This window comes from Nocardia ninae NBRC 108245 (genome assembly GCF_007990755.1).
Classification (GTDB): Bacteria; Actinomycetota; Actinomycetes; order Mycobacteriales; family Mycobacteriaceae; genus Nocardia; species Nocardia ninae.
In genome coordinates this window covers 57,672-160,170 of record NZ_BJXA01000012.1, presented here as the reverse complement: position 1 = coordinate 160,170, position 102,499 = coordinate 57,672, and the positions used below count along the sequence as shown (strand labels likewise).

101 protein-coding genes and 2 pseudogenes (1 of these 103 running past the window's edge) are annotated in these 102,499 nt (G+C 67.4%); 34 read left to right on the top strand and 69 right to left on the bottom strand.

Going from position 1 to position 102,499, the window contains the following annotated elements; all coding sequences use genetic code 11:
- Positions 1 to 297: 297 nt before the first annotated feature.
- From tyrS to NN4_RS12235, 6 genes are all read right to left on the bottom strand, one after another.
- Positions 298 to 1,575, bottom strand: coding sequence for a tyrosine--tRNA ligase (gene tyrS / locus NN4_RS12260; protein WP_147130034.1), 1,278 nt, complete (start codon positions 1,573 to 1,575; stop codon positions 298 to 300).
- A gap of 101 nt (positions 1,576 to 1,676) precedes the next feature.
- Positions 1,677 to 2,300: a DNA-3-methyladenine glycosylase gene (locus NN4_RS12255; protein ID WP_147130047.1), complete on the bottom strand. Its 624-nt coding sequence runs from the start codon at positions 2,298 to 2,300 to the stop codon at positions 1,677 to 1,679.
- Positions 2,301 to 2,353: 53 nt separating this feature from the next.
- Positions 2,354 to 3,502 (bottom strand): low temperature requirement protein A, encoded by a 1,149-nt coding sequence (locus tag NN4_RS12250; RefSeq protein WP_147130033.1) that lies wholly within the window; start codon positions 3,500 to 3,502, stop codon positions 2,354 to 2,356.
- Positions 3,503 to 3,561: 59 nt separating this feature from the next.
- Positions 3,562 to 4,452: an RNA polymerase sigma-70 factor gene (locus NN4_RS12245; RefSeq protein WP_147130032.1), complete on the bottom strand. Its 891-nt coding sequence runs from the start codon at positions 4,450 to 4,452 to the stop codon at positions 3,562 to 3,564.
- Between the two features lie 13 nt (positions 4,453 to 4,465).
- Positions 4,466 to 5,668: an NAD(P)/FAD-dependent oxidoreductase gene (locus NN4_RS12240; protein WP_147130031.1), complete on the bottom strand. Its 1,203-nt coding sequence runs from the start codon at positions 5,666 to 5,668 to the stop codon at positions 4,466 to 4,468.
- Between the two features lie 105 nt (positions 5,669 to 5,773).
- Positions 5,774 to 6,469, bottom strand: coding sequence for an NAD(P)-dependent oxidoreductase (locus tag NN4_RS12235; protein WP_147130030.1), 696 nt, complete (start codon positions 6,467 to 6,469; stop codon positions 5,774 to 5,776).
- A 108-nt stretch (positions 6,470 to 6,577) separates the two neighbouring features.
- Here NN4_RS12235 and NN4_RS12230 point away from each other — a divergent pair, with 108 nt between their 5' ends.
- Both NN4_RS12230 and NN4_RS12225 read left to right on the top strand, forming a co-directional pair.
- Positions 6,578 to 7,051: a MarR family winged helix-turn-helix transcriptional regulator gene (locus NN4_RS12230; protein ID WP_147130029.1), complete on the top strand. Its 474-nt coding sequence runs from the start codon at positions 6,578 to 6,580 to the stop codon at positions 7,049 to 7,051.
- Between the two features lie 86 nt (positions 7,052 to 7,137).
- Positions 7,138 to 8,658, top strand: a complete 1,521-nt coding sequence (locus NN4_RS12225) for a multicopper oxidase family protein (RefSeq protein ID WP_147130028.1) — start codon at positions 7,138 to 7,140, stop codon at positions 8,656 to 8,658.
- Positions 8,659 to 8,683: 25 nt separating this feature from the next.
- Here the strand turns inward: NN4_RS12225 and NN4_RS12220 are convergent, their stop codons facing one another.
- Positions 8,684 to 8,872, bottom strand: coding sequence for a hypothetical protein (locus tag NN4_RS12220; RefSeq protein WP_147130027.1), 189 nt, complete (start codon positions 8,870 to 8,872; stop codon positions 8,684 to 8,686).
- Positions 8,873 to 8,910: 38 nt separating this feature from the next.
- Here NN4_RS12220 and NN4_RS12215 point away from each other — a divergent pair, with 38 nt between their 5' ends.
- From NN4_RS12215 to NN4_RS12205, 3 genes are read left to right on the top strand one after another with little or no spacing between them, the layout of a single operon-like run.
- Positions 8,911 to 9,642, top strand: coding sequence for an ABC transporter ATP-binding protein (locus NN4_RS12215; RefSeq protein WP_147130026.1), 732 nt, complete (start codon positions 8,911 to 8,913; stop codon positions 9,640 to 9,642).
- Positions 9,643 to 9,694: 52 nt separating this feature from the next.
- Positions 9,695 to 10,489, top strand: coding sequence for an ABC transporter permease (locus tag NN4_RS12210; protein ID WP_147130025.1), 795 nt, complete (start codon positions 9,695 to 9,697; stop codon positions 10,487 to 10,489).
- Positions 10,486 to 11,139 (top strand): TetR/AcrR family transcriptional regulator, encoded by a 654-nt coding sequence (locus NN4_RS12205; RefSeq protein WP_147130024.1) that lies wholly within the window; start codon positions 10,486 to 10,488, stop codon positions 11,137 to 11,139. The genes NN4_RS12210 and NN4_RS12205 overlap by 4 nt, the downstream gene beginning before the upstream one ends.
- Before the next feature lie 607 nt (positions 11,140 to 11,746).
- On the opposite strand, the gene NN4_RS12200 is transcribed toward NN4_RS12205, so the two are convergent.
- The 4 genes from NN4_RS12200 to NN4_RS12185 form a co-directional block, all read right to left on the bottom strand.
- Positions 11,747 to 11,974: a Trm112 family protein gene (locus tag NN4_RS12200; protein ID WP_107655393.1), complete on the bottom strand. Its 228-nt coding sequence runs from the start codon at positions 11,972 to 11,974 to the stop codon at positions 11,747 to 11,749.
- Between the two features lie 10 nt (positions 11,975 to 11,984).
- Positions 11,985 to 12,584 carry a GtrA family protein gene (locus NN4_RS12195; protein ID WP_147130023.1) on the bottom strand — a complete coding sequence of 200 codons (600 nt, stop codon included), beginning with the start codon at positions 12,582 to 12,584 and terminating at the stop codon, positions 11,985 to 11,987.
- Between the two features lie 247 nt (positions 12,585 to 12,831).
- Positions 12,832 to 15,078: a hypothetical protein gene (locus NN4_RS12190; RefSeq protein WP_246180835.1), complete on the bottom strand. Its 2,247-nt coding sequence runs from the start codon at positions 15,076 to 15,078 to the stop codon at positions 12,832 to 12,834.
- 15 nt (positions 15,079 to 15,093) lie between these two features.
- A complete protein-coding gene (locus NN4_RS12185) occupies positions 15,094 to 17,220 on the bottom strand; it encodes a YfhO family protein (protein ID WP_147130045.1) in 2,127 nt (708 codons plus the stop codon).
- A 357-nt stretch (positions 17,221 to 17,577) separates the two neighbouring features.
- On the opposite strand from NN4_RS12185, the gene NN4_RS12180 reads away from it, so the two are divergent.
- Together NN4_RS12180 and rffA are read left to right on the top strand one after the other, a co-directional pair.
- Positions 17,578 to 18,675: a glycosyltransferase gene (locus NN4_RS12180; protein ID WP_147130022.1), complete on the top strand. Its 1,098-nt coding sequence runs from the start codon at positions 17,578 to 17,580 to the stop codon at positions 18,673 to 18,675.
- Positions 18,665 to 19,804, top strand: a complete 1,140-nt coding sequence (gene rffA / locus NN4_RS12175) for a dTDP-4-amino-4,6-dideoxygalactose transaminase (RefSeq protein WP_147130021.1) — start codon at positions 18,665 to 18,667, stop codon at positions 19,802 to 19,804. Before NN4_RS12180 ends, rffA begins: the two co-directional genes overlap by 11 nt.
- 3 nt (positions 19,805 to 19,807) lie before the next feature.
- Here the strand turns inward: rffA and NN4_RS12170 are convergent, their stop codons facing one another.
- Both NN4_RS12170 and NN4_RS12165 read right to left on the bottom strand, forming a co-directional pair.
- The gene (locus NN4_RS12170) at positions 19,808 to 20,407 is read right to left on the bottom strand and encodes a class I SAM-dependent methyltransferase (RefSeq protein WP_147130020.1); all 600 of its coding nucleotides are present in this window, start codon (positions 20,405 to 20,407) and stop codon (positions 19,808 to 19,810) included.
- A gap of 127 nt (positions 20,408 to 20,534) precedes the next feature.
- Positions 20,535 to 23,486: an acyl-CoA synthetase gene (locus NN4_RS12165; RefSeq protein ID WP_147130019.1), complete on the bottom strand. Its 2,952-nt coding sequence runs from the start codon at positions 23,484 to 23,486 to the stop codon at positions 20,535 to 20,537.
- A gap of 634 nt (positions 23,487 to 24,120) precedes the next feature.
- On the opposite strand from NN4_RS12165, the gene NN4_RS44895 reads away from it, so the two are divergent.
- Together NN4_RS44895 and idi are read left to right on the top strand one after the other, a co-directional pair.
- On the top strand, positions 24,121 to 24,288 hold the full coding sequence (locus tag NN4_RS44895; protein ID WP_186818376.1) for a hypothetical protein: 168 nt from the start codon (positions 24,121 to 24,123) through the stop codon (positions 24,286 to 24,288).
- A complete protein-coding gene (idi, locus tag NN4_RS12160) occupies positions 24,285 to 24,848 on the top strand; it encodes an isopentenyl-diphosphate Delta-isomerase (protein ID WP_222595026.1) in 564 nt (187 codons plus the stop codon). The genes NN4_RS44895 and idi overlap by 4 nt, the downstream gene beginning before the upstream one ends.
- Here idi and NN4_RS12155 read toward each other — a convergent pair.
- A complete protein-coding gene (locus NN4_RS12155) occupies positions 24,835 to 25,353 on the bottom strand; it encodes a hypothetical protein (RefSeq protein WP_147130018.1) in 519 nt (172 codons plus the stop codon). The genes idi and NN4_RS12155 overlap by 14 nt on opposite strands.
- Before the next feature lie 296 nt (positions 25,354 to 25,649).
- On the opposite strand from NN4_RS12155, the gene NN4_RS12150 reads away from it, so the two are divergent.
- A complete protein-coding gene (locus tag NN4_RS12150) occupies positions 25,650 to 26,000 on the top strand; it encodes a hypothetical protein (RefSeq protein WP_135236110.1) in 351 nt (116 codons plus the stop codon).
- A gap of 8 nt (positions 26,001 to 26,008) precedes the next feature.
- Here the strand turns inward: NN4_RS12150 and NN4_RS12145 are convergent, their stop codons facing one another.
- The 3 genes from NN4_RS12145 to NN4_RS12135 all read right to left on the bottom strand — a co-directional run bounded on the left by NN4_RS12145 (position 26,009) and on the right by NN4_RS12135 (position 29,039).
- The gene (locus NN4_RS12145) at positions 26,009 to 26,737 is read right to left on the bottom strand and encodes an aspartate/glutamate racemase family protein (protein ID WP_147130017.1); all 729 of its coding nucleotides are present in this window, start codon (positions 26,735 to 26,737) and stop codon (positions 26,009 to 26,011) included.
- Positions 26,737 to 28,230: an NCS1 family nucleobase:cation symporter-1 gene (locus NN4_RS12140; protein ID WP_147130016.1), complete on the bottom strand. Its 1,494-nt coding sequence runs from the start codon at positions 28,228 to 28,230 to the stop codon at positions 26,737 to 26,739. The genes NN4_RS12145 and NN4_RS12140 overlap by 1 nt, the downstream gene beginning before the upstream one ends.
- A gap of 86 nt (positions 28,231 to 28,316) precedes the next feature.
- Positions 28,317 to 29,039, bottom strand: coding sequence for a GntR family transcriptional regulator (locus tag NN4_RS12135; protein ID WP_147130015.1), 723 nt, complete (start codon positions 29,037 to 29,039; stop codon positions 28,317 to 28,319).
- Positions 29,040 to 29,196: 157 nt separating this feature from the next.
- On the opposite strand from NN4_RS12135, the gene NN4_RS12130 reads away from it, so the two are divergent.
- Positions 29,197 to 30,366, top strand: a complete 1,170-nt coding sequence (locus NN4_RS12130; protein WP_147130014.1) for a serine hydrolase domain-containing protein — start codon at positions 29,197 to 29,199, stop codon at positions 30,364 to 30,366.
- A gap of 70 nt (positions 30,367 to 30,436) precedes the next feature.
- A complete protein-coding gene (gene ilvA, locus NN4_RS12125) occupies positions 30,437 to 31,666 on the top strand; it encodes a threonine ammonia-lyase (RefSeq protein ID WP_147130013.1) in 1,230 nt (409 codons plus the stop codon).
- 104 nt (positions 31,667 to 31,770) lie between these two features.
- Here ilvA and NN4_RS12120 read toward each other — a convergent pair whose 3' ends face one another.
- Genes NN4_RS12120 through NN4_RS12110 form a run of 3 tightly spaced genes read right to left on the bottom strand, consistent with a single transcriptional unit; the run spans position 31,771 to position 34,677 of the window.
- Positions 31,771 to 32,745: an ABC transporter substrate-binding protein gene (locus NN4_RS12120; protein WP_147130012.1), complete on the bottom strand. Its 975-nt coding sequence runs from the start codon at positions 32,743 to 32,745 to the stop codon at positions 31,771 to 31,773.
- 38 nt (positions 32,746 to 32,783) lie between these two features.
- The gene (locus NN4_RS12115; RefSeq protein WP_147130011.1) at positions 32,784 to 33,827 is read right to left on the bottom strand and encodes an ABC transporter permease; all 1,044 of its coding nucleotides are present in this window, start codon (positions 33,825 to 33,827) and stop codon (positions 32,784 to 32,786) included.
- Positions 33,828 to 33,870: 43 nt separating this feature from the next.
- Positions 33,871 to 34,677, bottom strand: a complete 807-nt coding sequence (locus NN4_RS12110; RefSeq protein ID WP_222595025.1) for an ATP-binding cassette domain-containing protein — start codon at positions 34,675 to 34,677, stop codon at positions 33,871 to 33,873.
- Positions 34,678 to 35,092: 415 nt separating this feature from the next.
- Between NN4_RS12110 and NN4_RS12105 the strand changes: the two genes are divergently transcribed.
- The gene (locus NN4_RS12105; protein ID WP_147130010.1) at positions 35,093 to 35,653 is read left to right on the top strand and encodes a Uma2 family endonuclease; all 561 of its coding nucleotides are present in this window, start codon (positions 35,093 to 35,095) and stop codon (positions 35,651 to 35,653) included.
- Positions 35,654 to 35,736: 83 nt separating this feature from the next.
- Here the strand turns inward: NN4_RS12105 and NN4_RS12100 are convergent, their stop codons facing one another.
- Complete coding sequence (locus tag NN4_RS12100) at positions 35,737 to 36,060, bottom strand: DMT family transporter (RefSeq protein WP_147130009.1); 324 nt, start codon at positions 36,058 to 36,060, stop codon at positions 35,737 to 35,739.
- Between the two features lie 123 nt (positions 36,061 to 36,183).
- Here NN4_RS12100 and NN4_RS12095 point away from each other — a divergent pair, with 123 nt between their 5' ends.
- On the top strand, positions 36,184 to 36,840 hold the full coding sequence (locus tag NN4_RS12095; protein ID WP_147130008.1) for a hypothetical protein: 657 nt from the start codon (positions 36,184 to 36,186) through the stop codon (positions 36,838 to 36,840).
- Between the two features lie 61 nt (positions 36,841 to 36,901).
- On the opposite strand, the gene argH is transcribed toward NN4_RS12095, so the two are convergent.
- Together argH and NN4_RS12085 are read right to left on the bottom strand one after the other, a co-directional pair.
- The gene (argH, locus tag NN4_RS12090) at positions 36,902 to 38,323 is read right to left on the bottom strand and encodes an argininosuccinate lyase (RefSeq protein WP_147130007.1); all 1,422 of its coding nucleotides are present in this window, start codon (positions 38,321 to 38,323) and stop codon (positions 36,902 to 36,904) included.
- A gap of 144 nt (positions 38,324 to 38,467) precedes the next feature.
- The gene (locus NN4_RS12085; RefSeq protein WP_147130006.1) at positions 38,468 to 39,670 is read right to left on the bottom strand and encodes an argininosuccinate synthase; all 1,203 of its coding nucleotides are present in this window, start codon (positions 39,668 to 39,670) and stop codon (positions 38,468 to 38,470) included.
- 257 nt (positions 39,671 to 39,927) lie between these two features.
- Here NN4_RS12085 and NN4_RS44890 point away from each other — a divergent pair, with 257 nt between their 5' ends.
- Positions 39,928 to 40,092 (top strand): hypothetical protein, encoded by a 165-nt coding sequence (locus tag NN4_RS44890; RefSeq protein WP_159080242.1) that lies wholly within the window; start codon positions 39,928 to 39,930, stop codon positions 40,090 to 40,092.
- A 6-nt stretch (positions 40,093 to 40,098) separates the two neighbouring features.
- Here the strand turns inward: NN4_RS44890 and NN4_RS12080 are convergent, their stop codons facing one another.
- From NN4_RS12080 to argC, 7 genes are all read right to left on the bottom strand, one after another.
- The gene (locus tag NN4_RS12080) at positions 40,099 to 40,614 is read right to left on the bottom strand and encodes an arginine repressor (RefSeq protein WP_147130005.1); all 516 of its coding nucleotides are present in this window, start codon (positions 40,612 to 40,614) and stop codon (positions 40,099 to 40,101) included.
- A complete protein-coding gene (locus tag NN4_RS46580) occupies positions 40,611 to 40,742 on the bottom strand; it encodes a hypothetical protein (RefSeq protein WP_281289343.1) in 132 nt (43 codons plus the stop codon). Before NN4_RS46580 ends, NN4_RS12080 begins: the two co-directional genes overlap by 4 nt.
- An 86-nt stretch (positions 40,743 to 40,828) precedes the next feature.
- The gene (gene argF / locus NN4_RS12075) at positions 40,829 to 41,782 is read right to left on the bottom strand and encodes an ornithine carbamoyltransferase (protein ID WP_147130004.1); all 954 of its coding nucleotides are present in this window, start codon (positions 41,780 to 41,782) and stop codon (positions 40,829 to 40,831) included.
- A complete protein-coding gene (locus NN4_RS12070) occupies positions 41,779 to 43,002 on the bottom strand; it encodes an acetylornithine transaminase (RefSeq protein WP_147130003.1) in 1,224 nt (407 codons plus the stop codon). The genes argF and NN4_RS12070 overlap by 4 nt, the downstream gene beginning before the upstream one ends.
- On the bottom strand, positions 42,999 to 43,931 hold the full coding sequence (argB, locus tag NN4_RS12065; RefSeq protein WP_135236095.1) for an acetylglutamate kinase: 933 nt from the start codon (positions 43,929 to 43,931) through the stop codon (positions 42,999 to 43,001). Before argB ends, NN4_RS12070 begins: the two co-directional genes overlap by 4 nt.
- Positions 43,928 to 45,154: a bifunctional glutamate N-acetyltransferase/amino-acid acetyltransferase ArgJ gene (argJ, locus tag NN4_RS12060; protein ID WP_147130002.1), complete on the bottom strand. Its 1,227-nt coding sequence runs from the start codon at positions 45,152 to 45,154 to the stop codon at positions 43,928 to 43,930. Before argJ ends, argB begins: the two co-directional genes overlap by 4 nt.
- Positions 45,151 to 46,224: an N-acetyl-gamma-glutamyl-phosphate reductase gene (gene argC / locus NN4_RS12055; RefSeq protein WP_147130001.1), complete on the bottom strand. Its 1,074-nt coding sequence runs from the start codon at positions 46,222 to 46,224 to the stop codon at positions 45,151 to 45,153. The genes argJ and argC overlap by 4 nt, the downstream gene beginning before the upstream one ends.
- A gap of 271 nt (positions 46,225 to 46,495) precedes the next feature.
- Here argC and NN4_RS12050 point away from each other — a divergent pair, with 271 nt between their 5' ends.
- Both NN4_RS12050 and NN4_RS12045 read left to right on the top strand, forming a co-directional pair.
- Complete coding sequence (locus NN4_RS12050; RefSeq protein WP_147130000.1) at positions 46,496 to 46,801, top strand: PepSY domain-containing protein; 306 nt, start codon at positions 46,496 to 46,498, stop codon at positions 46,799 to 46,801.
- A gap of 412 nt (positions 46,802 to 47,213) precedes the next feature.
- The gene (locus NN4_RS12045; RefSeq protein ID WP_147129999.1) at positions 47,214 to 47,531 is read left to right on the top strand and encodes a hypothetical protein; all 318 of its coding nucleotides are present in this window, start codon (positions 47,214 to 47,216) and stop codon (positions 47,529 to 47,531) included.
- 46 nt (positions 47,532 to 47,577) lie between these two features.
- Here NN4_RS12045 and NN4_RS12040 read toward each other — a convergent pair whose 3' ends face one another.
- The 3 genes from NN4_RS12040 to NN4_RS12030 form a co-directional block, all read right to left on the bottom strand.
- On the bottom strand, positions 47,578 to 48,036 hold the full coding sequence (locus NN4_RS12040) for a GNAT family N-acetyltransferase (protein ID WP_147129998.1): 459 nt from the start codon (positions 48,034 to 48,036) through the stop codon (positions 47,578 to 47,580).
- Positions 48,037 to 48,068: 32 nt separating this feature from the next.
- Positions 48,069 to 49,070: an alpha/beta hydrolase gene (locus NN4_RS12035; RefSeq protein ID WP_147129997.1), complete on the bottom strand. Its 1,002-nt coding sequence runs from the start codon at positions 49,068 to 49,070 to the stop codon at positions 48,069 to 48,071.
- 249 nt (positions 49,071 to 49,319) lie between these two features.
- Positions 49,320 to 49,745 (bottom strand): DUF4189 domain-containing protein, encoded by a 426-nt coding sequence (locus NN4_RS12030; protein ID WP_147129996.1) that lies wholly within the window; start codon positions 49,743 to 49,745, stop codon positions 49,320 to 49,322.
- 182 nt (positions 49,746 to 49,927) lie between these two features.
- Here NN4_RS12030 and NN4_RS12025 point away from each other — a divergent pair, with 182 nt between their 5' ends.
- Entirely contained in the window at positions 49,928 to 51,082 is a 1,155-nt protein-coding gene (locus NN4_RS12025; protein WP_147129995.1) for a hypothetical protein, read from the top strand.
- 39 nt (positions 51,083 to 51,121) lie between these two features.
- On the opposite strand, the gene NN4_RS12020 is transcribed toward NN4_RS12025, so the two are convergent.
- Complete coding sequence (locus NN4_RS12020; protein WP_147129994.1) at positions 51,122 to 51,493, bottom strand: hypothetical protein; 372 nt, start codon at positions 51,491 to 51,493, stop codon at positions 51,122 to 51,124.
- Between the two features lie 151 nt (positions 51,494 to 51,644).
- On the opposite strand from NN4_RS12020, the gene NN4_RS12015 reads away from it, so the two are divergent.
- The 3 genes from NN4_RS12015 (at position 51,645) to NN4_RS12005 (ending at position 54,185) form a co-directional block, all read left to right on the top strand.
- Positions 51,645 to 52,151: a CUE domain-containing protein gene (locus tag NN4_RS12015; RefSeq protein WP_107660244.1), complete on the top strand. Its 507-nt coding sequence runs from the start codon at positions 51,645 to 51,647 to the stop codon at positions 52,149 to 52,151.
- Positions 52,152 to 52,154: 3 nt separating this feature from the next.
- Entirely contained in the window at positions 52,155 to 53,315 is a 1,161-nt protein-coding gene (locus tag NN4_RS12010) for a DUF6545 domain-containing protein (protein ID WP_147129993.1), read from the top strand.
- A 66-nt stretch (positions 53,316 to 53,381) separates the two neighbouring features.
- Positions 53,382 to 54,185 (top strand): HEAT repeat domain-containing protein, encoded by an 804-nt coding sequence (locus NN4_RS12005; RefSeq protein ID WP_147129992.1) that lies wholly within the window; start codon positions 53,382 to 53,384, stop codon positions 54,183 to 54,185.
- 38 nt (positions 54,186 to 54,223) lie between these two features.
- On the opposite strand, the pseudogene NN4_RS12000 reads toward NN4_RS12005, so the two are convergent.
- The 9 genes and pseudogenes from NN4_RS12000 to NN4_RS44885 all read right to left on the bottom strand — a co-directional run.
- Positions 54,224 to 54,598: pseudogene (locus NN4_RS12000) on the bottom strand (M23 family metallopeptidase); the annotation flags it as partial.
- Positions 54,599 to 54,968: 370 nt separating this feature from the next.
- Complete coding sequence (locus NN4_RS11995) at positions 54,969 to 55,772, bottom strand: helix-turn-helix domain-containing protein (RefSeq protein ID WP_186818375.1); 804 nt, start codon at positions 55,770 to 55,772, stop codon at positions 54,969 to 54,971.
- 39 nt (positions 55,773 to 55,811) lie between these two features.
- Entirely contained in the window at positions 55,812 to 56,177 is a 366-nt protein-coding gene (locus NN4_RS11990) for a DUF4345 family protein (RefSeq protein WP_147129989.1), read from the bottom strand.
- Complete coding sequence (locus NN4_RS11985) at positions 56,174 to 56,584, bottom strand: phosphopantetheine adenylyltransferase (protein WP_147129988.1); 411 nt, start codon at positions 56,582 to 56,584, stop codon at positions 56,174 to 56,176. Before NN4_RS11985 ends, NN4_RS11990 begins: the two co-directional genes overlap by 4 nt.
- A 158-nt stretch (positions 56,585 to 56,742) precedes the next feature.
- The gene (locus NN4_RS11980) at positions 56,743 to 56,997 is read right to left on the bottom strand and encodes a hypothetical protein (protein WP_147129987.1); all 255 of its coding nucleotides are present in this window, start codon (positions 56,995 to 56,997) and stop codon (positions 56,743 to 56,745) included.
- A 31-nt stretch (positions 56,998 to 57,028) separates the two neighbouring features.
- Complete coding sequence (locus NN4_RS11975; protein ID WP_147129986.1) at positions 57,029 to 57,583, bottom strand: hypothetical protein; 555 nt, start codon at positions 57,581 to 57,583, stop codon at positions 57,029 to 57,031.
- On the bottom strand, positions 57,570 to 58,967 hold the full coding sequence (locus NN4_RS46045) for a hypothetical protein (RefSeq protein ID WP_147129985.1): 1,398 nt from the start codon (positions 58,965 to 58,967) through the stop codon (positions 57,570 to 57,572). The genes NN4_RS11975 and NN4_RS46045 overlap by 14 nt, the downstream gene beginning before the upstream one ends.
- A complete protein-coding gene (locus NN4_RS11965; RefSeq protein WP_147129984.1) occupies positions 58,967 to 59,251 on the bottom strand; it encodes a hypothetical protein in 285 nt (94 codons plus the stop codon). Before NN4_RS11965 ends, NN4_RS46045 begins: the two co-directional genes overlap by 1 nt.
- 142 nt (positions 59,252 to 59,393) lie before the next feature.
- Complete coding sequence (locus tag NN4_RS44885; protein ID WP_186818374.1) at positions 59,394 to 59,555, bottom strand: hypothetical protein; 162 nt, start codon at positions 59,553 to 59,555, stop codon at positions 59,394 to 59,396.
- A gap of 202 nt (positions 59,556 to 59,757) precedes the next feature.
- Here NN4_RS44885 and NN4_RS11960 point away from each other — a divergent pair, with 202 nt between their 5' ends.
- A complete protein-coding gene (locus tag NN4_RS11960; protein WP_147129983.1) occupies positions 59,758 to 60,192 on the top strand; it encodes a VOC family protein in 435 nt (144 codons plus the stop codon).
- 45 nt (positions 60,193 to 60,237) lie between these two features.
- On the opposite strand, the gene NN4_RS11955 is transcribed toward NN4_RS11960, so the two are convergent.
- A complete protein-coding gene (locus NN4_RS11955) occupies positions 60,238 to 60,966 on the bottom strand; it encodes a helix-turn-helix domain-containing protein (RefSeq protein WP_246180834.1) in 729 nt (242 codons plus the stop codon).
- 213 nt (positions 60,967 to 61,179) lie between these two features.
- Here NN4_RS11955 and NN4_RS11950 point away from each other — a divergent pair, with 213 nt between their 5' ends.
- The gene (locus NN4_RS11950) at positions 61,180 to 62,172 is read left to right on the top strand and encodes an alpha/beta fold hydrolase (protein ID WP_246180833.1); all 993 of its coding nucleotides are present in this window, start codon (positions 61,180 to 61,182) and stop codon (positions 62,170 to 62,172) included.
- Between the two features lie 282 nt (positions 62,173 to 62,454).
- Here NN4_RS11950 and NN4_RS11945 read toward each other — a convergent pair whose 3' ends face one another.
- On the bottom strand, positions 62,455 to 63,279 hold the full coding sequence (locus NN4_RS11945; protein ID WP_147129980.1) for an ArsR/SmtB family transcription factor: 825 nt from the start codon (positions 63,277 to 63,279) through the stop codon (positions 62,455 to 62,457).
- A 64-nt stretch (positions 63,280 to 63,343) separates the two neighbouring features.
- Here NN4_RS11945 and NN4_RS11940 point away from each other — a divergent pair, with 64 nt between their 5' ends.
- The 5 genes from NN4_RS11940 (at position 63,344) to NN4_RS46575 (ending at position 67,277) form a co-directional block, all read left to right on the top strand.
- Positions 63,344 to 64,027: a cytochrome P450 family protein gene (locus NN4_RS11940; protein WP_147129979.1), complete on the top strand. Its 684-nt coding sequence runs from the start codon at positions 63,344 to 63,346 to the stop codon at positions 64,025 to 64,027.
- Positions 64,024 to 64,803: an isocitrate lyase/PEP mutase family protein gene (locus NN4_RS11935; RefSeq protein ID WP_147129978.1), complete on the top strand. Its 780-nt coding sequence runs from the start codon at positions 64,024 to 64,026 to the stop codon at positions 64,801 to 64,803. Before NN4_RS11940 ends, NN4_RS11935 begins: the two co-directional genes overlap by 4 nt.
- 91 nt (positions 64,804 to 64,894) lie before the next feature.
- Positions 64,895 to 65,236, top strand: a complete 342-nt coding sequence (locus tag NN4_RS11930; RefSeq protein ID WP_147129977.1) for a YciI family protein — start codon at positions 64,895 to 64,897, stop codon at positions 65,234 to 65,236.
- Positions 65,237 to 66,466, top strand: a complete 1,230-nt coding sequence (locus NN4_RS11925; protein WP_147129976.1) for an RNA polymerase sigma factor — start codon at positions 65,237 to 65,239, stop codon at positions 66,464 to 66,466.
- Between the two features lie 124 nt (positions 66,467 to 66,590).
- Positions 66,591 to 67,277, top strand: a complete 687-nt coding sequence (locus NN4_RS46575; RefSeq protein WP_147129975.1) for a Clp protease N-terminal domain-containing protein — start codon at positions 66,591 to 66,593, stop codon at positions 67,275 to 67,277.
- Between the two features lie 10 nt (positions 67,278 to 67,287).
- Here the strand turns inward: NN4_RS46575 and NN4_RS11915 are convergent, their stop codons facing one another.
- Complete coding sequence (locus tag NN4_RS11915; RefSeq protein ID WP_147129974.1) at positions 67,288 to 67,779, bottom strand: pyridoxamine 5'-phosphate oxidase family protein; 492 nt, start codon at positions 67,777 to 67,779, stop codon at positions 67,288 to 67,290.
- A gap of 62 nt (positions 67,780 to 67,841) precedes the next feature.
- Here NN4_RS11915 and NN4_RS11910 point away from each other — a divergent pair, with 62 nt between their 5' ends.
- Positions 67,842 to 68,810 carry a helix-turn-helix transcriptional regulator gene (locus NN4_RS11910; protein WP_147129973.1) on the top strand — a complete coding sequence of 323 codons (969 nt, stop codon included), beginning with the start codon at positions 67,842 to 67,844 and terminating at the stop codon, positions 68,808 to 68,810.
- Between the two features lie 52 nt (positions 68,811 to 68,862).
- A complete protein-coding gene (locus tag NN4_RS11905; protein WP_147129972.1) occupies positions 68,863 to 69,840 on the top strand; it encodes a helix-turn-helix transcriptional regulator in 978 nt (325 codons plus the stop codon).
- A gap of 42 nt (positions 69,841 to 69,882) precedes the next feature.
- Here NN4_RS11905 and NN4_RS11900 read toward each other — a convergent pair whose 3' ends face one another.
- The 6 genes from NN4_RS11900 to NN4_RS11875 all read right to left on the bottom strand — a co-directional run bounded on the left by NN4_RS11900 (position 69,883) and on the right by NN4_RS11875 (position 77,260).
- Positions 69,883 to 70,983 carry an FAD-dependent oxidoreductase gene (locus NN4_RS11900; protein WP_147129971.1) on the bottom strand — a complete coding sequence of 367 codons (1,101 nt, stop codon included), beginning with the start codon at positions 70,981 to 70,983 and terminating at the stop codon, positions 69,883 to 69,885.
- A gap of 141 nt (positions 70,984 to 71,124) precedes the next feature.
- Positions 71,125 to 71,751: a hypothetical protein gene (locus NN4_RS11895; protein WP_147129970.1), complete on the bottom strand. Its 627-nt coding sequence runs from the start codon at positions 71,749 to 71,751 to the stop codon at positions 71,125 to 71,127.
- Between the two features lie 463 nt (positions 71,752 to 72,214).
- Positions 72,215 to 73,672: a GntP family permease gene (locus NN4_RS11890; protein WP_147129969.1), complete on the bottom strand. Its 1,458-nt coding sequence runs from the start codon at positions 73,670 to 73,672 to the stop codon at positions 72,215 to 72,217.
- Between the two features lie 9 nt (positions 73,673 to 73,681).
- Positions 73,682 to 74,305, bottom strand: coding sequence for a bifunctional 4-hydroxy-2-oxoglutarate aldolase/2-dehydro-3-deoxy-phosphogluconate aldolase (locus tag NN4_RS11885; protein WP_147129968.1), 624 nt, complete (start codon positions 74,303 to 74,305; stop codon positions 73,682 to 73,684).
- The gene (locus tag NN4_RS11880; RefSeq protein WP_147129967.1) at positions 74,302 to 75,915 is read right to left on the bottom strand and encodes an N-acyl-D-amino-acid deacylase family protein; all 1,614 of its coding nucleotides are present in this window, start codon (positions 75,913 to 75,915) and stop codon (positions 74,302 to 74,304) included. The genes NN4_RS11885 and NN4_RS11880 overlap by 4 nt, the downstream gene beginning before the upstream one ends.
- Before the next feature lie 10 nt (positions 75,916 to 75,925).
- Complete coding sequence (locus NN4_RS11875; RefSeq protein WP_147129966.1) at positions 75,926 to 77,260, bottom strand: type III PLP-dependent enzyme domain-containing protein; 1,335 nt, start codon at positions 77,258 to 77,260, stop codon at positions 75,926 to 75,928.
- 105 nt (positions 77,261 to 77,365) lie between these two features.
- Here NN4_RS11875 and NN4_RS11870 point away from each other — a divergent pair, with 105 nt between their 5' ends.
- The 3 genes from NN4_RS11870 to NN4_RS11860 are packed head-to-tail and all read left to right on the top strand — an operon-like array spanning position 77,366 to position 79,633.
- Complete coding sequence (locus NN4_RS11870) at positions 77,366 to 78,409, top strand: sugar kinase (RefSeq protein WP_246180832.1); 1,044 nt, start codon at positions 77,366 to 77,368, stop codon at positions 78,407 to 78,409.
- Between the two features lie 43 nt (positions 78,410 to 78,452).
- Entirely contained in the window at positions 78,453 to 79,223 is a 771-nt protein-coding gene (locus NN4_RS11865; RefSeq protein WP_147129965.1) for an IclR family transcriptional regulator, read from the top strand.
- Positions 79,224 to 79,225: 2 nt separating this feature from the next.
- Positions 79,226 to 79,633 carry a RidA family protein gene (locus NN4_RS11860; protein ID WP_135236058.1) on the top strand — a complete coding sequence of 136 codons (408 nt, stop codon included), beginning with the start codon at positions 79,226 to 79,228 and terminating at the stop codon, positions 79,631 to 79,633.
- A 222-nt stretch (positions 79,634 to 79,855) separates the two neighbouring features.
- Here NN4_RS11860 and NN4_RS47125 read toward each other — a convergent pair.
- The 6 genes and pseudogenes from NN4_RS47125 to NN4_RS11825 form a co-directional block, all read right to left on the bottom strand.
- Positions 79,856 to 82,312 (bottom strand): annotated as a pseudogene (locus NN4_RS47125) (dipeptide ABC transporter ATP-binding protein); the annotation flags it as partial.
- Positions 82,313 to 82,323: 11 nt separating this feature from the next.
- On the bottom strand, positions 82,324 to 83,241 hold the full coding sequence (locus NN4_RS11845; protein ID WP_246180831.1) for an ABC transporter permease: 918 nt from the start codon (positions 83,239 to 83,241) through the stop codon (positions 82,324 to 82,326).
- Complete coding sequence (locus NN4_RS11840) at positions 83,238 to 84,182, bottom strand: ABC transporter permease (RefSeq protein ID WP_246180830.1); 945 nt, start codon at positions 84,180 to 84,182, stop codon at positions 83,238 to 83,240. Before NN4_RS11840 ends, NN4_RS11845 begins: the two co-directional genes overlap by 4 nt.
- An 18-nt stretch (positions 84,183 to 84,200) precedes the next feature.
- On the bottom strand, positions 84,201 to 85,832 hold the full coding sequence (locus NN4_RS11835) for an ABC transporter substrate-binding protein (RefSeq protein ID WP_147129964.1): 1,632 nt from the start codon (positions 85,830 to 85,832) through the stop codon (positions 84,201 to 84,203).
- Positions 85,833 to 86,016: 184 nt separating this feature from the next.
- A complete protein-coding gene (locus NN4_RS11830; protein WP_147129963.1) occupies positions 86,017 to 87,648 on the bottom strand; it encodes an ABC transporter substrate-binding protein in 1,632 nt (543 codons plus the stop codon).
- A 159-nt stretch (positions 87,649 to 87,807) separates the two neighbouring features.
- Positions 87,808 to 89,589 (bottom strand): gamma-glutamyltransferase family protein, encoded by a 1,782-nt coding sequence (locus tag NN4_RS11825; RefSeq protein WP_147129962.1) that lies wholly within the window; start codon positions 89,587 to 89,589, stop codon positions 87,808 to 87,810.
- Positions 89,590 to 89,660: 71 nt separating this feature from the next.
- Here NN4_RS11825 and NN4_RS11820 point away from each other — a divergent pair, with 71 nt between their 5' ends.
- On the top strand, positions 89,661 to 90,560 hold the full coding sequence (locus NN4_RS11820; RefSeq protein WP_147129961.1) for a LysR family transcriptional regulator: 900 nt from the start codon (positions 89,661 to 89,663) through the stop codon (positions 90,558 to 90,560).
- Between the two features lie 170 nt (positions 90,561 to 90,730).
- Here NN4_RS11820 and ppc read toward each other — a convergent pair whose 3' ends face one another.
- From ppc to NN4_RS11765, 11 genes are all read right to left on the bottom strand, one after another.
- The gene (gene ppc, locus NN4_RS11815; protein WP_147129960.1) at positions 90,731 to 93,502 is read right to left on the bottom strand and encodes a phosphoenolpyruvate carboxylase; all 2,772 of its coding nucleotides are present in this window, start codon (positions 93,500 to 93,502) and stop codon (positions 90,731 to 90,733) included.
- A gap of 148 nt (positions 93,503 to 93,650) precedes the next feature.
- Positions 93,651 to 94,070, bottom strand: coding sequence for a VOC family protein (locus NN4_RS11810; protein WP_147129959.1), 420 nt, complete (start codon positions 94,068 to 94,070; stop codon positions 93,651 to 93,653).
- A gap of 92 nt (positions 94,071 to 94,162) precedes the next feature.
- Positions 94,163 to 95,287, bottom strand: a complete 1,125-nt coding sequence (locus tag NN4_RS11805; RefSeq protein WP_147129958.1) for an AAA family ATPase — start codon at positions 95,285 to 95,287, stop codon at positions 94,163 to 94,165.
- A gap of 37 nt (positions 95,288 to 95,324) precedes the next feature.
- The gene (locus NN4_RS11800; RefSeq protein ID WP_147129957.1) at positions 95,325 to 95,876 is read right to left on the bottom strand and encodes a sugar O-acetyltransferase; all 552 of its coding nucleotides are present in this window, start codon (positions 95,874 to 95,876) and stop codon (positions 95,325 to 95,327) included.
- A gap of 74 nt (positions 95,877 to 95,950) precedes the next feature.
- Complete coding sequence (locus NN4_RS11795; RefSeq protein WP_135237973.1) at positions 95,951 to 96,514, bottom strand: GTP-binding protein; 564 nt, start codon at positions 96,512 to 96,514, stop codon at positions 95,951 to 95,953.
- A gap of 22 nt (positions 96,515 to 96,536) precedes the next feature.
- Positions 96,537 to 96,935, bottom strand: coding sequence for a DUF742 domain-containing protein (locus NN4_RS11790; RefSeq protein ID WP_228541460.1), 399 nt, complete (start codon positions 96,933 to 96,935; stop codon positions 96,537 to 96,539).
- Positions 96,936 to 96,979: 44 nt separating this feature from the next.
- The gene (locus tag NN4_RS11785) at positions 96,980 to 97,408 is read right to left on the bottom strand and encodes a roadblock/LC7 domain-containing protein (protein WP_234390822.1); all 429 of its coding nucleotides are present in this window, start codon (positions 97,406 to 97,408) and stop codon (positions 96,980 to 96,982) included.
- The gene (locus NN4_RS11780; RefSeq protein WP_147129956.1) at positions 97,405 to 100,065 is read right to left on the bottom strand and encodes a sensor histidine kinase; all 2,661 of its coding nucleotides are present in this window, start codon (positions 100,063 to 100,065) and stop codon (positions 97,405 to 97,407) included. Before NN4_RS11780 ends, NN4_RS11785 begins: the two co-directional genes overlap by 4 nt.
- A gap of 490 nt (positions 100,066 to 100,555) precedes the next feature.
- On the bottom strand, positions 100,556 to 101,578 hold the full coding sequence (locus tag NN4_RS11775) for a hypothetical protein (RefSeq protein ID WP_147129955.1): 1,023 nt from the start codon (positions 101,576 to 101,578) through the stop codon (positions 100,556 to 100,558).
- A 42-nt stretch (positions 101,579 to 101,620) separates the two neighbouring features.
- A complete protein-coding gene (locus tag NN4_RS44880) occupies positions 101,621 to 102,139 on the bottom strand; it encodes a hypothetical protein (protein WP_186818373.1) in 519 nt (172 codons plus the stop codon).
- Positions 102,140 to 102,172: 33 nt separating this feature from the next.
- A protein-coding gene (locus NN4_RS11765) for an alpha/beta hydrolase (RefSeq protein ID WP_147129954.1) crosses the window boundary here: on the bottom strand, positions 102,173 to 102,499 show its 3' portion. Its footprint extends 441 nt past the window's final position; the window shows 327 of its 768 coding nt (coding positions 442–768); its start codon lies beyond the right edge, outside the window; the stop codon is at positions 102,173 to 102,175.

The following is a 102,499-nucleotide window of genomic DNA, read 5'->3' as shown; positions in this document are numbered from 1 at the left end:
GTTCCAGCCTAAACGGCTTCTCGCACGGAGTCAAGTCCGCGTGATCGCCCTAGACGTCTTGCTGATGGCCAGGCGCACCCCGTACTACCTCGTTTCCCGGTCCATCCGCTCAGCGTTTCCGCTGGGCTTCTCGGCTCCGGGTCGGTGTCCGTGTCGCTCTGACTTGGATAAAGTTACGCGGCGGATAACGCAGAGTCAAATCCGCTGTTCGCGCCGGTGTTTCCCCAGGTCAGAGCCGCAGACTCGGGCCGAACGCGGGCTTGAATCACACGGATGTGACTCAAGCCACCGCGATCTTCATGCACCTGCCCGCAGTACGCCGGCGAGGTTCTTCTTTCCGCGCCGCAGCACCAGCCACCGTCCGTGCAGGTAGTCGCTGTCGGAGGGGGTCCACTCGAGGTCGGAGACGCGCTCGTTGTTCACCGATGCCCCGCCTTCGTTCACCGCACGCCGGGCGGCGCCGCGACTTTCGCTCAACCCGGTGGCGACGAGCAGATCGACGATCGTGCTCGGCTCCCCCGCCGCCAGCTCGGCCACCGCGGCTTCGCGCAATGCGGCACCCAAGGTCGGCTCATCCAGTTCGCGCAGTTCGCCGCGACCGAACAGCGCCTGACTGGCCAGCTGCACCGCGCGGGTGTTCGCCTCGCCGTGCACCAGCGTGGTCATCTCCGCCGCCAGCTTGCGCTGCGCTTCCCGCGCATGCGGGCGCTCGGCCGTGGCGACTTCGAGTTCGGCCAGTTCTTCGCGCGAGAGGAAGGTGAACCAGCGCAGGTACCGCAGCACATCGGCGTCGGCGGTGTTCACGAAGTACTGGTACCAGGCGTACGGGCTGGTCATCTCGGGATCGAGCCACAGGCTGCCGCCGCCGGTCGACTTGCCGAACTTCTTGCCGTCGGCCGAGGTCACCAGCGGAACGGTGAGCGCGTGCACCGCGGCACCGTCGACGCGGCGGTTCAGTTCGACGCCGGCGATGATGTTGCCCCACTGGTCGGAGCCGCCGACCTGCAATGTGCAGTCGTAGTTGCGACGCAGCTGCAAGTAGTCGTTCGCCTGCAGCAGCATGTAGCTGAACTCGGTGTAGGAGATGCCCTCACCGTCCAGGCGCCGTTTGATGGTGTCGCGGGCCAGCATGACGTTCACCGAGAAGTGCTTGCCGATGTCGCGCAGGAAGTCGATGGTGGACAGCTGCCCGGTCCACTCCATGTTGTTCGCGAGCACCGCGCCCGTCGGCGAATCGTCCAGGTCGACGAACCGTTCCAGCTGCGAACGGATCCGGGTGGCCCACTCCTGCACGGTGTCGGTGGAGTTCATGGTGCGCTCGCCGACGTCGCGCGGGTCGCCGATGAGTCCGGTGGCGCCGCCGGCCAGCACGATCGGCCGGTTGCCCGCGCGCTGGAACCGCTTCAGCGCGAGCAACGGCACCAGATGTCCGGCGTGCAGGCTGGGCCCGGTGGGATCGAAACCGGCATAGACGGTCAACCGTCCCGCGTCCAGGGCCGCACGCAGCGCGTCCAGGTCGGTGGATTGCGCGATCAGTCCGCGCCAGGTCAATTCGTCGATGATGTCGCCGCTCACGCTGTCCCATCTTTCCGCACGGGTAATTGGTGGCTCGAGTGCGCCTCAGTGTGTCGGCTGTACCCGCCGCTGGTCGAGCGAATTACGCGCCTGGCAAAACCTCAGGACGCCTCGGCACGCGGCGCTCGGGGACTGCGCCGGTAGGTGGAGACCGCGGGCGAGGACGGTAGCCAGAACCGCCACGGCAGATCCGCGGCAGTGCTCACGCCGACCCGGGGACCGCTGGCGATTTCCTCGTCGAGGGCATCGACGAGTTCCAGCCGAATCGGCGAGGACGGTTCGAACAGCGGAGTTCCGTAGTCGTTCAGAGTGATGCCCAGCGCGCTGCCGAGATTGCCCGGCCCCTTCGCCAAATCGGCATCGGTCCGCGCGGGCAGCCGCCGAGCGCGGGCCTCCTCGAGCCCGGCGACCACCTCACCCGACCTGATCAGCACCGCGCTCGCCGACCCGTCCGGACCGCTGGTCACGTTGATGCACATGTGCATGCCGTAGCTCAGGTACACGTACAGCACCCCCGCCGGACCGAACATCACCGTGTTGCGCTTGGTCCGCCCGCGCCCGGAATGCGACGCCGGGTCCGGCCACGGTCCGGCCGGATCACCCCCATAGGCCTCGACTTCGACGATCCGGACCCCAACCGATCCGGACCAGAGAGTGGCGCCCAGGACACGGCGGGCGGCGGCGGGCGGATCGACGTTCAGCTCATCGGCACACACGACCACCATTGTCCAAGACGGCACCGACAGCTTTCGGTCAGCCACCGCGCCGTCCCGGTGAGCTACAGGTAGGAGCTGTGCTGCCCACTCCGCAAGGTGATCAGGTCGTCGGCGATCACCGCGAGATAGCCGACCGCGACCAGCGTCGCCAGCTGCGCCCACGACACCCACACGACGCCGATCGGCGTTGTCGCCGCGACGGCGGCGGCCGCGATCAACCGGATCCACGGCCGCGGCAACTTCAAGGCCAGGCGGAAGAAGAACTGCCCGAGGAAATACAGGGCGACACCACCGGACAGCGCAGCCGCGGCGGCCAGGCTGACGGATTCGTTGCCGTGCCCGATGCTCATCTGCAGGCCCGCCGAGGTCACGGTGATGCCGATGAGCAGCGGATACAACGCGTAACCGTAGGCAAGGACCGCGGGCCGGGAGCGCTCCCGATCAGGTGTCGCGGCCAGCGCGTGCTCGCCGCGTTCGTCGTCGAAGCCGAAGTATGCCCACCACAGCACGTAAGCAAGACACAGCGCGAGCGACACGGTGACGATCAGCTGCGGCGTGATTTTCACCCCGGCCAGTCCGGCGCCGATCGCGACGATGGACTCACCGATCGCGACGATCACGACCAAGCCGTGCCGCTCGCAGAAATGGCTCGCCCGGATGACGAAATCACCGGTATCGATCAGGTAGGGGCTGGCGACCTGAACCGCGAACCCCAGGCCCCAACAGGCGTATTGCGGCCAACCGTGCAGAAACCCGCCGGCCAGCACCAACCCCGCGGCCAGGAAGTTGAACGGCGCGATGTGCTTGATGGCCCGCGCGGCGGACGCACCGCCGCCGGAGGCGAACAGCGCGGTGTGCACGGCGGTCACCAGGACGTAGCCGAAGCCGAAGGCGAGCCCGGTGCCGTGGAACGCATCCGGAATGGCCAGTGCGAGCACGAAGAAGGAGAACATCCCGATCAGCAACCAGGTTCGCCGAGTCGAGCTGTTCGGTGCCACCTCGTTGGTGAGCCACACATACCCGCTGTACATCCACCAGATGAGGCCGAACAGCAGCGCCACCTGGCCCAGGGCCTGCCAGCCCGGATGGTGGGTGAAGACGTGGGTCAGCTGGGTGATCGTGAAAACGAAGACGAGATCGAAGAAGAGCTCCAGTGTCGAAGCCCGCAGCTGGCCGCCTTCGGCGGATAGCTCTGCGCTCTGGTTGGTCACCGCAGGAGCCTAGAACGATCACCGACGACAACCGCCGACCTCGGTGCGGGCGCGCCGGGTCAACCGACGAGGTCGGGACCGAGCGAAAGGCCTTTGAGCTTGCCCGGATTCACCTGGAGCCGCAGGTTCTGGATGCGGCCATCGACTATGTCGTAGGTGAAGGCGGCGACCGGGTGCCCACCGATCCGCGCCACTGCGCCGAGTTCACCGTTGAGGTAGGTGGGCTCGAGCTCGTAACCCGCGACGATCGGCTTGGCGAACACGCCGAGGGTCCAGCGGGCCACATGATCCGGGCCGTGCAGCGGGCGTCGGGCCGCGGTCACCACACCGCCACCGTCCGACCAGCAGGTCACGTCCGGGGCGAGTAGATCCATCAGGGCGTTGAGGTCACCGCCGGAACAGGCCGCCATGAACCGCGCGGTGATGTGATCGCGCTGATCCTTGTCGGTGTCGAAGCGCGGGCGGCGGGCCTGCACGTGCGCGCGCGCCCGGTGCGCGATCTGGCGGATGGTCGGTTCGGGCCGGTCGAGGGTGTCGGCGATCTCGGCATGGGTGTAGCCGAACACCTCACGCAGCACCAGGACCGCGCGCTCGATCGGGCTCAGGGTTTCCAGCACCACCAGCATCGCGGTGGAGACGGTGTCGACCAATTCGGTCTCCTCGGCGATGTTCGGTGTGGTGAGTAGCGGCTCGGGGAGCCAGGGGCCGACGTAGCTTTCGCGGGTGGCCCGGGCGGAGGTGAGTCGGTTCAGCGCCAGGTTGGTGACGGTGCGGACCAGGTAGGACTTGGGGTGCCGCACCGTCGCCTGATCGGTGTCGTGCCATTTGAGCCAGGTGTCCTGGAGGATGTCCTCCGCGTCGGTGACGGTGCCCAGCATCCGATACGCGGTGGCGAACAGGAGTCGCCGGTGTTCGAGAAACGGATCTTGCGCGGGCGTCGGATTCACCATCGGGTCATGCTCCTCAATCATGTTCGGGTTTGCCAAGCACCACCCGGTCCTGGGTGAGGGCCTGGCGGCCTGCCCTCAGCTTGACCGGGGCATTCATTCGCCTGCTGAGCCGGAACATCGGCAGTGGGCTGGCGCTGACCGACTCCTTGTAGGCGGCCGCCAGGCGTCCGGTCAGGTAGAACCGTCCGGGGGTGTCGTCCGAGCGGGTGAACTGGATGACGCCGTCACGACGGCCGAGGCTGACCGGCTGGTGAAAGTAGCCGAAGCAGAACGGTTTCGGCTGCTTGCCGCGCAGCTGCCTGGCGATTGCCGCGGCGGTGTAGGCGGCCGTCGGCATGCCGCTCTGGCAGGTGCCGTGAATCTGCCCCCAGGGCAAGCGGATCGAGGCGGCGTCGCCGATGGCGTGGATGTTCGGATGCGAGACCGAGCGCAGGGTCTTGTCGACCACGATGAGGCCGCGCGCGTCGGTGTCGATGCCGGCCTGGGCTGCCAGTGGTGAGACGCGGACGCCGGTGGTCCACAGCGTCAGATCGGCGGGAAGCAGTGTGCCGTCGGCCAATTCGACGGCGTCGGGCAGCACCTTGGTGACGGCCTGGCCGATTTCACGGGTGACGCCGAGGCGGTCCAGTGCACGGTGCAGGTAGGCGCGGGCCCTGTCGCCCATCATGGCGCCGGGTTCGGCGTTGCTGATCAGCGTGACGCGCAATCCCGGATGGTCGGCGGCGATTTCGGCCGCGGCCTCGATGCCGGTCAAGCCTGCGCCGCAGACCGCGACTGTGCCGCCTTGGGCTGCAACGACATTCAGAAGTTCTGCGAAGCGGTGTGCGGTTTTCGGATCGTTGAGGGTCCAGGCGTGGTCGGCGGCGCCGGGGACGATGCTGGTGTCGGTATTGCTGCCTAGGGCGTAGACCAATTCGTCGTAGGGCAGCGTCATCGTGTCGTCGACCATGACCTGTTGGGCGGTCGGATCGATGGAAGTGGCCCAGCCCTGGACGAATTCGACGCCGGTGCCGGCGAGGATGTCGGTGATGCGGTGGTCGGGCAGCTCCTGGCCGGCGGCGATCTGGTGCATGCGGAGGCGTTCGGTGAACCGCGCCGACGGGTTGACCAGCGTGATCTGCACATTCAGCGCGCGGGTGCGACGGGCCAGCGTCACGGCGGTCAACAGGCCCGTGTAGCCGGCGCCGAGAATGACGATCCGGTGTTCGGTGTTCATGGGGTTGCTCCAATGATCGGGTCACCCGGGTTGGTGACGACCATGGGACAAACAACCCCGTGCCGACGTGACAGATAGTTGTTGTGACCCGAGTCACACTAGCCGTCAGCTCTTTCCCAGCGCCTCGGTGCGGATCAATTGGAGCAGGCTGGGGTTGTCCGCTGTCGTCGCCACGCTGACGATCTTCCGCACGAACTTGTCGTCATCGAGCAGTCGGAGCATGGCGGCCGCCAAGTCGACGCGGGCGGTGTAGCGCTTGTCGGCGTGGCCCTCGACCAGCAGATAGTCGGTGACGGCGGGCAGTTCGTACAACCCGCCCGAACGCACGATGGTCCAGTCGAGATCGGTTGCGGCGAGCAGGGATTCCATCCGGCGCATGTCGTCGTACAAAGTCTTGCCCATAACCCGCGCGATGTAGGGCTGCAGCACGCGATTGAACAGGAAGCCGGCGTCGGTGAACGGCTGCGGATCCACGGCGCTCGAGGACACCACCGCGATGCGTCGAATGTCGTTGTGGCGCATGGCGGCGAGGATATTGGCGACGCCGACCGAGTAGGTGTCGATCGGCTCCTTGCCGTACGGCACACCTAGCGTGGAGAGCACCGCGTCGGCGCCCGCGACGGCGATGCGTACCGAGTCCGCTTCCCGCACATCGCCACCGAAGACGGTCAGCCGGTCGTGGTCGATCGGGAACCCTTCCGGCCGGCGCGTGACCGCGACGACCTCATGACCTGCGGCAAGTGCCTGATCGGTGAGCAGGCGGCCGGTGGGTCCATTGGCTCCGAAAACGGTGATGCGCATGGTGATCCTTCTCGGGAGATCGGGTGCGACGCCCATTCGTCCGAGCGCCGTATCATATGAGGACCATATCAACTAATATGAGTTACATACAATATGAAAGAGGTAACAATGGTGGACGCTCGCCGTCGTCGGCGCTCGGCCAACGCGGTCAAGGAGTCGCTGCGCGACCTGAACACCCAGCTGTCGCTGCTCAACAGGCAGTTCGGCGGCAAGGTCGAACTCAAGGACGTCGATTGGACCTGCCTCGAACTGGTCGATCGGCACGGGCCGCTCAGCGCAAGCGCGCTGGCCAAGCTCGCCGGGCTGCATCCCGCGACGATGACCGGCGTGCTCGACCGTCTGCAGCGCGGCGGCTGGATCACCCGCGAACGCGACCCGGCCGCGACCGACCGCCGCGCGGTCACCATTCGGGCCACCCGTGAGCGCAACACCGAGCTCTACCAGGTGCTTTCGGGCATGAACGGTCGGATGGACGAGCTGTGCGAGCGATACACCGAGTCCGAGCTCGAACTGATCGCGGACTTTCTGCGGCGCACCGCCGCGGCCGGACACGAGGCGGCCGCCGAACTCAGCGGCGCGTGACCCTGGTGCGGCGGGGCGGAAGTCAAGGGTCGAAATAGGGACGCTTCCGGATGTGACGGGATGGGCTCGATTCCTACCGTCAGGAGATGGTTTCGGTTTCCCGGCCGCGCAGGTGGCGGCGGTTGTTCCTCATTCTCGCCGGGCTCGTCGCGCTGCTCGGGCTTGCGATCGGTGGCTGCGTCCGCGTGGTGTACGTCAACGCGGTGGTGAACACTGTCGGCCGCGCGGAATTCGGCAACGCGCTCGCGATTCCGCCGTTGGCGCCGTCGACGATACGGCCGGATGGCACGCGCGAATTCGACCTCGAAATGCGAACGGGGGTTACGGAATTCCGGCCAGGGCAGGCGACGGAGACTTGGGGCTTCAACGGCGACTACCTCGGGCCGACGCTGCGGGCCCGGCGTGGCGAGCAGGTCGCGGTCACCGTTCGTAACCAGCTACCCGAGGCGTCGACGGTGCACTGGCACGGCATGCATCTGCCCGCGGCGATGGATGGTGGGCCGCATCAGATGGTGCAGGCAGGTGCGACGTGGACACCGCAGTGGACCATCGATCAACCCGCCGCCACGCTCTGGTATCACCCGCATCCGCACGGCGAGACCGAAAAGCATGTGCGGCGTGGGCTCGCGGGGATGTTCTTGCTCGACGACGAGGTATCCGAAAGTCTGCCGCTACCAAGCAATTACGGCGTCGACGACCTGCCGGTCATTGTGCAGGATGTGAAATTCCGTCGGGCCGAGCTCGATATGTCGCATGCGATGTTCCGTGACGTCGGGTTTCTCGGCGATCAGACGATGGTCAACGGGACGCTGACGCCGTACCGCGAGGTCGGCGACGAGCTGATCCGGCTGCGCCTGCTGAATGCGTCCACGGCGCGGGTCTACACCTTCGGATTCGACGACGAGCGTCAGTTCTCGCTCATCGCGACCGATGGTGGATTGCTGGAAAGCCCGCTGGCGCTTGATCGTTTGCAGCTTTCACCGGGCGAGCGGGCCGAGATCGTGGTACGCGTCCGACCCGGTGAACGAACAATGTTGCGCAGCAACAAACTCGACGCCGGGCTGAGCTTCTGGACCCAGCGTTTCGCCGGCGGTGACGACACTTTCGACATTCTCGAGCTTCGCGCCGCCGGCGCACTGCGCCCGTCACCGGAATTGCCTGCGGCCCTTGCTCGCCCGTCGACCCCGGACGGTTCGGACTCGGTCCAGGAACGCCGCTTCGACATCAATATGGCGGGGATCAACGGCAAGCCGATGGCCATGGACCGCATCGACCTGGCCGTCACCCGGGGCACGGCCGAGACGTGGATCGTGCACAACAACGATGGCATGCCGCACAACTTCCACATTCACGACGTGCAGTTCCGCGTACTCGGCCGAAACGACGGCCCGCCGCCCGCCGAACTCACCGGCCCGAAGGACACCGTTTTCATCCCGCCGAACAGCACCGTCCGGTTGGCTATGCGCTTCGACGGTCCCGCCGATCCGGACACGCCGTACATGTATCACTGCCATCTGCTGTGGCATGAGGATCAGGGGATGATGGGCCAATTCGTGGTGGTCGAGGCGGGTGGATCGGTGGGTGAACCGCCGCGGCACGGGCATTGAGCGGATCAGCCGGATCATTCACGAGCTACACGGCACACTCGCTAGCGCCCGCGCCAGACACCAGCGCCAGGCAGTCGGCGGGCCCACACGCCTGCCGCCCTGCGGCCCGCGCCAGTGCCCGCACGATCGGGTATTCATCGAAGCCATCGGCGCTGGGCATACCGCAACCGAACACGCAGGTCTTGCCCTCGCCGCGCGCTCGCGCTAAATTCATCACACAGTGAATTCAACACTCGATGAATTGAGGCGACCATGTCGCAACCCACCTCATCAACCGCCGTCGAGGTCCGGAACCTGACGGTGCGGCGCGGCGGGCGGGAAGTTCTGCACGATGTCTCGTTGACGATTCCGCGCGGGTCGATCACCGGATTGCTCGGTCCGTCGGGGTGTGGGAAGACGACGCTGATGCGGAGCATCGTCGGCACCCAGATCGTGCACTCTGGAGAGATCTCGGCGCTGGGCCGTCCGGCGGGGGCGGCGGAGCTCAGGCGGCGCATCGGCTATGTCACGCAGGCGCCGAGCATCTACTCCGACCTCAGCGTGCACGAGAACGTGGCGTATTTCGCCGCGCTCTACGGGCGTGAGCGCAGCGCCGTCGACGAGGCGATCAATGCCGTCGGGCTCACCGAGCACGCACCTCAACGCGGCGATGAACTGTCCGGTGGACAGAAGACCCGTGCCTCGCTGGCCTGTGCACTGGTCGCACAACCCGAGCTCTTGGTCCTCGACGAGCCGACGGTTGGCCTCGATCCCGTTCTGCGCGTGGATCTTTGGAAGCAGTTCCACGAATTGGCCGCCGGTGGCACCACTTTGGTGGTGTCCAGCCATGTGATGGACGAGGCCGAGCACTGCGACCGGCTGCTGCTGATGCGCGACGGTCATCTCCTCGCCCAGCTCAGCCCCGACGAACTGCGCGCCGAAACCGGTGAGGAGAACCTCGAGCGGGCCTTCCTCACGCTGATCACCACGGGGCGCGCGGCATGAGCGCCGACCCGTCCCGCGACCGCAACGCATCGTCGAACACCAGGCAGGAACCATGACCAGCACACTCGCGCCCGCGACTCGGCGGACGCCTACCCTTCGCACCTATCTCGCGACGACCATCCGCATTCTTCGCCAGCTGCGCAACGACCACCGCACCGTCGCGATGATCCTGGTGGTCCCCGCGCTGCTGATGACGTTGCTGTACTTCATCTATCGGGACACCCCGACCAACCCGCTGAACCCGGTATCGCTGTTCGACCGCGTCGGCATCAGCATGCTCGGCATCCTGCCGTTCATCGTGATGTTCCTGATCACCGCCATCGCCATGCAGCGCGAACGCACCTCGGGCACGCTGGAGCGGTTGCTCACCACGCCACTGGCGAAACTCGACCTGCTCGGCGGTTACGGCACCGCCTTCTCGTTGGCCGCGGCGGCGCAGGCGGTGGTCGCCTGCCTGGTGTCGTTCGGCCTGCTCGGGCTCGACTCGGCCGGTAACCCCGGCTGGGTGGTGTTGATCGCGGTGATCGACGCGGTGTGCGGCGTCGCGCTCGGTCTGCTGGCAAGTGCGTTCGCGCGCACCGAGTTTCAAGCGGTGCAGTTCATGCCGGTGGTGGTGGCGCCGCAGATCTTCCTGTGCGGCTTGCTCGTTCCACGCGGCGAGCTGCCCGGTTGGTTGGAGGCCATCAGCAACGTGCTGCCGTTGAGCTACGCCGTCGATGCGCTGCAACAGGTTTCGGTGCATCCGAATGCCACCGGCGCGATGTGGCGCGACCTGGCCGTCGTCGCCGGATTCGCGATTGTGGCACTGTGCCTGGGCGCGGCGACGCTACGGCGGCGCACCCCGTGACGGCGACCAACGGATCACCCGGCGAGGATCGTCCCGCCCGCTCCGGACGCAGGCCAGGACAGTCCGGCGCGCGCGAGGCGATCCTGGCGGCGGCGCGGGCGCGGTTCTCGGAGGCTGGCTTCGACAAGACCTCCATCCGCGCCGTCGCCTCCGACGCGGGAGTCGATCCCGCCTTGGTGCACCACTACTTCGGCACCAAACAGGAACTGTTCGGCGCGGTCGTGCAGTTACCGGTCAGCCCCGAACTCACCCTGTCCGCCGTCGACGCCGCCCCACTCGACCAACTCGGCGAAACCATCCTGCGCTCGGTACTCGGCGTCTGGGACTCCCCCGCCGGGCCCGGCATCGTCGCGATGGTCCGCAGCATCATCGCCGGCGGAGACGTCTCGCTGGCACGCTCGTTCATCCTCGAGGTCGTCCTGGAACGCGTCCGCCAACGCATCGCCACCCCCCACGACGACGGCCGCCTACGAGTAGCCCTGGTCGGCTCCCAAATGATCGGCGTCCTGATGGCCCGCAAAATCGTCGCCATCGAACCCATGGCCTCCTCCCCCGCCGAAGACCTCATCACCGCCGTAGCCCCCACCCTCCAGCGCTACCTCACCGGCGAAATAACGACGCCCCCAACGGAACAGCCGGACCCAGCCTGACCTGGACAGGGTGGCGACAACGTCGAGTGGATCCGCCACCATGTCCCGCGCGCCAACGCCCACCCCGGACGTCTGCGCCAAACGGGACACGAAGGCGGCAAACGTCGAGTACGCCCGCCACCATGCCCCGCCAGACAACTCCGCATGCGCCGGGCGGGACATGGTGGCAAGAAACGCCGAAGGAGGCCGCCCTCACGTCCCGCTCGGCAGTTGTCTCCGGCCTGCGCTGGCGGCGTGGCTCGCTGTGCCGCGGACGAAACCTGCTGCGGCGACTAGGGGGTAGCGCTGGCGGCCGTCGCGCTCGACCGCCGACAGAGGGCGCGAATGAGACCTAGCGGCAAACCATCGAGCGGTCCTGTCGGTACAGCCGCTCAACAGCGCTCTGGCCGAATGTTCGGCTGTACACGAGACGTCAGGCGGGAAGCGCCGGGTAACGGCCGTCCCATTCGGCAACACCTCAACCTTGCTGGTGCACTGAACGGGGCAGAGTGGCGAGAAACGCCGAGCGGGCCTGGCCTCATGTCCCGCTCGAGGACGCTCCACCCTGGATGTCCGCGCTTGGCGGAAATGGGGCGGCTGGTGGGTCGCCGTTATGTCCTGCTAGGGGTCAGGCTTCTACTGGCTGTTCGATGAAGTCGGCGTGTTCGGCGTCGGTGGCGTCGCGGGCCTCGTCGATGAGCAGCACGGGGATGCCGTTGTCGATGGGGTAGGCGCGGCGTAGGCGGGGGTTGTAGAGGACGGGGCCCTCGGGGGCGCGGACCAGCAGTAGCGGGCCCTTGTCCTGGGGGCAGGCGAGCAGGCTCAGCAGGGTGGCGTCCAAGGTGTGCTCCGGCATGACCGAAAACCTACCCGACGGCGTGGTCTGCTTCGACCTGCGGTCGGCGGCGGAACGAGATGTGGCGATGGCCGAAGTAGCTGGCGATGGCGACCAGGCCCATCACCACGACGGCGGCGGGCTTGTCGGGGAAGTGCCAGACCGAGACGGCGAGCTCGAGCAGCGCCATATTCAGCAGCAGGCCACCGGAATTGACCGCGACGAACCGTAGGAAATCGCGCAGCAGGTGGCCGCGCACCCGGAATACCAGGGTGCGATGCAGCACGAACGCGATGACGATGCTGACGGCGTAGGCGGCCGCCACCGCGACAGACGGCGGCACGTTGTCGCCGAGCACCGCAAGCCAGACCACGGTCAGTCCGATGCCCAACGCGGTATTGAACCCGCCGACCGCCGCGAACGCCACCTCCTGCCGCTGCACCAAACGCAGCAGCGGCCCAGGTTTCGCCTGCTCGGCGGTGCTGAGATCGACGGCAATCGGGTCGCTGCTCAGCACAGCACGCCCGCTCTGCCCGTCGCAGTCGTCCAACGAACGACCGCCGCGAGTCGCCGTCGGCGCGACCCCGTCGGCGCCCGCGGACACCTCACTTCGCTCATCGTTGAATTCCATCAGGTGCCCACCTCCAGTCGCGCCAGGCACTCTATCGCCCCGCCCCTTCGGGCGATCGACGGGCGCACCCAACGCGCCCCAGAATCTGCTCGCACCGGCCATTCCGCAGCCGGTGTCGACGCACCGCGCCCGCCGAATTTCGCCCCGAAGCAGTGCATTCGCCCGGCATCAACCATTCGAGCCCACGAGGCGTCAACGATGAAGCTGCGACGTCAACACTCCACGTCCACCGGGTCCAACTGCGCCGTCAGCTCTTCACGTCCACCAGATCAGCCTCTGGCGCGGTGGGCTCCCCCGGATCGGCGTCAGCCGACGCATCCACCCCGTCATCCCGACGCCTGTTCCGCACAAACACCCACTGCAACACACCGACACCGAGCAGCCCGAGCAACGCGGCCGCCGCACCGATCTGCCAACCGGGCGGCTGCCAGCTCAATTCCAGGTCACCGTTCTTCGTCCCGGCCGGGATATCCACCGCGACAAACGTTTTCGCGACGAGCCGGGTGGGGATCTCGTGACCGTTCAGGGTGGCGCGGTACCCGGGCCAGCCGAGGCGGGCGAAGACGACTTGGCCGCCGTTCTCGGAATTCACCCGGACCTGGCTGGTCGTATCCGATTCCGACACAGCGGTCGCCGTGCTGCCTGTGGTGGCGGCGATGCGACCGTTGCGGGTGGAGATCAATCCGTCCACTCGTTCCAGCACGGAGATGGTTTGTTCGTGCCCGGGGTAGTCGACCCATTTCCAGCCGCCGGGGGCAGGCTGGTTGCGGGCATCGGGGTAGAGCCTGCGCTGCAACACCACTCGGTCGACCTTCATCAGGTCGACAATGGTCTGCCCGGTGGTCGGTTCGACCGCGAAGGCCCGGCGGTAGGCGTCGGGGCACACGCTGGTGTCCCAGAGCATGCACAGCATCTCGCCGAACCAGAAGTGTCCGTTGGGGGTGTAGCCGCTGACGTAGGTCAGCTCGAGATCCTTGGCGTAGTTGCCGAAGACGAGCGACCCGTAGGCGCCCTGCAAGTTCTTCTCGGCGGGCGGGATGGGACCGCGGTCGGCGAGTTGCAGTGTGGTGCCGGGGAAGTCGGGGAAGGCGGCCTTCATGTCCGAGCGCTTCTCCGGCAGGTTCCAGCTCATCGGCGTCGGCTGCACGGCTCGCACCTGGATGTAGGCGATCGGGGAAACCGCGACCAGCGTGAGCACGCAAGCCGCGACCATCCCCCGGGTCCGGCCGAGCCACACCACCGCGGCACCGAGCGCAGCCACCGAAAGTGCCGCCAGTACATGCCAACCCAGCTCGCGGGGCGCCGCGGAGAACGAGCGCACGAACAACAATCCGATCAGCACCCCGGCGGCGATCCCGCGCCGCCGCCAGCCGTCGAAGGTCGCGTACCGACCCAGCAGCACGCAGACCAGCACCAGCAGCCCGAGTGCCACCATCGGCAGCACCCGCGCGGGCCAGCGCAGCGGGCCGATGGTCCCCGGCCCGGCGGTCCACATCAGCGCCATGATCGCGAACAGCGCGATCGCGGTGAATTCCCGCCAGTTCTCCCGCGCCTTACGCCAATCGATGAACGCCAACGCCGGAATCAGGAACCAAGCGATGTAGACGACCGGCATCGGCTGCACATAACCCCACCAGGAGTTGTAGGCAGGCAACGTGCTCGGCAGACTCGCGTTGAGCGACTCCGACCACGGCACGGTCAGGAACTGGTCGTTGTTGATCTGCGCGGTGCCGCGCCAGGTCACCTTCGCCGACAGCATGCTCGGCAGATAGGTCGCCAGACCGGCCAGCGCCGCACCGGCGGCCGCGGCGAGCAACCGCAGCGACGGCGCCCACTTGCGTTGGTAGACAACCTCTCCAACGGCCACCGCGCCGATCATCAGCCCGGCCTCGACCGCCGGAAAGATGTACTGCACCGAGATCGCCAGGTACAGGAAAATAAAGGTCGGGATCGGCCCGCTACGCCCGCGCGCATAACGGACACCGGAGGCCCACGCGTGCGCCAGCCACGCGGTCCCGACGAACGCGGTGTACCAACTGGCTTCGTCGAAGAACAGCAGCCAGCCGGTGAACGGAATCGAGATGCCTGCCACGGCGGCCCACGGCGCGGACGCCCCGTATTCCAGGCAGATCCGGTACACCCCGAGCCCGAGGACGATCGCGAAGATCAGCTTGACGACGGTGGCATACAGCGCGACGTTGTCCACCGACGGCGCGATCAGATCGATCAGCAGCTGCGGCGGATTCAGCAGACCCGCCTCTTCGATGGTGTAGTTACCCGCCATCCAGTGCTCGGGGATCATCGCCGGGAACTTCCCGTCCCGCAGGCGATTTCCGAGCATCACCCACAGCGGGGCGTACTGCGACTCGGTGTCGTCGGTGTAGAAGTGCCGGGCGTTGGCCAGCAGCACGGCCACATATCCGGCCAGCACACCGAGCGCGGTTATGCAGCCCCACTTGTACACGTCCCGCCGCGCGAGGGCGTTGCTTTCCACCACGAGTCCCAGACCCTACCCGGCGGCGGGCTGCGCCTTGGCACGCCGCCGCGACCGCACGTACAGCCATTGCAGCACGCCGGTGCCCACGACTCCGGCCGCCAGCGCGGCGATGCCGATCTTCCAGCCGGGCGGACGCCAGGTCAGCACCAACTCGGCGTTCTGTGTACCAGCGGGAACGTCAACGGCGACAAAGGATTTCGCCACCGTGGTGATCGGCACCTGCTTGCCGTCGATGGTGACGCGGTAGCCGGGCCAGCCGAGCCGGGCGAACACCACCCGCCCGCCGTTCGGCGAGCTGACCCGCACCCGGCTGGTGGTGTCGGTCTCCGAGATCGACGTCGCGGTCACGTTCTTGGCGTCCGCGACTCGACCGTTCACCGTGGAGATCGGCCCGTCCGCCCGTTCCAGCACCGAGATGTACTTCTCGTGGCCCGGGTAGTCGACCCACTTCCAGCCGTCCGGCGCGGGCTGATTGCGCGCGTCCGGGAACAGGGCGCGTTGCAGCACCACCCGATCCAGCTTCATCAGATCGGCCAGGGTGCGCCCGGTGCTCGGTTCGGGGGCGAACATGCGCCGGAACGCGTCCGGGCAGACGCTGCTGTCCCACCGCATGCACAGCAACTCCCCGAAGTAGAAGTGCCCGGTCGGGGTGTAGCCATTGACGTAAGACAGCTCCAATGACTTGGCGTAGTTGCCGAAAACCAGCGAACCGTACGCGCCTTCGAGACTGTTGTCCCCCGGTTGCAGCAGTCCGCGTTCGGCGAGTTGCAGCGTGGTGCCCGGGAAATCCGGGAACGCCGCCTTGGCCTCGGAGCGGTTGGTCGGCAGGTTCCACGTCATCGGCGTCGGCTGCGCGGCCTGCACCTGGAAGAACGCGATCGGGAACATCGCCACGATCACCAGCACACAGGCCGCCGCAATCCCCTTGATCCGGTCCACCCACAACACCGCGACACCGAGCGCGACGATCGCCGCGGCCGCCAGTACATGCCAGACCACATCATGCGGATCGGCGGAGAACGACCGAACCCACAGCAGCAGCACCAGCACCCCCGCGGCGATACCGCGATTCTTCAGGTCCCTGGTCGTGCCGTAGCGCCCGAGCAACACGCACACCAGCACCAGCAGCCCGATGGCCAGCATCGGCAGCACCCGCACCGGCCAGCGCAGCGGACCGATCGAACCCGGCCCGGCCGCCCACATCAGCATCATCGTCGCGAAGAACGCGACACCCGACAGTTCCCGCCAGCTGTCCTTGGCCCGGCCCCAATCGATGAAGGCGAGCGCCGGAATCAGGAACCAGGCGATGTAGGTCACCGGCATCGGCTGCACATACCCCCACCAGGAGGTGAACGCGGGCAGCGAGCTCGGCAGGCTGGCATTCAGCGATTCCGACCACGGCACGGTGAGGAACTGGTCATTGTTGATCTCCATGGTGCCGCGCCAGGTCACCTTCGCCGACAGCATGCTCGGCAGGAAGGTCAGCAGCCCCGCGAGCCCGGCACAGGCCCCGACCACCGCCAGCCGCGCGACCGGCCACCATTTACGTTGGTAGACAAGCTCACCCACCGCGACCGCGAGCAGCATCAACGCCGCCTCGACCGCCGGGAAGATGTACTGGGTGGAGATCGTCAGATAGAGGAAGACGAAGACCGGGATCGGCCCGCCCTGACCGCGTGTGTAGCGCACCGACGACGCCCACGCGTGCACCAGCCACGCGGTGCCGGTGAGCGCGGTCATCCAGCTGGCCTCGTCGAAGAACAGGAAGAACCCGGACAGCGGGAACGCGACACCGGCCACCGCCGACCACGCGGGCCGGCCACCGTAGGCGAGGCAGATCCGGTAGACGCCCAGTGCGGCGATGATCGCGAAGATCAGTTTGACGACGGTGGCGTACAGCGCCATGTTGTCGACGGACGGCGCGATCAGATCGATCAGCAGCTGCGGCGGGTTGAACAGGCCCGCGTCGTCCATCGTGTTGTTGCCCGACATCCACCGCTCGGGCACCAGCACCGGGAAGGTGCCGTCGCGCAGGGCGTCGCCGAGGCCGACCCACAATCCGGTGTACTGCGACTCGGTGTCGTCGGTGTAGAAGTGCCTGGCGTTGGCGAGCAGCACCGCGAGGTAGCCGAACACCACGCCGACGGCGGTGACGAGTCCCCAGCGGTAGACGTCCCGGCGGGCCGCGCGGTCCCCCTCGGGCGCATCCGGACGGGCGGCCCCGGCAGGCGACGCCTCGGCGACCTCGCTCGAGTCACCCCTCGTGACCTCGGCGGACCCCGGTCGCGTCACCCTCGACACTGCACTATCCGTCACGAGTTCCAAACCCTACACAGCAGTGTGGCGCTTGGCATCCGGCCGCCGACGCGTCGATGATGGGGGGATGCGCCGACCCGGAATCCGAAACCCGCACCATGCTAGAGTTCTGGGCGGCTCGGGCCCTGCTGTCCAGCGGGGGGTACCGGCACGCACCGTCATCGAAAGTCGATCCAGCTGATGCCGATTCCCTCCACCCGCACGCCCCGCCCCGCCGCGGTCACCTCGAACGGCGGGCCGGCCCGGCCGCATGCCGTGTCTGTGGTCGTGCCGATCTATCGTGGCGAGGACACCATCGGCGGGCTCGTCGCCGAACTGCACGAGTTCACCCGCCCCACCGAGACGCCGGGCGGCGCCACCTTCCAGATCGACGAGATCATCCTGGTGCACGACCGCGGCCCGGACCGCTCCGATGTGGTGTTGCAGGAACTCGAGCGGACCTACCCCGAGGTGCGCACCATCTGGTTGAGCCGCAACTTCGGCCAGGACGCCGCGACGATCGCGGGCATGTCGGCGGCGGGCGGCGACTGGATCGTCACCATGGACGAGGACGGCCAGCACGATCCCCGGTTCATCGGCAGCTTCCTCGACGCCGCGCTGACCGAGCGCGCCGAGCTGGTCTACTCCAAGCCGAGCAACACCCGCCCACACGGCTTCCTGCGCAACCTCACCTCGCGCGGCGCGAAGCTGGTGCTCGCGACGGTGTTCGCGTTCCCCGACTCCACCCGCTTCGAGAGCTACCGGCTGATCCGCGGCGCCATCGGGCGTCAGCTCGCCGACGTCGCCTCCAACGGCGTGTATCTCGACGTCGCGCTGACCTGGGTGGTGGGTTCGGTCGCGCAGGTGCCGGTGGTGCTGCGCGCCGAGGGCCGCGAGGACTCCGGCTACAACTACCGCCGCCTGTTCTCGCTGTTCTGGAAGATGGTGCTGTGCAGCGGAACTCGCGGCCTGCGCCTGGTCAGCCTGCTGGGTGTGACGCTGGCGCTCTGCGGCGTCGTGATGGCGGGCGTCATCGTGTACGAGGCGCTCACCACCGACAATTGGGCGCCCGAAGGCTGGGCCTCGATGATCGTGGTGCTGCTGCTGGTGGCCGGGGCTATCTTGTTCTCACTCGGTCTGATCGCCGAATACCTCGGGGTGGCGTTGCATATCCTCGTGGGTAAGCCGCTTTATCTGACCGTCGATTCACCGACGCCGCGCCCGATGGCAGCGGCGGGCCCGGTGCAAGACCGGGAACTGACCACCACGACCAAGGGGAACGACCGGGTTGAGCACTGACCGCATCATCTTCAGCCGTCCGTTCCGGTCGCCGCGCGAACTGGCCAACCTCGGCGCCGTGCTCGGCTCCGACCACAGCCACGGCGACGGACCGTTCACCGCGGCGGCCACCGCGAAGCTGAAGATGATCACCGGCGCACCGCACGCACTGCTGACCACCTCGTGCACCTCCGCCCTGGAGATGGCGGGCCTGCTGCTGGAACTGGGCCCCGACGACGAGGTGATCGTCCCCAGCTTCGCGTTCACCTCCACCGCGACCGCCATGGCGTTGCGCGGGGCTACCTGCGTCTTCGCCGACATCGATCTCGACACCGGCAACCTGGACCCCGAGTCGGTCGCGGCCGCCGTCACGTCACGGACCAAAGCCGTGGTGGTCATCCACTACGGTGGCGTCGCCGCCGACATGGAACAGCTACTGGCCCTGGCCAATACGCACGGCTTCGCCATCGTGGAGGACAATGCGCACGGCCTCGGCGGCCGATGGCGCGGACGCCCGCTCGGCACCCTGGGCAGCCTCGGCACGCTCAGCTTCCACGACACCAAGAACGTGCACTGCGGCGAGGGCGGCGCGCTGCTGCTCACCGACGAGATCCTGATGGCGCGCGCGGAGATCATCCGGGAGAAGGGCACCGACCGGGCCCGCTTCCTGCGCGGCGCGGTGGACAAGTACTCCTGGCAGGACATCGGCTCCAGCTACCTGCCCAGCGAGTTGAACGCGGCGGTGCTCGACGCGCAACTCGACGAGTTCGACACGATCCAGGCCGGTCGGCACCGGGTGTGGGACGCCTACGCCGCCGGACTGCCGGAATGGGCCGCCCGCAACGACGTTCGACTGATGACGGTGCCCGCCGACCGCGAGCACACCGCGCACCTGTACTACCTGCGCACGCCCACCGAGGAACGCCGCGACGACCTGATCGCGCACCTGCGGGCGCGCAACATCGTGGCGCCGTTCCACTATGTGCCGCTGGATTCCAGCCCGGCCGGGTTGAAGCTGGGCCGTACGCCGCATCCGTGCGTGCGCAGCGCCGAGTTCTCGGGAACCGTTGTGCGCCTGCCGTTGTGGCCGGATCTGACCGACGAGCAGATCGCTCGTGTCGTGGAAGCGGTCACCGACTTCACCGTCTGAGGGTCAGGCGTCGAGTACGTACAACTTTTCTCGGCCGCCCGCGATCAACGACTGCCGCACCACCCGCGACTCGTACCCGCGGAACAACTCGTCCAGCGTCTCCTCGGTGAACCGGTGCGCCTGTGCGCCGTCCCCCGCGTTGGTGAACCGCTGGCCGATCGCGGCGAGCACCCGGTTGTCGCTGCTGGCGATATTGCGCACCGGTTCGGCGATGATCACCTGTTTGCGAGCGGCCTTCAGCATCCGATCGAGCACCGGCGCGGGCTCGGGCAGGAAGTGGTAGAGGCTGGCCTGCATCACCAGGTAGTCGGCCTCGGGCAGCGGGGTGTCGGAGTTCAGGTTCCAGACCATGCCGCGCCCGCCCGCCTCGGTGAGCTGGGCGACGAACTTGTCGTTGCGATCCAGTCCCGTGTAATCGACGGACTTGTCGCGCAGATAGCGGGTGTACAAAGTCGCCGGCCCGCAGCACAAATCGACCACACTGGCGCCGTCGGGCACCAGCGCCTCGATCGCGCGGTACCGCGCCGTGTAGTGCCGGCCGTACAGCGCGCGGATAAGCAGCTCGTACACGGTGGCGTTGCGGTAGATAAGGCTCGTACGCACCAAGGACCCCTGAAAATCGGACAGCAACGTCAGCGCTGGATGCTACGGCGCGGGCGCTCGGCGCGCGCGACCGGGTCGAGCCGCCGCACCCGGTGAATGCGGCGGCTCGACAACTGGATTCGTCGTCTCAGCTGTCGCCGAGGACGGTGGGCGCGTCGTCCTCGGTGAGAATTTCGTAGGCGTCGGAGGCCCGGTTGTACCACCAGGTATCGGGGCCCGGCTGCGGACGACCCGCCGCCTGCACCGCCCGGGTGGACGGCCGGTAGGAGGAGCTGCGCGGAATCTCCTCCACCACGTAGACCAGATCGGGCCGCTGGGCCGGGTCGAGCGCGCGCAGCGCCTCGGTCACGTCCTTGGGCTCCAACCGGAAACCCTTGCGCACGCTGATCGCGGCGACGGCAATGCAGTGCTCACCGACTTCCAAGCCGTAGGCGACTTCCATGTCGACCGCGGTGATGTCGTTGAGAACATCGACGATCGGCTGCCCGAACACCGGTCCACGCGGTGTGCGGATCACGGTGTCCTTGCGGTCGATCAGCCAGTAGTCGCCGTCGCTGTCGCGGCGGAACAAGTTCTCCGTCGGCATCCACGAGTCGCCCGGCGCGAACACCCCGCGCAACCCGCCCGCCGAGATGTCCACTCCGTCGGACGCCTTGCCGAGCAGCAGCCCGACCTCGTTGTCCGCGCAACGCCGGGCGTAACCCGAGTCGTCGACCAGGATCTGCTCGGTGATCGGGTCGTAGCCGACCAGCTCCACCCTGGCGGTGCCCGGCACCGGCCTGCCCTTGCAGCCGCGCTTGACGCCCTTCACGTTGGCCAGCACCACGTCGCCCTCGATGGAGGCGTAGAACTCCAGCACCCTGGCCGGATCGAACTGCTCGGTGGTGCGCCGCCACAGCCCTGCGGGCATGCCGGAGCCGATGAACAGCCGGATCGGGTGCCGGTGCCCGACCGGGAACACCTCGGCGTCGAGGATGTCGCGCAGCATCGTCCAGGTGTAGGTGACCACGGTGACCCCGTAGCGGTGCACCTCCTCGGCGAACTGCGCCGGATCCAGCGAACGCGCCAGCGCGATCCGGCTGCCGCCCGCGATCGCGCCGCCGAGACTCACCAGCAGGCCGGACGAATGATGCAGCGGCGCAAGGCAATACACCGTATCCCTGCGGTTCAGGTCGGCGGTGGTGGCGGTACCGAAGGCGGACAGCGCCCAGCGGTGGTTGGTGATGTATTTGGTTTCCAGCCGGTCACCGGTGCCGGTGACGAGCACGAACGCCAGCTCGCGCGCCAGGCCGGGATCGGGCCGGTACCAGGCAGGCAGTTTCACCTGCGCCGGATCGATCTGCTCGAGGTCGATCACCTGATCGCTCAACGGAATATCGAGCCGGCGGGTGTCGCCGCCGCCGAGCACCAGCACCCGCGCGCCGACGGTCGAGGCGTGCCGCAGGTTCTCCGGATCCGTGACGACCGTGTCGACGCCGGTGATCTCCAGCGCGCGGGCGAGCTCGCTGCCCGGGGCGAGCAGCACCGCCACCGCGCCGAGCCGGGACAGCGCGGCGACCGTGGCCAGCGCGCTCGGCCGGGTCTCCATGATCACGCCGACGCGCATCGCGGGCCGGATGCCGACCGAGATGAGCCCGCGCACCACATTGTCGATGCGGACATTGACCGCCGCGTTGGTGTGCACCCGATCCTCGAACAGGAACAGGTCCTTCAGTGGAGCGCGCCTGCCCTGTTCGGCGATCAACCGGCCCAGCGAAATTCGCGTGTGCGGCTGAATCATGCCGAGCCGGGTCAGTCGCGGCAACGCCCGCGCCGCCTCACCGGCCAGCTCGACCGAACCGCGAACGGTGTTGCTGGCAATGCCTTCCAACGCCTTGCCGACGCCAGCGCCCGCCTCGGCCAGCGTCGCCGCGGTGTGCACCACTCGGGTGGCCGCCGACCGCGGCCGGTTGCTGTCGACGTGCTCGGCCATCGGGTGGATCTCCGGCGGCAGCGGCTTGTCTCGGTCGAGCCAGTCGACCCACTGGCGCACCAGCGGCCAGGTGTGGTTGGTCGCCGTGCTGCCCGCCACCAGGCCGAAATGCCCGGCGACCAGGGTCGCCTCGTACACCTCCGCGTTCGGCGCGGCCCGCACGATGCCGCGCACCGCGGCGGGCTGGCCGATGTCGTCGACCTCGCCGACGAACGCAAGGATCGGGCACTTCAGCTCGGCGAGGGAGACCGGCTGATCGCGAATCACGAAGCCGCCCAGCATCAATCGGTTGTGCGCGACGAACTGCTTGAGCAGATCCGCGGCGGCCGGACCCGCGTAGCCGACCCAGCCGTCACTGTTGAGGAACCGGCGCTGACGCTCCTTGGGCAGCAACGCCTCCCGGTCGTGCAGCTGCCGCAGGAAGTCGAACCTGGCCTTGGCGGTCTTCATCGGGTCGAGCAGCTGAAAGCCGATGCGCACCATGGAATCGGTGATCGGCAGCCGGGTGACCACGTGATCGGCCAGGAAGTCGGCGACCTCGGACACCATCCCGTAGGGCAGGCCGAACGGCATGCCCGCGACCACGTCGACCGGGCTGCCGAACGTCACGATGCTCTGCACGCCCTTGCCGAACCGGTAGGCGGCGACCTGGTAGGCGAACATGCCGCCCTGCGAATAACCCATCAGGTGCACGGCGCTGCCGGTCGCCTCGGTCACCGCGTCGATCGCGCTGCTGACCGCTAGGACATGGTCGGCGAGGTCACGCTCCCAGCCGCCCTCTTCGCTGGCGGGTGAGCCGAAATCGACGACCCAGCAATCGATTCCGCCGCGCTGCAGGATGCCGACGGCGCCGTCCTCGACGTTCACGTCCCAGATGTCGGCGTTCACCATGAGCGGCGGCACGAGCAGCGCGACCGGACGGCCCTGGGTGGGGTCGTCGGGGAAGTAGTGCCGCAGCCGGTACATCCGCCTTCTCTCGACCACCTCGAACGGGGACGACTCGACGTCATGGGTCAACCCGCCGAAACGGATGACCTCCAGGCCGTTCTGCGCGGTTGCCATCAACCGCTGCGCCGATCCGACCAAATCCTTCGCACTGAACTTCAAGATCGCTCCTGGCCCTACCCTAGAACGTTGACCCTCATCATTCGCGTACCCGACCGAGGGGATAGCCCACCGGCCCCCGGCAAGTACGCCGATGTGTTTGGAAGAGCTTCCCACACCGTGTGTCCATTATGTGTCCGCTGTGACACGATCCATGCACGTTGGCCGGGGTCAGCGCCCGATTCCGCACAGATTTCCGACGCCGCGAACGAACTCGAATAAGCGGCGGAATGACCGGTCCGCGGAATTTCGGGTCACCGTCGAGCAGCCCATGGCGGTGCCGCCACGCAAAATAGCTATCCGGCAGCGAGCTGTCCGCTGTTCTGCGATTCCGGGCCGAAAGTTATGCCCCGGCTATTCGATCGGCGGCATGTCGTAACCATCCGCTCCGGCATCTCGTCGTTTCGCTGCACGCGACCCGCCACCCGTCCTACCATCGGTGCCAGCTCCGAACATGCTGTCGCGTAGACCATTTCGCCGGGTTCCGCGGGTTTCTCGCCCGTGTCGTTTTGTGCAGAAGTAACAGACGCCGAATAAGTATCGACCTTTGTCGAGGTCCGGTCGGTCTCGCCTGCCGACCGCTGCGTGGATCGCCGGAAAACAGACACTGCCCGCTTTGAGAGAGGGTGTATCCGACATGACCGTTCTCGAGCACGTGACCGACCTCACCGCAACCACCGTCCCGCACCGCGCGCAGCGCCCGAAAGCCGAGCTGGCGCGGGGTGCCGAGCGACCGTTCCGGACCGTGGACCAGGAGGGTTGCCGCAGCTACCCGCTGATCGCCGCCGATAAGGTGGGGAGGTGACCGAGACACTGGAGCACCCGATCACCGACCGCGAGGCCCTGCCCGTCGAACTCGTCGACGACGCCGGACACGCGATCGGCACGTGCCCGGTGTCGCAGGCCCACCAGGCGCCCGGACAGCTGCATCGAGCGTTCTCGGTGCTGCTGTTCGACGACACCGGACGCGTGCTGTTGCAGCAGCGGGCCGCGGTGAAAACACGCTTCCCGTCGCAGTGGGCCAACACCTGCTGCGGCCATCCCGCGCCCGGCGAGCCCGTCGCGGCGGCGGCCGCGGTCCGCCTCGCCGAGGAGATGGGGCTCGCCACGACCCTCGCCGAGGTCGGTGTGTACCGCTACCACGCCGAGGACGCGACGACCGGGCGCGTCGAGTTCGAATGGGACCACGTGCTGGTCGGGCTGCTCAGTGCCGGTTCGCCGCACCCGAATCCGGACGAGGTCGCCGACTACGCCTGGATCCAGCCGGAGGCGCTGCGCGACGCGATGGCCGACGACCCGGACGCGTACACGCCGTGGCTGGCCGGCGTGCTCGAGGTCGCCGAACGGGCGCTCACAGAGCGGTAGTGGCGCTGAGCCGTCCGACCCCGGTGCGCACACCGGGTCCGAGGCAGTCGCCGATCATCGCCGGGGTCATCATCTCGTAGTGGGCGGTGATCCGGACGCGACTCCCCTGCCCGAGGCCGTCGACGACGTCCAGCGTTCCGATCGTCGGCTGTTGCATGGTCACCGGCCACGGTCCCGACAGCCTGCTCGTCGCGCCGTTGGACCAGAGGACGTCGACGGTGATCGGGCCGTCGGCCGGGCGCAGGCAGTCGGCGGTGGCGATGTGGGTGCCGGTGAAGGTGCCGCCGGCGATGCCCTCGGGGCCGCCCGTGCAGTCGCGGAGCACGCCGACGGAGGTGAAGGTGAGCACGTGCGGGGTCATGTCGATCGCGCCGTCCACCGCGGTCCAGCGGAAGTCACCGTTATCGCACCGGCCCGAGGGCGGTAGCGCGGACGCGGCCGGGGTTTCGAAGGGGACGAGCAATACGACGGACAGCACCGCTGTGCTGGCGATTTTCCCGAGCATCGACACCTTTTCTCGCGGACGGTTTTCCGAGCGACCGGTGCGCCGACGTCGGAATGCGGACGTGCAGGAACAGGTGGAGCAGGATGAGAATCCCATCCCGCCCTTGCTGTTTTGTGCCGACACGCTCGGGACCGAAGATCGCACGATCAAGGCGATCACATATTTAGATGCGCATATCTAAGTAAGGCAATGTGGCGCAAAGACTGAGAATAATCAAAGGAAGGGCACAGGCTATGACCAGGTCCGCCTTGCATTGTGGGAGACGTCAGAGGTTCTCTCCCGACGTGAGGTGCGCGATGGTCGAAATCGAGGTCACGGGTACGACCGTGACGATCCAGGTGGTCGGCGGACATCAGGTCCTCGCCCTGCGTGAGCACATCACCTTCGATCTAGCGAACATCACCGCGGTCACCAAGGCCGAGGTCGATCGGCGTCCGCCGTGGGTACGCGCACCCGGCACCTTCTTCCCCGGCGTGATCGCCGCGGGGACGTTCCGCGGCAAGGGACGTAAAGAGTTCTGGGACACCAGGTTCGACGGACGCGCACTGCGCATCGAGCTCTCCGGCGCCGACTTCACCAGGGTCGTCGTCGATGTCGACGATCCGGATGCCGTGCTGCAGACGCTGCACACCGCCGTCGCCGCGTGAGTTCGCACTCATAGCCCGAACGAACGCAGCGGCCCCGAATACGGCTTGGGCGGCGGCGCCGCGAACTCTCCCCCACCCGACTTGCGCAGTCCCAGGGTGATCAGCGACTGCACGGTCAGCGTCGCCGCCGCCACCCCGTCGATCACCGGTACCCCGATCTCGGCGCGGATGTGCGCGCACAGGTCCGCCATGCCCGCGCAGCCGAGCACGATCGCGTCGGAGCCGTCCGCGTCCACCGCCGTCCGGCAGGCCTCGGTGACGACCTTGCGGGCGTCCGGGTCCGTGGCCAGTGCGAGTACCGGGAGCTCACAGGCGTGGATGCCGCGGCAGAACCGTTGCCGCCCATACCGTTCCACCAGGTCGGACGCGCGTCCGATGGTCCGGTGCAATGTCGTGACGACGCTGAACCCACGACCCAGATGACTGGCCGCCTGCATGCCCGCCTCGGCGATACCGATCACCGGTCCGCCGGCCAGTTCCCGCGCGGCGTCCAAGCCCGGATCACCGAAGCAGGCGATCACATAGCCGTCGACACCTGCTTCCTCGCCGCGTCTGATGGCGGCGAGAACGCCTGGGACGCTGAGGGCTTCGTCATAATGACTCTCGATCGACGCGGGCCCCATCTCGGCGGTCACCGCATCGAGGAGGGTGCCGGGATCGGCGACGGCCCTGGCACATTCCTCGATGGTGTCGGTCATCGCCCGCGTCGTGTTCGGGTTGATCAACCGGATCCGCATCAGGCCGGTACTCCGCGTACGGCCCACCGCGTTCTGGTGGCGACCACGTAGTACACCGCGAAGCCGAGGCCGCAACCGATGAACCAGCTGTACTGCGCCGCCGTGTACATGCCGGGAAGGTCCTTGGCCAGCACCGGGATCACCGCGACCAGCGCGCCGACCGCCGTCGCGAGCACGGCCGCTGGGTTGTATCCCTTGCGGTACCAATAACTTCCGGTCTTGGACATGGTGAACAGGTCGTCGACCACCACGTGCTGTTTACGCACCAGGTAGTAATCGGCGATGAGCACGCCGAACAGCGGGCCGATGAACGCGCCGAGCACCTCGAGGGTGTAGTGGATCACCTCGGGGTTGTTGTACAGGTTCCACGGGGTGATCAGCACCGAGCCGACCGCGGCGATCATGCCGCCCGCGCGCCAGCTGATCCGCTGCGGGTCCACGTGCGAGAAGTCGAAGGCCGGGGAGATGAAGTTCGCCACGATATTGATGCCGATGGTGGCGACAGTGAAGGTCAACGCGCCCAGCACGATCGCGAAAGTGCTGTCGATGCGCGCGACCGTCGCTACCGGGTCGGTGACCAATTCGCCGTAGACCGGGACCGTCAGCGAGGCGGTGATCACCACCAGCAGCGAGAAGAGCAGGAAGTTGACCGGCAGGCCGAGCAGGTTGCCGCGGCGCACGGCGGCGAAAGTCTTTCCGTAGCGGGAGAAGTCACCGAAGTTCAGCATCGGGCCGGAGAAGTAGGACACCACCAGCGCGATCGCGCCGAGCATTACCGGAACCGCGTCCCAGCCGGTGTACTTCACGTCGCCGAGGTTCAGATCCATGGCGCCCCAACCGGCTTTCGCGATCAGGTAGCCGCAGAGCAGGAACATCACCACGTAGACCGCGGGCCCGCAGAAATCGATGAACTTGCGAATGGCTTCCATGCCGCGCCAGAACACGCAGGCTTGCACGACCCACAGCGTCAGGTAGCTGCCCCAGCCGAGCAGCGAAAGTCCCAGGAAGCCATAGTCGTCGGCCACCGCGTACGGAGCGAGTCCCGGAAAGAGTTTCACCAGAACGACATCCAGCGCCGCAGAGGCCAGAAAGGTCTGAATCCCGTACCAGGCCACCGCGATCAAGCCTCTGATGATGGCCGGAATGTTGGCTCCCAGCACCCCGAAAGCGCTGCGGCACATGACCGGATACGGCACGCCGGTCACCTGGCTCGGCTTCGCCACCAGGTTGCAGAAGAAAAAGACGATGGTGATGCCGATCAGCAAGGCCGCCAACACCTGCCAGCTGGCCAGGCCCAGCGCGAACAGGCTGCCCGCGGTGACATAGCCGCCGACGCTGTGCACGTCCGACATCCAGAAGGCGAAGAAGTTGTACGAGCCCCAGCTCTGCGTGCGTAACGGCGCGAGATCGGCGTTGGTGAGGCGTGGGTCGTAGGCCGCACCGACGGTGCGCGCCGGCGGCGCAATGCTCGGTGCCGCAATTGTTTCGGTCATGGTTCTGCCCGTCCGAGAGGTGGAACTGTGCTCGAAACGACCGTATGGATGCGGCATTGCCCGACCATTGCCTCGTTATTTCCCGGCTATTGCGCGGCCGATATATCTTCCGGCGCGAGCAACCCGGTGTCCGTCGGCAAGGTCGCGATGACGGATTCCAGTCTGCGGTGATGGCGTTCGGCGGTGAGCAGCAAGCGATCCACGTCGCGCGCGAGAAACGCGTCCATCATGAGTGCGTGGTCGGTGTGCAAGCGCACCCGGTCGCCGCGGCCGATATGGACCATGGACTGCACCGGCTCGGTGACGTTCCACGCCGACTCCAACATGTGTAGCAGCCGGAACAGGCGCGACGGCCTGGTCAGCGCGGCGTGGAAGTCGCGGGAACGGCGGTGGTAAGCGACCGGATCGTCGTCCCGGATCGCCTGTTCGAGCAGCGCGTTCACCGCGATCAGGTCCGCGCGGTCCGCGGCGCTCGCGTTGATCGCGGCCGCGGCCAAGGCGGCGTTCTCCAGGGTCTCCCGGACGATGTACATCTCGCGCAGTTCGGCGGCGGTCAGCTGGGCCACCACGTAATCGCCGTGCGGTTCGTGGGTGACCAGGCCCTCCCCGATCAGCGTCTTCAACGCCTCACGGACCGGGATGTGGCTCACCCCGAACAGTACGGCCACCTCGCGCAGCGGTATGACGGTGCACGGCGGCACCGCCCCGTCCAGGATCACCCGGCGCAGTTCGCCGAGGATCACTTGCGGTCGGCCGGGTGTGTCGACGACCAACCTCGCGAGGAGCGCCGAACGTCGTCTCGGGGGCATGCGGACACGCTAGGCCAGGCGTGTTGCGATCGAGGTCGGCTGTGTGACGCTCAGGAAACGTTCACCGAACCGACCGGTCGCGGGCTAGGGGGTGCGCGTGCGGCCGCAGCGGCTCGTGCAATTCTGGAATGCGGACACGTACTACAGAGAGTTTCCGATGACGGTTTCGGCAACACAGTTCGTAGATCGCCGGTTCGCGACCCTGGTCGCCGAGTTCGACCGGCTGTTCCGGCGACCCCTCGACGGCGGCGGGGCGCTCGCGGTCTATCTGCACGGCGAGCCGGTGGTCGACGTCTGGGCCGGCTACGCGCGACCGGAGGTGCCGTGGGCACACGACACCGTGGCCATGGCGTATTCGACCGGCAAGGGTGTGGCCAGCACGGTGCTGCACCGGCTCGCCGAGCGTGGTGAGCTCGACTACGACGAGCCGGTCGCGACGTACTGGCCCGACTTCGGCGCCGCGGGCAAGGAGCGCATCACGGTGCGTGCATTGCTCAGTCACCGAGCAGGTTTGCACCGGTTGCGTGGGCTGCTGCCCGGTTCGTTCGATCGCTTCTTCGACGACGCGGCGGTGACGGCCGCCCTGGCCGCGGCGGCGCCGGACCCGCGCCACCTCGACACCAGCGGCTATCACGGAATCACCTTCGGGCACTTGGTCGCCGAGCTGGTGCGGCAGGTCACCGGCACGGAGTTCCCCGAGGTGCTGCGCACCGAGATCGCCGAACCGCTTGCCGCCGAGGAACTCTGGTTCGGGGTGCCGCAGGCGCAGCGCGACCGGGTCGCGACCAACTTTCCCCGGCTGACCGTCGCGGGCATGAGCTGGGAGAACAGCTCCCGACTGCTCGGCAGGACCAGGTTCTCGGCGGCGATGGACACCACGCCCAAGGGCTTCGCCGACCTGGTTGCCGATCCGCGGCTGCATGATTCGGTGATGCCCGGCGTCAACGGGGTGTTCTCGGCCCGCGCGCTGGCCCGGGTCTACGGTGCCCTCGCCAACGGTGGCGAGCTCGACGGATTCCAGCTGCTCCGCCCCGACACCATCGCGGAGGTCAGTCGCCGTCAGATCTTCACCCCCGATTACGTTCTCGCCCTGCGGATTCCGTGGGCGCTCGGTTACCACGGCGTGCCCATGCGCCCGTCGAAGGCGGATCCGATCTCCGCCTTCGGTCATTTCGGCCTGGGCGGCTCCGGCGCCTTCGCCGACCCGGCCACCGGCATGTCGCTGGGCTTCGTGACCAACCGGCTCGGCGGGCGGCTCACGCCCCTGGGCGACGCTCGGTTGGCACGCCTCGGCGCGCTCGCGCACAACCTCGCCAAGGCGGCCTGACCGCAGGTCCGGGCGCCTGCGGTGTGGCGTCGGCCGGAATCGTCGGACGTATTGCGGGCGGGATGGCAGCATGGGCGCCATGGAGTTGGTCGGTATGGAGCGAATCACGGCGGCGGCGGAATTACTGGCGCCGGTGATTCGGAAAACGCCCATCGTCGCTTCCCGGGTGCTGTCCGAGCGTGCGGGCACCGAAGTGTGGCTGAAGTGCGAGAACCTGCAGCGGACCGGGTCGTTCAAGCCGCGCGGCGCCTATAACCGGATTGCTAACCTGCCCGCCGAGGACCGGGCGCGCGGCGTGGTCGCCGCGAGTGCCGGTAACCATGCGCAGGGCGTGGCCTGGGCGGCGACCTCGCTGGATATCACCTCGACCGTATTCATGCCGGTCGGCGCCTCGCTGCCGAAGCTGGCCGCCACCAAGGCCTACGGTGCCGAGGTGCGCCAGGTGGGCGAGACCATCGAAGACGCGTTGGACGCCGCCGTCGAGTTCGCCGACCGTACCGGTGCGACGCTGATCCATCCGTTCGACCACCCCGACGTCGTGGCCGGGCAGGCGACGGTGGCGCTGGAAATCCTGGAACAGATCCCCGACGTCGGCACCGTGCTCGTGCCGACCGGTGGCGGCGGCTTGATCGCGGGCATCGCGGTGGCGCTGCATCATTTGGCACCGCAGGTGCGGGTGATCGGGGTGCAGGCGAAAGAGGCGGCCGCCTGGCCGGGTTCGCTGGCGGCGGGCAAGCCGGTGCGGGTCGGGCGAATGTCGACCATGGCCGACGGTATCGCCGTCGGGCAGCCGGGTCAGGTGCCGTTCGTCCATGTGGCCGAGCATGTCTCGGCCATGGTGACCGTCGACGAGGATTCACTGTCCAAGGCGCTGCTGCTGTGTCTGGAACGGGCCAAGCTGATCGTCGAGCCCGCGGGTGCGGCGGCGGTCGCGGCCCTGATGAGTTGTGCTGCAGCGGATCTCGAACTGAAGGGTCCGGTGTGCGCGATCCTCTCGGGTGGCAATATCGATCCGCTGCTGCTGACCCGGTTGATCGGCCACGGCTTGAGCGCGGCGGGCCGCTATCTCGCTGTCCGCGTGACGATCTCGGATCAACCAGGCGGATTGAGCGCGCTGCTTGCGGTGGTCGGTAAGACCGGGGCCAGCGTGGTCGACGTGTGGCACGCCCGCACCGGAACCTGGCTGGCGCTCGACGAGGTCGAGGTTTCCCTCACCCTGGAAACCCGCGGCCCCAACCATCGCGAAGACGTCCTCAACGCCCTCACCAACGCTGGTTACGCAGTTCGCGCGGCGGATTAACGGCGGCGCCGAGTAGCCGCGCCATCAAGTCCGGCTCGAAGGCGGGCCGCCGGGATGTGCCGACCGGGCGCTGAAGCGCACCCGGTCGGCCCCTCATCCGAGCGTCAGCACTTGCGCTTGTAGAAGTACTTCGAGTTGGCGTCCATGTCGGCCTGGGTGATCGCGATCATGTCGGTCTCGATCTTTCGGGTGACCGGTTTGCCCTCGATCGCCGCGGCGGCCTGGTCGACGCCTTTGGCGCCGATGCCCGCCGGATCCTGGGCGATAAGTGCTTGCACGGTACCGGCTTTCAGGTCCTCGACCTGTTTGGGACTGGCGTCGAAGCCGACCAGTTTCACCTGGCCGAGCTTGTTCGCGTTGCGCAGGCCGGTCGCCGCGCCCTCGGCCGAGCTGAGGTTGGTGGCGAAGATGCCGGCGAGGTCGGGGTGCGCGGCCAGCGTCGCGGTGACGATCGACGCCGCCTGGGCCGCTTCGTTGTTGTTGTATTGCACGCCGAGTGAGGTAATACCGGGGAAGCTCTTGATCGCGTCCTCGAAGCCCTGCGCCCGCGCGTCGGTGGTGGACGTGCCCGCCTTGGTGTTGATCACCAGCACCGGGCCCTTGTCCCCCACCAGCTTGGCCAGAGTTTGCGCGGCGAGCGCGCCGCCCTTCTTGTTGTCGGACGAAATCGAAGACAGCGCGATGGAAGTGTCGTCCAGGGCGGTGTCCACCTCGACAATCTTGATGCCCGAATCCTTGGCCTGCTTGATCGGATTGGCCATCGCGGTGGCGTGCGTCGGCGCGATCAGGATGCCGCCTGGCTTGTTCGCCACCACGCCGGTCAGCACCGGCGTCTGCGATCCCGCGTCGAACTTCGTCGGTGCCTGGGTGTCCAGCTTGTAGCCGAGCTTGGTGGCCTGCTCCTGTGCGCCGCACTGCATCGAGATGTAGAACGGCTCGTCCGCGACGCCCGGAATCAGCACCAGCTTCTTGCTGTCGGTGCCACCCGAATCGCCCACCTGCCCACTACAGGACACCAGCAGCGCGCCGACCGACACCATCGCGCCGATCAGCACCGCCGTCCGCTTCGCCACCGTCATTCGGCTACCTCCGCCATCTTGTTTGTCACTGTCGACTCCTATTTCCGATCGCGGGCCCGGCGGCGGAGCTGGTCGAACCAGACCGCCGCGACGAGCACCACACTCACCGCGATCGGCTGCCAGAACACCGGCACCTGCGCGATGACGAACCCCTTCTTCAGCACCGACGGAATGAACACGCCGATCACGGTGCCGACGATCGAGCCGACGCCACCGAAAAGGCTGGTGCCGCCGATCACTACGCCCGCGATGGCATCCAGGTTGTCGGTGGTGTGCCCGCCGATGGTGGTGGTGCCGAAGTAGGCCAGGTTCATGAAACCCGCCAGGCCCGCGAGCACGCCGGTGAGCAGATACACCAGCACGAGATGCCGGGTGACCGCGATGCCGGACCGCCGGGCGGCCTCCTCGTTGGAGCCGATGGCGTAGGTGTAGCGGCCGAAACGGGTGGTGTGCAGCACCCACGCGGCGACCACGGTGACCACGGTGGCGACCAGCACCAGGTTGGGGATGCCGCCGAAGGTGGTGCCGAAACCCAATGTGTTACGCAGCTTTTCGGGCACCGTCCGAGTGTCGACGCCGCCGGTGATCAGCTGGGCCGCGCCGAGGGCGGCGCCGAACGAACCGAGCGTGACGATCAGTGGCGGAATCTTGGCCTTGGCCACCAGTAATCCGTTGATGAGGCCCCAAATACCGCCGCCTACAACGGAAAGCAGGAAACCGATGCCGATGATGCCCCAGCCCGCGCCGGTCGCATCCTGGTCCGGGCTCAGCGCCTCCATTGATTTGGCGCCGATCACGCCGGCGAAGATCAGCACCATGCCGACGGACAGGTCGATGCCCGAGGTGATGATCACGAACGTCATGCCCACCGAAAGCACCAGCAGCACCGATGTTTCGATCAGCAGCGTCTGAAAGGTGAAGCGGGTGGGGAACGCATCGGGCCGCAGGACGCTGAACACGATGCACAGCGCAACCAGCACCACGCCGATCCAGACCGTGCTCGCGCCGAGGAGTCGTTGCAGGACAGTGCGTTCGGGCAACTCGGGGCCGCCGTTGCCGTCGACAGTTTTGACCTCGGTCATGCCCGCACCTCGCTGACGCTCTGCTCCGGCATTGCTGGCGTGCTCATGCCGCACCCTCCTGTGACAGCGCGCCGGTCATCGCGCCGACCAACTGTTCGAGGGTGGCCTCGGCCGCGGTGAACCGAGCCACCCGCCGTCCGAGCCGCAGCACCTCGATGCGGTCAGCGACGGCCAGCACCTCCGGCATGTTGTGGCTGATCAGCACCACCGCGATGCCCTCGTCGCGGACCCGGCGGATCACTTCGAGCACCCGCTCGCGCTGCACCACGCCGAGCGCGGCGGTCGGCTCATCCATGAACACCACCTTGCTCGCCCACATCACCGCCCTGGCCACCGCGACGCTCTGCCGCTGTCCGCCCGACAGCGAGCCGATCGGCACGTCCGCGCTCTGCAGAGTGACGCCCAGGCGCCGAAAGTGTTCGACCGCTTGGGCTCTCATCGCGGTGCGATCCAGCATGCCGAGCTTGCCCGCCAAGCCCTTGCGCACCAGCTCGCGGCCGAGGAAGAGGTTCGCCGCCGGGTCGAGGTCGGGGGCCACCGCGAGGTCCTGATACACCGTCTCCACGCCGAGTTTGCGTGCCGCCGTGGGCGTATTCAGCACCACCTGCTTGCCGTCCAGCAAAATCCGCCCGGAATCCGGCTGCTCGGCGCCCGAAAGGCATTTCACCAGAGTCGATTTACCCGCACCGTTGTCGCCGATCAAGGCGACCACTTCGCCTGCGCTCACCTGAAAGTTCGCGCCGCGCAACGCCTCCACCCCGCCGTAGCGCTTCACCAGTCCCTCGGCCCGCAACGCGACGGCGGATTCGCCGGCCGGTTCGGCCTGTTTCGCGGCATCGTCCGAGGTCATCGGCCACATCCGTGCACGCACAGCTGAGCAAACGTCCAATCCATCGCCCGATGCTACGTTCGGGCTGAGGTCTCATGGGACGTATTCGGCAAAATGCGGGAGGCGCAACGGAATCCGGGTATTTAGGGTGAGAAAACAATGCACTGAACGCCCTCGGCGGCGGCTCGGCGAGTAGTGGATCGCCAGCACCCAGTTTCAGCACTGAAAGTCGCGGAGTTTTGCGGGAACCATTGAGCTGCGTCGCACGTCAAAGGAAATGCACAACGATCCCGTCGTCGAGTAGAAGGAGTTGCAGAGTGGAACGTAGCAGCCCGCGATCGAACCCGGTCTCCACATGAGCCCGCCGACCGCAGCGCGACACCTGCTGTTGGACGACCAGCGGACCGAACTCGCGCCACCTAGTTATCCTGGGGATATGAGCAGCATGGACGCCGATGTGACCCTCGCGGAGTTCGAGGTGCTGGAGCGCGCATCGTCCGAGGAAGTCGACGTCGAGCTGATCAATGGAAGGATCTACGTGGTTCCGGCGCCCGATGGCCAACACGACGCCTACGCGGTGCGTATCGGTGTCCAGATTCAATCTCACCATCCAAACCTCCACCTGTTTCACGAGCGCGGGTTGAAGATCCCCGCCTACCGCGAGGGGCGAGCGCGCGTCGATGGCGCCGTCGCGACGCTCGACTACCTCGAGGACCAGCCCTCCTGGGCCGATCCGGCCGGTGTCGTAATGGTGGTCGAGATAACCTCGGGCCGGGACCGGGACGCGGACGTAGACCGCTTCGAGAAACGCGATGCCTACGCTCAGGCGTCGATCCCAACCTATCTACTGGTCGATCGCCACCGGGCAGAAGTCACGGTCTATTGGGAGCCGGCGGACGGCAAGTATCTACACACTGCCACGGCACAGTTCGGTGCCCCGTTGACGTTGCCCGCCCCGCTCGATTTCGACCTGGATACCAGTAAGTTCCGTCGATAGAACGATGTGCGGCTGTGTCGAGCGTCGTGCTCGGCACACCCACTCAGTGCGCGTCGTAGAACGTCGAACTCGGCGCAGCCGTCTCAGTGTGCGCCGCCGAGTTCCAGGGCGAGTACGCCGATGATCACCAGGGCGATGCCGCCTACTTGGATGAGGGTCAGGCGCTCGTCCAGGAAGAGGACGCCGATGATGGCGATGGCGGCTACGCCGACGGCGGACCAGATGCCGTAGGCGACGCCGATCTGCATGCCGCGCTTTAGGGCTTGGGAGAGGAACCAGAAGGCGCTGGCGTAGCCGATGACGACGATGATCGACGGAATGACCTTGCTGAATCCGTCGGAGAGTTTCAGGGAAACGGTTGCGGTCACCTCGGACGCGATGGCAATGGCGAGAAACAGCAGGGTCATGGCGGCAGCGTAACGAGTGCCGGAGAATGACGGGGCAGCGCGCCGTGGGTGGTGCGGTGGCCGGGGGGAACTCGGCGCGGGTGCGGCGCGGCGGCGTCCGGCGACGAGGAACTGAGGATCGGGATGGATGTGGTGATGCTCGTCGGCGCGGCGGGGGCGTCGGTGGTTGTCGCGTTGATCGTGTTGCTCGTTGTCGCGGTCCAGCGGTCGATGCGTGCCGAGCGGGCGCGCAAAACTCAGCTGTGGGAATGGTCGCGGGCGCACGGGTGGTCGTATACCGAGCGTGCCCGCGCGGAGTGGACGTCGCGGCTACCCGGCCGAAATCCGCGCGGCCTCGGCGTGATGATGACCGGGCACCTCGGCGGCCGGTGGGTGACCGTGGCGGACTACAAGCACGAGACGTCGTCGTCGGACGGTAGTTCGACGACGCACCACTACATCGTCATTATCGTGCGGCTGGCGCAGCCGCACCTGCCGGTCAGTGTGCTGTCGCGGGGCTCGCTCTCCCAATTAGGCCGCAGCCTGTTCGGCGATAAACCGACCGCCACCGGCAATCCGACGTTCGACTACCGCTACCGCGTCGTCGCACCCGACCCGCACTATGCCCGCAGGCTGATCGGCCCTCAACTGATCACCGCGCACCTCTACAACGCGGTCCCGCACTGGAGCCTCGCCGGACAAGACCTGCTCACCTATCACAAAGGTCAGCTACGGCATCCCAAGGCAATCCCCGCCCTGGCCGCTCCCCTACTCCACGTTGCGGAACTACTTCCCCCGTGAGTGGCACACCATCGCGAGGCCTACTCGGCGTTTGCCACCACCATGTGCCACTCGCCGAGGCTCAGCCCAACCAGCTGCGGAGCTGGGTTGTGGCACCTGCGATTTCGTCGAGTTGGCGGGCGACCTGGGTGCCCGCGGTGCCGCCGCGAGCGTTGCGGGAGGCGATGGAACCCTGAACGGTGAGCACCTCGCGGACGTTCGGCGTGAGGGCGGGGTCGATGGCAGCGAATTCCTCGTCGGTGAGCTCGGCCAGGCCGACACCGCGGGATTCGGCGACCCGGACACAAGCGCCGGCCGCCTCGTGCGCAACCCGGAACGGAACACCCTGACGGACAAGCCATTCGGCGATGTCCGTGGCGAGGGTGAAGCCGGCGGGGGCGAGTTCGGCCATCCGGTCGGTGTGGAAGGTGAGCGTCGAGACCAGGCCCGCGATGGCAGGCAGCAGCAGTTCCAGTTGCGCGACCGAGTCGAACAGAGGTTCCTTGTCCTCCTGCAGGTCTCGGTTATAGGCCAGCGGCTGCGCCTTCAGGGTGGCCAGCAGCCCGGTGAGGTTGCCGATCAGCCTGCCCGCCTTGCCGCGGGTGAGTTCGGAAACGTCCGGGTTCTTCTTCTGCGGCATGATCGAGGAGCCGGTGGACCAGGCGTCGGCCAAGGTGATGTAGCCGAATTCCGGTGTGCTCCAGAGGATTACCTCTTCGGCCATCCGGCTGAGATCGACGCCGATCATGGCGAGCACGAACGCGGCCTCGGCGGCGAAGTCCCGCGAAGAGGTGGCGTCGATCGAATTGGCCGCGGACCCGTCGAAATCGAGCTCGGCGGCGATCGCCTCGGGATCGAGCCCGAGCGACGATCCGGCCAGCGCGCCGGAACCATACGGCGACACCGCCGCCCGCTTGTCGAAGTCACGCAGCCGATCGATGTCGCGCAGCAGCGGATGCGCGTGCGCGAGCAGGTGATGGGCCAGCAGCACCGGTTGCGCGGCCTGCAGGTGCGTCTTGCCCGGCATCACCGCGTCGGGATGCGCGGCCGCCTGCGCCACCAGCGCGTCGACCACGTCGAGCACACCGGCCGCGACCCGGCGCACACCGTCGCGCAACCACATCCGGAACAGCGTGGCCACCTGATCATTCCGCGACCGCCCCGCACGCAGCCGACCGCCGAGCTCGGCGCCGACCCGCTCGATCAGCCCGCGCTCCAGCGCACCGTGCACGTCCTCATCGGACTCGGCGGGACCGAACGCGCCCGAATCCACGTCCGCGGCAAGCTGATCCAGCCCGGTGAGCATCCCGGCGAGATCGCTCTCCGAGAGCAGCCCGGCCTTGTGCAACACCCGCGCATGCGCCTTCGAAGCGCGAACGTCGTACGGCGCCAGGACCCAATCGAACTGCGTCGACTTGCTCAGGGCCGCCATCGCCTCGGCCGGTCCGGACGCGAAACGCCCGCCCCAGAGCGCACCGGTGTTCGTGCTGCCGCTCTGCGTCATGGTGTCCTGTCTCCTCGGGTTGCGGTCATCAGTGGGTGATGTCTGTGCCGTGCCGCCGAACTCGAGCACCGACCGGCCGCACCTTGCGCCACCTGCCTGCCGGCGGGCCGAGAGCTCCCCGGCCCGCCACTTCAGCGCACGCGCTTACTTCTGGTTCAGATCCCGACGCGCCGCGACCTTCGAGGACAGCCCGTGGATCTGCACGAAACCCTTGGCCAGCGACTGGTCGAAGGTGTCGCCCTCGTCGTAGGTGGCGAGGTTGAAGTCGTAGAGGGACTGCTCGGAGCGGCGGCCGTTGACGACCGCGTTGCCGCCGTGCAGCACCATCCGGATGTCGCCGGAGACGTGCTCCTGGGTTTCGCCGACGAACGCGTCCAGCGCGCGCTTGAGCGGGGAGTACCACAGGCCGTCGTAGACCAGCTCGCCCCAGCGCTGCTCGACCTGTCGCTTGTACCGGCCGAGCTCGCGCTCGACGGTGACGGCCTCGAGCTCCTGGTGCGCGGTGATCAGCGCGATGGCGCCGGGCGCCTCGTAGATCTCGCGGCTCTTGATGCCGACGAGCCGGTCCTCGACCATGTCGAGGCGGCCGACGCCCTGCCGTCCGGCGCGGTGGTTCAGCTCGACGATGGCTTCCAGCACGCTCACCTGGCGGCCGTCGATGGCGACCGGGACACCCTTCTCGAAGGTGATGATGAGCTCGTCGGGGGCCTCGAAGTTGACCGTCGCGTCGGCGGTGTAGTCGTAGACGTCCTTGGTCGGCGCGTTCCAGAGGTCCTCGAGGAAGCCGGTTTCCACCGCGCGGCCCCACACGTTCTGGTCGATGGAGAACGGGGACTTCTTGGTGACGTTGATCGGCAGCGCGTTCTCCTCGGCGAAGGCGATGGCCTTCTCCCGGGTCCACGCGTAGTCCCGGACCGGGGCGATGACGTTCAGGTCCGGCGCGAGCGCACCGATGCCGACCTCGAAACGCACCTGGTCGTTGCCCTTGCCGGTGCAGCCGTGCGCGACGGTGCTCGCGCCGTGGAACTTGGCCGCCTCGACGAGGTGCTTGACGATGAGCGGCCTGCTGATCGCGGAGACCAGCGGGTAGCGGCCCATGTACATGGCGTTGGCCTGGATGGTCGGCAGGCAGTAGTCGTTGGCGAACTCGTCGCGCGCGTCCACCACGATGGCCTCGACCGCGCCGCAGTCCAGCGCTCGCTGGCGCACCACGTTCATGTCCTCGCCGCCCTGGCCGAGGTCGATGGCCACGGCCACCACCTCGGAGCCGGTCTCCTTGGCGATCCAGCTGATCGCCACGGAGGTGTCCAGCCCACCTGAGTAGGCGAGTACGACGCGTTCGGACATGGTCTGTGTGCTCCTCGGTTTCGATGCTTGTGTTCGAAGTACGGACCGGCTTCCCGCCACAGCGGCCCGCACGTCCTGCAAATGATTATGCACGATGATGCAAGCCCATTCACAACGGGGGTCCGGGAAACGCTCCCGCAGCCCCGGATCGTTCGCGAAAGTCACTGCCCATCAAGCGAATCACGTCCTTGGCGTGCCGTTCTCCGGTGTGCGACCCTGGAAACGGAATCGTCGGGCGGGTAGTAAGGACGGACGTCATGAACGCACTGCTACACCTCGTCGCGGGAGAGTTCAGCACCCTCGGCCACGGTGTCCTGGACGTCGGCCGCGCGGTCGTCGACCTCATTCAGGACATCATCGACGTGGCAACGCCGGACAATCGCACACCGCGTGGTGGCGGCGGGCAATACCCGTTCTCCTGACCTACGTCAGGCGATCTCCTCGATCTTCGCGGCCAGTTCGGCGCCGGTCAGCGGCTCGCGGGCGATGACGGCGATGGTGTCGTCGCCTGCGATGGTGCCGACGATATAAGGCAGCGCGGCGCGGTCCAGTGCGCTCGCCAGGTAGTGCGCGGCACCGGGCGGGGTGCGCAGGACCGCGATATTGCCGCTGTGATCGGTGGAGACCAGCAGGTCGCCGAGGAGCTTCGCGAGACGATCGGTGCCGCCGATGACGCCACGGATGGGATTGCCGTCCTCGGGAACCACGTAGACGCCGGCGCCACCGTCGGCGGCGCGCAGCTTCACCGCCCCGAGTTCGTCGAGGTCACGCGAGAGCGTTGCCTGCGTGGTCTCGATGCCTTCGGCGGCCAGCAACGCCGCCAGTTCGGTCTGGCTGCGCACCGCATGTGCGGTCAGCAGTTCGACAATGCGCGACTGGCGCCCGGCACGAGTGCGCGCGATTTCTGGTCCGGCCTTGCCCTGCTCCGGATGTGCGACGCTCACGACAGCACCTCGTCAACGCGCGCCATACCCGCAGCCGCTGCGCGCACCGTTCGCTTACGCACGACCGCACCTCGCCCACGCGCAACCGTCATGCCCGCAGCCGCTGCGCGCACCGTTCGCTCACTCACGACTACACCTCGCCAGCGCGCGCAACCGCCACAGCCGCCGCGTATGACTCGCTCACGCACGACTGGTCGTCGCGGACGCTCACCTCTCATGCCACACCATCGCTTCGCTTGGCCAGTAACCACACCAGCAGCGCCTTCTGCGCGTGCAGCCGGTTCTCCGCCTCGTCCCACACCACGCTGTGCGGACCGTCGAGCACCTCGTCGGTGACCTCCTCGCCACGGTGGGCGGGTAGGCAGTGCAGCACCACGGCGTCGGGCTGGGCGTGCGCGAGCAGCGCGCTGTTCACCTGGAACGGGCGGAACGGGCCGACGCGGTCGAGGCCGTCGTTCTCCTGGCCCATCGAGGTCCAGGTGTCGGTGACCAACGCGTCGGCGCCGTCGGCTGCGGCGATCGGGTCGGCGGTCAGGGTGATGGTGGCGCCGGTGTCGGCGGCCCGCTTCCGGGCGGCCTCCAGGATCCACGGCAGCGGCTCGAAACCCGTCGGCGCGGCGATGGTGACGTTGAGACCCGCGGTGACACCGCCGAGCAGCAGCGAGTGCGCCATGTTGTTGGCGCCGTCACCGAAGTAGGTGAGGTTGCGCCCCACCAGGTTTCCCTTGCGCTCGGCAAGCGTCTGCAGGTCGGCGAGCACCTGGCACGGATGGAACTCGTTGGACAGTGCGTTCACCACCGGAACCGTTGCGGTGGCCGACATTTCGTCGAGCCGGTACTGCTCGAAGGTGCGCCACACGATCGCGTCGACGTAGCGGGAGAGCACCCGGCCGGTGTCGCCGAGGGTTTCCTCGCGGCCGAGCTGGGTGTCGCGCCCGTCCACCACCACCGCGTGCCCGCCGAGCTGAGCGATGCCCATCTCGAAGGAGAACCGGGTGCGGGTGGAGTTCTTCTCGAAGATCACGCCGACCCCGCGCGGGCCCTCCAGCGGACGCTGCGAGAACGGCGCGTGCTTGAGTTCGGCGGCCAGGGTGAGGATTTCGGCCTGTTCGGCCGGGCTCACATCGTCGTCGCGGAGGAAATGCCGTACCTGCTGTGCTGAAGTCATTGCGCCGCAGCCTCCTTCGCATCTTGGGTGGCCGAGTCCAGGATCTCGGGCAGATCGGCGACGAAATTGTCGGCCTGGGTCTCGGTGAGGATCAGCGGCGGGGCAAGCCGAATAACGTTGGGCTTGGCCGGATTAACCAGATATCCGGCGGCCCGGGCCCGCGCTTCGACGTGCGCGGAGACGTCGTCGGTGAGCACGATGCCGAGCAGCAGCCCGGCCCCGCGCACATGGTCGATCAGCGGATGCTCCAGCAGTTCGATGCCGTCGGCGAGTCGCTTGCCGACCGACTCCACATGCGCGAGCAGGTCTTGTTCGTCGATGGTGCGCAGCACGGCGAGCGCGGCCGCCGCGCACACCGGATTGCCGCCGAAGGTCGTGCCGTGCAGGCCGGGGGTGAGCAGCTCGGCGGCCGCGCCGGTGGCCAGCACCGCGCCGATCGGCAGCCCGCCGCCCAGCCCCTTGGCCAGGGTGATCGCGTCGGGCACGATGCCCGCGGCGTGGTGCGCGTAGAACTTTCCGGTCCGGCCGATGCCGGTCTGTACCTCATCGAGGATGAGCAGCGCACCGTGGCGCGCGGTGATCTCGCGGGCCTTGACCAGATAGTCGACCGGCGGCACGACGACGCCGCTCTCCCCCATCATCGGCTCCAGGAACACCGCGGCGGTGTCCGCGTCGACCACGGCTTCCAGCGCGGCGGCGTCGCCGTAGGGCACGTGCACGACGCCCGCGGGCAGCGGCTCGAACGGCGTGCGCTTCGCGGCCTGTCCGGTGAGCGCGAGCGCGCCCATGGTCCGGCCGTGGAAAGCCTCTTCGCAGGCGATGATCTTGCGGCGTCCGGTGAGCCGCGCGATCTTGAACGCGGCCTCGTTGGCCTCGGTGCCCGAGTTGCAGAAGAAGGCCCGCCCGCGGTGACCCGTCTCCGAGGCGCCGTCACCGAAGTGCGCGAGCAGGCGCTCGGCCAGTTCGATCACCGGTTCGTTGGCGTAGATGTTCGAGACGTGCCCGAGCGTGCCGAGTTGCTCGGTAACCGCGGCCAGGATCGCCGGATGGGCGTGGCCGAGGCTGTTCACCGCGATGCCGCCGAGGAAGTCGACGTAGCGATTGCCGTCCGCGTCGTAGACCACCGCGCCCGCACCGCGCACCAGCGCGATCTTCGGCGTGCCGTAGTTGTTCATCATCGCGGCGGACCACCGCGCCTGAAGTTCTTGGTCTGTGCTCATTTTCTCGTTCCGTCCGGCGAGCCCGCCCCGTTCGAGGACGAGTCGGGCGTCACCATCGTTCCGATTCCTTCTCCGGTGAACAGTTCCAGCAGCACGGCGTGCGGCACGCGACCGTCGATCACGTGCGCCGTCGGCACCCCGCCCTGCACGGCGCGCAGGCAGGCTTCCATCTTCGGCACCATGCCCGCATCCAGGCGAGGCAGCAACTCCGCGAGCGCCGCCGTATCGATGCGGGTGATCAGCGAGGACCGGTCCGGCCAGTCGGTGTAGAGGCCTTCGACGTCGGTCAGCACCACCAGTTTCTCGGCGCCGATGCCCTCGGCGAGCGCGGCGGCGGCGGTGTCGGCGTTGATGTTGTGCACCACCCCGTCCGCGTCCGGCGCGATGGTGGACACCACCGGGATGCGGCCCGCGTAGATCAGGTCGAGCACCGCATCCGGATTCACCGAGGTGACGTCGCCGACCAGCCCGATGTCGGTGGGCTCGCCGTCGACCTCGACGGTGCGGCGAGTCGCGGTGAACAGTTGCGCGTCCTCACCGGAGATGCCGACGGCGTACGGGCCGTGCGCGTTGATCAAGCCGACCAGTTCGCGACCGACCTGCCCGAACAACACCATCCGCACCACGTCCATCACCTCCGGCGTGGTCACCCGGAAGCCGCCGCGGAACTCGCCCTCCAGGCCGAGCTTCTTCAGCATCGCGCTGATCTGCGGGCCGCCGCCGTGCACCACCACCGGGTGCACGCCGACGGTGCGCAGGAACGCCATGTCGGCGGCGAACGCCCGCTCGAGTTCCGGGTCGACCATGGCGTTGCCGCCGAACTTCACCACCACGATCTTGTCCCGGAACTTCTGCAGCCAGGGCAGCGCGTCGGCCAGGATGTGCGCCTTGTCCAGCGCCGAAAGCTCGTGGCGGAGTTGGCTTGTCATGAGCTGTACGCCGAATTCTCTTCGACGTAGCCGTGCGAGAGGTCGGTGGTGCGGATGGTGGCCGCGGCGGTACCGACATTCAGCTCGATCAGCACCTCGATGTCGCCACCGGACAGGTCGACGTCGCGGGCGCCCGGTGCGCCGACGCCGTCGATACAGACCGGATTTCCGTTGAACGACACCGAGATCCGGTTCGGATCGAGGGTGACCGGCGCCATGCCGACCGCGGCGAGCACCCGACCCCAGTTCGGGTCGGAGCCGAAAAGCGCTGTCTTGACCAGACTGTCGCGGGCGACGGTGCGCGCGGCGGCCACCGCCTCGTCCTCGCTGACCGCGCTCGCGACGGTGACCAACACCCGCTTGGTGACGCCCTCCGCGTCGGCCATCAGCTGGGCGGCCAGGTCGTCGCAGACCGCGAGCACGGCGGCGTCGAGGTCCTCTTGGCTCGGGGTGACCTCGCTGGCGCCGTTGGCGAGCAGCAGCACGGTGTCGTTGGTCGAGCAGGAGCCGTCGACGTCGAGCCGGTCGAAGGTGCGTTTGGTGGCATTGCGCAGCGCCTGGTCCAGCTGGTCGGGGGTGGCGGCGGCGTCGGTGGTCAGCACCACCAGCATGGTGGCCAGCGAGGGGGCGAGCATGCCCGCGCCCTTGGCCATGCCGCCGACGTTCCATTTGTCGCGATGGTGGAACGCGGCTTCCTTGGGCACCGTGTCGGTGGTCATGATCGCGTGGGCCGCGTCGAGTCCGCCGGAGAGCCCGCCGCCCATCTCGTGCACGATCTCGGTGATCGCGGGGACGAGCTTGTCCATCGGCAGCCGGTCGCCGATCAACCCCGTCGAGCAGACGGCGATCTCACCGGCGCCGGTCTCGGAACCCCAATTGCTCAGTGCCGCAGCGAGTTCCTCGGCGGTCTTGTGCGTGTCCTGGAAGCCGCCGGGGCCGGTGCAGGCGTTGGCGCCGCCGGAGTTCAGGATCACCGCGCGCAGTCGCCCGCCGGAGAGCACCTGCTGCGACCACAGCACCGGGGCGGCCTTCACCTTGTTGCGGGTGAAGACGCCCGCCGCCGCGTACTCCGGGCCCTCGTTGAAAACCAGTGCCAGGTCCGGCTTTCCGCTGGCCTTGATGCCGGCGGCGATACCGGCGGCACGGAAGCCGAGCGGGCCGGTGACGCCCTGGTTGCGCACCAGCTTGCCGTTGGCGGTCTGCGTCGCAGCGGATGTCGTCACGGTGCCACTCCTACGGTGGAAAGTCCTGCGGTCTCGTCGAATCCGACGGCCAGGTTCATCGATTGCACCGCGGCGCCCGCGGTGCCCTTGGTCAAGTTGTCGATCGCGCCGATCACCACGAGCAAGCCCGCGGCGGCATCCACCGCCACCTGCAGGGTGACGGCGTTGGAGCCGAGCACCGCGCCGGTCTGCGGCAGAACGCCTTCCGGCAGCAGGTGCACGAATGGTTCGTCGGCATAGGCTTTTTCATAGACAGCGCGTGCCTGCGCGGCATCCACCGAGGTCGGTGCCGTGCAGGTCGCCAGGATGCCGCGCGGCATCGGTGCCAGCACCGGCGTGAACGACACGGCGACGTCGATGCCGCCGGCCGCCTTCAGGTTCTGCGCGATCTCCGGGGTGTGCCGGTGCGCGCCCGCGATGCTGTAGGCCCGCACCGAACCCATCACCTCGGAGCCGAGCAGGCCGACGTCGAGCTTGCGCCCGGCGCCCGAAGTACCGCTCACCGCAACGACATTCACGTTCGGCGCGACGATGCCTGCGGCGACCGCCGGTGCCATCGCCAGACTGGCCACGGTCGGGTAGCAGCCCGGCACCGCGATCCGGCGCGCGCCACGCAGCTGCTCACGCCCGCCCGGCAGCTCGGGCAGGCCGTAAGGCCAGCTGCCCGCGTGCGCGGTGCCGTAATACTTCTCCCACGCCTGCGCGTCGGTCAGCCGGAAGTCGGCGCCGCAGTCGATGATCACCGTCGAGGCGGGCAGCTGCTCGGCGATCGCTGCCGACTGCCCGTGCGGCAGGCCGAGGAACACCACATCGTGCCCCGCCAGCTCCTCGACAGTCGTCGGCGCGAGCACCCGGTCCGCCAGTGGCAACAGGTGCGGCTGCAGCCCGCCGAGCGGAGTTCCGGCGTTCGATCCCGCCGTCAACGCGCCGATCACCAGGCGGCCCTCGCGGTACGCCGGATGACCGAGCAGCAGTCGCAATACTTCCCCGCCCGCGTAACCACTCGCCCCGGCCACCGCAACCCGCAACGCGGGCCCTGCTGGCTCCGGCGCGTGCACCGAATCAACCATGTGATGATTATGCACGACTATGCAAGCTCATTCACCAGCTGGTCCCCTCTTGCCTGGATCCTGCTGGAAGAGTCAGAGGTTTCGCAGGGTTGGTACCCGGCTCGGCGGGGTGCAAACGCTGGCCGGGCGGCGGTCGCGCCGGGGGGCTCGGATGCCACACGAGGCGATCTTGATCAGCAGGCATACCGCGCGGATTCGGTGGTAGTTCCCACGCGAAGGGCGCAGGCGGGTACCGCCGCGCCACCGGAATTATCGACCAAGGAGGATCATCATGCCGTTCACCAACCGCCGCATCGGCTCCGACCTGCGCCGACTGACCGTCGGCGCGGCGCTGACCGTCGCGTTGATCGGTGGTGGCAGCGCACTGGCCACCGCGGAACCCGTGAGTGAGCAGGAAGCTCTCGACGCGGCACGGCAGGCGTTGATGGGCGCGACCGTCGAATCCGTCGAGTTGGACACCGCGGACGGCGCCCCCAAGTGGGAGGTCGACGTCAAAACCCGCGACGGCAATGGGTACGAGGTGACGGTCGACGCGCGCACCGGGACGATTGTCTCGATCGACCAAGACAACGACTGACCCGCACCCGTTCACAGACCCGGCCCTCGCTTACCCCAGGGCCGGGTAGCCTCTTCGTATTACATTGCTGGACAAGTGATCACGTGGAAATGGTGCAGCGGGCTTCTCGGCCGATGCCAGCATCAGTTCCACGTGATCACTTGTCCAGCGGCCTTGCCCGCACCACCCCAGATTCTCTGCTGCCGCGTCGTCGTTCCCGACGGATACGGCCCACTACGCGGTTGATAACGGCGGTCGCAAGTCCGGCCGGCTCCGAACAATGACGACGAACAAGCCGTCGATCTGCACCGCCGACCACATAAATGCATTCGGCATTCCCAAGGAGCAGCTGCGCCCGTCAGGAACGTTTCGAGTAACAAGTGCGACTTGTCAGCGATGTGTTCCAGACAACAACTATTTCAGGAGGTTCGCAATGGTATCCACGAAAAGGCTTGCCGCCAGCGCCGTCGTTGCCACCGCCGCCGCAGCCACCGTGCTCGCCGGTGCCGGCGTCGCCCAGGCCGACGTCCCGGTATGGCAGGCCAACTGTCACGTTTACAACATCTTCAACACCGGCGGAATGGCCAATTGCGAGCTGCCCACCTGGCACCAGGTAAAGCTCACCTGCGTCGCCTGGCCCGTCCCCTTCACCTACTGGAAATACGGCCCGGTGCAATACGGCCAAAACCAGTCCTGGGCCAGCTGCGACTCACTGAACGCCCTGGTAGGCATCGAGGTAATCCAAGCGTAGGTCCCGACCACCGAATTCCCGGACGACTCCTTGGCGGTCACCGGAATTAGGCCAGTTCCCTGGTAAGAACGACGCGATCCAGACCCGGCCCGTGGTAGTCCTCGACTACCTGGGCCTCGAAACCGAGGCTCTGGTGAAATGCGATCGAGCCCTTGTTATTCGGCGAGGTGATGGCCTTGATTTGCGTGGCACCCTGCGCCCGTGCCGCCATAACGAATGCATCGTATAGGCGACGGCCGAGCCCAGCGCCTCGCATGTCGTCCCGTGTGGCGATCAGATGTACGTAGGCCACACGGTGCGGAGTGACGAATCCGAAGACATAGCCCCGGATTTCGGCATCGGCCACTGCCACCAAGCTGGTTTTCGGGAACTCGTGCACCAGGGCAGCGAGGTGAAGGGACCGCAGGTCACGTCCGCCCCAATAGCGAGCATGATTCTCGACCACTTCGCGAAAATCGCGCATGGTCGCGGGCACGATCGTCTCGGTCGTCAGCCGACGTTCCATCACGCCACGATCTTGACATCAGGGGCGATCCCCTACGAACCGGTCAGGATCTTGGCTTCCGGTGCGGCCGAAACTGCGTCTGTGACTGCGGATTGCGCGGTGGCTGCGTCAGTGGCCGGTGCGTGGGCGGGGTAATAGTCGGCGGTTCTGGTGCCGGTGAAGAAATCGGTGGTCCAGCCGACTGCGAGGGTTTGCAGGGTGGCGATATTGACGGACTTCGGGTTGCCGCACAACAGGTTTCCCATCATGTCGCCGCTGTCACCTTCGGCGTCGGTGTGCACGCCGGTGCCGATGCGGACGCCGAGGTAGCTACGGTGCAGCAGGCGTTGGGCGGCTGCGGTGCCGACACCGAAGAGATTGCATTGCGAGGGTTTCGCGGCGATATCGAGAATCGGCAGGTCGGTGTGGTCGAGGTCGGTGAGGGCTTGATCGGTGTTGTCGCCGAGGAATGATTTCACGGGGTCGAGCAGGACGAGTCCGTGTAAGTCGGCGAAGGCGGCGGGGTGGTCGGCGTGCAGTCGGTGGGCGACATATTCGACGGCCTCGGCGCCGGCGGAGTGTCCGACGAACACGGTCTGTTGTGGCAGTCGCAGATCGGGACGGTGCGCAGCCGACGTGGCCGCGGCGAAGCTGCGGGCCAGCGGACTGGCAGGGTCGGCGGCGTTGGCGAACAGTCCGGCGATGTTGTCGAGGAAGCCGGTGTTGTCGCCGAGGTTCTGCAGGGTGCACCCTGCCGGATCGAGGAACGGCAAGGAGGGTGCGAAGACGACGTAGCCGGCGGCGGCGAAATGCTCGGCGAGACTTGCCACGTTCGCATTGCTTCGCGCGAAACCGTGTTGCAGCCAGACCAGACCATTGGCGGACCCCTCGGGCAGATACCAGTCGGCGTTGCGGTGCCGGATGGCACCCGCGCAGGCAATGTCGACGGATTCCGGCACTCGGTCGGGTTCGGCATGCGCGATCGGTGTCGCAACGGTCGCCACGGCGCAGGCGGCGGCGAACGTGGCTGTGAGCACGAGGCTCCGTAGGTTCATCTTCACTCCTGTGCGGAAACGCGCTGCTCCGAAGGGAGAGCCGGGGTTAACTGGTCACTTGACCAATTGAGACCCGCCGGTCGGGAGCTGTCAAACGGTGGGCCACAGATCACACGGTGAACGCCGTGATTGCGGCTTTTGCCTGATCACGCGGCACTTAGGCGCCCTCGACCGGCTTCCCCGACGGGTGCTCGGAACAGCAAAGAAGACCCGGCCCAACAGGTTCCGGGTCTTCCGAGCAGCCGACGATCAGCCCGCGTTGGCGGTGCAGATCACCTCGCTGATCTCCGTCCCCGACCTGTCCGCGGAACCGACATTGGCCAGGAAGGCCGGCGGGTAATGCCGGGCCAGGCTGGCGTGGGCGGCGAACAGTGCGGCCGAGCGGTTGAAGCCCGCGCCGGTGGCGACCGCGCCGTCGGTGTAGACGAGCGCGCCGCAGCCGTCCGCCCAGTCCACCAAGACGATGCAGTCGGCGATGCCGCACGCGTCGAGCGCCTCGGCGATCGCCTCCTCGCGGCTCGGCGCATCGATACTGGTGCCGTAGCTCCAGTCATCACCACTGAATGCGATCGCACCGTGGAGACTGGCCGCGTTCGCCGTGCCGGCACCGATTACCGACCCGGCCGCAAGACCCATCGTCGCGATCGCGACTGCGGCCTTACTCATGAACCTCATCAAGCACTTTCCTTTGTGAGCACGTGCGTTGAACGTTGACCCGACGAATCATGGCGGATCGCTGTCCGATTCGCCCAATTCATTTCGAGAGGTCATCCTGCCGCCGATGGCTGCCGTCGAGCTGTCCATCCGAACCGGAGCAGGCGGCTGCGGGAGTTCGAAACACGCGGCACAGTGGATATATGGACGTATTGCGTGACCATGCGATGCTCGCTCTACGGGTCGATCGGCTCGTGACCCAACACCCCACGGGAAGTTGGATTCTCGACTATCGAGGGCCTGCGCGGTGGCTGGACGAGGTGGCGAACGAGCCCTTGCCGAATCCGGCGGATCTGGTCCGGGCCGCGCAGGATATGGCGGCGGCCGTCGCCGACAACGATCCCGCCCTGGCGGAACAGGTGCGGGCGCTACATACCATCGCCCGACGGCTGACCGGAGAGCAGCTGCCGTTTCCCGAACAGGTGCGAGGCATGCTGGGAATCGACGCCGAATGGATTCCCGACGAAGTATTCGACGAGGCCTACCAACTGCTGGACGAGGCCCTACCTGAGGCGAAAGGCACGCTCGCACAACGGCTGCACGCCTGGCGCGCCGCACACAGCCTGCCGCCGGGCCGACCAGAGCGGTTGTCCGAGCTGATTCACCTGGCGCTGACGGAAACCCGGCGACGAACCGAGGCGCTACTTCCGCTGCCGAAAAAGCTGGAGGTGACAGTGGAATTCGCCCCCGGACCATTTCGTGGACTGCATCGAGGCGGAACCGCAGGCAGCGTGTTCGTCGATCCGAACCTGCCGTTCAACCTGGCCGACCTGTTCTATGTCGTTGCCCACGAAGCGGTTCCGGGACACATCTGCGAATTCATGATGAAGGAAATGCATCAGGGCCACCGCCCCGACATCCAGGTGCGGTTCATGCCGTCACCGGCCTACGTGGTGTCCGAGGGCCTCGGCCTGCACGCCCCGCGGGTACTGTTCCCCGACGACGAAGCCCAGCACTGGCTACTCGACAATGTCGAAGAGCTCCAACCCGATTCGAGCAACTACGCGAAGATCCAGCACGCCCGTAACATCCTCTGGGGCGCATACTGCAACGCCTCGCTGCTGCTCGCCGAGGCGACACCATGGCCGAAGGTCCGCGACTACCTCGCCGACACCGCACTGGTATCCGACGACGAACTGACGTTCCTACAAGGCTTTCTCAGCACCCCCTTCACCGAGCCCTACATCTTCACCTACTACCACGGCTGGCGCCTACTCCAACCACACCTGAACGATCCGAACTTCCTGCGGCGAGCACTCACCGAACAACTCGCCGTCTCGTCACTGCGGGTCGGATAGATCCGAATCCTGCCGCGCGGCGCGTCACATCCAGACCCGCTACGAAACCTCGATCTGTGACGGGTCGGGCAGCGACTTCGGGCGCTCGTCGGTGTACCAGGTGTACTCGATTCCGCCAAGTCTCCCGTCCTCGACCCACAGAATGACTTCGCCGATCGGTGCCCCGTTGCGGTCGGTGACACCTCCATCGATGAAGATTCCGTTGGTTGACCCGGATACTGCTGCCACATCAGGGGGAACCATGAGATCGACGCTCGGGGAACCATCACCCCACGTGGCAATGACCCGTGCGAACGGGACCTGCGCCAGATAGTCACCAGCACCGGCTTTGCCCGAGGAGGACAGCAGTGTGGTCACGACGCTCGCTTCGAGCTCCGTCAGTGCCCTCGGCTCTATCGGTGTGGTACCCATCGCCTTCTCCTGGTTCTGGCGGTACGTCACGGAATGTACGCGGTGCCGATCTTGGAGACACCGTTGATCATGGCGCGACCGGTGATTCTGTCAGTCGGATGGCGGGCTGCTCCCCTGGACAATCCGGACCATCGGCGGCGAAGATGGCTCCATGTTCCGACGCGCCGGTGTCGACCCCGCGGTCGAACGAATCCGACAGCTGGCGATTTCGCTCGAGGTGCCGCGGCCGTGGGATCTGGCGACCTTCGTCGCGCACGTGGCCGAACGGGTCGGTAAGCCGATTTTGATTGTTCCGCAACAGGATCTGACCACGGGTGGGTTTCCGTGCGGGCTCGTCGTGGAACGCGCCGACGACATCGTCATCGCCTACGACGCGGCCAGCACCGGATATCACACCGACCACATCGTGATGCACGAGATCGCTCATTTGTTGCTCGACCACGCCGGATTCGTTTCGCCGGGCGCGCAGCGCCGCACGCTCGCAGCACTGTTCCCCGACCTGGACATCGACAGCGTGCTGCGCGTGCTGGCCCGCAGCAATTACGACGATGTCGACGAGAACCAGGCCGAGCTGTTCGCCTCGATGCTCATGTCCGACGTCGACCTCGAGGTTCAGCGACCACGTTCGGTGCTCGGCCGCTTGGTCTTTCAGCGCTGAGCGATGTTGACCTCGACGCTACCGACAGCGGTAACGCTGCCCACCGTGATCGCCGCCTGCCTGTTGCTGGCCGGTCGCCTCGTCGGCTTGCTCAACACCGAGCTCGACCGGCACGTCACCATCGCCTTCGGCTGTGTGGTCGCCACGGCGACAACCCGGGAACCGACGGTGCGCCGCCTCATCACCGAGCTCTCCGGCGGTTGGCTCTCCGAAGAGCTGATCCTCGAACTCGGGGCGATCGGTTTCAATGTCGGCTATGCGGCCGGGCTGCTGATCGGTGCGGCGCTGCTGTATCGCTTTCGCTCGCCGCGCGTCAGCTACGGGCTGGCCGCCGTATTCAGTGTCGCGGCACTGTGTTTCAGCACGTTCGGCGGTGGCAACGGCACGATCTTCGAACGCACCGGATGGGCACAGTTCGGATATTGGCTGTGCACGGCGCCGATCGGTGTCGCGATGGCGGTCCTCGTCATCCAGGCTGCCGGTGCCGAACTCCGCAACCGAGTCGGTCGCGGCGAAGCGGCGATGTACGTGGCGACACTCCTCACGGGCGTCGCGGTGCTCGGACGCATCAGCGCCACCATGGTGGCGTCTGCCTTCCGGATCACCGGGCAGCACAATGCTTTCATCGCCGTCCAGGCCGAAATCGATCGCAACGGAGTCTTTTTCGATCTCGTGCTGTGCATGGGGCTGACGTTGATCGCCATAGTCAACCGAATGGGCGTAGACGATCTGACGCGCCACCGAAAAGCGCTGCGGCCCCTCTGGTCCGAGCTGACCGCCGCCTGCCCGGAGATCGTGCACCACAGCCCCGTACCGGACGGGGCTCAGCCCAACCGATATCTCCTGCACCGCACCGTCATCGAGATCCGCGACAGCATTCTGGACCTGGGCCGCTACGCGACACCGCACCCGCCCGACATCGTGACGGCGATCTCCCGAGCCGCCCCGGCCGGCCCCGCCTACGACGCACTGGACCGCGCCGTCCTGCTCGTTCGCGCCCGAGATGCCAAGGCGCACGGCAACCCTCCGTCCGGTAGCCGCTACTTCGCGCTCCCCGCCGCCGACAGCCTGCTCGGCGAGGTCACCGAATTGACCGCCATCGGCGCCCAATGGCCGCTCGCCAAGGCCATCGCGGCCCGGGCCGGACAACGCACCAAGCGGTAACTCGTCAATGGTAAGGCCCAGCTGAGGCGGCCGGAGGGCGAGATCAGCGCCAGGTACCGTTGGGCGGTGAATCCAGCTGATGCGCGAAGCCTCAAAGACGGTGCTCTGGAGACCCGCGTGGACAATTTGCGGCTCCTGCTCGATCAGGCTGCTGATGGCGACGCCTCCGCCCAGGAAGCACTACGCGCGCTCGTCCGCGACTATTCCGACTACCACCGGTCGCTGTACACCCGGGCGTTGAACCTGGCGGCGATCTTCGGCGACGACACGCTGCGAGAACCGCTGCTGGCGTCGCTCGCCGACACTCAGTACAACTGCCAGGCGTGGGCGGCGATGGGTTGCGCGGCACTCGGCTTCCGTGAGGCAGTTCCCGGCTTGGTCGCGATGCTGGATCACCCCCAGGAAATGGCGCGAGAGCAGGCGGTGATCGCACTGGGCACGCTCGGTGACGAATCCGTCGTCCCGGCGCTCACCCCCGTGCTGCGGGACCCGATCGCCGGAATGCGCGAACGTGCCGCCGAAGCCCTCGGCCTGATCGGCGGCGAGGCGGCCCTCGCCGCGCTGTGGGACGAATTCGACAACCGCCGGTACTACCGCATCGGCTATATCGCCAGCGCGCTCGCCAAATTCGCACCGGACATCATCCCGAGACTGTGCGAGGCGGCCGACAGCGACGACCCGGACCAGCGCTACTGGGCCGCCGTCGCGCTCGGTTCGACCGGCGACGATCGTGCCGTGCCGACGCTGGAAAGGTTGATGGCCAACGATCGCGGTGCAACGGTCTTCGACGGCATGGTGAGCGTCGCCGCGAAGAAAGGTCTCCGCACACTACGCCGGATCCAAGCCGCGATCGCGGCTCGCGAATCCTGAGATACGGCTGTATCTTTCGGCCGCCGGGCGCGGTCTCGTCAGGGTACGAGGCTGATACCACGGGTGGCCAGCCACGGCAGTGGGTCCACCTTGTGCTCACCATCCAGCCAAACCTCGAAATGACAATGCGGGGTGGTAGTGAATCCTCTCTTGCCGAGAGTCGCGATCTGCTCGCCGGCCAGCACCCGTTGCTCCGCCGATACCGTTGCGGTGTCGATGTGGCCGTAAATGGTGACAGTGCCGTCGTCGTGCAACAGCCGCACCCACATACCGAATCCGGCGGCCGGGCCCGCCTCGAGCACGGTGCCGTCGGCAACGGCCAGGATCGGAGTGCCGATCTCACCTTCGATATCGACACCGAAGTGCTGTACTCCCCAGTGGGTGCCGACGCCGTAGGTGAAGGTTCCCGAGGCGAATTTGCTGTACTGCGGGCGCGGTTGCTCCGAGTCGGCGTCGCGTGCGACGAACAGGATCCCGCCCGGGACGATGAAGGCCAATCCCAGTAGTAGGTAGAGAGGGCGGCGGGCGATCCGCCACCGTGATCGCTGCTCAACCGCTGGTGGTACATCAGGTTCCACTGACATCTCTTGCGGGAGTGCCTCGTTCGGTTCATCGTCGGTGGGCGAAGGCACAGCGTGGATCTCCATCATTCGAAAGGCCCGGCAACTCGCGCCGGCGGTAACCGCCCACGCCTGCAGCCTCCGTGAAGCGGTGTAGTTCAAAGGAAGTAGTGCAAACCAAACACCATCGGCGACGTTGCTGGGTACTGGGGACACGTCTGCGTCAACGACGCAGACGCGCCGCCGTCGGTGTCCGCTCCGTGTCCGGGACCAGGACGATGTTCATGCCCTGGGCGAGTACTTCGGTCGCGGTGAGGCCGAACAAAGTTCGGAAGGTGTCGCTGAAATGGCTGGCCGAAGCGAATCCCGCGTCGGCTGCGGCGCGGGTCAGGTCGATGCCGTCGGCGACGGCGCCTGCGACCGACAACAGGCGGGCCCACAAGCGATAGCGCCGCAAGCTGGTGCCGGCGTTGGCCGAAAACAGGTGCAGGAAACGGGAAGTGGAGATGCCGAGGTCGGCGGCCAGCTCCGCGGCGGTGGTTCGCCCAGCGGGATCGTTGACTATCGTGTTCATTACCGCTCGGATCCGTTCGTCGATCGTCGCTGGTGTCTCAGGGCCGGCGATGATCCGGCGCAGTTCCCGGGGATCTGGCTGGCCGGGCTGATTCAGATGGGCGGTCAGTGCCGCCTCGTCCCGGTGTCCCGTCGCGACGGGTATTGTCGGCTCTCGCATCGACGCTCGTAAACGGGCAGCGGCCGCCGAGCGAGGATCGAGATAGTAAAACAGCACCCGTCCGCTGGATTCGAGTTTATGGGCCGTGCGCGCCGGAATCAGCACGCTGCGCCGCTGCCACCGTCCACCATCCGGGGTGCGGACGGTGATCTTCTCGTCCACACCGAGTACGAAGCACTGCACCGGCGTCGAATGGGTGTCGAGCTGGAACGACAGGCCAAGGTACGCCGCCTGGCCCTGCCAGAGCCACAGCGTGCGCTCGCCCACGCGGCGGTTGCCCGAGTCGACCGTCATAGTCGTGATCATTGCAGTAGACAGATCGTGAACGGCATGTCAGGCGACACCGAGCACCAGTGCCGCGCCGACGAGTTCAACCAAGCAGTAGAACCAGATCGGATAGAAACGCACCCCGCTGTCGATCAGCCGCGAGATGATGCGGCCGCCCGCCATCCCGGCCAACGCGAACCCGACTGTCAGCGCCGCCCCGGTCCGCAGTTCACCGGCACCGAACGCCGACCACCACAGCATGCCTGCGACGGCCAGACCGAAACCGCCGTACACCGCGCGAATCTCTGCGCGGCTCACCGCCGTTGGCACCGACAACCCGAACGGCCGCGCCAGCGCAGCAGGGGCGGCCAGCGCGTACGTTCCCATCCCCGCGAACAGCACACCGACAAGGCACAGCACAACGGTTCTCATCCCCTTCCCCCAACCAAGCGCCCCTGCTCGACCGCACGCTCACCCCGCAGCAGCGCGACGCCGACGCCGAGCGCCGCCAATCCTGCGACGTCGACGGCCGCCACGCGTACCAATCCCGGGCCGACCGGACCCCCGGCGATCACCAGGACGAGAAAGCTACCCATGCTGATCGCATTGGCGCGCACCGCGATCGGCCGCAGCGCGGGACGAAAGATTGCCACCAGCAACCCGACCCCGAGGACGGCGAACAGCACGGCCCGATGTCGCAGCACCACCTCGAGATCGCGCCCGGCCGGAGCAATGCCATAGGCGGCGTACATCCCCTGCGGTGCGACCACACCGACAGCAGGTGCGGTATTGAGCAACCCCGCGGCGGCCAACAAGGCCAGCCCGACATGTCGTCGCATGATTTTCTCCTCGGATCGACGTCTGGCGATCGTCACAGCCCGATGCACCCGCACGCTTCCGAAAACCTGCTATCGCGGCGAATCGCCCTGGGATGCGTAGCCGCAGCGAAGAGCGGAGGCATGCTCGTGCTGCGGCGCGCGGTGCTGTATCGGGTTTGTCAGTTCCAGCGTCGGCGCATCGATCGGTACAGCAGCCACAGTGCCAACGCGACCGGTGTCAGGATCGCCGTGAACAGGATTCCGGCGAACATTCCGTAGCCGTGCGGGTCGGCGGACACTCCAGTGACGCTGAGCACCACCTCGGCGACGAACAGCACGATCAAGACGGCGGTACCGGCGAATGCGCCCAGGACGAGACGCCGCACCGTTGTCCGCAGCGCGCTTGTGCGGCGAGTGCTGTTCGGCGTGTCCATCTTCTGCTCCGCAGGTTCGATTGTGCGGCAACTACTTCGGGTCGGGAGTGCAGACGGTCAGGAACGATTTCCGATTCTCGCGCTGGACCTCCGACGCGTCCAGCCAACCGCGCTCGCCGAAAAGGTAACTCCCGGACGGGTGCTGGGCCGACTCGCGCAAGACTCGAGCGACGTCGGCCCTGGCACCGTACGCCTCCGGGCCGTCAACGGAGAAGGAGAGCGAACCCGCCTTGGTCCAGTCGTAGTCTGCGGGCAGCGATTTCTGGACCTGGAGAGGTCCGCCGGTGTCGGGAGCGGATCCCTTGGCGGTCCGCAGCAGGTCCATGCGCTCCACCGGCACCCCCGGCCGCGGCGCGGTCCACACCTGGTCCGTGCTCTCCGAGGTGCCGGAGTCGAAGATCAACGTCAGGCCGGTGACGCCCTCGCACGGAGTGCCCGTCCACAGTTTCAGGACACCGTCGTCGACGCGGAACCCGGCCGCAGGCGGCAGCGACGGCGCGAACTGCGCTTGGCTGTCGCACGCCCCGGTCACCGCCGCCACGAACACGGCAGCGCAGGCGACCCGCGGCCACCTAATAACCGCCATCGGAAAGCCCCGCTTCTTCCTCGGTCTCGTTGCCGCCGGTGACTTGCTCCCACGCGTAGGACGCGAGGAAGCCGGCATAACCTTCCTCGGCCCACTGCTGAGAGTGACGCTCCTCGTGGTGCAAAAAGCGGTCCAGGTCGAGTTTGCCCCGGTACGGACCGTTGTCGTTTTCGTACCACGCGTGACCCGACCTCGCGACCTCTCGAAGCTGTTGCGCCGGATCTTTCGAGTCGTCGACGTTCAGCATGAACGTATCGCCCCAGGTCGTTCCGCCGTTTTGGCTGAACTGGTCCTGAACGAGGTTCCCGCCCAAACCCATCATCATGCCGTTCGGCGTGGTCACCAAACGTCCACCGTTGCCGTGCACGAATCCCACATCGTCGTTGTAGCTCCAGGAGTTGTCCCGTTGCCGCTCGGTGATTCGGCGTAGTTCCGCAGATCCGTATGGGGTCGGTGCGAAGTCGGTTTTCTCGCCTTCGGTGCCGTAGTCGGTGCCCGCGTTCAAGATGTAGGTCATCCGCACCGCCTTGGCGGCGTCGTCCCCGCTCATGTTGTTCGGCATCAGGAAGTACGACTTGAAGATCCCGTCGCCGTCCTCGTCCTCGCGGATCTCTTCCATTCGATCCAGGATCTTGAAATCCTCCGGCGTGATCTTGTGTTCGGAGACCATCTGCTTGATCGTGTCGATCGATACGCCCCGGCGCACGGCGTTCTCGAGCCACTGCCGGTAATAACCGGTCACCGGCGGACCGGTCAGCAGCCCGGCGTCGCGCAGTGCCTGCTCCATCTCGGCCACGTTGGCGTCGATCTCCCCGCCTTTTCTGGCGCCGTCGAGGGTGGTCGCGCCGTGGTCGCTGATCTTGCGGTCCTGCGCGAGTTGCAGCACCAGGGCAACGGCGGTGTCGATGTTCTTCGCCGTGGTGAGTATCGCCTTGGTTTCCTTTTCCAGCTGCGCCCTGATGGTTTCGCGATGCCGTGCGCTCTCCGCGCGGTCTTCGGCCTCGAATCGCGACTTCGGCGGCGGGTCCGGGGGCTTGTTGTCCACGATCGCGCCATCGGCGGCGATGCCGAACTGGTAAGTGTCGGCGAGGGCGTCGTTATTGGCGACCCGGGTTTTCAGGGCGGACACGTCGTCCGATGCGTTCTGCATGGCGCGGTCGACCGCGGACAGCTCCGCGATCAAGATTTCGGCGTTGTTCCGCGTGGTACCCAGCGAACCGCGTGCGCGCTCGCTCGCGGGACCGTGCCACTGGGGCAATCTCCTGGCGTCGTCGAGTTCGTCCTGCAGCCCGATGAGTTTGTCCCGCCGCCCACGCAAGTTGGTGGCCGACGTATCGAGCGCCTGCGAGTCCCACTTTCGGACGTCGTGATAGCCGACGGCCATTATCCGAAAGCCCTTTCCGCCTCGACCTCGTTCTCGGCGTACAACTTCGCGGCCGCGGTCACCAAATCGCCCCAGCCGCCGATCTCGTCTGCCCAGCCCTTCGCGCGGTCATTGAACGTCGTCACCAACGTCGGCGCCTTCTTCGCCGCCTCCCCACCCGGCAATGCCGCCGCGAGCCCGGTCAAGCCGTTACCCGGGTCCACCGCCCTGGCCTGGGTCGCGGCGGATCCCGCCGCTTTGGCCGCCTCTTTCAGCTGACTGATCTCAACCTCGAACCCGCTCACAGTTCGTGACCTCTATCCCTGAATCCGATTGCTCTGAGGATCTTGCGCATCGCGTGGACCGCCATCGTGTCACCGGCGTCGTGGTCAGCCGAGGGTTGCCGGAAATTGCAGTCTGCGCCGTCTACTACGGCTGCTGAGGTTGTCATCGGCGATCGAATTCGCGATTGACCTGCGCCGCGGAACCCAGGAGGTCGGCCTGCACAGCTTCGTCGTCTGCCCGAAGTGTTTCTTCTGGCATCGAATTCCCCTCTGGCGCACCGTCAATTGAGTTGGCGCAGTGCGTGGCACCGATGCTATCGGTCATCGAGATCCGCATCTTGCCCCTGGTTTCGGGGGCTAGATGGCTGGAGCCCGAGTTCCCGCTGCTGCACGGTCGTGCCGCTGCACAACCCGGTCCAAATAGATTGGGAAACTCATGCGCCGTGGATGTCGAGAACGCTCGGGCGGCTCCGTCCCAGGGGCACGAGCAGCCGAACGGGCCGCGCAACGAACCTGAGGAGAACATTATGACGATCCGCCGGATGGATCACGTCGGCATTGTGGTCGAGGACCTCGCGGCTGCTGTCGCGTTCTTCATAGAACTGGGCCTGGAACTGGAGGGCGAAGCGACAGTCGGTGGTCAATGGGCCGACGACCTGCTCGGGCTGGACGGCGTGCAAGCAGACATGGCCGTCGTCCGAACGCCGGATGGCCATGGCCGGGTGGAACTTTCGACGTTCCGTTCGCCCGCCACCAACCCCGCGCCAAAGGCACCAGTGAACACCCTTGGCATCCCCCGCCTGACGTTCGTGACCGACGACATCGACGACGTCATCGACCGCCTGCGCGCCCACGGTGGCGAACTCGTGGGCACGGTAGCCCGTTACGAAGACATGCTCCGCTACGGATATGTCCGCGGGCCCGAGGGCATCATCATCGGGTTGGTCGAGGAACTCCACTGACGACACTCGTCGGCCGTAGTCGGGCGCAGAAAACTGTGTCTTGCGTCAGCCCGGTGGCCGGGTCGATTCGTCGAAGGCAGGGCTAGCGGCACGACGGCTGGTACCGGGCCAGGCGATGTCGTCGACAGCCAGCCAGGATTCGCCGGCCACGGCCGCCGGCGTCACGCCGGTGAACGCGACGATATCGCGGTGCAGGTGGGATTGGTCAGCGTAGCCGTTGTCGGCGGCAACCCGGGCCGGGTCGGCACCGGCGGCGAGTCCGTGGACGGCACGGTCGAAGCGGACCAGTGTCGCCGCCCGCTTGGGCGGCACACCGAATTGCGCTCGGAACCGGGACCACAGGCGTTTGCGGCTCCAACCGACCTCGTCGGCCAGGCCATCGATCCGGACCAAACCGCGCCCGGCCCGAATACGCCGCCAGGCCCAGATCACTTCCGGCTCGGCCGAAGGTTCGGCCACGCAGCGGCGAGCCAGCAACACCTCGATGAGAGCGAAACGCTCTGTCCACGAAGGGGTCTCGGCCAGCTGCTCGCGGATCCGTGCCGCCTCCTGGCCCCATAGGTCGTCCAGATGCACAACGGCGTCGGTCAATTCGGCGGGGGAGGCGCTCAGCACGGCGCCCGCGATCAGCGGCGACAACCGCACTTGCACGCATTCGATCTGCTCGCCGCGTACGCGTCGCGTACTGGTTCCCAGACCGGCGGCGAGACTGCCCCGACACTGTCCGGCGGCGTCGTCCACGACCGGCGAACGCGCGCCGAACTCCAGCAGCATTGTCACGGCAGGATGCGGAAGCGCCCGCTGGTCAACAGGTTTCGCACCATGATCGCGGAATCCAGCCATGCGGACACCGGGTATCCGGCTCGGCCGGGGCGGACAAACGACATCCCAGACAGGTTCCGGCCCAGTGAAGCGCACCCTCATATGCTGGAGGTCGGGGAACATTTGTTCAAGCCATCGGTCCCCACCGGCGGCGACAGTGAGGGCGTGACTTCACCCGTAATCGACAACCATTCGCACGGAACCCGGCTGGACCAGCGGCGCGCGGGAAAACGCCGCAAGCACCGCCTCCTCGCTGTGGCCATCGTCAGCGCGATTGTCGTGCTGCTGCTGGGAAACTCGGTGGTGACCGCTCACCACAGCGCCGCGGCCACCGTCGAATCGACACTCACCATCGACGGTCAGAACATCCATGTCAGCCAGGACGGCCTCGGCGGCGGCCCTGCCCTGGTCTTGATCCATGGGCTCGGCGCATCCACCCACTGGTGGGACCGGCTGGTGCCGCTGCTGGCCGACTCCTACCACGTTATCCGCCTCGACCTGCTCGGGCACGGCAGCTCGGACAAACCCGACGGCGCCGGCTACTCGATCCCGGAGCAAGGCAAGCGGGTCGCCGGAGCACTGGACCAGCTCGGTGTCCGGCACGCGATCGCGGTCGGCCACTCCACCGGAGGCGCGGTGGCCACCTCGCTCGCCGAGCAACGCCCCGACCTGGTGACCGCGCTGGTGCTCGTCGACACCGGCCCCACCCTCGGTGCCGATACTTCCGAAAGTCCCGCCGGCCGGCTGCTCACGACTCCGGTCCTCGGGGAAGCGATGTGGCAGTTACGCACCGACGACCTCCTCCGCCAGGCTCTGAGCAGTGCGTTCGCCACCGACAGCTACCCGATCCCGCAACAGTTCGTCGGCGACTTGCGTGGCATGACCCATCATGCCCTCACCGCGACCTCGGCGGCCAGTCGCGACTATCTGAACCAGCGCGCCCTTCCGGACCGGCTGACCGTCCTGGGCAAACCCCTGCTGGTGATCTTCGGTGAACAAGACCGCCGGTGGCGCTGCTCCACCTCCACCGCCGAATATCGCACCGTTCCCGACGCGACGGTGGTGACCGTGCCGGGCGTCGGCCACTCACCCCAGGTCGAGAATCCCACCCGATCCGCCGAAATCCTGTTGTCCTTCATCGGCATCCACGCCCACTGAGCCGGACCGACCTCCTGAGAATGCTGCGTTGGATGCGATGTGCTGGGTGCGGACATCCCGAGTCCGGTCCGCGCGTTCTGCGCCCGGATAGAGATTGCCACCAGACGTGGTCATCAGGGTGTGGGGCGTACGGGCCTGCTTCGTCGCAGCGTTCGCGACGAGCACGTGCTGTGGACCAGAACTGCTATCATTAGAACATGCGTTCGAACGAATCCTTTGAGGAGCAGGTCAGGGCGCTGGAGGGTGCGGTGGCTGGGGTGCGGGGGGTGGATGTTTCGCGGGCTACCGAGGATGAGTTGGTGGAGTTGCTGGAGCGGTTGGAGTCGGGGGCCAGGATGTTGGCGGGGGTTGTTTCGCGGGTGGCTTATCGGCTGCGGCAGTTGCGGGATGCGGTGTAGGGGGTTGCAGGGCGGAAAGGTCGAGGGCCAGCGAAGTTTGCAGGGCGGATTCGCCTTTCGGGGTGAGGCGGATGGCGCGGCCGGTGCCGATTCGGGTGATCCAGTGGAGTTCGTGGAGGCGGCGGCAGAGGTGGGCGCCTGCGGCGCCGCCCAGGTGGGTGCGGCGTTCGGTCCAGTCGAGGCAGGGGCGGGCGAGGGGGCGGCGGGTGGCGTGCAGGGTGGCGGGGTCGATGCCGAGCGGGCCGGTCAGCCAGGTGAGACCGGCTTCGGTGAGGGCGAAACCGTTGTCCTGATCGAGGAAGGCCTGGGTGGACATGGCATCGGTGATGGCGACGCCCAAGCGTCCGGCCAGGTGGTCGTAGCAGGTGCGACCGTTTGCCAAAGCTGCTGCGGCAGTGGCGGTTCGGAGATTGGTCACCGTCGGACGGGGTGGGTCCAGGTGGGTGACCATGGACTCCAGTAGGTCGGCGACCTGCGGTCCCGCCAATTGGACGTAGCGATGCCTGCCTTGGCGGCGTTCGATGAGCAGCCCGCCCGCGAGGAGACGATTGAGGTGTTCGGTCGCGGTGGACGCGGCCACTCCGGCGTGACGGGCGAGCTCACCTGCGGTCCAGGCGCGGCCGTCGACCAAGGCGAGACACATGTCGGCGCGGGTGCGGTCGGCGAGCAACGCGGCGAGACCTGCCAGTTCGGCTCCTCTGGATGACACCACCCCATGATGGTGCGCGAACGTTTCGGCGGCCACCGAAATGATCCGGGGATACGGTCACGGCATGACAGCCCCTTCGATCACCAACCCTGAGCAGGTGCGCGCCACATTGATCAACGCACCGGTGCCCGCCGTGCCCCGGGTGGATGCGCCGATCGGCCTCGCGTGGCTGCGCTCCCACGTGCCGCGCTTCGCCGAGGGCGCCGAGCATCAGCGGTTGCGGGCATTGGTCACTGCGGAACTCGACCGGCTCTCCCCCGCCGATCTGCGCGAGCGGGTCAGCACCACCGCCGGACCACTGCCCCATGTCCGCGTTTTGGCGGAAGCCCTTGGCCTGCAGAACATTTCCGTCGACGCAGTAGCACTGGTCGCCGCACACTATCAACCATACGAGCCGGACAACCCCGCGGCCGACGAAGCCGTCGCCGAGTTGGTAACGGCAATCAGCGGCGTCGCCGACGACACCACGGCCGCCCGAATCTGCCTGCTGGTGCAAGCTTGTGCCGCAACCAGCGCACTGATCGCCAACACTCGGCAGCTGACCACCGAAGGCACCGCCGAGCAGATCATCGAGCGGACCATGATCGAGAACCCGCCGCTTCGCTCGACCAGACGGTTCGTCGACGGAGCGGTCGTCGAGCTCGACATGCGGCACCCTGGACTGGGATTCGGGGCGGGCCCACACGCCTGCCCCGGCCGAGCGCACGCCATCGCCATCGCCGCCGGAATCATCGAGGGGTCCGCATGAACAAGACGAAGATCTTCCACGAACTGCACCACGGCGACCGGCCGCTGGTCCTGCCGAACGCCTGGGACTTCGGTTCCGCGGCAATCCTTGCGGCCGAAGGGTTCCCGGCGATCGGGACCACCAGCCTCGGCGTCGCCGTCGCGACAGGTCTGCCGGACGGCACCGGGGTCACCGCCGACGCGACGATGGCACTGGCCCGGTTACTCGTCCGGCTGCCGGTGCCGGTCACGGTCGACATCGAAGGGGGCTTCAGCGAAAACCCCAGCGCTGTCGCCGAATACGTCGCGCAACTAGCGGGATTGGGTATCGCCGGAGTCAATCTGGAGGACGGCCGTGCGGAAACCACACTGGCCGAACCGGATCACCAGTCCGAGTTGATCGCGGCGATCAAGGCCCGTTCCCCCGAGCTGTTCGTCAACGCCCGCGTCGACACCTACTGGCTGAAACTCGACACCGACACCACCCGCCCCCGCGTCGACCAGTACACGGCCGCGGGCGCCGACGGCATCTTCGTCCCCGGTCTCACCGACCCCGACGAAATCAGCCGGATCGTCGCCGCTACCCCACTGCCCCTCAACGTCCTCTACTCGCCGACCGGCCCTTCGCTCACCACGCTCGCCGACCTCGGTGTCCGCCGGGTGAGCACCGGTTCGCTGCTGTACCGCACGGCATTGGCCGCCGCCGTCGACGCCGCCCGCGCGGTCCGCGACGACAACCCCACCACCAGCGAAGCCCCGAGCTACGGTCGAGTCCAAGCCCTCACCGATCCCGCCTGAAAAAGTTCACCGGAGGTGTCGATTCGATGGGTGCCCGATCGTGTAGTCGGTGAAGCCGGCACCAGGCCGGCCTGTCCGAAGGAGCATTTCGATGAAGCAATATCTGCTGAGCATCTACCAACCCGACGGTGACGGCGTACCCGACAATATCGACGAGATCATGCGTGATGTCGACGCGGTAAACGACGATCTGAAGTCCTCGGGCGCGTGGGTCTTCGCCGCCGGTCTGCATCCCCCGAGCACCGCAACCGTGGTGCGCGTCAAGGACGACGAAGCGCTGGTCACCGACGGCCCGTACGTCGAGGGCAAGGAACACATCGGCGGCTTTACCATCATCCAGTCCGCCGATCTCGACGAAGCCCTGGAGTGGGGTCGCAGGCTGGCCGCGGCGATCACGCTGCCGATCGAGGTCCGGCCACTGCACGACAGTTAGATGAACGCACCCGTGACCACCGCGGCGATCGAGCGAGTGTTCGCCGAACATTACGGCCGCGCGGTCGCGAGCCTGACCCGCGTCTTCGGCGATATCGGTGTCGCCGAGGACGCGGTGCAGGACGCGTTCACCGCGGCGGTCCGGCGCTGGCCGTCGGACGGGCTGCCGCCGAGCCCGCCCGGCTGGATCATCACGACCGCACGCCACCGAGCGATCGATCGACTCCGCAGGGAAGCCGCCCGCGCGGACAAGTATGCCCAGGCCGCACTGTTGCAGGCTGACTGCGAACCGGCCGAGGAGGGTGCGGTGCACGACGACCGTCTACGGCTGATCTTCACCTGCTGCCACCCCGCGCTGTCCCGCACCGCCCAGGTGGCGCTCACCTTACGACTGCTCGGCGGGCTCACCACCGCGGAGATCGCCCACGCCTTCCTGACTTCGGAATCGACTATGGCGCAACGACTTGTCCGCGCCAAAGGCAAGATCCGCGACGCCCGCATCCCCTATCGCGTGCCCGCCGTCGCCGACCTGCCGGCCCGGCTGGACGCCGTCCTCGCGATCATCTATCTGATCTTCACCGAGGGGCACACGGCCACCGCCGGGGACAGTCTCACCCGCGCCGAGCTCTGCGCCGAAGCGATCCGCCTCGGCCGCTTGCTCACCGAACTCATGCCCGACGAACCGGAAGCCGCCGGGCTGCTCGCCCTCATGCTGTTGACCGACGCACGCCGAGCGGCCCGCACCGCCGCCGACGGATCACTGATCCCGCTGCCGGAACAAGACCGCGACAACTGGGACCGCGAACGCATCGCGGATGGTCACGCGATCGTGCGAGAGTGCCTGCGCCGCAACCAACCTGGGCCGTATCAGATCCAAGCGGCGATCAACGCCGTGCACACCGACGCCCCGACCGCAGCCGCCACCGACTGGCCACAGATCATCCAGCTCTACGACCAGTTGACCGCGCTGACGCCGAGTCCGATCGTCGCGCTCAATCGGGCGGTAGCGGTCGCCGAAGTCGACGACCCCGCCGTCGCGCTCGCGCTGCTCGACGATCTCGACCTCGCGAAGTACTACCTGTACCACGCGATTCGGGCCGACCTCCTCGAACGACTCGGTCGCACAAGCGAAGCCGTGGTCGCTGTCGACGCGGCGCTCGCCCGCACCGAGAATTCGGCCGAGCGAGCCTTTCTCACCCGTCGCCTCCGAGCCTTGACCGAGAGCGACTGAATGCCGAGCGCCCGATCTGCCGCGCCGTAGTCGCGTCCGGCACCCGACACCGCTGATATCGACCAGCGGCTCCGGATGTTGACTACCATCGATAGCAGCGGCCAATGGCCGAAAGGGGGTCGCTATGTTCGAGAGATTCTCCGATCAGGCCCGTCGGGTGATCGTGCTGACACAAGAAGAGGCACGAGAACACGGCCACGACTACATCGGCCCGGAGCACATGCTGCTCGCCATCCTCCGCGCCTGCGAGATCGGTTCCGCGGCCACCACCGCGCGTGCGCTGGCGGAGCTGGGCATCGAGCCCGCCGCGGCCAGGGTGCAGATCGCGCTGACGCCGGGGACGGCCGACTACAGCGTGTCCGGGAACATTCCCTTCACCAAGCAAGCCAGGAAAGCGCTGGAGAACAGCCTGCGGGAGGCGCGGGCGCTCAATCACGCGCACATCGAGGCGAGCGACCTGTTGCTCGCACTGACCAGCACGGCCGACGACGAGCCCGATACCCCGATCGCCGCTGCGGTCGATGCGCTGGGACTCGGACACGAGAAGCTCCGGCGAGCCTTGGCGGCCGTCGCGACCCACCCTGCTTCCGCGCCGGTCAACCCGCGCTTCACCCCGCTGGTGCTGCGCGCATTGGCCCGCGCCGACACCGAAGCCCACAAGACCAGCAACAGCAGAGCCGACACCGGGCACCTGATGCTCGGACTGCTCGCCCATGAGGACGAGGTCGTGCATCCCGCGCTGCGCGCACTCGGCATCGATCCGCAACAGCTCGCCACCGAAGTCCTCAACCGGTTGCCCCGCAAGGACTGACCCGAGCGCATCAGCGCTTTTGCACTACCCGCTCGCCTTCGCCGGGCTTCCAAATGGTGATATCCAGGTGATCCTCAGCCGCTTCGACGGTCGAGGCACTGGTCAAGTCGGCGACGTAGAAGTGGTCGAACTCCTGGCCCCGAATATCGAACCCGCTCTCCTCGAACAGGTCCTGCGCGAAACGAACGTGCACCTCCTTGTCCTGGACATCCACCACGGTGCCGAACAGCTTCGCGTCACCGTCGCTGACGTTCGTGTCCATGGTGGCGGTGTGCAGACAGAAGCGCGGATCGCGGGCGAGATCGCGGAACTTGGTGGTGCCGGGCATCCCCGCGATCACCAACATGTCCTCGAACAGCCGCGGCTCGATCGGACTGATTCGCGGAAATCCGTCCGAGCGCAGGGTGCCGAGCATGCACAGGTTGCCTGCGGCAGCGTGTCGGCGAACGAAGATCTCGGCGATGCGCGGTGCTTCTGCGGTGAATTCACTCCAAGTGGCCATATCGAGGACAATACGAGCCATCCTTGACATCTCCTGTCCAGTTTTCTGACTAATCTCAACTGATGCGAGCAAGTCGACTGGTGCAGCTGCTGCTGATCCTGCAAACCCGCGGCCGAACCACGGCGGGCGAGCTCGCCAAGGAACTCGAGGTGTCGGTGCGCACCGTGTACCGGGACGTCGAGGCGCTGTCCGCCGCCGGCGTGCCGGTCTACAGCGAGCCGGGCCGCGCGGGCGGCGTGCGCCTGGTCGACGGCTACCGCACTCGGCTGACCGGCTTGACGACCGACGAAGCCGACGCCGTGCTGCTCGCCGGATTACCCGGTGCGGCAGCCGATCTCGGCCTCGGCACCGTACTCGCCACCGCTCAGCTCAAAGTGCTGGCCGCCCTGCCGCCCGAATTACGCGGCCGCGCAACCAGAATCGCCGAGCGCGTGCACATCGACGCGCCCGGCTGGTTCCACCGACCCGACGAGACGCCCACCCTGAACACCGTCGCCGACGGACTCTGGCACGACCGCACGCTGCGGGTGCGCTACGGCCGCAAGGACAAGGTCGTCGACCGCACGCTCGACCCCCTCGGCCTGGTCATGAAGGCGGGCACTTGGTATTTGGTCGCGCGCGACGGCACGGCGATCCGCTCCTACCGGGTCAGCAGAATCATCTCCGCCGAGCCGACCGGCGAATCCTTCGACCGGCCAGCGGATTTCGATCTGCCCGCCCATTGGTCCACGGCCGCCGACGATTTCGCGCAATCGATGCTGCGGGTCCGCGCCCGCTGCCGGATCGCCGCCACGCATCTACGGCTGCTGCGGTTGATGAACGAGCCGGCCGCGATCGCCGAGGCAATGGCCACGGCGTCCGAGCCCGACGCGGCAGGCTGGGTCGAACTGACCTTGCCCTCGGAGTCGTACGAGGTGCTCGCCCACGGCCTGCTGCCACTCGGCGAATACGCCGAGGTGCTCGATCCGCCGGAATTGCGGGCCCGAGTGGCCGAGACGGCAGCTCGAATGCACGCACTCTACAGCGACTAGCGATCGCCACTTAGGACAGTCCTGTTCCTAACACTCTGCCATGCTGGATGGCATGTTGGAGACGTCGGCACGCCTGCTCAGACTGCTCGCTCTGCTACAGGCCCACCGCGACTGGACCGGGGCCGAGCTGGCCGAACGACTGCACGTCACCAGCCGCACGGTGCGCCGCGATGTCGACCGGCTCCGCGAACTCGGCTATCCGGTGCACGCCACCCAGGGCACCGGCGGCTACCGCCTCGGCGCGGGTGCGGCCCTTCCCCCGCTGCTGCTCGACGACGACGAGGCGGTCGCGGTGGCGGTCGGCCTGCGCAGCGCGTCCGACGGAACGGTGGCGGGCATCGAAGAGTCGTCGCTGCGCGCGCTGACCAAACTCGAGCAGGTGCTGCCGCCGCGCCTGCGCCACCGCGTCCGTACCTTGCGCGGCGCCACCGTACGAGTCGGTACCCCTGGCGAGGCGGTCGCACCGGACACCTTGATGGCCGTCGCCGAGGCCTGCCAACGCCACGAGCGCCTCCGCTTCGACTACCGCGCCCACAACGGAGCTACCACCGTCCGCACGGTGGAACCACACACTCTCGTCCACTTCAGCCGCCACTGGTACCTGGTGGCCTGGGACGTCGACCGCGCCGACTGGCGCACCTTCCGCGCCGACCGACTCACCCCGCGCATCCCCACCGGCCCGCGCTTCACCCCGCGCGAACCGCCGGAAGGCGATGTCGCCACCTATCTTTCGCACCAACTGTCCACCCGCGCCTGGCCGTATCAGGCCACCGTCCTGCTGCATACCTTCGCCGAGGCCGCCACTCCGAACATCTGGCCGGGCATGGGCGTCCTCGAACCCGTCGACGCGCAAACCTGCCGCCTCCAGGTAGGTGCGGAGACCCCCGACGCCCTCGTCTGGATGATCACCTCGGTCGACATCGACTTCACGCTGCTGTCCGGCCCGCCGGAACTGGTCACCGCCCTGCGCGCCCAGGCCACTCGCTGCCACCGCGCGCTGCGCGATTTTCCTGCGCAGGAACATAATTGAGCGCCGCGAGGGTGGGACCGACCGGAGCCGGCGGCCCGAACGTCAGCAGGTCCAGTCGAGCACCGGCGCAAGGGATTTGGCCTGCGCCGAGGTGGGAACCAGACGCAGCGCCGCATTACGGATCGCGACGAGCGGCGGCGACGACAACTGCGCGATCGTGCCCATGTGGCGAGAGCGGGCGACGATCATTTGGGTCCGGGGTTTGCGCTCCCGGTCGTATCTGGTCAGGTCGGCGTCCTCGGTGGCCACCCGAGCGAGGATGACGGCGTCTTCGATCGCCTGACAGGCCCCCTGCCCCAGGTTGGGCGTCATCGCGTGGGCGGCGTCGCCGACGAGGGCGATGTGTTCGGCGACATAGGTTTTCAGGTCGGGAAGATCGTAGAGGTCGTGTTTGAGGACGGCGGACTCCTCGGCCGCCGCGAGCAGCGACGGGATCGGCTCGTGCCAGGTACCGAAGCGGCGGCGCAACTCGGCCAGGCCGCCACCGGGCCTGCCCTCGGGCATGTTGGCGACCGCGAAGCAGTAGACCCGACCATCGGAGAGCCCGCCGAGGCCGAAACGTTCACCGCGGCCCCAGGTTTCGCCCAAACCGTTGATCGGCTCGGCGGGAGTGGTCACCAGCCGCCAAGCGGTGTAACCGCTGTAGCGCGGGGTAACGTCGCCGCAGACCGCACTACGCACGACACTGCGAATACCGTCGGCGCCGACGACCAGGTCACCGGTGGACGTACCCGCGGAGTGCACGACGGTGCCATCGGTCCGTGCCTCGGACACCGCGACGCCTGCGCGCAGCACCGCTTCCGGGAGCGCCGCGAGCAGGATGTCCAGCAGATCGGCGCGGTGCATCATGATCGGGCTGCCGTACCGCGCGCGAATCCCTTCGACATCCATGCGCGACAGCCACCGCCCCGAGCTGTCCCGGATCCCCGACGAGCCTTCCTCGATGGCCCGCGCACGCACCTGATCACCGAGACCGATGGCATCGAGTGCGCGAAGCGCGTTCGGCCACAGCGAAATTCCCGCACCGACCTCGCTGATCTCGGGAGCCCGCTCCAGCACCTCCACCGTCCAGCCGCGCCGGATCAATGCGACGGCGGTGGTCAGCCCGCCGATTCCGCCGCCGACGATGATCGCCTCAGCCATCGTGACTCCTCCCTCTCGGATCGTCACGAGCGTAGGCCGCGGCCCACCGACCCCACCCACCGAGGACCTCGCGCGGTCGCCGCGGCGGCCTCGCGGGTATCGGGCACGCGCTTGTGTGGAGTTTGATGGCGTCTAGCTCGTTTACTCAGGCAGTTCGGTAATCTTCACCGGATTTTCTGGTTTCCCGTTGAAGTACTCTTGCGAGGTTTGGACCGCTACCTGTTCCTTCCTTGCGGCAGTGTTGGCCAACTGTGGATTCTTGGCATCGATGCGCGTCAACCGAACAGCATGTGCAACGGCTCTCGCGGTGGCAGCGGCGGCACGGATGGCAGTGTCCTCGTTTTGGGGCGCACCGTCCGAATCGGGGAGGTCGATCCCGGTCGCAAGGTTGACCGCAGTGGCGGCATAGTTGGCCGCATCTGAAGCGGCGGCCGCGGCGTCCTCGGCGGTGCTGGCCTCGATCGCCGCTTCCGCCGCAGCCGAGGCATTTCCATCAGCCTCCCCTCCAGCACGGCCACGGCCATCGTTGCCTTCGGTCGCCGCAGCCACGGTCACCTCGCCCGCTATATGGGCACGTTGGGCGGCGCTGGACGCGAGCAGGCAGTAGTGGACGATGAACGGTTTGTCGTCGGCATTCCGGGCCTTGTCGCCTGTACACCTGGAGGCGTCGGGCGGGTCTGCGTGGACCGAGGTGGCGAGGCCGGTCCCGATACACAGCAGAGCTGTGACGGTAGCGATGATCGACCCTGATGTGCGTATAGCAGGCACTGTTACTCCTGAGTATTGAGAAATGATCAAAACTGTGGATGACGGGAAGACCGCACGGGCCCGGCAAGTATTCGGTGCCACCCGCACCACGGATCGGTGACCGCCCGACACCCCGAATAGCTTGTCTGCGCAGGCACAACCCGCCTCGCAGGGGATGTCGGCGAGGTGGCGACCGTTGTCGGTCTCCACTCGCATCAGCTGGCCTGCTCCGCTCGGCTGAGTCTCTTGGTCCAGACATCGCCGTCGCGGTCGAAGATCTCGGTGCCGACTCGTGCTGAACTGGCCCCGTTACGTCGAGCTACCAGACTCGGAAGCCGTGGTGCGCGGCGGCAGCGCTCCGGTGAAACGCCGAAGCGGGGCCGGACTCGGCGGCACCGCTCGTCGCTTCCGACGGGCGGCCGTGCCACCAGTTGTCCGGCCCCGCAACGGAGCTCGACACCGCGGACCGGATGGTCCGCGCGATTCAGCTGACGATCGCGAACAAGATCGCCGCGACCGCGAAACTCACCACGGACAGGATTGTTTCGAGCACGGTCCAGGTCTGCAGGGTCTGCTTGACGGTCAGGTTGAAGTACTTCGCGATGATCCAGAAACCGCCGTCGTTGACGTGGCTGAGGATGATCGAGCCCGCGGCGATGGCCATGGCGATCAACGCGATCGACATCTGCGAGTAGTTGTGGCTGGCCACCAGCGGGGCGACGATGCCGCCCGTGGTGACGATCGCGACGGTCGCCGAGCCCTGGGCGATGCGCAGCCCGCAGCTGATGATGTAGGCGAGCACGATCACCGGCAGCCCGGCCGCGGACATCGTGTCCGCCAAGGCGGTGCCGATGCCGGTGGCGGAGATGACCTTTCCGAAGAAGGCGCCCGCGCCGACCACCAGCAGCAGCATGCCCACCGGCCGCAACGATTCCGCGGTCAGCTCGCTGAGCTCCTGCACCGTGGATCCGCGCCGTACGCCGAGCACGTAGAACGCGATCAGCACCGCGATGAGCAGCGCCACCGCGGGCGTGCCGAAGAAGGTCAGCACCTGAAGCAGCTGGGAGTCCTTGTCCAGCAGCTGGGTTCCGAAGGTGGCGCCCAGGATCAGCACCAGCGGGATGGCGATGATGGCGCCGATCAGCCCGACCGAAGGCGGGGTGACCGTGACGGTCTTGGTCGCGACACCACCGGAACCGCCGGAGACGCGCTCCCCCTCATCGGGAGCGGTCTGCTCGTCTTCCTTGCGCACCAGGAACTCGTCGGGCACCTCGACATGTATCCGCTTGCCGATGTAGCTGCCCCACACGAGGCCCGCGGCCACGAATCCCGGCAGGCCACAGACGAATCCCATCAGGATCAACCAGCCGAGGCTGACGCCGAGCAGCCCGCCCAGGGCCACCGGGCCCGGGTGCGGCGGCAGGAAGGCGTGCGTCATCGACAGACCCGCGAGCATCGGCATCGCGTACAGCACCAGCGAACGGCCACCGCGCTTGGCGGCCACATAGATCAGCGGCGCGAGCACGAAAATGCCGATGTCGAAGAACACCGGGATGCCGAAGATGAGCCCGAGCAGGCCCATGGCGAACGGAGCGCCCTTCTCGCCGAACAGGTTCAGCAGCTTGCCGGTCAAGACGTCGGCGCCGCCGGAGCGTTCGAGTATCGCGCCGAGCACCGTGCCGAGCCCGATGATCACCGCGATGTGCCCGAGGATGCCGCCGAAGCCGGTCTCCAGCAGTGAATCACCGGCCTTGATCGCGGTGCCGACGATCTTCGACACCGGCAGCCCGGCGGCAAGGGCAAGCCCGAGCCCGGTGAGCAGCAGCGCGATGAACGGCTCCAGCTTGACCTTGATGATGGCGAACAGCAACACGGCGATCGCCAACCCGCAGAGCACAAGCAGCCCCGGGGTTGTGGTGCGCAGCCAATCAACGGCGCCCATGTGGACCTCTCAATTCATGGATCGAACGAACGATGCCGCACGAGTAGCGATTTCGGACCAGCGGCCCGCGGCGACATCGGAAGGGGAAACAACGTCGGTACCCGCCGTGACGGCAATCGCGCCCGCGGCAAGGAATTCGGCGGCGTTTCCCGCATTGACGCCCCCGGAAGGGATGAGCGCCACGTCAGGGAACGGACCACGCAGGTCCTTCAGGTAGCCAGGGCCGAGCGCCCTGGCGGGGAAGATCTTCACCGCGGCCGCACCGAGATCGAGGGCGGTGAGCACCTCGCTCGGCGTGAAAGCGCCCATCACGACCGGGATGTCGTGCTGTGCGGCGACTTCCGCGACATCCGTGCGCAGTCCCGGGGTGACCAGGAACCGCGCGCCACTGTCGATGGCGGCCTTGGCTTGTTCGCCGGTGAGCACGGTGCCGACACCGAGCACCGCGCCCTCGGCCGCGGTGGCCGCGGCGAGATAACCGAGCACACCCGGTGTGGTGAAGGTGAGCTCCAGCGCTCGAATCCCGGCCGAGGCAAGCGCTTCGGCGAGCGCGACCGGATCGGGGATCTCCGGTGCGCGTACCACGCTCAGCACGCGGTCGGCGCGGATGACCTCGATGGCCGAGGTAGTCACGATGTCTCCTTTCGCGAGGCGTCCATACGCAGCGCGCGTCCGGCGAGAGTGCCGGTGGGTGCGCCGTTCTCGATGGCGAACTCGCCGTTGACGAGCACGTGCCGGATGCCGCGCGCCTGCTGTTTCGGATTGTCGAAGGTCGCGGTGTCCACCACGGTGGCGGGGTCGAACACCACGAGATCCGCGGCGTAGCCGGTCCGGACGAGCCCACGGTCACGCAGCCGTAGCCGCTCTGCGGGCCGGCCGGTCAGATGGTGCACACAGTCTTCGAGCTCGAGCACACCGAGTTCGCGAACGTAGTGGCCCAGGTAGCGCGGGAAGGTACCCCAGGCGCGCGGGTGCGGCCGAGCCGGGGCGAGCAGCGCGTCACTGCCGCCCATGTGCCCGGGGTGCACCATGATCGCGCGCACGTTCTCCTCGTGCCCGACGTGCTGCAGGATGCTCGTGGCCAGCTGGTCCCGGCGCAGCAGGTCGAAGAACACCTCGACCGGCGCCATGCCGCGTTCTGCGGCGATCTCGTCCAGCCGTTTGCCGACGTAGCCCTCGAGCTCCCCGTTGGCCACACCGCTGATCTGGATGGTCTCCCACTCGACGGTCACGCCGTGGCAGCCGTCGGAGCCGTTCACGTTCACGTCCAAGGCAATTCGCGCCCGCGTCTCGGGATCGTCGAGGCGAGCTAAAGCCGCGTCCGGGCCGCCGGACATCGCCCAGCTCGGCAGCAGCGCCGAAAGTGTAGTCGCGCCAGGAAGGTACGGGTACGTGTCCAAGGTGATGTCGCAGCCCTCGGCTCGCGCGGCATCGATCAGCGCCAGGAACTCCGGTGCGCGGCCACGATTCACGTGGAAGTTCATGGTGGCGTGAGTCAGGTGCAGCGCGCAGCCGGTCGTCTTGGCCAGGTCGATCATCTCCGCGTACGCCTCCAGCGCGCCCGCGCCGTAGGACCGGGTATGCGGCGCGTAGAACCCGCCGAACTCGGCGACCACCGCGCACAGCGCCGCCAATTCGCCGGTGTCGGCGTACATTCCGGGCGTGTAGGTGAGCCCGCTGGACATGCCGACCGCGCCCTCGCGCAACCCCTGCGCGAGCAGCTCCTGCATGCGGCCGATCTCCGCCGCCGTCGCCGGACGCTGGTCGGCGCCGACCACGAGCAATCGCAGTGTGCCCTGTGGCACCAAATAGGCTGCGTTGGGCGTGATCCCGCGATCGAGCCGGTCCAGGTACTCACCAACGGTGCGCCAGGAGAAATCGAGCTCGGCGGGATTGCCGTTCCACCCGGCGATTTGGCGCCGCACCACCGCGAGGGTGGCGTCGTCGATCGGGGCGTAGGACAGCCCGTCCTGCCCGATCACCTCGGTGGTGATGCCCTGACTGACCTTCGGGAAGTGCCCGGGTTCGGTCAGTAGATGCAGATCGGAGTGCGCGTGCATGTCGATGAAGCCCGGGCACAGCGCGGCGCCCGGTCCGGCATCGATGACCCGGTCGGCACCGGAGATACTGCCCGGCTCGGCGATGCGTGAAATCCGCCCCTGCTCGACGAGCACGTCGCCGCGAAATCGCGGTGCGCCGGTGCCATCGATGATGTCGATGTCGCGAAAGAGTAAGTCCGTCATGATCCGCGGCTCAGAAGAAGGTGTGCAGGAAGTCGACGACCCGCGGCGACGGCGCGTCGGCGTCGTCGATGACCGGGATGAGCCGCCACTTGTCGAAGGCGGTACAGGGATGCGACAGACCGAGCCGCACCACCGCGCCGACCGGTAGCTCGGTGCCCGCGGGCAGCCGCAGGAAGGTGTGCTGATCGTTCAGCGCGGATACCGTCGCGGCCGGGTCCAGCGCCGAACCTTCCGGTCCCGCAACGCGTTGCGGGACCGGAAGCCCCTCATCGAAGGGCAGGTCGCGCCTGCCCGCGTCCAGCAGCGCCAGTTCCGGCTCCGGCCGCGACAGCGTGCGCGCCCAGCCGTGCATAGCCGAACGGAGCGGCTTCTCGCTGCGCGTCGCGGCGAACGGGGAGATGCCCGCGTAGAAACCGTCGTCGTGGATGATGTAAGCGCCGGAACGCAGCACCACCGAGGTCGGAACACCCTGTGCGCCTTGCTCGTCCGCGAGACCGGCGAGGCGCTCGACGACCAGGTCCGGGTAGGCACTGCCGCCCGCGGTCACGATCGCACCGTCCGGATACTGCCCGGCGGCGGCGATTTCACGGTGCAGGCGGGCGAGTTCGTCGAGATAGTGCCGCACCGTGTCGGTGGCCCCCGGCGTGCGGTCGTGTGCGAGCGCGCCTTCGTAGCCACCGACACCGGCCAGCGTGAGCCGCTCGGCGTCGGTGATCGCCGCCGCGACCTCCCGCGCCTGCTCGACCGTGCGTGCGCCGGTACGGCCGTGTGGCCCACCGAGTTCCACCAGTACCCGGACCTGAGCCGTACCCGGCGCGGTCCGCAGATGCTCGTCCATCAGCACGACGGTTTCGACGCTGTCCGCCCAGCAGACGAACTCGAAGGAAGGATCCGTCGCCGATTCCGCAGCGACCCAGTGCAACCCGACCGGATCGACGAGTGCGTTGGCCAGCAGGATCCGGCCGACCCCGAACGAGCGCGCCACCTGCACCTGCCAGATGGTGGCCAGCGTGATGCCCCAGCAACCCGCGGCCAGCTGCTGCGCCCAGAGTTGCGGCGACATAGTGGTTTTGCCGTGCGGCGCGAGTTGCACGCCCGCGGCAGCCGCCCAGTCGGCCATGACGGCGATGTTCGCCGCGACGGCCGACCGGTCGATGGTCAGCAGCGGCGTCTCGAACTGCGCGAGCTCCGGTGTGGTGGCGAGGAATTCGCGCGCGGTGCGACCCCAGGCAGTGGGCGGCAGCCCTTTGTGCTCGGGACCCAACGTCCGGTCTCCGAGTCCTGCTACGACGTCTTCGTCGATCGCCACGGCATTCCTTCCCAGCTGATTCACATCTTCTTGCATAGCATATCGCTATTGCATATTTTGCAATGCTTGTTGCGCATCGTGTTTCGTGTGGTTATTCTGCACGGGATGGCCGGTGGCCGCAAGCACAGGAAGGAGATCGGTGTGACGTGGCCTACGTCGACCCGCCCACGGGCGGTAACCGTCGGCGAGGGACTTGCCGTGCTGGTCGCACAGCCGGGACCCCTGGAGGAGTCGGAGATCTTCGAGCGGACGGCGGGCGGTGCGGAGGCGAACGTGGCCACCGTGCTGCCGCAGCTGGGGGTCGCCACGGCCTGGTTGTCGCGGGTGGGCGACGACGGATTCGGCCGGTACCTGCTCACCCACCTCACCGAACGCGGCGTCGACGTATCGGCGGTCGTCACCGACCCCGGCAGGCCGACGGCGGTGTACGTCAAGGAACGCGGGAGCGGCTCGGGCAAGGCCACCGACCTGGCCGAGCGGGCGAGCCGGATGCTGTACTACCGGACCGGCTCCGCGGCCAGCGCGCTGTCCCCGGCCGACCTCGCGGCGACCCCGGCCGCCCGGCTGCTCTCGGGCTGCGACCTGGTCCACTTCACCGGGATCACCACCGCGCTCTCGGCGTCGGCGACCGCGCTCACCGAGGCCCTGCTCGCCCTCCCCCGCGACGGCAGGCTGGTCAGTTTCGACCTGAACTTCCGGCCCGCGCTCTGGGCCGGGCGTGCCGAGAAAGCCGCCGAGGTGCTCGCCCGGCACGTGCGCGGCTGCGACGTGGTCTTCCTCGGCGCGGACGAGGCCGGTGCGGTGTTCGGCACCGGCGACGCCGACGAATTGCGGGCGATGTTCCCCGAACCCGCACAGCTGATCGTCAAGAACGACGCGCACACGGTCACCGGATTCGACGGCACGCACCGCGTCGAGGTGCCCGCGCTCGGGCTGGAGGTCACCGAACGGATCGGCGCGGGTGACGCTTTCGCCGGCGGGTACCTCGCCGCGCTGCTGCACGACCGGCCGCCTGCGCAGCGACTGCGCTTCGGGCACCTCTGTGCCGCCGCGGCGCTCACCGGAACCGGCGACGGCGCGCAGCTGCCCGCACCGGCGATACTGGAACGGTTGGCCGCGGTGGACGAAACCACCTGGGCCGAACTGCATTACAACGACACCGTCATCGAGAATGTGGCCTCATGAGTGAGCTTCCCATGAGTCACCCTGAAGTCAGCGAGTCACAGTCATGAGTCAGAGTTTGTCGCGTGCGTTGACCATTCTTGTTGCCCTCGGCGAGGATTCGCGATCGCTGGACCAGCTGGCGACCCAGCTCGGCGTGCACAAATCGACGGTGCTGCGGCTGCTGCAGACGATGGAGGCGCAGCGCTTCGTCACCCACGACAGCCAGCACCGGTATGTGCTCGGGTCGCGGCTGTTCGAACTGGCCAACCGCACACTGGAGCAGCGCGATGTGCGCACCCTCGCGCGGCCGCACCTGAGCGCGTTGAACGCCGACACCAGGCAGACGATCCACCTCGCCACCTACGAGTCCGGCGATGTCATCTACATCGACAAGCTCGACGCCACCCAGAGCGTGCGGATGTACTCGCGGGTGGGCCGACCGGCCCCGTTGCACTGCACCGCCGTCGGGAAGGTGCTCATCTCCGCGCTGCCCCGCGCGGAATGGCGGGTCATCGCCGAGAAGATCGACTTCCACCCGTTCACCGAACGGACCATCCGCACGCCCGAGCGCTACCTGATCGAGCTGGAAAAGGTTGCCGCCCTCGGTTATGCGGAGGACCACGAGGAGCACGAGAGCTTCGTCAACTGCATCGGCGTCCCGGTCCGCAACGGCACCGGCGCGGTGGTCGCCGCGGTCTCCATGTCGGTGCCGGACATGCTGCTCGACCACGACCAGGTACTGGCCCAACTGCCGCGGGTTCGCGCGGCGGCCGACGCCATCTCCGCCGAGCTCGGCTGGATTCCCGGCCGAGCCACCACCGCCACGAAAGGCTGACCATGAGTGAGAAGATCGCCGTCCGCACCACCGACGCGCCCGCACCCGCGCACACGTTCTCCCAGGGCGTGCGCAAGGGACCGTTCGTGCAGGTCTCTGGACAGGGTCCGGTGGACCCGATCACCAACGAGTACCTGTACCCGGGCGACGTTGCGGCGCAGACCATCCGCACGTTGCAGAACGTGAAGGCGATCATCGACGCGAGCGGCGCGACGTTCGACGACGTGGTGATGCTGCGCGTCTACCTGACCACCCGCGACGACTTCGCCGCGATGAACGAGGCCTACGGCGAGTTCGTCAGCGCGAACACCACCGGCGACGTATTGCCCAGCCGTACCACCGTTTTCACGGGACTGCCGCGTGCGGAGATGCTCGTCGAGATCGACGCGATCGCGATCGTCACCGAGTAACGCGCCACCGCGCACCAGCACGAAACAAGCCGCCCCGACCCACGAATGGGTCGGGGCGGCTTTGCCGCGTCGCGTAGTCAGCCGCGACGCGGAGCCTCGATTCGGCTGCCGCCGTCAGACTTTGGCAGCCAGTTCTTTGTCGATGGAATCGACGTCCGCGTCTTCGTCGGCGGCCGCGGGCACCACGTGCTCCGGCAATTCGCGGCCGACCATGCCCGCGCCGGGGATCGCGTCCAGCAGTTGGCGAGTGTACGGGTCGGCCGGTGCGGTCAGCACCTCCTCGACCGGGCCCTGCTCCACCACCCGGCCGTCACGCATCACCACGACCTCGTGGGCCAGCGCGCGCACCACCGCCAGGTCGTGCGAGATGAACAGGTAGCTGACGCCCAACCGCTCCTGCAGCGACGCAAGCAGCGTCAGGATCTGGTCCTGCACCAGCACATCCAGGGCCGACACCGCCTCGTCACACACCACCAGCCGCGGCTCGATGGCGAGTGCGCGAGCGATCGCGACACGCTGCCGCTGACCACCGGAGAGCTCGTTCGGGTACCGGTGCGCCATCGCCGCGGGCAGTGCGACCTGCTCCAGCAGTTCGGAGACCCGCGCCCGGCGCGACTCGCGATCACCGATGCCGAAGGCGCGCAACGGTTCGGCGATCAACCGCTCCACCGTCCACATCGGATCCAGCGACGCGTACGGATCCTGGAACACCGGCTGCATCGACAGCCGCGCCGCGCGCAGCTGCGGACCGCGCAGCCCGACCATGTCGACACCGTTCAACTTGATGGAGCCGGAGGTGACGGGCACCAAGCCGAGCACCATCCGCGCCGTCGTGGTCTTACCCGAACCCGACTCGCCGACGATCGCCGTGGTGCGGCCACGGGCGATGGTGAACGACACATTGTCGACCGCGCGCAGCACCCCACCGCGGCCGCGGATCCGGTACTCCTTGCTGATGCCGGAGACTTCGAGGATCGGAGAATCCTTGAGGGACTTGGTAACTGCGGTCTCGGTGGCGGGCTTCTCGACGGAGACCGTCGTGTCGGCCGTCGTGTCGGCAGAAACCGCTTCGTCGGCCGTCTTGTCGGCAGCGGCCTTGATGACGGAAACCTTTTCGTCGGAAGGCTTCTCGTCAGCGGGCTTCGCGACAGCGGCTTCCCCGTCGACGGCCTTCTCGTCGGCTACCGTCTCGTCGGCAGCCTTCGCGTCAGCGGCTTCGTCTGCTACGGCTTTGTCGCCAGCAGCCTTCTCGTCCGACGGCTTGTCGTCAGCCACCGTCTCGTCAGCGATCTTCGCTACGGCGGCTTCCTCATCGACGACTGTCTCGTCGGCTACCGTCTCGTCGGCAGTCTTCGCCTCAGCCGCTTCGTCTTCAGCGGCCTTGTGGTCGGCCACCTTGCCATCGGCGATCTTTTGGTCGATGGCGTCTTCGTCGGCAGCCTTGTCGCCAGCGGCCTTGTCGGCGGCAGCTTTCTCGTCAGCAGCCTTCTCTTCCGCGGCCGTGCCGACAGTTGTCTTCTCCTCGGCAACCTCTTCGGCCACCTTCGCAGCGGCAACCTTGCCGTTGGCGGACTTCTTCGCGGCACCCTTCTTACCGGCGCCCTTGCCTTCGACGATCTTCGTGTCGGCGGCTTCGGCAACGGCCTTGTCCTCGACCGACTTTGCGTCATCGAGCTCGTCGGCAGCCGCCTCGTCGCCAGCGGTGTCACCAGCGACCGCGTCATCGGCGACCGTCTCCGTCGCCACAACGTCTTCGCTACCGGCAGCGGCCTTCTCGTCGCCGTCCTTCACGCCGCCATCGGCAACCGAGCTGTCGACAGCCGCGTCGCCACTCTCCGCGACCACACCTTCAGCAGCCTCGACCGCCTGATCCGCCACCACCGGATCGGCCCGCCGCGGCGCGATCAACGCAGGCGCCGCCGCGACCAACCGCCGCGTGTACTCCTCCTGCGGATCGGTCAAAACCTGTCGCGCAGGCCCGGATTCGACGATCTTGCCGTCGGACATCACGACAACCCGGTCCGCCCGCTCGGCGGCGAGACCCAGATCGTGCGTCACCAGCAGCAGCGCGGTGCCGAGCTCCTGGGTCAGCTTCTCCAGGTGGTCCAGGATCTGCCGCTGCACTGTCACGTCCAACGCCGAGGTCGGCTCGTCGGCGATCAGCAGGTCCGGCCGGCAGGCCAGGCCGATGGCGATCAGCGCGCGCTGGCGCATACCGCCGGAGAACTCGTGCGGGTACTGCCGCGCCCGCCGGGCGGGTTCGGGCAGGCCCGCCTGCCCGAGCAGCTCGATGGCCCGCTCCTTTGCCTCGCGGCGTGAGCAGATCTTGTGCGCGAGAAGGGTTTCCGAGACCTGGCGGCCCACCCGCGAGACCGGGTTCAGGTTGGACATCGGGTCCTGCGGGACCAGCCCGATCTCCTTGCCGCGCAGTCCGCGCAGCACCTTCTCGTCGGCGTGGGTGATGTCCGCGCCGCGCCACCGGATGGTGCCGCCGGTGATCCGGCCGGAGCCGGGCAGCAGACCCATGATCGCGTGTGCCAGTGTCGATTTGCCGGATCCGGAGGCGCCGACGATGGCGACCCGCTCCCCCGGCTGGACCACCAGGTCGGCGCTCTGCACGGCGGTCACGTCGCCGAACGACACCCGCAGATCACTGATCTCCAAGAGTGGTTCTGTCATTGCGGGCTCCTTCAGCGCCGTGTCTTCGGGTCGAGAGCGTCCCGCAGGGCGTCGCCGAAGAGGTTGAATCCCAAGCAGATGATCGCGAGCGCCACACCGGGGAAGATGCCCGGCCACGGCGTGCGGAGCAGGTATTGCTGTGCGTCGGACAGCATGATGCCCAGGCTGGGCGCGGGCGGTTTGATGCCGAGGCCGAGGAAGGACAGGATCGCCTCGCCGAGCACCGCCGTCGGCATGATCACCGTGGCCTGCACGATGATCGGGGCCAGCGAGTTGGGCAGGATGTGCTCACCGAGGATGCGCCAGGACGGCACGTCCATGGTGTTCGCCGCCAGCACGAAGTCGGTTTCCTTGAGCCGCAACGTTTCCGCGCGCACCACCCGCATCATGATCGGCACCTGGGCGATGCCGAGCGCGATGGCGGCGTCGGCGAGGCCGCCGCCGTTGATCGCGGTCAGCCCGACCGCCAGGATGATGAAGGGGAACGCGAGCAGCACGTCGGACAGCCGCGACAGCACCATGTCCGCGGCGCGCCAGTAGCCCGACAGCAGGCCGAGCGGCACACCGAGCAGCACCGCGCACAGCACCGAGAGCACGCCGACCTCGAGCGAGGCCCGGGTGCCGTAGAGCACCCTGGATAAGATGTCGCGGCCCAGATCGTCGGTGCCCAACAGGAATCCGACGGTGCCCGGCTGCTGGAACGGCGTCGAGAAGTGCACTTCGCTCGGCGAGTACGGCGCGAGCAACGGCGCGAAGACGCCTACGAAGATCACGATCAGCAGCAGCACCGCGCCGACCATGCCGAGCGGGTTGTGCCACAGCTGGCGCAGCACGCGGCCGCGCACCGCGGCCAGCGGCGGGGTCTGCAGGACCGGGTTCGGTTCGGCGGTGGTGGTCGTCTCGACGACCGGGGTGTCGGTGACTGTCATTGCGCCCTCCCGGACACTCGCACGCGGGGGTCGATCACCGTGTACAGCACATCGACCAGCAGGTTGATCACGATGTAGGACGCGGCGATCACCAGGATGACCGCCTGGATCACCGGGTAGTCGCGGGTGAACACCGAGTCGAGGGTGAGCTTGCCCATGCCGGGCAGGCTGAAGATGCGCTCGGTGACCACCGCGCCCGCGATGAGCCCGCCGAGCTGCAGGCCGACGATCGTGGTGACCACGATCAGGCTGTTGCGCAAGCCGAATCGGAAGATGACCGCGCCGCGGCTGAGGCCCTTGGCCCGGGCCGTGCGGACGAAGTCGGCGGTCAGCGTCTCCACCATCGACGAGCGGGTCTGGCGCTGCACGACCGCCGCGTGCGCGAGGCCGAGGATGATCGCGGGCAGCGTGAGGAAGTAGAGGCCGCGCAGCGGATGCTCGAACGGCGAGACGTACCCCGAGGCCGGGAACCAGTTCAGCTGCACCGACAGGTAGAGCACCGCGAGGATGCCGACCCAGAAGGTGGGCACCGACAGCGCCATCAGCGAGAACCCGTTGGCCGCCCACTCCGGCCAGCGGCCGCGGTACACCGCCGCGAGCACGCCGCCGATCACGCCGGCCAGCACCGCGATGATCATGGCGTACAGCGCGAGCTGCATGGTCACCGGCAGCGTGGTGCCGATCATGTCGATCACCGGCGTGCCGGTGCGGATCGACTTGCCGAAGTCACCGGTCAGCGCGTGCGTGACGAACTCGAAGTACTGCACCGGCAGCGACCGGTCCATCCCCAATTCGGCACGCACCGCGGCGAGGGCGGCTTCGTCGGCCTGCTCGCCCGCCAGCGTCGTCGCCGGATCACCGGGCAGTGCGCGCACCCCGATGAAGACCACGATCGAGGCGAGCACCAGCGTGACAGCGGACTGCCACAGACGGTGGAACACATACTGCAACATGGATTTTCAGCCCTTCCGATCCGCGACGAACGCGGCCTTGCCGAGCCGGACAGCGCCGTCGGCGTACACCTCGATGCCCGTCACCCATGTCGAGTGCACGGTCAAGTTACGCAGACGGTAGGTGTAGATATACGGGTTCTCCCGCTGAATGAATCGCACCGCCTGCTCGTATAGCGCGCCGCGTTGCGCGGCGTTCGTACTGTGTGCGGCCCAGCCCAGAAGATCGTCCAGGATGGGCGAGTTGTATCCGCTGTAGTTACCGTTGGAACCGGTGGTGAGGAACCGGGCGGTGTTGCCGTCCGGGTCGATTCGGCCGGACCAACCCAGCAGCAGGGCCTCATAAGTACCGCGCTTCTGCGCGTCCAGCATCGTCGAGTACTCGGCGGGCACGAGCCGCAGATCGAATCCACCCTCGGCGACGCTGTCCCGCAACGCCTGTGCGTACCGGAGATGGTCGGGCACGTTCATCACCTGCAACGTGATCGGGTACGGCAGCTGCACGCCCGCCTCTTTCAGCAGCTCCTTGGACCGCGCCGGATCGAAGGCCGGGCACGCCGTACTGGCACGGGTGGCGTACGAGGTGCGTGGCGCGATCGGCGTGCAGGCGGGCTCGTACCAGTTGTTGAACGCCTTCTCGACCAGTTTCTGCCGGTCGATACTCAGCGACAACGCGAGCCGGACGCGGGCGTCCTTGGCGATCGCGGTATCAATCGGCTTGACCGGTTTGCCCGCGCCGTCGACATTGCCGATATTGATGTACATCCCCTGGAAACCGAACGATCCCGAGGTCAGCACGCGCAGCTGCGGCAACTTGGCCAGCGTGTCCACGTCCTGCGGCGACATGGTGTCGGCCACCTGGATGTCACCGGAGCGCAGGTTCGACTCGCGCATCTTCGGATCGGTCATGATCCGGTAGGTGATCGAGTCGAAGTGCACGTTCTTCGCGTCGTAGTACAGCGGGTCGCGTTCCACCTCGATCGAGGTCTGCGGGACCCGCTTGACGAACTTGAACGGGCCGACGCACACCGGGTGATCGCCGAAGTTCTTGTCCTTCTCCTTCAGCGCGGTGGGCGACATGATCATCCCGGCGCGGTCCGCGAGCGCGGCGGTGATCGGCGCGAACGGCTGGTTGTACCGGATCACCACGTGCGTCGAGTCGGCCGCCTCGATCTCGCTGATCGCACCCATCTCACCGGTGCGCTGGGAGCCTTCCATCTTCCAGTGCCTGGTCAGGCTGGTCTCGACCGCGTCGGCGTTGAACGTGGTGCCGTCGGCGAACTGGATCCCGCTGCGCAGCGGGATGGTCACCGTCAGGCCGTCCGAGGAGATATCCGGCAGGGCGGTGGCCAGCTGCGGCACCAGGTTGCCGGACGCGTCGTTGTCGTAGAGCTTCTCGCAGACCGTGCTCATGACATAGCGCATATAGAGCGAGCTGGATGTGGTCGGGTCGAGCTTGTCGGGTTCGTTCGACAGGCCCATCACCAGATCACCGCCCTCACGCACCGGCTGCGTGCCTACGGGTGTGCCGTAATCGTCGACGTGCGTTGCGGTCTCGGTGGTGTGTTGCGTCGGTGCGCAGGCAGCGAGGACGGCGGCGACGACACCGAGCACCGCCATCCGAGTGGAGCGAACGAGCATGCGCTACAACATACTTCAACACGCTGCATTTTTCGCCACCACCGTTTCTTTTTGTACATTGTTCTCTTAGCAGCCATCATCGGAAATCGTGGCCGGCGGAAATCGATACGGAAAATAGCGGTCCGGCGATTCCGGACCGCTAATTCCTGTTCTGTAGATGGCTACCGTTGCGCGAGGCGCATTCTCAGCTCTTCGGCTCCGTGAAGGCGGCCTTGCCGAGTCGCACGACACCGTCGGCGTAAACCTCGATGCCGGTCACGGCCGTAGTGTGCACGGTCAGCAACCGCTTCCGGTAGGTATAGAGGTACGGGTTCTCCCGCTGAATGATCTTCGTGGCCTGTCCGTACAGATCAGCGCGCTGCGCGGTATCACTGGTGCGAGCGGCCCGTGCCAGGAGGTCGTCGAGTTCAGGTGAGCTGAATCCGCCGTAGTTTCCGCCGGAGCCGGTAGTCAGGAACCGAGTGATATTGGCGTCCGGGTCGAGCCGGCCCGACCAACCCAGGAAAATCGCCTCGTAAGTGCCGCGCTTCTGTACATCCAACAGGGTGGCGTATTCGGTGGGCACGATCTTCAGGTCGAAACCGCCCTCGGCGACGTTGGCCTGCAGCGCTTGGGCGTACCGGAGTTCGTCCTGCGTGTTCATCACCTGGATCGTGATCGGGTACGGCAGCTGCACGCCCGCCTCGGTAAGCAATTGCTTCGACCGCTCGGGATCATAAGGAGGGCACTCGACTCCGGCCGGTGTGGCGAAGGTGCTCTTCGGGACAATCCCCGAGCACGCGGGCTCGAACCAATTGTTGAACACGGTATCGACCAAGGCCTGCCGGTCGATACTCAGCGAGAACGCCTGCCGGATCCGTGCGTTCTTCGCGAGCGGGGTGTCGATCGGCTTGGCTGGTTTGCCGACGCCGTCGACATTTCCGATATTGAGGTAAATGCCTTGGTAGCCGAGCGATCCCGTCTGCAGCAGGCGCAGGTCCGGATCTTTGACCAGCGCATCGACGTCCTGCGGCGAGATCGTGTCGGCGACCTGGATATCACCGGAGCGCAGGTTGGATGCGCGAATGTTGGCATCGGCCATGATCCGGTAGGTGACGGAGTCGAGGTGCACGTTCTTCGCGTCGTAGTACAGCGGGTCACGCTCGACGACGATCGAGGTCTGCGGGATTCGCTTGACGAATTTGAACGGGCCGATGCACACCGGGTTATCGCTGAAGTTCTTGCCCTCGTCCTTCGCGAGCGCGGCCGGCGACATGATCATCCCGGCCCGGTCCGCGAGCGCCGCGGTGATCGGCGCGAAGGGCTTTTTGTAGCGAATCACAACGTGGGTCGGATCGACCGTCTCGATGGACGCGATGGGACCCATTTCGCTGGTTCGCTGCGAGCTTTTCATGGTGAAGTGTCGCTGCAGGCTGGTCTGCACCGCGGCGGCATCGAACGCGGCGCCGTCGGCGAACTTGATGCCGGTGCGGACCGGGATGGTCACCGTGAGCCCGTCCGGCGACACGGTGGGCATCGCGGTTGCCAACTGCGGCACCAGGTTTCCGGACGCGTCGTTGTCGTAGAGCTTCTCGCAGATCGAGTTCATGACATAACGCGTGTAGAGCGAGCTGGAGGTGGTCGGATCGAGCTTGTCGGGTTCGGCGGAAAGGCCCATCACCAGGTCGCCGCCCTCACGTACCGGCTGCGATCCCACGGGTGTGCCGTAATCATCTGTGTGCGTTGCCGTTCCAGCGGGGTGCTGAACCGGTGCGCAGGAAGCGATGGCGGCGGCGGTAACGCCGAGCACCAGCATCCGTGTGAAGCGAGCGAGCATGCGCTACAAGATACTTCAAGGTTTCGTACTTTTCTCGCCGGGTATTCCTTTTCGTAGATTGTTCTCGTTTTTGTCATCGGACGAATCCGAGCACCTCTGCAAATGACACGACAAATAGCGGTCCGGCGTTCCCGGACCGCTATTTGTTCGAAAGTTCAGTTATCGTCCCGCGGCGTAGCCCTGCATGCCCCGGGGATTGGCTCCAGCTGAAAGTACACCGTTCTCCCGGTCGCGGGCCACCGCGCACAACCGGCCCTCCGACCACGGACCGCCCACCGTCACCCGGTGGCCACGGCGTTCGAGGTCGTCGATGACCTCGCTGCCGATCCGCGACTCCACCACCACCGAGCCGGGGCTCATCGCCCGCGGATAGAACGAGCCGGGGAAGCTCTCCTGATGCCAGTTCGGTGCGTCGATCGCGCCTTGCAGATCGAGTCCGCCACGCACTTTTTCGCGCATGGCGACGGCCAGGAAGAAATGCAGGCTCCACTGATCCTGCTGATCGCCGCCCGGGGTGCCGAACGCCATGACGGCCTCGCCGTCGCGCAGCGCCAGCGACGGGCTGAGCGTGGTGCGCGGACGACGGCTCGGCGCAAGCGAATTGGGCAGGCCCGGTTCCAGCCAGGCCATCTGTAGTCGGGTGCCGAGCGGGAAGCCGAGCTCGGGCACCACCGGATTGGATTGCAGCCAGCCACCACTGGGCGTCGCCGCGATCATATTGCCCCAGCGGTCCACGATGTCGAGCTGACAGGTGTCGCCGCGAGTAGCACCGGAGGCGGCCACCGTCGGCTCGCCCGCACCGCGCGGAACATCGACGGCCCCAACGGAATTGGTCTGCACGTAACCACTCAGCCTGGGGCGCTGGCCATCCGGGCTGCCCGGCCGCAGTTCATAGGACGCCTGCGGCCCGATCAGCGCGCTGCGCTGCGCGTTGTACCAGGGGGAAAGCAGCGTCGCGAGCGACACCTGGGTGCTGTCGCCGTACCAGGCCTCGCGGTCGGCCATCGCGAGCTTCGAGCCCTCGATCAACGTGTGGTAGTACTCCGGCGTGCCGTACTCCAGGCGTTCCGGCAGCAGCGCGAGTTGTTGCAGCATCACCGGGCCCTGGCTCCACAGGCCCGGCTTCGCTACGGTCCAGCCGTTCCAGGTGTAGGTGACCGGATTCTCGTACGTGGCACTGAAATTCGCGAGATCGTCACCGGTCAGCGTGCCGATGTTGCGCTCGCCGGAGGTGTCCATGGTCGGCCGCGCGGCGGCGGCGACCAGTGCCTCGGCGATGAAGCCCTCCCGCCAGATGCGGCGCGCGGCCTCGATCTGGGTCTCCCGATCGGTGCCCGCGGCCTCGGCCTCGGCGATCAGCCTGCGCCAGGTCGCGCCCAGCGCGGGGTTACGCAGCAATGCGCCTGCGGCGGGCGGCTTTCCGTCGCGCAGGTAGATCTCCGCGGAGGTGGTCCACTCGTTCTCGAACAGGTCGGCCACCGTCTCGACGGTCTCGCCGATCCGGTCGACCGCAGGATGGCCGCGCTCGGCATTGCCGATCGCGTAGGACAGTACGTCGGCGAGCCGCATCGTGCCGTGGTCGCGCAGCAGCACCATCCAGGCATCGAAGGCGCCGGGCACCGCGGCGGCCAGCGGACCGGTGCCGGGCACCAGATCCAGGCCGAGCGCGTTGTAGCGGGCGATCGTCGCGCCGGCCGGGGCCGGGCCCTGACCGCACAGCACGCGCGGCGGCAGGCCGGCAGGTGCGAGAATGATCGGCACCTCACCGGCCGGGCCGTTCAGATGCGGCTCGACCACGTGCAAGACGAACCCCGCGGCGACCGCCGCGTCGAACGCATTGCCGTCGTTCTCGAGTACCGCCATCGCGGCGGCCGAGGCGAGCCAGTGGGTGGACGACACCATCCCGAAGGTGCCCTGCAAGGTAGGACGCGTGGTGAACACCTGGTGAGTATCTCCCCGGAGCGGTACGTACGTCCAAGACATCTATGGCACCAAACCGATAGCCTACGGTTATGGAACGCAGGCAACTCGAGTACTTCGTCGCGATCGTCGAGCACGGCGGGTTCACCCACGCTGCGCGGGCTTTACGAGTAGCCCAGCCGTCGCTGTCGCGCGCGATCGGCAAGCTGGAGCGCGAACTCGGGGTGGCGCTGTTCCATCGGGTCGGCCGCAATGCCGTGCTGAGCAATGCCGGGGAATTCATGGCCGACCGGGCGCGCCAGGTGCTGCGCGACCTGGATGCGCTGCGGGCCGCCGCGCAGGCCGTCGGCGCGGGCGTGGTCGGTCGCGTCGATGTCGCGGCCACCTCGTCCTCGACGCTGGAACCGGTGATCAGCACCATCGCCGAACTGCGTGAGCATCACCCCGGCCTGACGGTGGGCACCTGGTCGGCGCTGTCCGCGGCGGAGGTGGTCGCCATGGTGTTGCGCGGGCGCTGCGAGGCGGGGGTGTGCGGCAGCGCGGAACGGCCCGCAGGCCGCGGTCTGGTGGCCCATCACCTGCGCGACGAACAGTTCCTGCTGGTGGCGCCGCCGGGCACCAAGATCGGCACCGATGGCACAGTGACGCCAGAAGACCTGCGCGGCATGAGCTTCGTGATCACCCAGCCGGCCACCGCCGTCCGGGCCCGGTTCGACCGGCTCGCCGCCACGGTCGGCGATCTGCGCATCGCCGCCGAGGTCGGTGACCGCAGCGTGGTGCTGCCGATGGTGCTGCGCGGCATCGGCGCGGGGCTGATGCCCGACGGGTGGCACGACCTGGCCTGCCGGGCGGGGGCCGAGGTGTACCGGTTCGACCCGCCGGAGAAGCTGCCGCAATGGCTGGTGCACCGCGGCGGGCCGCTCACCGCCGCGGCGCAGGCGTTCATCGACACCACGCTGAGCCACGCGGCCCGGGCGCGGGATGCGGTGTAGCGAAGTCGCCTGACTGCGCACGGAGCCACGCTTGGCGGAGCCGCTTGCAGTAGTGGCGCACACCTGCTGATTTCCCGCACACCGACTCGCCGCCCTGACACGCGTGCGGATGTCGAAGGGTGTGCGACGACAGGCACGGTGCCACCGCTGCCACGTAACCGGACGTGGCGCTAGCCCGAGTTGCGCAGGGCGGTGGCGAGACCGTTCATGGTGAGCAGGATGCCGCGCTTCACCAACTCGCTGTCGTCACCCCCGCGGAGCCTGCGCAGCAGCTCCACCTGCATCTGGTTCAGCGGCTCCAGGTATGGGAAGCGGTTGTGGATCGACTCGGCCAGCGACGGGTTGTCGGCGAGCAGGTGATCGTTGCCGGTGATCGCGGCGTGCATCCGGATGGTCCTGGCGTGCTCGTCGCGGATCATGCCGAAGATCTTCTCCCGCAACGCCGCATCCTCGACCAGCTCGGCGTAGCGGGCGGCGATATCGAGGTCGCTCTTGGCCATCACCTGCGCCAGGTTCGACAGCACGGTGCGCAGAAACGGCCACCGGCGGTACAGGTCGGTCAGCGTCGCGAGCCGTTCGGGATCGCCACCGATCCACTCCTCCAACGCGGTTCCGGTGCCGTACCAGCCGGGCAGCATCACCCTGGCCTGGCTCCAGGACATCACCCACGGGATGGCGCGCAGATCCCCTACCGAGTTGGTCGGTTTACGGGAGGCGGGCCTGCTGCCGATATTCAGGTCGCCGACCTCGGCCACCGGGGTGGACTGCCGGAAATACTCGACGAAGCCCGGAGTTTCGTGCACCAGCCGGGAATACGCCGCGCGGGCCCGGTCGGCCAGCTCGTCCATCAGCTCGTAGGACGGCTCCGCGTCCGGCCCGAGTCCCTCCACGTCGAGCAGCGTCGACTCCAGCGTGCCCGCGATGAGCGACTCCAGATTGCGGTGTGCGGCACCGGGTTCGGCGTACTTGGCGGCGATCACCTCACCCTGCTCGGTCAGCCGCAGCGAGCCGTGCACCGCGCCGGCGGGCTGAGCCAGGATGGCGTCGTAGCTGCGGCCACCGCCACGACCGACGGTGCCGCCGCGACCGTGGAAGAGCCGCAAACGAATTCCGGCCTTGCGCGCCACGTCGACCAGGTCGAGTTCGGCGCGGTACAGCGCCCAGTTCGCGGCCAGGTATCCGCCGTCTTTATTGGAGTCGGAGTACCCGAGCATCACCTCCTGCCGCATCCCGCGCGCCGCGACCAGGTCGCGGTACACCGGAACATCCAGTGCGGCAGCCAACGTCGCCGCGCCCGCACCGAGGTCCTCGATCGTCTCGAAGAGCGGGACGATGCCCACCGAGCAGTGCGGCGGGCCGTCCGGCTCACCGGGATCGAGCAGGCCGCCCTCCTTCAGCAGCAACGCCGCCTCCAGCATGTCGCTGACCGAGGTACACATGCTGATGATGTAGTTGGGCACCGCCTCGGTGCCGAAGGTGTCCACCACATCGCGTGCGGCGCAGACGATGTCGACTTCCTTGCGGGCCAGCTCGCTCAGCCTGGCGTACGGGCCGAGCAGCGGGCGCCGGGTGCGCAGCTCGTCCGCGAGCAGTTCGACCCGCTCGTGTTCGGACAGGCTCGCGTAGTCCGGATGCACACCGGCCCAAGCCAGTAGCTCGGCCACGACCTGTTCGTGCACCTCCGAGTTCTGCCGCATGTCCAGGCCCTGGAGGTGGAAGCCGAAGGTCTCGATGGCATGTCGCAGCGCGGCGAGCTTGTCGTCGGCGAGCAGCCCGTCACCGCTGGCGCGCAGCGAGGCGTCCACGGCGTCGAGATCGTCGAGCACCGCCTGCGGCGTCGGATACGGTTCGGCGCCGGCATCCAGTCCGTTCGGCGGTACGTCGCCGAGGGCGCGGCGCGTGGTCGCCGTCAGCCGGGCCCGGATGCTGTGCACCGCACGGCGATACGGTTCATCGGCATGGGTCGACGGGTCGGGGTATCCGGCTTCGGCGAGCGCCGCGACCGCAGGCGTCACCGGGACCAAGCGCGCCGACAACGCCAGCGCCTTCTCCAGTTCGACCAGGTCACGCAGGTATCGCGAGAAGGCGACGGTCGCTGCCTGGTGTCCGGCCTGTCGCACGACATCCGCTGTCACATAGGGGTTTCCGTCTCGGTCGCCGCCGATCCACGAGCCGGGCCGCAGGATCGGCCGGGGCAGCAGCTCGACGCCGGGAAAGCGCGAGCGCAGCGCGGCGCGCACTTCGGCGTTGATCGCCGGGATCACGTCGAACAGGGTGATGTCGTAGTAGCGCAGACCCACCGAGATCTCGTCCTGGATCCGCAGGCGCGCCAACCTGATCAGCGCGGTGCGCCACAGCCCGAGCACCTGCCTGCGAATCTGCTGCTCGTAATCGACGCGCTCGCGCTCGGTGTCGGCGTAGCGCTGACGCAGCCGCATCAGCTCGGTGATCCTGGTCTGCCCGTCGAAGACCGTGCGGCGGCGGGTCTCGGTGGGGTGCGCCGTGATCACCGGCGACACCAGCGCGTCGGCCAGCAGGTCGGCGACCTCGGCACCGTCCAGCGCCGCCGCGTCGAGCTTGCGATAGGTGGCGGCCAGCGACGAATCCTGCGGCGGCTCACCGGCCGCCTCGTGCGCCTTGCGGCGGCGGTCACGCTGAATGTCCTCGGCCAGGTTGGCCAGCAGCACGAAATAGCTGAACGCACGGATCAGCGGGAGCGCCACCGCGATGTCGACACCGTCGAGCATCTCGGCGACCGCACTGCGCTCGACCTCCGCGCGGCGCACCCGGAAGGCCTCGATGCGCACCCGCTCGATCAGATCGAACACCTCGGGGCCTTCGTGGTCCCGGATGGTGTCGCCCAGGACGCCACCGAGAAACCGGATGTCGTCGCGCAGCGGCCGGATGGCGTCCTGTTGCGTCTCGCTCGTCGATTCGCCCATGATCAGACAGTATTGCCGTCGACGCCGCAGTGGTATGCGACGGATCCCACACCGTGTCGCCGGGCGGTCGCCGAGCCGGGCCGGTCTCGGTATCGACCGCGCCGGGTGACCCCCGGGAAACCCGGGGAGTCAACGAGTTTCGTCCGGCTCAGCCGAGCACCTGGGAGAACCGCAGGTGGTTGCCCCAGGGGTCGCGGAAGCCGCAGTCGCGCATGCCGTACGGCTGGGTGATCGGCTCCTGGGTGACCTCGACCCCCGCGTCCCGCAGGCGAGCGAAGGTGTCGTCGGCCGATTCGGTGGTGAAGATGAGCATGCCCGCCGCGCCGTTGTTCAGGCGGGACTCGGCCGCCGCGCGCGCCGCGTCGTCGGGCACCATCGCGGGGGTCTCCAGCAGGAACTCGATGGTGGGCTGACCGGCCGGGCCGACCGTCAGCCAGCGACCGCCGGGGAACGGCATGTCCTGGCGGAGCTCGAGGCCGAGCAGGTCGCGGTAGAACTCGAGGGCCTTGTCCTGGTCGCCGACGAGCACGCCGACGTGGGTGAGGGCGAGGTCTTTGCCGTTGCTCATGGTGTGTGTTCTCCTTCGGTAAAGCGGGACAACATTATCGACGGCGCTGCCGAGCGGAATTCATCGGAGGTCGTCATCACAGCCCACGAGGCCTACCGTTTCGGCCAGTACCAGGGCGGCTGATCCAACATGCCCTGGCCCGCGATGGTGGTTGCGCCGTTCTCCTTGACCAGCTCGATGGTCTGCAACTCCGGTGTGCTCTGCGCCAGCGCGGCGACCAGCGGGCGGGCGTGCGTGACGACGACGACCTGGGTGTCCTCGGCAACGGTGGCGATGAGCTCGGCGAGCGGCACGAGCAGTTCGGGGTGCAGGCTCGTCTCGGGTTCGTTGAGGACCAGGAGTTCGGGGGGACGCGGGGTCAGCAGCGCCGCGACCAGCAGCAGGTAGCGCAGGGTGCCGTCGGACAGTTCGGCGCCGCCGAGCGGGCGCAGCAGACCGCGCTGATAGAGCGCGAGCTCGAATCTGCCGTCGTAGTCGACGATCTCGACCTCGCTGCCGGGGAACGCGCGATCTATCGCCTTGTCGAGCAGGTGCGCGTCGCCGATCTCGCGGATGGTCTGCAAGGCCGCCGCCAGGTCGGCGCCGTCGTGGCCGAGGACGGTGGTGCGGGTGCCGATCTGCGGCGACCTGGCGGGCGCGTCGGCGTCGGTGCGCAGGTGGTCGTAGAACCGCCAGGACCGGATGCGCTCGCGGAGCACCAGCAGATCCGGCGCGCTTTGCGGATCCGCCAGCTCGCTGAGCATGCTGTCGAACGGTTGCAGCGCGTGCGGCACCATCGCCCAGCCGCCGTCGTCGGCGCGCAGGCGCACCACCGGGCCGCCGCGATCCGCGAGCAGGGTCGAGGGGCGCAGCACCGGCCCGGCCCAGACCGCCTCGGCCTTGATCACCGGGTCGAGATTGAACTTCGATTCGCGGTCGGGGGTCGGCGTGCCGAGCTCGGCCGCGTACCCGAAGTCTTCGCCGGCGAAGCCGACCCGCAGCGCGGCATCACCGCTGGGCGTGCTGCCCTGCCCCGCCCACCGCGCCGACGCCACGCCGCCTTCGCGGGCCAGCGCGGCGATGGCTCCGTTGCGCGAGAAGTCCGCCAGCAGCCGCAACGTCCGATAGAGACTCGACTTCCCACTGCCATTGGCCCCGGTCACCACGTTGAGCCGCCCCAGCGGCATCGCCAGCTGTCGCAACGACCGGTAGTTCTCGACAGCCAACGTCCGCAACATGCCCCCAGGCTAACTATCCGCTACGACATGCGGCGCGCTACAGCTGCCGGATCACCCGCGCCGGATTGCCTGCCGCGAACACCCGCGACGGCAGGTCCCGGGTGACCACGCTGCCCGCGCCGACCACGGTGTCGTCGCCGACCGTGACGCCAGGGCACACGATGACCCCGCCGCCGAACCACACATTGTTGCCGATCCGGATCGGCGCCGCGGTCTCCCACCGCTGCCTGCGCAGCTCGTGATCTTCCATCGGGTGCAGCGCCGTCAGCAGCTGACATCGCGGCCCGATCGACACATCGTCGCCGATGACTATCGGCGCGCAATCGAGCAGGATCGCATCGTAATTCAGGAAACTGTTCGTCCCGATCTCGATGAGATACCCGTAGTCGCACTGGAATCGCGGCATGATCCACGACCCCTCCCCCAGCTTCCCGAGCAGTTCGCGCAGCACGGCGTCGCGCCCCTCGCCCGCCTCGGACCGGTTGAACTCCGCGCAGAGCGCCTGCGCCCGCTGCCGCTCCGCCACCAACTCGGCGTCGTTGTCCCGGTACAACTCCCCGCGGAGCATCCGCTCCTTCATCTCACCCACCCCGCCACCCTAGACACCGAACGGGACATGACGGCGACAGTTGTCGCGGTCATGTCCCGTTCGGCGGAGAGTGGTCAGGCAGGCATTCCCTGCACGGATAGTCGATGGAAGAGGACCTGCTCGAGCAGCGCCACGAGCACCTCTTTCACCGATTCCCGGTCGCGCGCATCGCATTCCAGCACCGGGATCCAGTCGTCGAGTTCCAGCGCCTCGCGCACCTCGCCGAGGTCGAAATGCATGCCGTTGTCGAAGCGGTTGACCACCACCACGAACGGCGTCTGCTTCTCCTCGAAGTAGTCCAGCACCGGGTAGCAGTCGCCGATCCGGCTGGTGTCCACCATGATCACCGCGCCGAGCGCGCCGTCGACCAGGTCGTCCCACAGGAAGACGAATCGGTCCTGGCCCGGCGTACCGAACAGGTACAGGATCAGCGAGCGGTCCAAGGTGATTCGGCCGAAGTCGAGCGCGACCGTGGTCTGCGTCTTCTCCGCGCGCCGGCCCGGATCGTCGACGCCGATCGCGACCTCGGTCATCGCGGCCTCGGTGACCAGCGGCTCGATCTCGGAGATGGCGCCGATGAACGTGGTTTTGCCGACGCCGAATCCACCGCTGATCACGATCTTGACCGAGGACGGCATCGTCGGGGCGGGCGGCGGGTTGTCAGAGTGCCCGTACAAGGTCCCTGATCCTCTCGATGGCAGCGGTGGACAGTTGATCGGCCTCACGCACCGTCGCGTAGCCCCCGGCGACGAGGTCGCTCACGACGACCTTCGCGACACCGACCGGAACGCGCAGCGCGGTACCGATTTCCGCGATGGAGTGCGGCTGCTGACAGAGCTGCACCACGGTGCGCTGCTCGAACTGCAGCGGTGCGGACAGCGCCGAAGGCGGTGCCTGCACCAGGGTTTCGATGCGCAAACCGTCCATCAACGGCGTGGTGCGCCCCGCGGTGACGACAAAGGGACGCACAAACTGTTCATCACTGTCGACAAGCTCTTCGGCCGGGGCTTCTTTTTGGCCTGGACGATCCGGATCGAACCATCCGAACATCTGGTTCATCGGGATCATCCGCGGGTCCGGCAGCCTCGGCCGGTCAGGATCTCTCATCTTCGCAACGTCTCTCGCAATTCGGAAATCAACGTCGGGTCAAGGAGCGACCCGGCGCGTTCGGCCAGCACGGCCATTTCGTAGCCGACCAGACCGACATCGCAGTTACCGTCGGCGATGACGCCCAGGCAACTGCCGTCACCCATGGCCGAGACGAGCAGGAAGCCCCGCTTCATCTCGATCATGATCAGTTTGAGCCCATCGAACGAGTAACTGCGCGATGCGCTCTTGGCGAGGCTGGCCAGACCGGACACCATGGCGGAGAGCCGGTCGGCTGAGGTGCGGTCCAGACCATCGGACATCGCGATGAGCAATCCGTCCGAGGAGACCGCCACGGTGTCGCGGACGCCGTCGGTTTCCCGGACGAAGTTGGCGAGCATCCAGTTGAACGTGTGCGGGTCGGCGCTCGGCAAGTGAGTGGTCACCGGTTCTCCTCTGCGATGGTCTGAGCCTGATCGTCGGCGCGGGCGTCGTGGTCGCGGGCACCGACATACGGACGGGTCGTCGACGGCGGCGGCGGTACACCGCGCTCGTGTCCGGCCCGGAACGACGAAAGCATGCTACGGGTTTCCTCCGGCGAGCGTTCCGGAATCGGCGCCCGATCGCGACGTTCGTTGGCGCCGTTGGTTTCCCGGCGCGGTTCGGTGCCCGGCGCCGTGCCCGCGGAACGAGACTTCTTGTTGCGCTTGACAAGTCCGTTACGCGTGGTGCGCGGTCCCGCGCCCGCAGGCGCCGCCCCGTTGACGCCGTGGTGGGGCTCCGGCGGCGCATCCGGCAGCCGCCACGTACCGGTATCGGTCAGCAACCGGTCCGCGTTGTCCGGCGGGGTGGAAACCGTTGGCGGGGACACGAATTGGGAGTACGCGGAGGTGGCGGGCCCGGAGGCGGGCGGTGCCGCGTGCTGCGGGCCGGTGTCGAACCGCTCTTCGCGCGGTATCGCCCGCTGTGCCGCGGTCCACGGACCCTCGGCCTGGCGAGGCGTGCCGTTGTGCTCGTTCGACGGCGCCGCGTGTGCGGGACCCCGCCGGGTCGGCACAGTCGGCTCCGGCGCGTTGGTCCCGCGGATCACCGCGGGCGAGGTCATCGCGCCGTTGGTGGGCGACGGTTCGAGCTCGGGCACGCTGGTCGACTCCGAGTCGGCGCCCCAGGAGCGCTCCAGCCCGGCGCCAGAGATCTTGGCCTGCACCGCGGCGGGCCGCCGATCCTGTTCCTGGACAAGGATCTCCAGCGGCAGCGACATCCGCGCGACGATGCCGCTGACCGGCGAGACGTTCAGCTCGACGTCGATACCGAGCCGCTCGGCCAGCCGGCCGACCACGTAGTGGCCCAGGTAGCGGGTGGGCGCGACGATGAAGTCCTGCTCACCGCGCAGCCTGGCGTTCGACTGAGCCAGCTGGTCCATCGGCATGCCGACACCGTGGTCGACGACCGCCAGCAGATACCCGTGCGGCACCCGGCGGCCGTAGATCTCGACCTCGAGATCCGGTGGGGAGAAGGCGAGTCCGTTCTCGATCAGCTCGGCGAGCATGTGCGCGAGCTCGCTGACCACCGCGCCGGTGATCATGACGTCGTCCACCCGGCGCAGTACCACCCGGCGGTAGTCGTCGACCTCGGACAGGCCGGCCCGGATCACGTCGCTCAACGCGATGGGCTGGGCCCAGCGCCGCGGGCTGGCCTCACCGACGAGCACCAGCAGGCTCTCGGCGTTGCGGCGCATGCGGGTGGCCAGGTGGTCGAGCTCGAACAGGTTCGACAGACCCTTGGGATCGAGTTCCTCGCGCTCGAACTCGCTGATCAGGCCGAGCTGGCGGCGAACCAGGTTCTGGTTGCGCCTGGCCAGGTTGGCCATCGACTCGGTGGTGTTGCGGCGCACCAGCGCCTGCTGCGAGGCGAGTTCGAAGGCGGTGGTCTGCACCCGGTCGAGTGCGCCTGCCACGGCGGCGATCTCGGTACTCGCCCCGGGCGGGGCCTGCACCGGCATCGGCGCCTCCGGCCGACTGTCGTCGGCCCGCGACCACGCCTCGATGACCTGAGGCAGGCGGCGCGAGGCCACATCGTCGGCCTCGCCGGCCAACGCGGCCAGCGGGCGCACGATGGCGCGCACCGAGGTGATCACCAGCACGATCATGGCGGCGATGGCGATCGCGGAGATGACGAGGAAGGCGATCAGCTTGGTGGCAGCGGCATTACGCAGGCTGTCCGCGCGCTCCTGCACGTCGTTGCCGACCGCCTGCTGCACGGTGCGCTGTTCATCGAGGACGCTGGACATCTGCGTCCACCAGGTCATCGGATCGACCTCGCGGACCAGCGGGCCCTCGCTGGAGGCGATCGCGATGTTCTCCGATTGCTCTGCCTTGGTGGCGTTCTCGCTCAACATCGCCGCGTCCAGCTTGGCCTGCTGGCTCTTGGTCGCGTAGCGGGAGAACGCGGTGAAGCCCGCGAGCTTGGTGGAGCGGATCTCCATGAACTGCACGTACTCACCGCCGTTGAACCGGCCCGCGGTGAAGACGCCGTTGAGGAAGCCTCGCTCCTTGTCGACCTCTTCCTTGGCCGCGCCGAGCGCGTACAGCGCCTGCAGTCCGCGCTGGATCTGCGGGTCGCGGGCCTGGTCGAGGCCGAGCGCGAGGCGGTTCAGCGCGCTCACGCCGTCGGTGTAGAACTGGAAGACGACCTGCCTGCTGACGCGGCGCGAGTCGATCTGAGTGCGGGTGTTCGACAGCAGGTTCAGCTGGCCGAGCGCCGAGCGCACCTGATCGGCGCCGGGGGCGTCCCCGGCCGCGTCGGCGGTCAGCGAGGCGAGTGCCGCGTCGACCTTGCCCCGCTGGTCGATCAGGGGCTGCTGCAGACGGTTGTCACCACCGAGCAGACCATTGCTGAGCCCGAGCTCGCGCTGGATCTGGTTGGTGAGGTCCTGCACGCTCAGCGCCAGCGAGACGGCCTTCACCGTGTCGTTGGACTCGCGATAGTCCGAGATCTCCCGGAAGACAGTGACTCCCAGCAGGGCGAGCACCAAAATCAGCGCGAGCGCGAGAATTCGGGTGAGCTGACCACCGATGGTGCGGGGCCGGACGATGGCCGCCATTCTGCCGCTGGGTATCCCGGGGGAAACCGCAGATATGAGATCCGGTGTGTCCCCGGGCTTTGGTTGCCGTAGACGCGAACGCACCAACCTGCTACTCCTCCGAAAAGCCGGCCGTGACAGCTCCACGACGAGCGCACGGAAAGTCTCCGAGCAAAATCCCATATGCCCGGTCCGGCGTCAACTCGAGAACCCCGGATGGGGAACTTTGTTCATACTTTTCAACCCGAGCTGCAACCTGTTGCTACTAACTGTCCAGTTGCGGTCAGTTAATCTTGTACAAGGTTGAAGCAGAACTAATAACCCACCCGGTCGGGGGGATCAACAGGAAGAACCGTCGACACTCCGGGCGCCGACCCGAAATGCCCTCGGATAGTAGCGGAGTCGGCGACCTGCTCGCACCTCGTGCCGGCACGGCACACACCACTTGGCGGCACCGAGAGTTACGTCTACTCGGCGCCGATCAGCAACGCGCCAGCAAGTGGCGGTGGAACTACGCGCCGCCGAGGATCGCGAGGACCTGCTCGGAGGTGTAGAACGGCTCGAGCCGCTCCCGAATCAGCTTGGACAGCACGCCGTTTCGCTTCGCGCCGTCTATGACGGCGGGGCCGTAGCGCAGGATTTCGGTGGTGATGTCGGCACCGGAGAGGCCGAGCTCGGGCAGCATGGCCGCGAGCGTGTAATCGCCGTACTTCGTGAAGAACACCTCGACGCATTCCTCGACAAGCAGACCGAAGTATTCCTTCTCCCTGGTGGTGACCGCGATTTCATAGCAGAGCAGCACCAGTTCGTTCAGGTCCCGCTGCGACAGATAATCGCGCAGCCCACTCACCGGTTCGTCGGCGTGCAGGTCCCAGAATTCCATCGCGGCGTCGTGCACCGGTGCGTCGCGCAACATTTCCCGGATCGCGTTGTTGGTGCGCTTGAGCGCGAAAACCGCGCCCTTGCCTGCCATGTCGCCGATGAAGGTGCTCTCGGTCGCCTTCTTCGCGCTCTTGGCGGCGGACTGGCCCATCGAGATCAGCGAGGAGACACCGGGGATCTTGCCGGCGAACTGCTTATTGGCCTCCATGAAATCGGAGATCAACTTGTCTACGAACTTCGACGCGACGGTGGCGACCAGCGGGCTCTCGGTGAGCCGGTCCAGGATGCGCTCCTGCGCCTGGTGCATGCCGAAGATCTTCTCCAGCAACGCCTCCACCGGTTCGCGGTCGACCACCTGGCCGAGGGTGTAGTCGTTGTTGTTCGCGATGTGGTCGTAGATCGAATCGGCGAATACCCCGACCATGTCGGCGAGCACCGGACTGCCACCGATCAGGTCGATGATCGTCGCGACGGTCTGCTTGGCCTGATCGACCTCGACGATGTCGCGGAAGATCAGAGTGTCCGCGACACCGAGCACCGACTCGACATCGCGGGCAACGACTTCGGCGAAGCGGTCGCCACTGACCTCGGCCAGCACGAAGTCGACCTGGGCATCGAGTAGCCGTTCAGCAATCTCGCGCGGCTCGGGCATCGAGTTCCACCAATCACAGTCGTAGTACGGCGCCCGGCCAGGTTACGGCCCGTGTGTTTCGGTGTCGTTGCCGCGCAACGACTTCCGTATCTGATCCAGGCGTTCACGCGCCGCCTGCTCGCGCGCGTCCCATTGCTCGTCGGCGCTGCGGCCCGCCGGGGTCTGCTGGTCGAGCTCGCTCATCCCCTGCGCGGTGCCGTAGCGCTGCTCGACCTTATCGCGAACTGACCCCCAAGTAGGGACACCGGAGGAGGAATATCCACCCGTCTCAGTCGGTGCCGTGATACCGGTCGGCGGTACCGGTACCGCGGGTACTGCGGAGCCCCCTCCGACCTGGCCGGATACGTCGTGCAGCGGCGGAGCGTCATGCACCGACGTAGGCATCGTGGTAGGAGTCACACCTGGTGAGGCGGTCGCATCACCGGTTTCCAGGAGGCCGATCAGGGCCGCGTGCACGGTCGCGAAGCCGGGTCGTTCCGCCGTGGCGACCAGCAGCACGCCGATCAGTTCGCGGTCGGACAGTGCCGCCAGACGGGCCGCCATCTCGCTGTTTTCTGTCATGGCACCAGGCTACGCAGCACAAGGCGCGCCGCCTCACGACCGGACGATGGCACCGGCCCAGTCACGCACCAGCTCGAACCAGGCCGAGCCGCCCACCATGATCAGGTCGTTGTGGCCCGCGCCAGGAAAGATCTGCAGGCGTTTCGGTTCGCGGGCCGCGGCGTAGAGGCGTTCGGCGTGCCGCAGCGGCAGGAGTTCGTCCTGGTCGCCGTGCATGATCAGAACCGGGGAGCGCAGGGTGCGGATGCGCCGCGCGTTCGGGTACGCGTCGGGGACGAGCGGGCCGGGCAGGAACGGATAGACGGATCTGGCGGCGTCGCGCAGGCCGGAGAAGGTCGACATCAGCATCACGCCCGCGGG

What these genes read in the sequence shown, in the direction of transcription:
- NN4_RS12255 (WP_147130047.1), bottom strand. Translation starts at nt 2,300, where the DNA reads ATGGTGGTCGTGTGTGCCGATGAGCTGAACGTCGATCCGCCCGCCGCC.
- NN4_RS12245 (WP_147130032.1), bottom strand. Translation starts at nt 4,452, where the DNA reads ATGGTGAATCCGACGCCCGCGCAAGATCCGTTTCTCGAACACCGGCGA.
- NN4_RS12240 (WP_147130031.1), bottom strand. Translation starts at nt 5,668, where the DNA reads ATGAACACCGAACACCGGATCGTCATTCTCGGCGCCGGCTACACGGGC.
- NN4_RS12235 (WP_147130030.1), bottom strand. Translation starts at nt 6,469, where the DNA reads ATGCGCATCACCGTTTTCGGAGCCAATGGACCCACCGGCCGCCTGCTC.
- NN4_RS12230 (WP_147130029.1), top strand. Translation starts at nt 6,578, where the DNA reads ATGGTGGACGCTCGCCGTCGTCGGCGCTCGGCCAACGCGGTCAAGGAG.
- NN4_RS12225 (WP_147130028.1), top strand. Translation starts at nt 7,138, where the DNA reads ATGGTTTCGGTTTCCCGGCCGCGCAGGTGGCGGCGGTTGTTCCTCATT.
- NN4_RS12220 (WP_147130027.1), bottom strand. Translation starts at nt 8,872, where the DNA reads ATGAATTTAGCGCGAGCGCGCGGCGAGGGCAAGACCTGCGTGTTCGGT.
- NN4_RS12215 (WP_147130026.1), top strand. Translation starts at nt 8,911, where the DNA reads ATGTCGCAACCCACCTCATCAACCGCCGTCGAGGTCCGGAACCTGACG.
- NN4_RS12210 (WP_147130025.1), top strand. Translation starts at nt 9,695, where the DNA reads ATGACCAGCACACTCGCGCCCGCGACTCGGCGGACGCCTACCCTTCGC.
- NN4_RS12200 (WP_107655393.1), bottom strand. Translation starts at nt 11,974, where the DNA reads ATGCCGGAGCACACCTTGGACGCCACCCTGCTGAGCCTGCTCGCCTGC.
- NN4_RS12195 (WP_147130023.1), bottom strand. Translation starts at nt 12,584, where the DNA reads ATGGAATTCAACGATGAGCGAAGTGAGGTGTCCGCGGGCGCCGACGGG.
- NN4_RS12180 (WP_147130022.1), top strand. Translation starts at nt 17,578, where the DNA reads ATGCCGATTCCCTCCACCCGCACGCCCCGCCCCGCCGCGGTCACCTCG.
- NN4_RS44895 (WP_186818376.1), top strand. Translation starts at nt 24,121, where the DNA reads ATGACCGTTCTCGAGCACGTGACCGACCTCACCGCAACCACCGTCCCG.
- NN4_RS12155 (WP_147130018.1), bottom strand. Translation starts at nt 25,353, where the DNA reads ATGCTCGGGAAAATCGCCAGCACAGCGGTGCTGTCCGTCGTATTGCTC.
- NN4_RS12150 (WP_135236110.1), top strand. Translation starts at nt 25,650, where the DNA reads ATGGTCGAAATCGAGGTCACGGGTACGACCGTGACGATCCAGGTGGTC.
- NN4_RS12145 (WP_147130017.1), bottom strand. Translation starts at nt 26,737, where the DNA reads ATGCGGATCCGGTTGATCAACCCGAACACGACGCGGGCGATGACCGAC.
- NN4_RS12140 (WP_147130016.1), bottom strand. Translation starts at nt 28,230, where the DNA reads ATGACCGAAACAATTGCGGCACCGAGCATTGCGCCGCCGGCGCGCACC.
- NN4_RS12135 (WP_147130015.1), bottom strand. Translation starts at nt 29,039, where the DNA reads ATGCCCCCGAGACGACGTTCGGCGCTCCTCGCGAGGTTGGTCGTCGAC.
- NN4_RS12130 (WP_147130014.1), top strand. Translation starts at nt 29,197, where the DNA reads ATGACGGTTTCGGCAACACAGTTCGTAGATCGCCGGTTCGCGACCCTG.
- ilvA (WP_147130013.1), top strand. Translation starts at nt 30,437, where the DNA reads ATGGGCGCCATGGAGTTGGTCGGTATGGAGCGAATCACGGCGGCGGCG.
- NN4_RS12120 (WP_147130012.1), bottom strand. Translation starts at nt 32,745, where the DNA reads ATGACGGTGGCGAAGCGGACGGCGGTGCTGATCGGCGCGATGGTGTCG.
- NN4_RS12115 (WP_147130011.1), bottom strand. Translation starts at nt 33,827, where the DNA reads ATGACCGAGGTCAAAACTGTCGACGGCAACGGCGGCCCCGAGTTGCCC.
- NN4_RS12110 (WP_222595025.1), bottom strand. Translation starts at nt 34,677, where the DNA reads ATGACCTCGGACGATGCCGCGAAACAGGCCGAACCGGCCGGCGAATCC.
- NN4_RS12105 (WP_147130010.1), top strand. Translation starts at nt 35,093, where the DNA reads ATGAGCAGCATGGACGCCGATGTGACCCTCGCGGAGTTCGAGGTGCTG.
- NN4_RS12100 (WP_147130009.1), bottom strand. Translation starts at nt 36,060, where the DNA reads ATGACCCTGCTGTTTCTCGCCATTGCCATCGCGTCCGAGGTGACCGCA.
- NN4_RS12095 (WP_147130008.1), top strand. Translation starts at nt 36,184, where the DNA reads ATGGATGTGGTGATGCTCGTCGGCGCGGCGGGGGCGTCGGTGGTTGTC.
- argH (WP_147130007.1), bottom strand. Translation starts at nt 38,323, where the DNA reads ATGACGCAGAGCGGCAGCACGAACACCGGTGCGCTCTGGGGCGGGCGT.
- NN4_RS12085 (WP_147130006.1), bottom strand. Translation starts at nt 39,670, where the DNA reads ATGTCCGAACGCGTCGTACTCGCCTACTCAGGTGGGCTGGACACCTCC.
- NN4_RS44890 (WP_159080242.1), top strand. Translation starts at nt 39,928, where the DNA reads ATGAACGCACTGCTACACCTCGTCGCGGGAGAGTTCAGCACCCTCGGC.
- argF (WP_147130004.1), bottom strand. Translation starts at nt 41,782, where the DNA reads ATGACTTCAGCACAGCAGGTACGGCATTTCCTCCGCGACGACGATGTG.
- NN4_RS12070 (WP_147130003.1), bottom strand. Translation starts at nt 43,002, where the DNA reads ATGAGCACAGACCAAGAACTTCAGGCGCGGTGGTCCGCCGCGATGATG.
- argB (WP_135236095.1), bottom strand. Translation starts at nt 43,931, where the DNA reads ATGACAAGCCAACTCCGCCACGAGCTTTCGGCGCTGGACAAGGCGCAC.
- argC (WP_147130001.1), bottom strand. Translation starts at nt 46,224, where the DNA reads ATGGTTGATTCGGTGCACGCGCCGGAGCCAGCAGGGCCCGCGTTGCGG.
- NN4_RS12050 (WP_147130000.1), top strand. Translation starts at nt 46,496, where the DNA reads ATGCCGTTCACCAACCGCCGCATCGGCTCCGACCTGCGCCGACTGACC.
- NN4_RS12045 (WP_147129999.1), top strand. Translation starts at nt 47,214, where the DNA reads ATGGTATCCACGAAAAGGCTTGCCGCCAGCGCCGTCGTTGCCACCGCC.
- NN4_RS12040 (WP_147129998.1), bottom strand. Translation starts at nt 48,036, where the DNA reads ATGGAACGTCGGCTGACGACCGAGACGATCGTGCCCGCGACCATGCGC.
- NN4_RS12035 (WP_147129997.1), bottom strand. Translation starts at nt 49,070, where the DNA reads ATGAACCTACGGAGCCTCGTGCTCACAGCCACGTTCGCCGCCGCCTGC.
- NN4_RS12030 (WP_147129996.1), bottom strand. Translation starts at nt 49,745, where the DNA reads ATGAGGTTCATGAGTAAGGCCGCAGTCGCGATCGCGACGATGGGTCTT.
- NN4_RS12025 (WP_147129995.1), top strand. Translation starts at nt 49,928, where the DNA reads ATGGACGTATTGCGTGACCATGCGATGCTCGCTCTACGGGTCGATCGG.
- NN4_RS12020 (WP_147129994.1), bottom strand. Translation starts at nt 51,493, where the DNA reads ATGGGTACCACACCGATAGAGCCGAGGGCACTGACGGAGCTCGAAGCG.
- NN4_RS12015 (WP_107660244.1), top strand. Translation starts at nt 51,645, where the DNA reads ATGTTCCGACGCGCCGGTGTCGACCCCGCGGTCGAACGAATCCGACAG.
- NN4_RS12010 (WP_147129993.1), top strand. Translation starts at nt 52,155, where the DNA reads ATGTTGACCTCGACGCTACCGACAGCGGTAACGCTGCCCACCGTGATC.
- NN4_RS11995 (WP_186818375.1), bottom strand. Translation starts at nt 55,772, where the DNA reads ATGACGGTCGACTCGGGCAACCGCCGCGTGGGCGAGCGCACGCTGTGG.
- NN4_RS11990 (WP_147129989.1), bottom strand. Translation starts at nt 56,177, where the DNA reads ATGAGAACCGTTGTGCTGTGCCTTGTCGGTGTGCTGTTCGCGGGGATG.
- NN4_RS11985 (WP_147129988.1), bottom strand. Translation starts at nt 56,584, where the DNA reads ATGCGACGACATGTCGGGCTGGCCTTGTTGGCCGCCGCGGGGTTGCTC.
- NN4_RS11980 (WP_147129987.1), bottom strand. Translation starts at nt 56,997, where the DNA reads ATGGACACGCCGAACAGCACTCGCCGCACAAGCGCGCTGCGGACAACG.
- NN4_RS11975 (WP_147129986.1), bottom strand. Translation starts at nt 57,583, where the DNA reads ATGGCGGTTATTAGGTGGCCGCGGGTCGCCTGCGCTGCCGTGTTCGTG.
- NN4_RS46045 (WP_147129985.1), bottom strand. Translation starts at nt 58,967, where the DNA reads ATGGCCGTCGGCTATCACGACGTCCGAAAGTGGGACTCGCAGGCGCTC.
- NN4_RS44885 (WP_186818374.1), bottom strand. Translation starts at nt 59,555, where the DNA reads ATGACCGATAGCATCGGTGCCACGCACTGCGCCAACTCAATTGACGGT.
- NN4_RS11960 (WP_147129983.1), top strand. Translation starts at nt 59,758, where the DNA reads ATGACGATCCGCCGGATGGATCACGTCGGCATTGTGGTCGAGGACCTC.
- NN4_RS11955 (WP_246180834.1), bottom strand. Translation starts at nt 60,966, where the DNA reads ATGCTGCTGGAGTTCGGCGCGCGTTCGCCGGTCGTGGACGACGCCGCC.
- NN4_RS11940 (WP_147129979.1), top strand. Translation starts at nt 63,344, where the DNA reads ATGACAGCCCCTTCGATCACCAACCCTGAGCAGGTGCGCGCCACATTG.
- NN4_RS11935 (WP_147129978.1), top strand. Translation starts at nt 64,024, where the DNA reads ATGAACAAGACGAAGATCTTCCACGAACTGCACCACGGCGACCGGCCG.
- NN4_RS11930 (WP_147129977.1), top strand. Translation starts at nt 64,895, where the DNA reads ATGAAGCAATATCTGCTGAGCATCTACCAACCCGACGGTGACGGCGTA.
- NN4_RS11925 (WP_147129976.1), top strand. Translation starts at nt 65,237, where the DNA reads ATGAACGCACCCGTGACCACCGCGGCGATCGAGCGAGTGTTCGCCGAA.
- NN4_RS46575 (WP_147129975.1), top strand. Translation starts at nt 66,591, where the DNA reads ATGTTCGAGAGATTCTCCGATCAGGCCCGTCGGGTGATCGTGCTGACA.
- NN4_RS11915 (WP_147129974.1), bottom strand. Translation starts at nt 67,779, where the DNA reads ATGGCCACTTGGAGTGAATTCACCGCAGAAGCACCGCGCATCGCCGAG.
- NN4_RS11910 (WP_147129973.1), top strand. Translation starts at nt 67,842, where the DNA reads ATGCGAGCAAGTCGACTGGTGCAGCTGCTGCTGATCCTGCAAACCCGC.
- NN4_RS11905 (WP_147129972.1), top strand. Translation starts at nt 68,863, where the DNA reads ATGTTGGAGACGTCGGCACGCCTGCTCAGACTGCTCGCTCTGCTACAG.
- NN4_RS11900 (WP_147129971.1), bottom strand. Translation starts at nt 70,983, where the DNA reads ATGGCTGAGGCGATCATCGTCGGCGGCGGAATCGGCGGGCTGACCACC.
- NN4_RS11890 (WP_147129969.1), bottom strand. Translation starts at nt 73,672, where the DNA reads ATGGGCGCCGTTGATTGGCTGCGCACCACAACCCCGGGGCTGCTTGTG.
- NN4_RS11880 (WP_147129967.1), bottom strand. Translation starts at nt 75,915, where the DNA reads ATGACGGACTTACTCTTTCGCGACATCGACATCATCGATGGCACCGGC.
- NN4_RS11875 (WP_147129966.1), bottom strand. Translation starts at nt 77,260, where the DNA reads ATGCAAGAAGATGTGAATCAGCTGGGAAGGAATGCCGTGGCGATCGAC.
- NN4_RS11865 (WP_147129965.1), top strand. Translation starts at nt 78,453, where the DNA reads ATGAGTCAGAGTTTGTCGCGTGCGTTGACCATTCTTGTTGCCCTCGGC.
- NN4_RS11860 (WP_135236058.1), top strand. Translation starts at nt 79,226, where the DNA reads ATGAGTGAGAAGATCGCCGTCCGCACCACCGACGCGCCCGCACCCGCG.
- NN4_RS11845 (WP_246180831.1), bottom strand. Translation starts at nt 83,241, where the DNA reads ATGACAGTCACCGACACCCCGGTCGTCGAGACGACCACCACCGCCGAA.
- NN4_RS11835 (WP_147129964.1), bottom strand. Translation starts at nt 85,832, where the DNA reads ATGCTCGTTCGCTCCACTCGGATGGCGGTGCTCGGTGTCGTCGCCGCC.
- NN4_RS11830 (WP_147129963.1), bottom strand. Translation starts at nt 87,648, where the DNA reads ATGCTCGCTCGCTTCACACGGATGCTGGTGCTCGGCGTTACCGCCGCC.
- NN4_RS11820 (WP_147129961.1), top strand. Translation starts at nt 89,661, where the DNA reads ATGGAACGCAGGCAACTCGAGTACTTCGTCGCGATCGTCGAGCACGGC.
- ppc (WP_147129960.1), bottom strand. Translation starts at nt 93,502, where the DNA reads ATGGGCGAATCGACGAGCGAGACGCAACAGGACGCCATCCGGCCGCTG.
- NN4_RS11810 (WP_147129959.1), bottom strand. Translation starts at nt 94,070, where the DNA reads ATGAGCAACGGCAAAGACCTCGCCCTCACCCACGTCGGCGTGCTCGTC.
- NN4_RS11805 (WP_147129958.1), bottom strand. Translation starts at nt 95,287, where the DNA reads ATGTTGCGGACGTTGGCTGTCGAGAACTACCGGTCGTTGCGACAGCTG.
- NN4_RS11795 (WP_135237973.1), bottom strand. Translation starts at nt 96,514, where the DNA reads ATGCCGTCCTCGGTCAAGATCGTGATCAGCGGTGGATTCGGCGTCGGC.
- NN4_RS11790 (WP_228541460.1), bottom strand. Translation starts at nt 96,935, where the DNA reads ATGAACCAGATGTTCGGATGGTTCGATCCGGATCGTCCAGGCCAAAAA.
- NN4_RS11780 (WP_147129956.1), bottom strand. Translation starts at nt 100,065, where the DNA reads ATGGCGGCCATCGTCCGGCCCCGCACCATCGGTGGTCAGCTCACCCGA.
- NN4_RS11775 (WP_147129955.1), bottom strand. Translation starts at nt 101,578, where the DNA reads ATGCCCGAGCCGCGCGAGATTGCTGAACGGCTACTCGATGCCCAGGTC.
- NN4_RS44880 (WP_186818373.1), bottom strand. Translation starts at nt 102,139, where the DNA reads ATGACAGAAAACAGCGAGATGGCGGCCCGTCTGGCGGCACTGTCCGAC.